Source organism: Scytonema sp. PCC 10023, from assembly GCF_963920835.1.
Lineage (GTDB): Bacteria > Cyanobacteriota > Cyanobacteriia > Cyanobacteriales > Nostocaceae > Kalymmatonema.
The window spans coordinates 1-115,343 of record NZ_CAWUDP010000008.1 but is presented as its reverse complement, the minus strand read 5'-3'; the positions used below and the strand labels follow the sequence as shown (position 1 = coordinate 115,343).

Below are 115,343 nucleotides of genomic sequence, written 5' to 3'. Positions count from 1 at the left end.
TAGACAGCGCACTCTTGGGTGCAGAAGTTGAAGTGCAAACGCAATATTTAGCAACTGACCAAATGCAGTTCAAGCACATCAAAGATTTGATGGCTCAGACTCGGATGCTGGCTCAAAGGAGCGCCTCACTCAAGGCTCAAGAAAAACAAGCTGGTTTAGGAGCATTAGACACGCTCGAACCACACGCAAAAATACCAGTACAGCCATCAGAACGACTAAAGCCAACGCAAATTCAGAAATTAGCGAAGGGAATGACTCACTTGCAAGCTAAAAAAGTGCAAACTCATCTCGATACATCTGTAAAGCAGGATTTCAGCACGAGTTCAAAAACAGCCGTATCTATTTTTCCAACTGCTAAACCCCTTAAGACATTAACTGAGATACATCGATTTAAAGTTGGATTGGCTGGTAAAAATATCACAAAGAAGAGAAAAATTATCAAATTAAAAGCAGATCAAACAGCCACTGCAAAATAATTCCCCACCGTGGAATCGGTGAGATTTTCCTTGAAGCAATTTCCGTATTTGCATACAGAGAACAATTGATAAACTGTCAATTGGGCTACAAACAACCTAACAAACTGATAAACTCATTCACTTCTACCAGAATATGAACACTATGAATCAACAGATTTCGGGTACTAGAAACTTAGATAAAAAACTTCCTTCCGAACAATTTGACCAAGTCGTTGAGGCAATTCTTGCTGGTAAGTATTCCTGGGCTTGTGTTCTCATGCTACGTTTTGCTGGCTACAATCCTCTACATTACATTCCCTACCGCACCTACAATCGGCTGCTTAAAGAGAATACCCACGTTAGTAGGTCAAATCAACAGCAAAACGATAATATCAAAATTGCTAAGCTACCCTCCGACAAAAGATCCCAAAGCCATGTGACACCAGCAAGTTGCCTAAGCAAAATTAAAGATTTAGCTTATCTTGAGGTAGTTGGCAAGAAAAAAACAGAAATCCGTGGTGGGAATTTGGAACAGTGGTTAACAACACAAGTTCACGAATATGAATCCACCAATCCTGAAATGGAACCAGAAAAAATCGATATTTTCCCTTAAAATTCTGTGACTTTAATTACAAACTCGTTGGAGTCAATAGATACTGATAGACAGTTGATTTTGTTGCTTAGTGTCTGCCATGCTGATTTCATATCTACAGCATGGCAGTTTTTTAGTTTTTAGAAAAACTTTATACTTTTTATTTAAAACCTGCCAAAATGGCAATTTTATACTAACTATTTTGTATAAATTATTAATAACATCAAAAAATGATGATTAAACTTCATTCTAAAGGAGAGAATAAATGACTATAAATAATTATTTTTGAGTGTCAAACATATTGGGATGATTGCTGAAGCAGTCACTACCCGCTGGAGTAGAGAACTCCTATAAATAGACTGACAGATCCAACGTTGCTTATGGTGGTTCTTTTTCCTAGAAAGTCTGAGCAAAGAGAAATTGCAGGGGTCTGTTCCCCCAATCCAAATTTCCACGGCTGCTATCTAGTCGGTGTAGGTTGCAGCAACGCTAACAGAACTTTCAGTGTGGAAAATGAAAAAGCAACGCTAAACTGTTATCTTGGCTGGTAATACTTATAGCTCTTTCGGTTCTCTCTTAATGATTGTCATCCTAGTCCTCCCAAAATAGGATGATGAGTGCTTAGTAAAGTTGCAATTTATTCAGAAATTACTGGAAGCTAAAACAACAAATAAGCTTCCAGTTTTTGTTAGAAAAACTACTGAAATGCTCATAAAGCTGATGTTAATAGTGATGGCATAATACCAATTCTCTGTAACAATGCGCTTAATAATTTCCCCCCCGCCTTCGGGACTACAGTTCAGTTGAATTAAGCTCAACTTCATAGAGAAACTGACTTTTCACGCTATGTGGAAAAATCCACGAAAAACCTAACCCCCTAGCCCCCTGACCTAGTAGGGAAGGGGCTAAGGTAAAAGCCTCTCTCCTCGTAGGAGAGAGCAATGGAAGCGAGGTTTTCCAGAACGAAGTGAAAAGTAAGCATAGAGAAATGGTATAATATTGAACTTTTTATAAGTTGGATTGAGAGACAGTGTAGACGTCCGTAAATTCCAATGAAGGATTTTTCAAAAATAGTTATTGAAACTGAAGAAATTATCAGCTTCCTTAAAAGTGAAATGAGTTATAAGGAAGTATGCGAGAGAATTTTGTATCAAAGAGTGATAAATCAGACTGCAAGGGAAAGAGGAATAACTGTAACAGCAGAAGAAATTGAGGGTGAGGCTAACCGCCAGCGTCGCGAAAGGGGTTTGGAAAAGGCTACGGATACACTCTTATGGTTGGCAGAGCAATTTATTACTCCGCACGACTGGGAAGTGGGAATTCAAAATCATCTGCTGGCACAAAAGTTAGCTGAGGTGCTATTTGCTCAAGATGTAGAAAAGTTTTTTGCCCAAAATCGTTTGGAATTTGAGCAAGTTATTTTGTATCAAATCGTTGTTGCCAATGAAAAACTTGCTCAAGAACTTTATTATCAAATTGAGGAAGGCGAAATCAGTTTTTATGATGCTGCTCACCTTCATGATATTGATAGCGATCGCAGACACAAGTGTGGTTATGAAGGAAAAATCTATCGTTGGGCGTTACAGCCTAAAATAGCTGCTGTTGTCTTTAGTACAGCACAAAATCAGTTGATGGGTCCTCTTAAAACCGACCAAGCTTTCCATCTTTTGATGGTTGAAGAGTTTATCCCAGCAGAGTTAACAGCTCAAAGTTATGAAGAAATTTTGAATAAAATGTTCAAACACTGGCTCGCTACTGAGCTAGATCATATGCTTTTCTCTAGACAAAGGATAGAGCAATAACACCTCTTTAAGCAAATGGCTTTGCCTAGAAGTACATTTATTCGTAGTTGTTCAAGCAACTATAACTTCGTTAACCAATTTTTATGCATTTCCCGATGATATTGTGTTGCCCTAACGCCCGACTTCGATTTATGTCCATAGTAAAAAAGCACCCAATGGAAGTATTCGTTTTCTCCTAACACTAGTTTTAAGTAAACAAGGTAACTCGCTTAGGAGCATATTACTTTTTTGGGCAGATGCTCACGCTGTCAGCACCAATACATTCTTAACATGAATTCATACTTTCATACTTAATATAAAAAATGCTTATAGCTCATATACTGAAATTGCTGGTCAAAAATTTTTCCTCTACATAGATTTATTTTCAGTAGTTTTCACTTGGTTTGTGGCGAATCCATAAGATTTTCAAAAAAATATCATTTAATTAATATATATAGTTTATATATATTCCAGCTAGACTTTGAACATTAATAAAATTTCATTTGATTCTTTAATAAACCTCTCATAAAGCTTTTGTAAAAAAATGAACAAAAAATTAAGGTTTTATTAAGGACTCTTGACAAATTGTATGAAAAATGACTAATTAATGAAGTTGGTACTCTAGTTGAGGAGCATGTTACATTACGTATTGAACTCGTCTGTTAGCTAATTTCAGCCATATAGCAATCTCCTACATTAAAAGAGAACTAGCTGCAGCTAGCTAACAAGTATAGGTAGTGATCTAACGTGTGTTAACTGACTTTTAACAATCCAGCCTTAAAGCAGGATTTAAACTTTTTTTAAAAGGGTTAATTAGTTCAATCATTTTGAGATTAGCTGCTAATCCTTTCGACTGAGTTCAGTCAAGCCCTCAGATTTCGTGACTCGACGCCGCTATTTCCCTATGAGTTCTTACGTCTCTATCAAATTTTGATAGAGGTTAGAATACAGTGATTTTTTTGCAGCAGATTTGAGGTAACCCCTTGGAACTATAGAGAGGGCGTTCCTGAATCAAGGAATAATGTAAAGAAATATAAATTTCTTGAGAAGCTGCGTAAAATCCCTAGCCAACCTCCGATAAATCAATAAAGGCTCAAATCAGAACCACCCTATTTCATACTTCCTGTCTACAATACCAGCGGTAAAGTAGATAATATGTATAATAGATGACATGAGGTTAGCAAGATAGTGTTGTTTATCAGGGACACAGCTACCATGCTTTTTCGCTTATCTAGTCAAAGATGCATAATTCCTTCGCTAACAAGATTCTGCGGATTTTTGCTAGCCGATGCGTATGTACTGCTTCTTGATTTACGAGAGAAACAAAAAATAATTTGATGTGTCTGCAACTCTTGGACTACCCTATTGATTCAGGTTTACCCCATAAACCCGCTCAGATAGGGGAACCAAGGAGTCGCTCAACCCAGGAATAACCCCCCTAAACCCCATAAAACTAGGAGGGCGACTTCCAGGGTTAGCAGCACATTATATACTCACTTAATTAGCTTCCCAGGGCTAATTAAATATACAGCTGTCAATCCTTTGCTCCGGAACTTGCGACAGCTGTAGCGGACTCATATGCCCACAATTCGTATATAACGGCAACTGGTAACAATTATGTCATACCGATCAGGTCAAACACAAGCATTTGTAAAGCCGCAACTTCGTCAGCAGCAAGCTTTTGGGGCGGTTGTTACGACGGACGCGGGCATTACTATCCGCAACTGGTAATCCAACCGAAAACTAATTTCCATTGGTCATCACATCGAGTTCAGACCAAAGACGAATTGTTTCGGTGGAGGAAAGGTAATGCCATCAAAAATTTCGCAACAGCAGCTATATCAACAACTCACCACAGCTTTGGGTGAGACATCACAAGAGGAACTGGCAGAGTGGTTCACACAAGCACAAATTGTGGAGCCAGCACCCACAAAGCAGTTCTGGCTTTCAGGTGATAGTCCCGGAATATATCTCATTGTTTCTGGCAAAGTCAGACTGTTGGATAGTGCGGAGAACTTAATCACAACTCTTGGTTCTGGCTCCTCGTTTGGGGAAGCAACACTGTTTGCACAACAAGACTTTGTGCCATACGCCGCTAGAGCATCAAGCAACGTCAAGCTTTGCTATCTCAAACAAGAGATACTACAAGCACTGATGGAGAAATATCCCAATATCCGCACTTATTTGTCGAAAAAAGCACAATTGTGGGATTTGCTGATGATATATCGGCAAAACTCACAAGCCGAGTGCCAGCCATCGGATGTACCAGGGATACTCAAAGCCTTATCGCTATTTGAACAGCACACCCTGGACACCAATGAGGAAATATCCGCACCACCAGATGCTTTGTGGCTGCTGCACAAAGGGGAACTGCGGCATCCTCAGGGTCACCTGACACCCGGGAAAATTGTTGCCCACCCACAACAGGGTATTTGGCAGGCGACACAACCAAGCATCGCCTACATTCTCCACGATTCTCAATGGCAGACAGCTAGTGAACACTGGCAGCAATTGGCACAATTCGTTGCTCCCCAAGAATGTCCACCCGTCATTAAAGACCAAAAGCCACGTCCTAGTAAGTCAAAACCAGAAAGAATAGCCACTTCTGGAAACGTCATACCCTTTCCCCAACGCTCCTCGACGTCAACACAAAAGCCAAAAAAATCACGCCCCTACTTTCCCAGCCCCAAGGTAAAAGCGGCGCAAGTGTGGGGACAGTTGAGTAAGACTTATCCCTTCATGGCACAACAAAGCGCCGCCGACTGTGGTGCTACGTGCTTGGTGATGATTGGGCGCTATTGGGGCAAGCGGTTGAGTGTCAATCGACTGCGGGAGTTAACCAACGTTAACCGCTCTGGTGCATCACTGCGTGCTTTAGCCGCTGCTGCCGAAAGCATGGGCTTTGCTACCCGTCCAGTTAAAGCCAGTCTTGACAAATTTGCTCAACAACCCCTACCAGCGATCGCCCACTGGGAAGGCAAACACTACATAGTCGTCTATGAAATTACCCCTAAGAGGGTGATTGTTTGTGATCCCGCGATCGGTCAACTAAGCCTAACCCATGCTCAGTTCAATGCTAAGTGGACTGGGTATGCATTGCTGTTGCAACCCACAGCGCTGCTTAAAGAGGCTGAAGAAGCAAGTGCATCATTTTGGCAGTTTTTTGAGATAGTCAAACCTCACTCCAAGGTCCTGCTGGAAGTATTTATTGCTTCAGTCGTGATTCAGGTGTTTGGACTAGTCACGCCACTCTTGACTCAGCTGCTGTTAGACCGAGTCATTGTCCAAGGTAGTACCCTGACTCTCAACGCTGTCGGTTTAGGATTGGTGATCTTTGGTCTGTTCCGCATCGTGATGAACGGCGTGCGGCAATATCTACTTGACCACACGGCAAATCGTGTCTCTGTAGCACTGCTGGTGGGTTTTATCAAACATACCTTCCGCTTGCCCTTGGCGTTCTTCGAGTCGCGTTACGTCGGCGATATTGTCTCTCGTATCCAAGAGAATCAAAAAGTTCAACGTTTCCTCACCGGCGAAGCACTGTCAATTTGCTTGGATTTGTTGACAGTATTTATCTATATGGGATTAATGTTCTGGTACAACTCTTCGATGGCATTGCTAGTGCTGTTGATTGTGCCGCCATTTTTCTTGCTCGCACTGTTTACCACCAGTATTTTACGTCGCATCTCCCGAGAGATTTTTACTGCTGGTGCTGAAGAAAACAGCTACCTGATTCAATCCCTGACAGGTATTCGGTCTGTACGCTCAATGGCGATTGAACAAACGGTGCGCTGGCGTTGGGAAGAACTTTTAAACAAATTAATCAAAAAAAGTTTTACGGCTCAAGTTATTTCCAACCGCCTGCAAATTATCAGTGCAAGTATTGAAACTTTAATCAACACAGGATTACTCTGGTACGGAGCATGGCTGGTCATTCAGAACCAGCTGACCATTGGGCAATTAATTGCTTTCAATATGTTGTTAGGCAACGTCATTCATCCTTTCCAGCGACTGGCGGTGCTATGGAATCAATTGCAGGAAGTCATCGTTTCTGTTGAACGTATTAACGATGTCCTAGAAGCCCAACCAGAAGAAGACTTGCTCTCCTCACCCCGTCAGTCTTTAACGAGACTTCAAGGGAGAATTCGCTTTGACAATGTCACTTTCCGCTATCACTCAGAAAGCGAGAATAACGTTCTAGAAAATCTTAGCTTTGAAATCCAGCCTGAACAAACAGTCGCAGTGGTCGGGCGCAGCGGTTCTGGAAAGACGACTTTGTCAAAGTTAATTTTAGGTTTATATCCCCCGACAGAGGGCAAAGTCTTAATTGACGGTCAAGATGTCAGTAATATTTCTCTAAAATCACTGCGTTCTCAAATTGGTGTCGTAGACCAAGATAACTTTCTGTTTGGCGGTACGATTCGAGAAAATATCAGCATTGCCCACCCAGAAGCCTCTATAGAAGAGATTATCGAGGCAGCGCGTTTAGCTGGGGCGGATGAGTTTATTGTGCAACTACCAATGGGTTACGAAACCCAAATCGGTGAAGGTGGTGGGATGCTTTCTGGTGGACAACGCCAACGTCTGGCGATCGCCCGCGCATTGCTAGGTAATCCCCGATTTTTAATATTTGATGAAGCCACCAGCAACCTAGATGCGGAGTCAGAACGCATCATCCAGAACAACCTGAAAACCATTCTGACTGGACGCACCAGTCTGATTATTGCCCATCGCCTTTCCACCGTGCGCAATGCCGACTTGATTCTGGTGTTAGACCGAGGCGTCTTGATAGAAAGCGGGACACACGACGAATTAATCGCCAAAAAAGGACATTACTACTACCTCAACGAGCAACAACTTCCCCAAGCTGGTTGAGTTGGGAGTCGGTTATAGGGTACAGGTTACAGTTTGTCCGTTGTCCCCTTGTCTTCCCCTACTCCCTCCACCTCTCGATTTCAGGTGATACTATGCCACACCCATCTCGTCATTCACAATCTGCGCTTGCCAGAAGCGAGCCGGATGAGTATAAAAATAAAAATGACATAAGTAATACGGAAAATACTGAGAAAACTATAGACGCGACAAGTGAGGTAAACGATTGGTATTACGGTACTGAGGAACTGCTAGATGCTTTACCTAAAGTCTGGACGCGTTCTTTGCTATACGTGTTGGTAGCTTTTGCAGGGATTGTCTTACCTTGGACGATGGTCTCCAAAGTTGATGAGACAGGGAGCGCTAGAGGGCGTATTGAACCGAAAGGTGCTACCCAAAAATTAGATAGTCCAGTGGGCGGGGGCGTCACTGTTGTCAGGGTCAAAGAAGGCGAAACCATAAAAGCAGGTCAGATTCTGCTGGAATTAGAGTCAGATATCTTAAGAACTGAACTCAACCAGACTCTGACAAAGCTAGATGGGCTACAGAATCGGCGCGAGTCCTTAGAGCTACTCAAAAATCAATTAACGCTGGCTGTGAGTACTCAGCAGCAACAAAACCAAGCTCAACAATTGGCAAAACAGTCTCAAGTACAGCAGGCGCGACAGAATCTTGATGCTCTTAAAGCTGTCTATAACTTAAACAAAGAGGAAAAACTGGCTAAAGTTAACCAAATGCAGCAAGCTCTTGACTCTAGCAAGGCTGCTTATAAATTAGCAGAAGTTCGTTTTCAAGCTTCTCAAGAAAAAGTCCCACGCTATCAAAAAGCCTATGAAGACGGAATCATGTCACTAGACCGCTTCAAGGAAGTAGAACAGTCGGCAAAAGAAGACTCTGAACGCCTTGCGCAAGCTGGCTCTGATATTTCTCAGGCTGAGTCGAGGCTTAAAGAGCAACAAAGCAGTTATGAGAAGACTATTCATCAGGCGAAATCTGAGATCCAGCAAGCCGAACTGCGCTTACAAGAAGAACAGCGTAACTATCAAAGCCTGATTCATACAGGTCAACTCGCACAACTCAAAGCTGAGGAACAACTCAAAGAACTGCAAACACAAATCAAATCGCTGCAATCGGAAATTGCCCAGACTGGAAGCCAGGTTACATCTTTAAAGATTCAGTTAAGACAACGAGTCGTGCGATCGCCTATTAACGGTGTGATTTTTGAACTGCCCATAACCAAGCCAGGAGCCGTCCTACAACCTGGTCAGAGAGTTGCTCAAATTGCACCTCAAGGTGCTGGCTTAGTACTCAAGGCTAGTATGCCTAACCAGCAAAGCGGCTTCTTGAAAGTGGGAATGCCGGTGAAAGTCAAGTTTGATGCCTATCCTTTCCAGGAGTATGGCATCGTCCAAGGAAAAGTGAATAGGATTTCTCCAGACTCTAAAGTTACTCAAACACCTCAAGGCAACATAGAAAGTTTTGAGTTAGAAATCGCTTTGAATCAGCCATATATCCAGAACGGCGACAAACGTATCGCATTAACTCCTGGACAGACAGCCACTGCTGAGGTGATTGTCCGTCAGCGTCGTTTGATTGATTACATCTTAGACCCGTTTAAGAAACTGCAAAAAAGCGGGTTAGACCTTTAGTCAAAAATCTAAACTCTAAAATCTTTGGAGGAATTGCCGCATGTCAAAAGGTTTGACCATTTTGGGTGAAGACATCATTCACCATATCAAAGTCTCGTGCCAAATACCTGGAGTTGTAGAGGCGATCGCTTTTCAAAAAATTATTACTCAAGCAGCACAAGAGGCAGGTATTACAGTCACACCAGAAGAACTACAGCAAGAAGGAGATAGACTGCGGGTTGCTAAGAAACTTGTTAAAGCTCAAGACACCTGGACATGGCTGAAAAAACATCATCTGTTTCTGGATGATTTTGAAGAATTAGCCCACAGCAACGTACTTTCTCAAAAGTTAGCGCACCATTTATTTGCTAATAAGGTTGAACAGTTCTTTTACGAACACCAACTTGATTATGTTGCCGCTGTCACTTACGAAGTCATCTTAGAAGATAGAGACTTGGCATTGGAACTTTTTTATGCGGTGCAAGAAGGCGAAATTACTTTCCAAGAAATCGCCCGTCAATACATTCAACAGCCAGAACTCCGTCGTGCTGGTGGATATCAAGGAACCCGACGGCGCACCGATTTTCGACCGGATATTGCTGCTGCGGTATTTGCAGCCAGTCCACCAGAAATACTCAAACCAATTGTGACTCCAAAAGGAGTCCATCTAATTTGGGTTGAAGAAATCATTCAACCCAAATTAGATGAGGAGTTACGCACTGCGATCCAGCAACAATTGTTTTCTGGATGGCTACAGCAACAATTTGAAACACTGGAGATATTGACTCTGTTAGATTCCGCTACTCATCCTCAAGCATCAGAGGATGTGTTGATGCAGGCTTAAATTCCGTTTTCAGTTAGTCTCCATGATGTTAGGAGATTTTCACATTTTTTTATTTACTTAAAAAGAAATTGGGTTAGATTAAACCATTTTTTTTTGAGAAAGGATAACTGATAACTGATTAGGTCAGGGTGAGTATTGCTAAAAAGTTTTTTGTATTTAGAAGTTCAATAATTATCCAACTTTTTTTACTAAACTTTTGAACAAAAGGAGGTTATTTTTATGAAATTTACGTGAATATTTAAATATTTAAAACAGGTTTTTTTGACGTTTTAACGAAAATTTAAAGCATAAGTATCTGGGGCTTTTTCATTAAAAATAAAAAGCTCTACTCTTTGTGTTGCTTTATTTTTAATACTTTTTTTAATAAAAATGACTTAAATTAAAAGCCATTTCTTCACCAAAAATATAAACAAATTAAATTTTAAAAGTATGGCTTTTTCAAAATAGAATGCTATAGTTATATACGTAACCAAAAAAAGTTTGGTTGCAAAGATAGAACTAAAAACAACAAGTAATTCCCAGGAGAAAACCATGATTATTTCTGATATCTCTCACATTGAAGTTGCTGCTGAAGACAATCAAGTTCTAGGTGGAGCTGCATTTGCCGATGCATATTCTAGTGGAAACGCTAACGGTACCAACTTCGCTTCGACATATACCAGCACTTATACCAGTGCAAGATCTGGATACACCTACTTCCCCTTCTACACCAGCCCCAATAGTGCTAACTCTGGCTCAACCTCTAGCTCATCTGCTGCATAGGCAGAACTTTGCTTAGAGGCATACTAACTAGAAAGTAAAAATCGCTGAAAGTTGTTAAACAACTTTCAGCGATATATCCGCTTGGAAAAGGGGGAAATGATGAGCCGATTAAAAGTTGTTGACCTAAGCTTTTTTGAAACTGAACTTCCAAGTGATAGTCAAGTGCATGGGGGACTTACTGTCTACTCACCTACAGGCAGTAGTTACTCAACCTCTGCTACCTCTAACTCAAGTTCAGGTTCCAATGTAACTCATTACTTTGACCGAGCTACTGGCAAATATAGCTATAACATTGGCTACTATGTTGCTGGTGCTGTCGCTGGTGGTGTTGCTGGTGCTGCTGCTGATGGATCTACTTTCACCACTGCCTATTCAAGTGCAAGTGCTTGATAAAACTTGTGTTACCAAGTTTTAGTTCAATAAGCTATTGAGTATAAGCCCCGACAAAGCACGTGGTTTTATTCAATAGCTTTTCTGTTATGTTGATACCAATTCAGACAAATCAACTACTAATTCTCAGGAGAACAATATCATGATTATCAATGATCTGTCTCAGTTAGAAATTGTTGCTGAAGAAGCAAAAGAAGTTCAAGGTGGATTTCAATATCATCCGCAGGCAAATGCAAATGCAAGTGCATTTGCATTTGCATCTGGTAACTATTTTGCTACCACCTATACCACAACTTATACCAATGCATTATCCTACTCGAATGTTATCTCTGGGTCTAATGGCTAAAGATTTGTTGAACGCCGTACTCAGTAGATTGTAGAAATTGCTGAAAGGGTTGTAGAGACGTTGCATGCAACGTCTCTACAGGGTTTGGATGATACACAAACCAATTAAAACTAGTGCGATAGACTACTAGGGCTAAACAAACAAAGCCCGCCTGCGCGGGCTATATATTACTTTCAGGGCATTAAAAGTAGGATTTGGTCTTTTGCTAGGTTTCGTTGCTCAACCTAACCTACCTGAGATACCAACAAAGCAATAAATCGTCTTCAAGTATCAGCGTTTTCCTTGCTTACCAATCAGGAGTCTGAAATAGCTGCTTCGCGTTTGCGTTTCCTGGTCATGCCAAGTATCCCACAACCAAAGAGTAAACTAAGAACTGTCGATGGTTCGGGTGCTTGAACTCTTACCTGATTCGTTTTAATTTCAACTAAAGTGAGATAAGTTGACTTGTCAAAAGTACGGGAATAGTTACCCTTAACAGCAGCTTGAGCAATTTCTTGCGTTCCGCCAAAAGATGTATTATAAGAAGTCTGACCTGGATCTAGGGTGATGCTACTGCTCTGTTTAATTTCAAGAGCATCATCGTTACCTAGAGTCGCTAAATTTCCGGCAATGGTAAAAGAGTCTAAAAGGCTGTTATTTTCGCTGTCGTATAACGCAAATTGTAGTAATCCATTAGCAGTAGCATTTTCCGCTGTTGGATTGTCAATCGATGTTTTGAGATCCAATAACCCATTGAAATCAAAAGAAAATGTTTCGCCAGGTTGTACTAAAAAGTCGTAACCCAGAACCCCTGCAAAGCTTTGCCCCTCTCCAAGATAGCTAGCACCCTGACCTTGAGCTTTGCTACTAGATGAATTGGAGGCAAATGTCAAGGCAGAGTTTGGATCGACTTCAAAATAGGCATTTGCATTGGCATTGGCGTTCACTTGAGCATCTGTGCTAATCGCGTTACTCACAGTATCAGTAATAGTCCTAATACCCAATGGATTGCGATTAAAGTTCTCTATATTCAATGTTGCCTCAGAAGATCCAAAAGTAGCAGCGTGACTGGGTGACGCTACTAATATAGAGCTTGCCATTACCGGAGTAGCCAGTAGCAAAATTCGGTTGATAAGCCCCAGGTGTTGCTTCATACAATCCTCGTTTGTAATTTTTTGATTCTCAGCTGAAAACGCTTGCCTAACGTTAGGTTTGGCAAGTCTGAAAATTGCCACTCTGAAGTCAAGGGCTTTGTAAATCCACAAGCCCTTCTTGCAGTGGTGGCAAGAAGTTTTTTGTTTAATCACAAATCATGGCTTTATCCGTCTTCGTACCCAAAAGACACTAACCATCAAATTGGTAGTATTACGCTGACACCCTGTGCGATGAATTTTTACTTACGTAATTATACTAATACCTTGAAAGAGTGGCTTTTATAAATTTCATGTAAGCTACTATCAATTTTTCTAGAAATTGGATGTTTAAACTGTAAAGCCTAAGTATTTTTAAAGTTGCGATAAATACATATAGTGGCTCATTTCAATTGAGTGGAATACAGGGGTTTGTAGGGGGCACAGCATTGCTGTGCCCCTACCTATGGTGTATCCAACGCCAGAATACTGAATTTAGATACAGCAACAACAAAACCAATCAACCGATGTTTTGAGGGTGTGTTAGGGTTTGCCGTAACGTACCCTAAGGCTATGTAGCTGATTCTGGGGATGATTCGGATTTTTCAGGTTTAAGTAATGGGAATGCGATCGCATCCCGAATACTCGCGCAGTCTGTTAACAACATCACCAACCTGTCAATTCCAATCCCTAACCCACCTGTAGGCGGCATACCATATTCCAACGCGGTCAAGAAATCCTCATCTACCCCTTGCGCTTCCAAATCACCAGCAGCTTTTCGTGCGGCTTGTGCTTCCAAACGTTGGCGCTGGTCGATAGGATCGGTCAACTCTGAGAAGCTGTTGGCAGTTTCCCGTCCAACAACGTATAACTCAAATCGCTCCACCAAACCTGGCTTGGAACGGTGTGGCTTTGCCAGTGGCGAAATTTCCACTGGAAAATCGGTAACAAAGGTAGGCTGAATTAAGTTTTCCTCCACCTTTTGCTCAAAAGCTTGATTCAGGAGCTTGCCAATTGAAGGGCAATCTTCTATATTTTCTAGTCCAGCATTTTTACTCGCTGCTTTTGCTTCTTCTAAAGTTTGGAACGAGTTGAAATCTAAACCTGTATATTCCTTCACCAAATCGTGCATTGTCACGCGCCGCCAAGGGGGAGTCAAATCCACTGGTGTGCCTTGGTAGGTAATTTGTAACGTGCCAAGAACCTCTTGGGCAACGGTGGTAATAATCCCCTCCGTCAATGCCATCATGTCGTTATAGTCGGCATAAGCTTGGTAAATTTCAATTGTGGTAAATTCAGGGTTGTGACGAGTGGAAATTCCCTCGTTCCGGAAAATCCGCCCCAGTTCAAACACCTTTTCAAATCCACCTACAATCAAACGCTTGAGATGGAGTTCCGTCGCAATTCGCAGATACAACTCCATCTCCAAAGTATTGTGGTACGTGATGAACGGACGCGCATCTGCACCTCCTGCTTCTGCTTGGAGAACAGGAGTTTCAATTTCAATAAAATCACGTTGTTCCAAGTACCGACGAATACCAGCCGTAATGAGAGCGCGACGCCGGAAAGTTTGTCGGACTTCAGGGTTTACTATCAAGTCAACGTAACGCTGACGGTATCGCTTAGCAACATCCGTCAACCCATGCCATTTATCAGGTAAAGGCAAAAGGGATTTAGTTAAAATAGTGTATTTTTTTACAAAGACAGATAGCTCGCCCTTTTCAGTCCGTTTGATTGTCCCCTTGGCTCCCAAGATGTCGCCGACATCTGTAAGTTGCTTCAAGTGGTTGAAAGCATCAGCATCAACATCTGTCATGCTTTCTTGAATGCGGTTTTTCTCTAAATAAAGCTGAATTGTGCCGGTTTCATCTTCCAAAGTGAAGAAAGCCAGTTTACCGAAAACGCGACGCGCCATAACGCGCCCAGCCACAGTGACTTCCAAATCAACTTCTTCACCAGTGGGCAAATCGGCAAATTTTTCCTGTAATTCAGCGGCGTGATGGGTTGATTCCCAATGATAGGCATAAGGGTTCATCCCTAGTTGCCTCAGCTGTTCTACTTTTTCCAGCCGCGTAGCACGAATATCTTCTTCCGACATGATTGACGAACTAAATAGGGCAAGACTTCATTATTGTATTTGACCTCTCCGCGTCTTTTCAGACGGAGATTCAAATTCTGAAGCTGAATTCTCAATGCTCAATTCTAACTCTTTTCATTTTCGCTCTTTTCTTTCGACAGGAAACAAGCAGAGCAAGCACTGCACCTGTTGATTTTTGAGACTTTATCATTAGAAGACAGGTTGACTGTTGTAGAGGGTACAAAGTTGCGTTAGCGTCAACTGCTATAAACAGCAGCATAAGCTGTTGGCAGCTGACATCACTAAAAAATGCAGCAAGAGAAATTATATGCACGCAAAGTTACAGTTTGAATACGATCGCTCTGCTGACACCCTCTACATCAACAAGCTTCCTCCATACCCAGAGCAAGAACCAGCAGAAATTGAGTATGGTGTGATTGCTCGTCTGAACCCTACTACTGGTGAAATTGAGAATCTGGAAATTCTGTTCTTTTCCAAAAGGATATCCGAGAAACCGCTTTTGGAACTGCCACTGATAGCAGTTTTTCACTTCGCGCCTACTGCATAATCTTGGGGATTTCCTGCATCAATCCGTATTATTTTTGGTTGTTTAGCTACTAAGTACTGGATTTCATAAATTCGTACCGCAATATGAAGTACCAAAAATAAATTATCCATTATGTAGGGTGGGTTAGGCGCAGGACAGTTGGTCTTTTACATGATAACTAAAGTGCGCCGTAACCCACCATTCTTTCGGTGCATTACTACAAATTGGAGATTTTTTGAATTGCAAGTCCCTAAAACTTGTAATTGCGCTTCCTTTCTTCATAATGCATACGTAAGTCCTGTTGGTGACTTTTCAGGTTATGTGGAAAAATCTACTTCTTACCTAACCCCTACTCAGATTTAGACCTTTTAATGCGATCCATTTCCCTTTGCAATTCTTCAATTTGGCGGCGCAAAGTTTCGACTTCTTCATTTTGGGCAGTCTGCGCTTCTACATTCACTGCTCCCGCAGCGGTTGTTCGCTGATAATTTCCTCTCTTGATTTGCTGATATTCTTCTGATTCTGCCCACTGCCGCAGGTAGTGTATACGTTCCACGGCGAAAGGATGACTGAGCATCGTGCCACGACCGCCGTTGTAAATTAAGAATTTATATATTTGGTTCAGTCCATCTGCATCGAGTCCCTGGTACTCTTCTGACTGACGGATAAACTCTTGTAAACTGCATTCGTTGGCATATTTGATACTACCTCCCGAGACTTTCATCATAGAAGTCATCACAGTGTTCAAATCATCTATCACCAACAACGCGGCGCGGTCTGCTGATAACTCGGCTTTACGCCGCCATTCATAAAAGGCGTAAATTAAACCTTGAGTGACAAAATTACCTATGCCGAAGGTTAGATCCCCGATCGCAGAAGCAGCACTCATTGCCCATATCGCCATTTGAATTAAAATAGTATGACCACATTTAATATGCCCCAGCTCATGGGCTAGCACCGCCCTAATTTCGGCTTCGTTTAGCAAGTCTAATACCCCTGTATTTATGACTATATAAGGATGCTCTTGCCCCAGCGCATAGCTATTTGCTAGGGGATTTTGCTCAACAAATAGTGCAGGTTCTGGATAAATATCCAAATCCCGCACACATTCCCGAAACATCTGGTAAATAGTGGAATATTGGCGTGGCCCGACTTGGATGGTGTTGCCCATTAAATAAATTAACTGAGGGCGTTCTACGAAAAATTCCACAAATTTACGGGCGACAAAATCAAATCCGGGTAAACTGCGTAAGGCAAGTTCTGCTTGGCGATCCAGAGGATGCCTGAAGGCTTCGCTGGAAATTCCTTTGTAAGTTGGCATAATTAGGGGTATTTGGTTACTAGTTAGGAGTTAGGAGTTAGGAGTTAGTAGTTAATATAACAACCAACAACTAACACATAACAACTCACTCCTGAAAGTAACAACATAATAGTAATGGGGCTAAAAGCAACTAAAAAATCACTTTGTATGGGATTAAAAGCGTGTGATTGAAGCAGAAGTTCATTTGTCACTACATAACTTCCTGCGATCGCAGGCGGGTTTCCCTTCGTGGCCACATCATTTGACGATGGCACGGTTGGTAGCTCGCGCCTTGCGGCTAGGACGTAGCGCCCTGATTCAAGTCGGGGCGGCTTGCGGCTATCAAGGGCGGTATCGTACCAGCTTTGTTGCCTCGGCGTTGATGTGGCACGGTCCTGTGATTATTGTTGCCCCACCATCCGTACAGCAACGACTTGCGAAAGTGGAAATACCCCGCCTACAGCAGTGGCTACAAGTTAATAAACCAATTAGAACAGGTGACGCTTGGCCTGGTGGTGAATTCCAAGGACTCCTCCTAGTCTCTCCCCAAGCTTGGTTAAAAGCGCAACTGAGTTCTTGTGAGCATTTTCCGAGTGGCATTCCCACAATTATTGATGGAGTGGACGATTTGGAAGACTGGGTGCGTCAAGAGCTGACTATGAGCTTGGAAGCACATGATTGGGATCAACTTATGCTTGCTTACCCAACGATAGCTGAGGTCATTCGCTCTGCACGGGCGCAACTCACACACGAACTGTTCAAGCGCCCTGCAAATCCCTACGAATGTTATCTCATTTCTCTGGCAGAAGAAGAAATTTTGACCCGTCTGTATTCGGCTTTAGAAATATCCAGCTTACCTGATCCCTGGAAAAACTTCTGGCAGCAATTTCAACACAGAAACGAAATTTCTCCCTTATCTCCCTCATCTCCCTCATCTCCCTCATCCCCCTCATCCCCCCCATCGTCCTCATCCCTACTTTGGACAACGATCGCTCGTCGTCAAGGATTATTTTCTTTGCACTGTGCTCCCATTGAATTAGGAGAAATACTATCGCCAATTTGGCAGCGCCAGCCTGTGGTGTTTGTTGGCAGTGCCTTAGAACCGGAAACTGAAGCTCCCCTGTTCCGCCATCGCTTAGGGTTGGAAGATGAGTTAACCTGCCTGAAGTTTTCCTCAGATACCCAAACAGAAGCGATTCAATTGTACATACCCTACCAGTTACCCCTACCCAACACACCAGAGTTTCAATCAGCATTTATTCACAAAGTTATGACACTGGTGTGCCTCAGCGCTACAGGATCAGGATTGACAGTTATCCTTGTGGGAGATGTGCCCTTGAAAGCTCAAGTGGGGGCAATTCTTGCCTCCGAGTTTGGATCACGGGTGCAGGTGGAAAAAACTTGTTTGGATGAAAATGGGATTTTGGTGACCGGTTGGGAATTTTGGCGTGAGCATCAAAAGGTTTTACCTGCTCCCCAACTTCTGGCGATCGCGACTTTACCTCTGCCATCTCTAGAAAATCCCATAGTGGCAGGTCGAGTGGCGCACTACAAGCGCTTGCATCAAGATTGGTTCCGTTTGTACTTGTTGCCAACTGCTTTGAATGAATTGCAACGGGCTGTAGCCCCATTGCGAGAAAGTAAAGGGATCGTTGCTTTGCTTGATAACCGTGTGATTAACCGTAGCTACGGTGCTCAAATTTTGGCTGCCCTCAGTCCCTTGGCACGCATTAACTACCTCGATCCCAATCTGTTTTCCTCTGCAACAGAAGAGGACTCCGCTTGAGGTTCTCGCCTGCTTGCCTTCTTGCGCAAGCCAGGAATTCACAATTTTGAGTTTTGCATATTTTCTAGCACTCGCTTCCAACCAAGCGCTATCATCACCCTTAGCAGAGATTCATTTTTAACACTATGGGTGAAGCAAAGCGTCGTAAAGCCGCATTGGGAGAAAAACACGGTCAAGATACAACTCGCATCTTGCCGTGGGTTCCTATTACCAAAACCCAAGCAGAAAAACTTGTAGAATTGTCAACCCGTCTGACGTGGGTTGGTATTGGCGGGTTGGTTGTAGCTTGGGTGACAGTTCGTTTCATTGGTCCAGCTTTCGGTTGGTGGCAAGTTGTCTAAACCCAAGCTTAGATAATTTCCCTACACAACAGACAGCCTGGGTTACCCTAGGCTGTCTTAGTTTCTTCTTTGTTAATTTATTTACTATTCGTTCTATCGAATCTAGTATGTAAAGTATACTTGGTGAGGTAATTCTATTCGATCACATTGTATGTAAAAAACCTATTGTTACCAACGCTTTTCGTACTTTTGAGGCTTGAGACTATTGAAAAAGCGTATGCCTAATTCTTTTAAGCCGTTATTCAACTAAGTATAAATCGATAACTAAAAGAATGTCAAAAAAATATCTGCCTAAATGGCAACATGGTTATCTTGAGTTTAGTTATCGTCAGTGTTAAGTCAAACGATTTGGGTTTACACTTGAGATTGTGGATTAGGGAATTTTCCTGTATAGATAGTCACTGTCAAACCAGTTACCTATCCCAATTGAATATTTCAATCTACACATCGTCATCTACCAGTTTCGCCGTATCGCCTAGAGAAGTTGGTGTATATACCTCAAAATTTTTGCACTGCTTAGCGGTTGACACAAATTTGACAAGATATATACATGGTTAAAGATTCTGAAAAGAAGTCTAGCTTCCTGCGAGCAAGGAAGGGTGGCAAGTTAACCTAAAAGTAGCCAATAAAAATACAATATTCGGTATTTTCGGGAGTTGACTTGTGCCGAATATGAGTTACCCTTAAATCGGATTGCTTGAAATACCATCTACTCTGAGTGAATGTAAAGACAATATAAAGACTAGCAATCCTGTCCGATATTTTAGGTCTGCAAACTGAATATTTTGATACGACACGCAAAAACTATATCGACTACCCTGAGTTTGGTAGCCAATTCATGAATATATATGTATCTATGAATTGTAATGAATAGTTTACAATACCACTTGGTAGGAAAATCTAAAGAAAATATAAAAGCAACTCAAATGACTGTGGTGTTTGGAGGGAAAAAGTGTTTCTGAGACTCGCACAACAACATCGGCAATTTGTCCAGGACTTAGTAATGAACTTGCAAGCTTTAGCAATCGTCCTGGAGAGGCGTGGATATCCTGCCTCCTGCTATACCTGCGGCGACCAAATGAATAGTGCTTCGTTTATGGTTAGCCTGGGAGAAAATCATCTCATTCGGTTTTTAGTGTCCGATTACGGGATCACTTGGACGGAAATGCGGGATGATCGCGAATTAATGAAGTTAGAGGGTGCAGAGGCAGTTAACCAGCTACAGGAACTTGCCAATATAGTCAAGCATCCCATGCAAAACAATGTAGGTAATAAAACCTTAGCCAAGCGGTGTTAGAGATTAAAAAGTTAGGAGTTCAGAGTTAAAAGTTAAAAGTTAAGAAATCGTAACTAGTAACTCATTAACTCGAAACTCATAACTTCAATACCTTATTTCAAAGCTCATGAGCATTGCTGCCTAGTACGGCTACGCCCAATTCACGCATTCAAAATGCGAGAGAGCGCAAACTTCGGCTTCCTTTGTGTAGACGCAGAGCGGCTTCTAGGGTATGGTAGCTTTATTTCCGCCGCTCAGTAGTAGTATCCGGTAAGTATCCAAAGCATCTTGACTCTCATTAGAGTGTCAATTCAAATCAGCAAGCAAGCGAAAAGACTTACAAACCATTTCCAATCAAAATAAACGGTGCCCAATAGTAAGGGTGACTGAGGCTACTACCGATGCCTTGCTGTTGAACAGCTACAGGAAAATTTCCTGTAATCAAAGCAATTTGCGCCTGTCGTAAAGCTTGAGCTTTTGTCAACTTGCCTGAGGGTAGCAAGGCATAAAAAGAACTCATTAAAGACTGCGTACCGCCATCATCTACAGCCCATAACGAAGCAATGGCAGAACGGGCACCAGTTTTTTGAATCTGGTAACCAAAGCCGAGAATTTCTTCACCGTTACCTAGCTTTCCTCCTAAGCCGGTTTCACAAGCACTCAACACAACTAAATCAACACGGGGTAAAGACCAGCTAGCGACATCTCTGAGGTTAGCGCGATCGCCATTCCCAAACAAGATAAAAGAATCTTCGGGCTTACCTACGACAAACGCCGCATGAGTTGCTAGATGAACAATTGTATGATCGTCCATTTGCGGCACAGTCGTCTTGAGGGTAAAAGCATCATCTAAAATTTGCGTTGTTCCTGGCACAGTAGCTGCTAAACTTTCCACTTCCCGCTGTGCAAAGGGTAACCCAGAAAAGGTAAGCTGACGATTAGCCACTTTGACCGCGTAACTACCTTTGGTAAAGGCAGCAGCTAAAACGCGCACATTAGATTCCCTTGGGGTGTTAAAGTTAGTCAAACTGGCTGAGGTGATGTGATTCACACCAAAGCGCTGCACGAGCCATTGTTTGCCATCATACAGAGCCGCTAGAGGAATGTAGCGCAACTGGTCATCTGGTGCGTAAATTAGCGTTTGTGTACCTGTTTGCTTCAGGTCGTTTTCTATCGGTTTGATTAACCAGTCATATAATTGCCTTGCGGGTGTTTTGACATCTTCTGTAGTGCGATTTTCTAAGCCTTGGCGAAAAGCTGCAATTGTCTGGTATAACTTTTCTCGTTTGACAGCGACGGTGCGATGAATTGGCGGAGATTCTGGAGTGATCAGGATTAATTCCAAACTGTCTTTTAAAACAAGGGGATACAGAAGTACAGATTTTTCTGGCAATCGTGCCAAATTATCCCGAATCGCATTGAGACTTTCTAAATCCAAATTTTGCTGCCTTGCTGTGCGGCTGATTTGGTCTACCTGTGCCGTCACTGCGGGACTAGAGATGAAATCATAGAATTCATCCATAATTTTTTGCTGAGTCGCCACCAATTCTTCAATCCGCTGTTTCTGTTGCGGTGTTCGCGATTCTGCAGGAATCTCGCGCAGTGATGCCAGTTCTTTACCTTGGGTAACAGCATCATCCAGGGTTTTATCCAACTTTTGTTTAATTTGTCGTTCTGGTGGCACGATCTCAATGCCTTTGACAGTTAGTTGATTACCCTGCACGTTGTGGAGATACTCTTCGAGTTCTTCCACTTTCACCAAATCCATAATCCGTAGCGCTTCCTTGATACGCTTGCCCTTTAGTAATGCTTCACCTAGCGTGCGGTATGTCTGAGCAACAGTCAAATTGTAGGCATCTATTTGCTGTACAGAAAACGCTGCTGGGTTCAAACGAACTTTCTCACGATTGATAACGCAATGTTTGTAAAAGAAAATTGCTAACTCTGGTTTTTGAAGTCGCTCAAATAAGTAACCTAAATTGCTGTAGGTTTTGCCCAAAGCAATATGAGCCTGTCCTGGAGTTTTTTCGTTAAGCTGGAGTTCTTTGTTAATGCGTAAGGCTTGCAGATAATATTTGAGTGCTTGCGAATATTGACCTTGATTTTGGTAAACTCTACCAATGTTGTTGAGCGTTGCAGCATGTACAGAGCGTTCTTCGTTTTCTTGGCTCATGGCTAACGCTTTTTCTAATATCTGCAATGCTTGTGCAAATTTACCTTGCCCAGAGAGTTTGATCCCCTCTTGGTTGAGCCGCGTGACCTGAGATTGGTTATTGTTTTGGGGTAAAGCCTGAGCAGTTTTTCTCGAATTTGGGTGTGCATTTGCAGTCATCAGACGAGTTCCTGGGAATGCCATTCCAGAACTCAGAGAAATCAGTAGTGTAACAAAAACAACTCTAAAAAACCGATTAGGAACATGCATAAAAAAACCTTCCTCTGTCTGCAATTCATTAGTGCTGAGTGCTGATTAAATCCTCACGAATAAATTCAGGGGATTGAACAACAAGGAAAAAGAGTCTTTATTCTCCATGAATAAATTCACGGCGTAAGACCCCTTTTCCTTAACGCGTTTTACTCTGGAAACTGTAAAATAAAAAATTAAAACTTACGCATTGACAAATTTTTAATTATGTGTAGCAATAATGATTTGATTAGTGAAATGGAAGTTAAGCCTTCCTGAGCTTTCCTTGCTGTACTCTTAGTAGGGTGAGCAAAATCAACTTATGCACGCTTGGAAATACAAATAAGAAAGCTTGACGCGTTGAGTCATTGATTCACACAACGATTTTTTTGTAAAGTGCGTAAGTTCTAAAAATGGCACACTCAAGCATTGCTGGCTCACCCTCCGAGGGTGAGGGAGCTACATGAACAAATTGCACACAATATCTAACTTTATGCTATTCCAGATTTGGAAAATCTATTTTTGGCTGCAAAAAACTTTAATATGTCACAGGAAAAATCACAACAACCACAACTTTCATCAACGAGTGCCATTGACACTCCTGCAAGCAGTTCCTTGGAAAATTGGTTTGAATATCCCATAAGAGTTAACCCGCATCATACAGACTATGCAGGCATTGTCTGGCACGGTTCCTACATGGCTTGGTTGGAAGAAGCCCGAGTGGAATGCTTGCGAGCTATTGGGATCGAATATGCTGATTTGGTAGCTTTGGGCTGTGATTTGCCTGTTGTAGAACTCTCGATCCGCTATCACCGTCCTCTTCAGTTAGGTACGGCTGCGGTAGTCAAAACGCGCATGGCTGAGGTGACTGGTGTTCGCATCAACTGGGATTATGCAATTGAATCGCTAGATAGACAACAGTTATATGTCACTGCCAAGGTGACTTTAGTGGCATTAGATCGTGAAAGAGGCAAGATTATGCGTCAGTTGCCTACAACTGTCAAGGATGCTTTGGCACGACTTTCAGGATCAAAAAATCAACCATCTTAGATTATTAGTGGTTATTCCTAGCCTAAGCTTAAACAAACAAAGCTCCGTTCGCGTAGCGTGCGCTTTGCGCTCAGTTCCCGCTTGTTGGGAAACCCCAACGGGAGAGCCAGTTGCCTGCTGTCGGGAAACCCTCCTTCAGCACTGGTCTCACCGCCTGCAGGACTTCTCTCTGGATCACCAGGCTCATTCTATGCATCTTTAAAAAGAATTCGTATTAGTAGTTAGTAGTATTTTTTGAGGAAGAAAGGATTCTGCAGCTACCGCACTGAAAGCATTGCTGAATTCTTACGTTCTGCGTTCTGAGTTCTTCTTCAAAACTAACTACTAACTACTAACACTAAAAAAATGGTATTACCTAACCCTAACAACTTGGGACAAGGTTTGAGGTACCAGTATTATTTGATGCCAGATATCTTGAGGACTAACACCAAAAGCAGCATGCAATAAAACAATAGTAACGGCAGCAATAAACGCAGTCTTCATCGTCGTTTTCACGACTTTTAGTAATAAGGTGAAGACAATCCAAGACACAATTACGGTCGCAAACATAGATACACCGCTTCCTTTAGAATAGTCTTACCAATGAAGGTATTGGAGGAGAAAAAATTTAGTGAATGTAACAATTACAGATGTAAACGCTCTTTTACCCAAGTAAAACCAAAATTTTACTTGGGCTTTTTCCTGTAATTGTTCTGCGCTCACTATACAATAAAACAATGAAAAAATTAGTATGCCGTAAAACCTTCTTTAAAAAATAATTAAAAAAAATATTTTGATTATTTGCTACAGTTTTTTGATACAATGTATATAGGAATTGTTCACGAAAAAAAGTATAAAATTTTTCCTATTATCCTATTATTTACAATAAGAAAAATTAATATTTAGTAAGTTGAAAAAGATACCCGAAAACTGTATCAAGAAATAAGATAGGCAATCTTGTAGCAGTAAGAAATTAGTTCAGAGGGGAAATACTCCGAATCTCTCGTTAGGTAGTTCTACTATAAAATGAGTGATAAGGGACTTCCAAACTAAAAAATATCCAACTTTTCTTGTGGGATGGGCTAAGAAGCCCGTCTTATAAGCTGGGAGGAACCAGGATGCCATTGGTGTCAACTTAACCCAAAACCCTGTCTTTAATCTCGTGCGCGGTGAGACAGAGAAAGCAGGCGGGTTTCCCAACCTAGGGGACTGCGTATCTCTTTCAGAGACGCTGAGCGCAAAGCGCACGCTCCGCGTTGGCGCAGCCTGTCCGTAAGGACTTACGCGAACGCCCAAGCCGCGTGCCGTATCTCCTCCGGAGACGCTGCGCGAACGGCGATAGCCGTGGCCGTACCCACGCTCGCATACCCGAAGGGTGGTCAAAGCTGGAAATGCCCTTGAAGCGGCTCTTTTGCTGTTAAGCAAGGCTTTCCTCCCAGTAGGGATTCCCAGCCTGAGGCTTGGGAACGAGGCAATTTCTAAAAGCTTGTTCTATACTGGTTTTGACCTTAAGTTGACACGTATGCCAGGATGCCCGCTCCACACAAGATTGGATAATTTCTTTGTTGGAAATCCCAAAGTAAATGACTAGCTTGTCTTGTTATACTCTGCTAGCAAATAAAAATTACGCATCAAAATAATTTAGCGTTCAACTGAGTGCTGAACGCTAAATACAGAGGCAGTAAAAACCGAGCGTTGCTAGTAGCTTTTTATCGCAAAGATATTATACGCGAAGGAGTTTGCAGCTTTTCAGTTGCTTTTAAAACTTCCTGTCTTGCCCATTGATCTGCAGCCAAAATATCATCTAAAGAAGGATTTGGATGGTTATCATTTGCGTGGCGATCGCACACCCATTCGATGCACCGAGGAATATCTAAAAACCCAATTTTTTCTTCTAAAAACAAAGCCACGGCTTGCTCATTAGCCGCATTTAATACAGCAGGCATAGAACCACCAGCCCTACCGACTGCATAAGCTAATTTCATGCAAGGATACTTTTGATGATCTGGTTCACGGAAGGTTAAACTTCCAATTTTGACTAAATCTAGGCGTTCCCAATTGGTGTAGATGCGCTCAGGCCAAGATAAAGCATACAGTAAAGGTAAGCGCATATCAGGCCAACCGAGTTGAGCGAGTACCGAGGTATCTTGCAGTTCAATCAGCGAGTGAATAATACTTTGGGGATGAATAACAATCTCGATATTTTCGTAATCCAACCCAAACAGGAAGTGAGCTTCAATCACTTCCAAGCCCTTATTCATTAAAGTAGCAGAGTCAACAGTGATTTTACGTCCCATTGACCAGTTGGGATGCTTGAGGGCATCAGCAACTGTGACCTCTGCTAACTTTTCTACTGCCCAGTCACGGAAAGCGCCACCGGATGCAGTCAATAAAATACGTCGCAAACCTTTATCTGGAAGACCTTGTAAGCATTGAAAGATAGCAGAATGTTCAGAATCGGCTGGTAGTAATTTTACTTTATGCTTTTCGAGCAAAGGTAAAACTACAGGACCTCCAGCAATTAAGGTTTCCTTGTTCGCTAAGGCGATATTTTTACCAGCTTCAATAGCGGCGATGGTAGGTAACAACCCAGCACAACCAACGATACCCGTAACCACGGTTTCGGCATCTCCGTAGCGAGCAACTTCTATGACTCCCGCCTCGCCAGCCAGTAGAATCGGCTGGGGAGCAAGGTCTTTGATTGCTTCTTTCAGTGCTGGCAATTTCTCCTCAGAGCAGATAGCTGCTATGCTTGGTCGAAACTGCCGAATCTGAGAAGCCAACAATTCTACATTGTTCCCAGATGCCAACCCCACAATCCGAAATTGATCGGGGTATTGAGCCACAATGTCTAAAGTCTGAGTACCGATAGAGCCAGTGGAACCAAGAAGAGTTATTGCTTTCACAATTGTTTAAGGATTGACAGACTACATTAATATAAATTGCCAGGGATGCACAAACATGCAGCTTGGTATCTAATTTATTATTTAGGCTGATAAGGAGATCACCAGATGGGGAGCTTGGCTGAGGAATTGAGCCATTTTCTCTAATAATAAAGATATCGCCTTGGGGAATCGGGTTTAGGGGTGTAGGTAAATTTTTCAATTCTGAATTGATTTGCTCTACACCTGTTCACCTGTTGGGGCGCAAAGCATTGTGTCCTTGAACCTCTTTCCAAATCAATTTTCCTTGGTAACAAAAATGTGTATATAGACACTATATATTTAAATAGAATTGCTTAGAATTATATCGAAGGCAGCTAAATTATAACTACTGATAGTCAATAGTTGAAACTTTATCAGCTATGTTGTTCTTCAGGTAGTTACTTATTTCGGTGGAGGAGTGGAATGTGCAAAATATTACTAGTAAGTTATCAGATGACAGCCATAGTGACATGGATGCATAGAGGAGTTTGAAAAACACTCAAGCTTATGGCTGAAATTCAAATATTTATCAAAAAAGTCTTATGGAAAAATGACTTTCTTTTCCCTGCAGTAATCTGGCTTGTTAGCCGATTATTGATTTGGGCTGCTATGTTGTTGGTTGGTCCACACTTGGGACCACCACCAGAAGGGATTACCCCTGAATTTGGCTGGGGGGTGTTTGATGCATGGGATAGTGTGCATTACCGGGCGATCGCCACATCCGGTTATGAATTTGCCAATGATAGCGAACAACACAATTTGGCATTTTTTCCCCTATTTCCCTTATTGATTTGGGTTTTCATCAAGCTGGGGTTGCCATTTGAAATAGCAGGTACGCTCATAAACAACCTGGCATTTTTTGCAGCGCTTTATTATATCTACTTTTGGGTAGATGAAAATTACGGCAGAAAGGAAGCGCGTTGGACAACAGCTGTGGTGGCTTGGTGTCCGTTGTCCATGTTTGGCACGGTCATTTACACTGAGGGGCTATATTTACTATTAAGTACAGCGGCTTTGCGAGCCTTTGATCAAAAGCGATACCGCTGGACTATCGTTTGGGGTGCAATGGCAACGGCAACACGCCCCACAGGATTAGCGTTGATACCTGCATTTTTGTTAGCAGCATGGAGACAGCGCAGACCCTTTATTGCGTACGTTGCTGGGTTTGCCACTGCAATTGGAGTACTTCTGTTTAGCTTATACTGTGCAATTCAATTTGGCGATCCTTTGGGATTTCTCCATGCACAACGCGGATGGCGACCTACATTAGGGTTTTATTGGCAGGGTTGGTTAGAGATGCTGCTGCAAATCACGCTAGGCACATCTGATTGGGAGTCTCTTGGCATAAAAGACTACTTACATCCCCTGTTTTTTGGCATTGTTGTCGGTTATGGTTATTATTTATGGCGCTTGGGCAAGCATCTTAGTTTTCCTGTTGTCTGCGGTTTTTATACTTTAATCTCGTTTTTGTTGATATTGACAGATGATTGGTTTATCTATAACTTACTGAACGCGGTTGTGATATTGGGTGGCGGTTATATGTTATGGCATTTACGCACTCAATTGACCCCAGTCACTGTTATGTATGGCTTTTGCGGAATAAGTTTGCTGCTTGCCTCTGGAGGTACAATTTCCTTAGGTCGTCTGGCTTACGGTATTGTGTCACTGAGTATAGCTTTTGGTGTGTTCTTGTCTCGCCATCCTCGTCAAGGTTACTTAAGTTTGGGCGTGTGTGCTATTTTACTTGGCAGACTGGCTCTTAAATTTGCCCAAGAACTTTGGGTAGGGTAAGTTTAACAATTCAAAATTCAAAATTTAAAAAAATATCCCTTTACACCATTTCACGAAATGCCTGATACAAATTCTTTTTCCCCTGCTCAAGAACTGCTGCCCACCATCTTCTAACCTTAAAGTGAAACGGTATTACACCCCACTTATGACTAAAGGTCAGATATTTTTGAGCAAAGCTTTATGGACAAAAACTCTCGTGTTTCCAGCAGCAATGTGGCTTGCCAGCCGACTCCTGATCTGGATTGCAATGTTATTGATTGCGCCATTGCTGCCAGCACCACCAGGATTGATTGCTACCACATTTGGTTGGGGGGTGTTTCATGGTTGGGATAGTGAACATTACCGCATCATTGCCACCTCTGGGTATGAATTCGTTAACGATGGCAAGACACACACCCTTGCTTTCTTTCCCCTGTTTCCTTTAATCATCCGAGTTTTGATGAACTTGGGTTTGCCGTTTGAAGTGGCTGGGACGTTAGTCAACAACCTGGCTTTTTTCGCGGCGCTTTACTTTTTATACTTTTGGGTTAAGGAACAATATGGTGAAAGTGTGGCGCGGTGGGTTACTGCTGTGGTGGCTTGGTGCCCATTATCGTTATTTGCAGCGGTCATTTACACTGAGGGGCTATATCTATTTTTGAGTACGGCAGCTTTGCGAGCCTTTGATAAACAGGAGTATGGCTGGACTGCGTTTTGGGGTGCAATGGCAACAGCAACACGTCCAACAGGTATCGCACTGATCGGGGCGTTTGCGATCGCAGCCTGGAAACAACGCAGACCCCCTATTGCTTACCTTGCGTCTTTTGCCGCTGCTACTGGACTAGTTTTTTTCAGCATATACTGTACGATTCAATTTGGCGACCCTTTGGCGTTTATCCACGCACAACAGGCATGGCGTCCCTCGCTGGGTTTTGATTGGCAGGGTTGGTGGAAAATGATCATGCAAGTGACAATTGGGACATTTAATTGGAAGCATGGCGGGATCAAAGACCCTCTGCATCCCTTGTTATTAACAATGATTACTGGCATCGGCTATTGTTTATGGCACTTCCGTAAACAGTTCAGTTCACAGAAAGTGGACTACGGCTTTGCTGCTTTATTCTTTCTTTTGTGGATACTCGCAGGCGATCCTTTGATTAACACTGTCGCTGTTTTTGGGAGTGCTTACCTGTTATGGCAATTACGCACTCAATTGACTCCAGTCACTGTGATTTATGGCTTCTGCGGTATAGGTTTGTTGCTAGCATCTGGAAGTACTATCTCTTTGAGTCGTCTCGTGTACGGTATTGTGTCTCCAAGTGTAGCTCTCGGTGTATTATTGTCTCGCTATCCTCGTTGGGGTTATCTGACGCTGTTGTTTTTTACTATCTTACTTGCAAGCTTCTCTATTCGATTTGCCCAAGAACTTTGGGCAGGGTAGATCAGGGGGATGAGGGAGTGAGAAAGTGAGGGAGTGAGGGAAACAGGGGGATGAGGGGGATGAGGGGGATGAGGGGGATGAGGGAGTGAGGGAAACAGGGAGTGAGAAAGTGATGATGAAAAAATTGATTTCGTCTCATCCTATAATTTGGATGATTGGCGTGAGTGCGTTCATTTTATTTGCGTGCAGCAGTTTAAGACATGAGCTATTTCAATCAACTGCTTATGACTTAGGAATTTTTGATCAGGCAGTTTACTTAATTAGCCAAGGACAGCCACCTCTTTCTTCTTTTATTGGTTTCCACATTCTGGGTGACCATGCTGCTTGGATTTTTTATCTTTTAGCCTTATTTTACAAAATATATCCCAGTGTGTACTGGTTTTTTGCAGTGCAAGCAGCTGCTTTGGCTTTAGGTGCTTTACCTACATGGCATTTAGCGCGTCATGCTGGTCTAACGGTGCAGCAATCTATAGCAGTCGCTGCGGTGTATCTGCTGTATCCACTGGTGTATAATATTAATCTTTTTGATTTCCACCCAGAAGTCATAGCTGTGCCAGCATTGTTAGGGGCGGTTTTAGCAGCTAGAGTGAATCGCATTTGGTGGTTTTGTTTATGTATCGTCCTAGTGTTGGGATGTAAAGCTGTATTGTCTCTGACAGTTGCAGCAATGGGAGTCTGGCTGCTGGTATTTGAAAAGAAGCGACGATACGGTGCGATCGCTCTACTGTGCGGTATAACTTGGTTTGTGATTGCAACCAAAATCGTCATTCCCTTTTTTGGTGGTCAAGACGCGTCAGTGGAACGTCATATTACTCGGTATGCCTATTTAGGACACTCTTTTTCGGAGGCTGCTCAAAATTTACTGCTAAAACCAGGACTGATTTTAGGACAAATTTTTTCATTAGGAAACCTAGGGTATTTGCTGCTTTTATTTGCACCTGTGATTTGGGGGCTTTCGCTACAAGGGTTGCAGCCTTTGGTTGGTGCTATTCCTACTTTAGCTATCAACCTTCTTAGTGACAGTTCTTTGCAAAAAGACTTGATCCGCCAGTATTCTCTACCACTCGTTCCATTTCTTGTGTTAACCGTCATTTCCACCCTAGCAGCGGGTCGGGGATGGTTACGCAACAAACGACAAATTATACTGTGGTCTTTAGTAGCTTTTATGGCTTTAGCCAAATACGGCTACTTCGCCTCTATTTACGTAGATTCATTGGATACTTGGCAAGCCACACGCCAAGCGATCGCCCTCGTTCAAACAAAAGGAGCTGTTTTGACAACTGCTGAGATTGCTCCGCATCTAACCCAGAGACCAGTGGTCAAGTTAACAAGTGTCTACTCACCACCAGATAATTTAGCAGAGTTTGATTATATACTGTTGGATGTAACTCATCCTGGCTGGCAAAGCGATCAAGAGTTTGCGGCTAACTTAGTCAATCAAATCAACAATACTCAGTTGTTTCAAGTGCGTTACCAACGAGATGGGGTACATCTGTTTGTGAAAAAAGTTTTTCGCAATGGTGTCTAACTTAAGCAAGTAGGAATACTTCAAAATTAACTAGTACTATCCTCAAACCAAATGTGGTACTGAGGGAAATCTTACTTAAGTTTATTTTAAGTTAACTTCATAGTATCTTTAAAATAGCAATTTTTCTTCGGATATAAATTTTATTTATTACTAGACAAACTTACACACTTTGAAAAAATAATATGCTTTAATGAATACACCTTCTTGATTTCAGAATTAAATATAATTAAGTCATATATATTTAATATTTTCCGTGTATGTACTGAAAACATACATTTGGGATTGGAATAAGAATAAAGTAATAACCGTAAAGAAATTTGTGGTTAAGCCTTTAACAGTAAAGCCAGGAAAATCATTCAAAATAGCTCATAACTTCGATAGCTAAAATCTCAGTATCTGAAAAAATGTTACATAAATATCGGCTTAATTGTACTGAGAAAACCATTCTTCTTGGTAAACTCTGCGTTTAAGAAAAAATTACTTTTGACAATCAGAAACTCTATTAAGCTTGTTACCGTCTACTACTCAGTACAGGGCTAAAGGTAACAAACACTCAGTTAAAGAATTAACATTTTTTTTTCAAGCATAAATAACTTTTAGCAGTAGAATATACAATGTCATCTATACAACTGATGCTTCAAATTCAACAACACAAAACATTGTTTATGCCTAGGATTTATCATATTTATAACTATTACTAGATATGGTAGTTTAAAGCTAAATAGTCTTAGTTTTATTTAAAACTGTCTTATTTATCAGCTTAATTCTTATATTTCTGTTAATCTATCTTTAAATTTTCAGGATTAACAGAAAGCGTCTAGGTAACTAATATCTAGAGAAAATGTGCTGAAGCGCACTGTTAGACACATAACTCATGATTCCACCTTAAGGAGCTTTGACGTGGAAACGAATAAGTCGTATGTTTGGTCGCATGGAATACTGATTGCCCTAGTTGCCTTTTGTGCTAGTTTAAGCGTTGGTTTGGTCATGCCTGTAAACCCAAATGCTTCAAAAGGTCAGACAAAACAAGCTACAAATGTCAAGGATACAGCAGCCAAAGTAGGAACTCAACAGCGCATTGAAAAATTCAAGGCGGCGATGCTGACAAGTTGGCAGCAAGAAGCAAATGTAAAGGGGCTATCACATACTGTACCATCGCGCTTTCAAGGTGCAGTTATCGCGAATGCAAAACTGACAAAAGGGGAAAAAGTTATTGCGCTCACCTTCGATGATGGTCCTTGGGAGGAGTCTACCGCACAAATACTAGATATTCTGAAAAAAAATAATATAAAGGCTACATTCTTCGTTGTCGGACAGATGCTGAAGACTTATCCAGAATTAGGGAAGCGAATTGCCCTTGAAGGTCATGTCCTTGGCAACCATACTTGGCATCATTGGTATCACTACTTTAATCCACAGGCAGCTGCCTTTGAAATTGACAGTACATCAAACCTTATCTATCAAACTACAGGTGTTAAAACAACTCTGTTCCGTCCACCTGGGGGAATCATGCATAATGGCGTGGTTGATTACGCTAGAAACAAAAACTACGCGATCATCATGTGGTCTGCTGACTCGGTAGACTACAGTCGTCCGGCTGTGCCAAGGTTAATTCGTAACGTGACTAAACAGTCAAAACCTGGTGGTATTGTTTTGATGCATGATGGAGGCGGGAATCGTTCCCACACTGTTGAGGCTTTACCACAAATCATCAACCATTTTAGAAAGCAAGGCTATCGTTTTGTCACTGTACCAGAACTCTTACAAATAGAAGAGCAAGAACTACAGTTGGCGGCAGCAAAGAAAAAGCAATAATCATTAGTTACTATTGGAGATTTAGGCTTTTGAAATATCTGGGATTTTAACAACTCTATTAGTTGCAAAGTCTCCCAGAAATATTTTTCGCATAATTGAATAATTATTAATAATTTTGTATAGAACATATGGAATAAGTAACCCAGCTATTAATCTAATAATTTCGTTGTTTAGAATTAGGGTTTTGTTCATATTCAATTGAATGATTTGATGCAGATACATAATTATCATAGAAGCTTTACCTATTTCCACTTAAAGCACTGCCAATGTAATTTTTTTAATAAAGTATTTTTGCTAACTGTTGAACAATAATAATGCCAGCTAAGGCTATGACAACATTAAAAATGACTACTCCATATCTTCTATACTTCATATTAAATGTTACATCCAATAAAGTCCAATTATCAATTACAAGTGCTACAACAATTATTACGATTGATAGTATCGCTGCTTTAGCATGATTAATTGAAGAGCTAGCTGCCGTCCTATCCAATAGAACGGCAGTGCCATTGCAACCACATTCATGCTCCAAGGAAATGAAATATTTTGCATAAACCAACAATTTATCATTGCTAAACAGTAAGAGCCGAGCACAATTGTTATCATTAACCAACGATTAGCTCCAAATCTGGAGTAAAGCAAATTATATAACTGTTGCGTTAAAAATAAACAGGTTACAAACCAAAATATACCTAGAGAACCCGTTATATTTTCTCCTCCATATACCAAATTAAAAGTAAATTTCAGAACTTCATTTATTGAAGAATTTCCTTTTTGTTGCCAAATCTTTAATATATAAGAGGCATATTTATGGCTACTTAGTAAAATAAGAAACGATAGATAAGGAATGAGAAGATGAAAAAACTTCCTCTTAAAATAAGCAAAATAATCAGATTTATTTCTATAGAGATATCCGCTCATAAAGAAGAAAAGGGGCATATGAAACCAGAAAAGATATTTTGATAATGGTTCTATTATGTGACTTACAACAACTGTAATTATGGCTATACCCTTCCAACAATCAATCCACGCGATTCTCTGTGACATGAATAATATCTCCTTGATTAGTTATGTACAGATTTTGGTATTTGTACTAAGCGCTCACCAACCATCAAACCCTAATATCTAGGTGATACATTCTCAATAAAAATGCTCTTTTCCTAAGAATTATGAGTGGTCAATTGTCAAGTCCTGCCGAAAAGTCAACCTTTATAAGCTTTGTATAGCAAGGGTTTCAAAAATGTTAAGAAATATCTCGATAATGCATAGTTAGTAAGGAGAGGGGGTGAGGTGATACGTATGAATGCAACTTAGTACAGGTTTGCATAAGTTCGTAGCGAATTGACTCTTGAAAACTTTTGGCGATAGGGTGAGCATGGATTCACCTCCCTCAAGCATTCAGGATTATGATTGGTCGGCAAAAAACTTACTCTGTGCAACTGACAGAAGACGAAAAAAGGCTGTTGCAGCAACAAGCGAGCCTCCCAAAGGGAGGAGCTTCGCTAACGCCCGCAAAACAGGTCAAAGCACTCGCCTTACGAGCCAAAATCATACTGACTGTTGCTGAAAATCCAGATTGGACGGATGCACTCATTCGCACAAACTATAGGTTGTTCACCCGCCCTCGTGCGTAAATGGCGTAAACGTTGGTGTCAAACTCGTAATTTGGAAGAAGCACCACGTCCAGGACGACCTCGCATATTTCAAGCAATTGTCAGAGCACAAGTGAGTGCGATCGCTTGTAGCAAACCAACAGATTTTGATGTATCCTTGGCAAGGTGGAGTTGTAGCGACATTGGCGCACCTGCGCGTCACACTAGGCATTGTAGTCTCGATAGCTACTTCAACAGTCTGGCGATGGCTAAAATCTGAGCGGATAAAACCTTGGCGGTTCCATGCTTGGATGCATCGTATTGATGATAATTTTGTTGCCAAAGCGACTCCTGTACTCAAACTGTATGCTCAGGCACAATTTTTAATTAACGCCGGATTTTGGGTGGTATGCGTAGATGAGAAAACTTCCATCCAGGCACGAGAAGGTCTGCACCCAAGCAGGCCGGCGGGTGTCAAGCAACCAGTTCATTTTGCCTCAAGATATTCGCGAAAAGGAGCGTTACATCTTTTTGCTGCTTTGAGTGTAGCGGAGGGACTGGTTTATGGCTGTTGTCGCCCAACTAAAACGTTCCTTGATTTTCAAGCATTTCTGCTTGAGGTGTTGATACCAGAAGCCATCCACCGAGGAGTACGTCATATCTATTTGATTCTCGACAATGGCTCGACTCATGCTCCCAAACAATTACAGGTTTGGTTAAATCAGAAGCAACAGGAGGAAGGTTGGGCTTTTACAGTAGAAGCTGTCTGGTTACCGAAGTACGCCTCAAGGTTCTCCCAGATTGAAATTTGGTTCAGTATTTTACAACGTAAATTATTGACCCCCAATGATTTTCCCAACCTTAAGACACTGCAGCAGAGCATCACTGATTTTATTACTCGTCATAATGAGTCTGCCAAGCCCATCAAATGGTCATATACAGCGGCACAGATGATGGAGAAATTCGCGCTCGTATTAATGCAAACCTGTACTTAGTATAAGAACTGTCCCCTTGACTTAACTCTGAACGCTCTAGCAGTAAAAATTAGAGGGTATGGCTTTGCCATACCCTCTAATTTTTAGCATCTGTCAGCTAGTCATTCATCGCTAATAACTAACAAGCTGTTTTTCTTCCACAGCTTGGGGATTGGCTTCTGGACTATTAGCTTCAGAAGGCGGAACCAATTGCCAGAACTTGGGCAAGAATTCTTGCCAATTTTCTAGAATCATCTTCGCCTTTTGTGAACCGGTACGTTCAGCATGAGTTTTAATTAACTCTTGCAGTTGCTTCTCACCAGATGAGGTTATGACTCGTTGGAGTTTGACAATTTCTCGGTTGACTAACTCAGGGAACATACCGTCTTCATCTAAGAAGTAGGCAAGCCCACCGGTCATTCCAGCCGCAACGTTGCGTCCGACTTTTCCTAAGACGACAATTATACCACCAGTCATGTACTCACAGCAGTGATCCCCTGCTCCCTCAATCACTGCCGTACCTTTGGAGTTACGTACAGCAAAACGTTCTCCGGCTAAGCCTTGAGCAAACAAAACGCCACCTGTAGCACCGTAAAGGCAGGTATTGCCAATAATCACGTTTTGTGCAGGGTTATAACTGGCATTTGTAGGGGGTTTGATGATGATTTCACCACCGTGCATCCCTTTACCTACGTAGTCGTTTGCTTCTCCTTCCAAGGTGAGGAACATACCAGGAAGGTTGAAGGCACCAAAGCTTTGCCCAACGCTTCCTTGGAAGTTGAGGTTAATTTGTCCTTCAAAACCATTGTCGCCATAAAGGGATGCGATCGCCCCTGCTAACCGTGTGCCAATAGTTCTGTCGGTGTTGACAACCGCTACTGTTTTGCTCACAGAAGACTGGTTGCGAATGGCAGCTTGAATGTCGGGATCGGCAAGCAATTGGTCATCCAAAACCACGCCGTTGCTATGAACTTCTTCATGCACCAACCAACTGCGGTTTTCTTTTGTCTCTGGTAGCCCAAGCAAACAATCTAGGTTGAGCGATTGCGTCTTTGTGATATGTGAGTCTTCTCGAACCTTCAACAAATCGGCACGTCCAACGACTTCTGACAAAGAACGGTAGCCAAGCCTTGCTAAGAGACTACGAACTTCTTCAGCTATGAAGTAGAAGAAGTTAACAACGTGTTCTGGCATTCCGGTAAACCGCTTGCGCAGTTCTTCTTTCTGAGAGGCGACACCTACAGGACAATTATTGGTGTGGCAGATCCGCGCCATGATACAACCTTCGGCAATCATGGCAATCGAACCGAAGCCAAATTCTTCTGCGCCCATCAATGCGCCCATCAGCACATCCCAACCACTCTTTAAGCCACCATCTACGCGCAAAATTACGCGATCGCGCAGGCTATTTTCCATCAACACGCGATGCACTTCTGTCAATCCGAGCTCCCACGGTGAACCAGCGTGCTTAATTGAACTTAATGGCGAGGCTCCTGTACCGCCGTCGTGACCAGAAACCTGGATGATATCGGCGTTTGCCTTCGCGACACCAGCGGCGATCGTACCGATACCAATTTCTGCGACCAACTTCACCGACACCTGTGCTTTCGGGTTAATTTGGTGCAGGTCAAAAATGAGCTGTGCTAGGTCTTCAATCGAATAAATATCGTGGTGTGGTGGTGGTGAAATCAGCGTCACTCCGGGTTTAGAACGCCGCAACATCGCAATATAGGGGCTAACTTTTGCTCCTGGGAGTTGTCCACCTTCTCCTGGTTTTGCACCTTGGGCGATTTTAATTTCAATTTGTTTAGCGCTCATCAGGTACTCTGGCGTTACACCAAAGCGTCCTGATGCCACTTGTTTAATCGCACTCGAAGCAGTGTCGCCGTTCCGCAATCCTTTCAAGTGCGGTAGAGTTGGCGAGTGACGTGTTTCGTCTACATCATCCAGGACTTTGTATCGTACTGGATCTTCGCCACCTTCCCCAGAATTGGATCTACCACCAAGACGATTCATGGCGATCGCCAAAGTTTCGTGGGCTTCCCGTGATAATGCTCCCAGCGACATTCCACCTGTACAGAAGCGCTTGACAATCTCACTCACTGACTCAACTTCTTCAATAGAAATAGGTGAGCGATCGCTCTGGAAATCTAGCAAATCACGCAATGCTGTTAACGGTCTATTTTCCAGGTGCTTCTTATAAACTTCGTAGTGGTCGTACTTCTGCCCATCCACTGCTTTATGCAGCGCTTTTGCAAGTTCTGGGCTGTTCATGTGGTACTCACCGTTCGGACGGTAGTTGACAAACCCAAGGTTTTGTAGCTTCTTGGTTGTCAGGTCTGGGAAAGCCTTACTATGGATTGCTAAAACTTCTTGAGCTAGTTCGCCTACGCTAAGACCACCTATGCGGGAAGTTGTGCCATAGAATCCCAGTTCTAATAAATCCTGACCAATGCCAATAGCCTCAAAGATTTGCGCTGCTTGGTAACTGGAGAGCAAGGAAATCCCCATCTTGGAGAGAATTTTGAGCAAACCACTTTCTACTGCCTTACGATAGTTGACAAAAGCTTGCTCCAAGCTAATGGCAGTGATTTTACCCCGTTCCATAAACTGTTGAGTTTTCGGGTCGAACCACCAATCACGTATGGTATCCAAAGCCATGTACGGGCAAACAGCACCTGCACCGTAGCCAATCAGACACCCAAAGTGATGAGTACTCCAGCACTGGGCGGTTTCGACTACCAGAGATGTTTTCATCCGCAGTCCTTCGCGGATCAAGTGATGGTGTACTGCACCCACTGCCAACAGAGGAGGGATATAGGTGTACTCAGTATCAATGCCATGACCTACGCGATCACTCAGAATCAGTATTTTAGCTCCTGCCTTCACCGATTCAGCGGCTTGTGCTTGTAAAGACTGAACTGCTGCTTTCAATCCTTCTGGACCTGAGGCTATTTCAAATAGAGTTGATAACTGTGCTGTGGCAAATCCCGACAGCTTGATAGCTTCCAATTCTGCCTCATCGATCACTGGTGAATCTAGCTTCAGTCTCTTGGCATATTCTGGCTTGGGATCGAGTAAGTTACCCCGCTCACCCAATTCTACTTTCAAAGACATCACCAGACTTTCTCTCAAGGGGTCAATCGGTGGGTTCGTCACTTGAGCAAAGCGCTGTTTGAAATAGTCATAAAGCAAGTGGGGTTTTTCTGACAGCACTGCTAAAGGAATATCATCCCCCATGCAGAAAGTCGGCTCTTTGCCTTCCATTGCCATTGGCTGAATCACCATTTCCACATCTTCTGTGGTATATCCAAAGCCAATTTGCTGTCGCAGCAAGGCTTGTCTGTCAATTTCGTTGGTGGAATGTCCGTTTTGGTTAGTGCTGCCATGTCCATTCTCTTTGACACCATTACCATTAACCACCGCTGACTGACCACTCACGAGTTGCTTGAGTTCTTGGCGGTACTGGCGCAACCATTCCCCATAAGGTTGCTGTTTGGCAATGCGCTGTTTAATCTCCCAATTCTTCAGCACTTCTTGGCTTTCTAAATCCACAGCAATCATTTGCCCTGGTCCGAGTCTGCCTTTTTCCAGGATGTTGGCTTCGTCTATGTTCACCACTCCTGCTTCAGAAGCCACAATAATGTAGTCATCCTTGGTAATGCAGTAACGAGCAGGTCTTAAGCCATTACGGTCTAGTGTTGCCCCAACTTTGCGCCCATCACCGAACACCAACAATGCTGGCCCATCCCAGGCTTCTTGCAAACCGCTGTAGTATTCGTAGAAATCAATTATCTCCGGGGAATTACGCAACTCTGGTTGATTCTGGTAAGCCTCTGGAACCATAATCATCAAGGCTTCCAGCGGGCTGCGTCCAGAACGCACCAACAACTCTAACACGTTGTCTAACGTAGCTGAGTCGCTGTTGTCAATGTAAACAAACGGTTTTAATTCATCAATGCGAGATTTCCAAATTGGATGATGCAAACTGGCTTCTCGTGCCATCATCCAGTTGATGTTACCTAATAGGGTGTTGATTTCACCGTTGTGACCCAAAAGTCGCATTGGTTGAGCCAGAGGCCATTTAGGCATGGTATTGGTACTAAAGCGCCGGTGGTATACAGCAAACGCGCTCTTGTATGCCGGATTTTTTAAATCCTCATAGAAGTCTCCTAATACGGCTGAACGCACCATGCCTTTGTAAACAATTGTGCGGCTTGACAGCGAGCACATGTAAAAGTCTTCAGACCAGTTGCAGTTGAGGAAATTGCGGAGCGCTTGACCAATTCGGCGGCGGGTAATATACAGATGCCGTTCTAGTTCATCGCCGCTTTTCTCTTCGGACGCTACAAAAATTTGTTCAATTTGGGGTTGATTTTCTCTTGCTTGTACCCCGAGTAATTTAGGCTGCACTGGCACTACTCGCCAACCCAGTACAGTCAATTTTTCCGACTCTGCTACTTGCTCAACTGTTGCACGAGCCTTTTGCGCTGCTTCGGGATCTTGTGGTAAAAATATCATCCCCACAGCAATGTTTTCGCTCTTAGGGAGTTGCACCCCGCGCCTAGCAAAATCGTCTTGGAACAACGTCCAAGGTATGGCGGTCAATATTCCCGCGCCATCACCAGAGTCTTGATCTGCACTACAACCGCCCCGGTGTTCTAGGCACGTCAAAGCAGCCAAAGCTTTTTCTACGATTTCATAGCTAGCATAGTTTTGGCGATGGGCAATAAAACCCACACCACATGCATCTCGTTCTTCTACGAGCCATCTTTGTCCTGGATAGATAGACCCTAAGGAAGTATCTGATGATGTCATTTTTTGTTCTTGATTCATCCGTTTTTGATTCATAGACTATCCCTGACGTCTTGGTTACAATTTTTGCGACTTTTTGTTAGGAAAATTTTGCTAAATGAGGAGATGCAGAAATATCGAGAGATACAGAATAACTGAAAATTAGGGAAAAAAAAATTTAACTTCGGGTTTAATTTTTGCTTCACCCGTGTTAAAATAGTCTCGTTATTTTTGGTGTTTATACTGAGTTAAGGAAATTACTTTTACTCCGACCGTTGTTTATCTATAATTCGAGTCGGCATCCATTTCCTCAATACTCTGTTGTTGAACGATACTTACTTTTCAGGTCTAGCGTTTCGCGGCTTACCTGAAAAAACTCAAACATATGGCTTGACTAGTTTTAAATCTAAAATTATCCCGATTTGGCAACAAAATCAGCGTATTACACTATATACCCATTTGACAATTCCTATCCTATATATCCTTAATTTTTTCTAAATTTTATTGATTGCTCATTGTCACTGTTGCTACTAATATGACTTTACGTGCACAACAACTCGCTTGGTAGCACAGAAGATTTCATCACTTCAATTCTGGCAACGAAAACTGCTGTCATATCTCAGTAGCGCTCATGTTACTTAGCGCTCGTAATTTTGAGATTTGTACCGAAGAAATTTTTTGTTGTTTTATAAAGATAAAAAGCCCATATATACAATATCACATCCCGTTCTAGATCAGAACCCATGTCATTATTTCTTGATTTTGACAACTTACGCACTACGCTTGTGTGTTGAAACTGGGTGTCGGCTTTAACATATAGGATCTATTAAGCAATTCAAAAATTTCCCTACATTAATACCCTACACCTGATAATGAGTGACTCAGTGCCGTAAGAAATTATTTTTAGATAGAAGTATATTGCGAATTATGGGAGAAATACTAACTTTTTGCCGACAGCAACACCGCAGTGCTATTCTCAATGCAGGTTATAGTAGGTTTGTCAAGGTTTTTGTGTCACCCATACTTTTGACACTACTGTGCTTAACAGCTACCTGTAGAGATGCAAAAGCACAGTCTTCTTCATTAAAGACTGGCACGACGGAGACACAAAGACACAGGAACACAGATAATTCTCCGCATCAACACGTCTCTGGGTCTCCAGGTTCTCTTGGTCAACACTCACCTCCACCTCCGGCTTTATTAGGTGTAATTTCCTATGGTACCCAAATTTCTCTTAATGGTTACACCTTATCTGGGGCTTGGTTGCAGCAACGCCAAAAAACAGGCTCGTTGAGTATTCATCTAAGTGACGGGGCAGTTAAGCAATTATTCGGTGTAGATTTATTAGATACTAGCAATCCAACGACACAACCAATACAGTGGTTTTCATCTAATACTAAACCACTCGTTTTAACGAGTTTACTTACAACAGGATATCGGTATCTAGATATTACAAATATAGCAAAAACAGCCGAATGGCAGATGCAAGCTAATGGTAAAACGTTAGTAATTACCACACCAAGCGCGAAAGTCACAAAGATTTATCAGGATAAGCAACCTGTCGGCGATCGCATGATCGTAGATTTAGATCGCCCAACCCCCTGGCAAATCACACAAGGGGTACCAGCAAGAAAACTTCAACCTCAAATAGAGGACAAGGGGATAAGGGGACAACGAGACAAGGAGAATTCCCTAACACAGCTTCCCTTATCACCGCCAGTTTCTTCCTCTCTACCAAATAGAGAGTGGACAATTACGCTTGATGCAATAGCAGATCCAACGTTGGTACAACGCTATACTCCCCCCTCTCCCTCATCCCCCTCATCCCCCTCATCCCCCTCATCCCCCTCATCCCTCTTTCCCTCCCTCCCTCCCTCATCTCCCTCATTAATACCTGAATCACTGATACAGCAAGTAGAGGTAGTTAATAATAAAACAATAATTCGTCTGAGTGTTCCTTTTGGTTTAGCTCCTCGAGTGAGCACTGTCCCTAACCCCAACCGTTTGATTGTTGAAATTCGACCTGATGCGATGGTGGAGAGAAATATTACATGGGCACCAGGGTTGATATGGCGACAGCGGTTTGTGAATTTAGGTCAACAACGCTTTCCAGTGGTGTGGTTAGAAATGAATCCTCGCGCCTCAGGGATAAAACTGAAACCGATTTGGACAAGCACGAACACCTTAGTAGGCACTGCTCACCTGATTCAAACGGCACAACAATACTCAGCAGTTGCTGCAATTAATGGTGGTTATTTTAACCGCAATAATCGATTACCTCTGGGTGCGATTCGTCGGGATGGTCAATGGTTGTCAGGTCCCATTCTTAACCGGGGAGCGATCGCCTGGAATGATTCTGGGCAATTTTACATCGGTCGTCTCAACCTGCTAGAAACTCTAATTGGTAACAATAATTTACAGTTACCAATTTTGACTCTTAACAGTGGCTACGTTCAGAGTGGTATTGCCCGTTACACCCCTGCATGGGGAGCAACTTACACTCCCCTAACTGACAACGAAATTATTCTCGTTGTCCAGAAAAACCAGGTTATCAACCAGTTAATAGGAGGTAAAGTTGGGGAAATTGCCGTTCCATTACCACAAGATGGCTACCTGCTAACATTACGTGGTAAGGCTACGAGCAGTGCTTCTAGCTTACCCGTTGGCTCTTCTGTAAAAATGACCAGTTCCACTGCTGCTGCTGATTTTAGCCGTTACCCACACATTCTGGGAGCAGGACCACTGCTTGTGCAAAATCGTCAAATTGTCCTTGATGCCAAAGGCGAAAAATTTAGCGATGCCTTTATCGCCCAAAAGGCTGTTCGCAGTGGGATCTGCACAACGACAACAGGAAATCTGATTATTGCCGCTGTACATAATCGCGCTGGCGGTGCAGGACCTACCTTAACAGAACACGCCCAACTCATGCAGCTTTTAGGATGCGTAAATGCTCTTAATTTGGATGGTGGCAGTTCTACGAGTCTTTACTTAGGAGGGCAACTCCTTGACCGTTCTCCTAATACTGCTGCTCGTGTTCACAACGGAATTGGTATTTTCCTACAACCCCGCCGCTAAGGCTTTTGCAGGAAGTAGTTAGTGAGACTTTTTGATGACTCACCTCTAACCACTGACAATTCATAGATACATAAGTAACCAATGATCCTTGACTTTAAAGCTAACAATAAGTTGCCATATGACTTGATAAAGACTTGGTGTAGACACAGTAGTTTCAGGGATTATTAATGACACTCTACTAGCTGATTTTGCTATCTTTGGCAGAAGTGGTATGAATTGCTCATCTTCGCAATTGCAACTTCGTGCCTTGTTTTTTCATCAATGGTTAAAGAGTTCTGACGGTTTGTTGTATCACAAGATGAGGTAAATATGGCTCAATTTCAAGAAGCAACACAGACTAACACATTGCCCCTTCCGCCCGCTGTTACTCCAAGAGGCGTGGCGGCTACTGAACTTCGCCCTTGGGGTTCATTTACTGTTTTAGAAGAAGGACGTGGATATAAAATCAAGCGCATTGAAGTTAAGCCCGGACACCGCCTCAGCTTGCAAATGCATCACCACCGTAGTGAACATTGGATTGTGGTCTCTGGAACAGCTAAGGTTGTTTGTGGTGAGCAAGAAGTCTTGCTGAGCAATAATCAGTCAACTTATGTACCGCATTGTACAGCTCATCGATTAGAGAATCCTGGCGTGATTCCCTTGGTCTTGATTGAAGTTCAAAATGGGGAATATTTAGGAGAAGATGATATTGTCCGCTATCAGGACGACTACGCCCGTGTTGAAGATAAAAAGAAATCATAGGGCGAGCAAAATTCGTAAAGTCATCTACACTGCTTTAACGGCTTTGAGCGAAAAAATGAATATACCGATGAGTTTCATTTCCTGCTAGCTTAGGCAAGACATGAAACTCAGGCAAAGTGTGCCCTGTTTGTGTGAAACCCGGTTTCTTGATAAAACCGGGTTTTTTAGCTCATGTGTCCGGTTTTTGGCAGGTTTATTTTTTTAACTATTTATCGAGGTTTATTAAGATTTTTGGTTAACTGTTACAAACCCGCTTGTAATATAAAATGGGTCTTTCAATTGTATTACTAGTTTTATGATTCAATTGAGCAAAGCTGCCGCAACTGAAATAGGGCGATTAAAATCAAAGCAGCAGCCAAATGTCTTGTTTCGTTTGGCTGTCAAAACAGGTGGTTGTTCCGGGTGGTATTATGATATGTCTTTTGATGAAGCGGTACAAGTAGGTGAGCGCGTTTTTGACTCACAAGGTATTCAAGTCGTTATTGATGCCCAAAGCTTAGAATACATTAAGGGGTTGACTTTGGATTATTCAGAAGATTTGATGGGCGGTGGTTTTCGCTTCCACAACCCCCAAGCAAAAACGACTTGTGGATGTGGTAACTCCTTTTCAGCAAAGAATGACGAGTGATCAAAAAGTTTGACACAAAAGCATAAAAAAAGATATAATCAGGATTTGTTAAAACTTAGACTATAGGCAGCTTCTCGCGCTGTAACTCATGCCAACTATACAGCAGCTCATACGTAACGAACGCGAACAAGCGCGTCAGAAAACCAAGTCCCCAGCTCTAAAGCAATGCCCCCAACGTCGGGGTGTTTGTACTAGGGTATACACGACCACACCGAAAAAGCCAAACTCAGCTCTACGCAAAGTAGCAAGGGTAAGATTGACCTCTGGATTTGAAGTCACAGCTTACATTCCAGGAATTGGTCATAACTTACAAGAACACTCTGTTGTGATGATTCGCGGCGGTCGCGTCAAGGACTTACCAGGCGTGAGATACCACATTATCCGTGGAACTTTAGATACAGCCGGAGTCAAAGACCGCAAGCAAGGTCGTTCCAAATATGGAACAAAACGTCCTAAAAAGTCCTAAACAATAGAGCGGGTGCGATTAATCGCATTAAACAAGATTAATCGCGTCTAGTTCTTGCTTTATAGGCGTGAAAGCGCTTTTGGCTATGATTCTGTAAAAACAGTGATCAATACATTCAAAAGCGCCTATTGACACCAATCAAGTAAGATCAATTTCCGTTCGCGGGAAGTCCAACTCTACGAACAAGGTGTATTTGTTAAAAACTTAGCTTAGAGTCAGGATAAAAACGCGATAGGATTTTTCTGGTAATACCCATCGGTCGGTCAGGGAGACGAGGCGTGAAACTGGTACAGAGAGTCTAACAAGATTGACCAACTGTATCTGCCGATGTAAAGCTCAAAGTACGCAAAACTCTATGTAATCAACACGCCTAGCAATTATGTACTTGCTGAAGGAAGTTTTTTTCAATAGAGTTCAGTCGCAGTATATAATTTTGTCGCCTCATAATAGTTGAGGGCAGCAATTTTTGCCAGTTAGGGTAGCTGCAGTTGTAGTAAAACAACCCAAGAAAGTCTGATGACGGGCAATTGCCTTTCAGAATTTCTGGTGTTCGATAGCATAAAGCATAGAATCTCGTAGCCAATTCAAAACTAAAGGTTAAGTATGTCTCGTCGTGGTGTTATTCAAAAGCGTCCGGTTCCGCCTGACTCGGTATATAACAGTCGCCTTGTCAGCATGATAGTTAGGCGGATAATGCGTCATGGCAAAAAATCTCTAGCAGCACGCATTGTTTATGATGCGATGAAAACAATTGAGGAACGGACTGGTGGCGATCCGTTGGAAACCTTTGAAAGAGCTGTGCGTAACGCCACGCCTTTGGTAGAAGTCAAAGCTCGCCGAGTTGGTGGGGCGACCTACCAAGTGCCTATGGAAGTGCGTGCCGAACGGGGGACAACCCTAGCAATGCGTTGGTTGGTTCAGTTTTCAAGGGCAAGACCAGGTCGTACAATGGCAAGCAGGCTGGCAAATGAATTAATGGATGCTGCTAACGAAACTGGAAACGCAATTCGCAAGCGTGAAGAGACGCACCGGATGGCAGAAGCCAACAAAGCCTTTGCTCACTATCGTTACTAAGTAGTAAGCCGATATATCGTGATTTGCGAGCGATATATCGTGTGTTTACTAGACAAAGACGGTTTTCCGTAAAAGATATAATATCTTAACAAAGTGTAATATACAAGATACATGAGCCGAAAACTATAGGAGGCAGCTGTGGCACGTACGAACCCGCTAGAGAAAGTACGCAATATTGGTATTGCGGCGCATATAGATGCGGGCAAAACAACGACAACAGAGAGAATATTATTTTACTCTGGGATAATTCATAAGATTGGTGAAGTTCATGAAGGAACCGCTGTCACCGACTGGATGGAACAGGAACGGGAGCGGGGAATTACCATCACAGCTGCTGCAATTACCACCAGCTGGAAAAATCATCAAATTAACATTATTGATACTCCAGGACACGTAGACTTCACGATTGAAGTGGAACGTTCCATGCGGGTACTTGATGGTGTAATTACAGTTTTATGTTCTGTAGGCGGTGTGCAGCCACAAACAGAAACGGTGTGGCGTCAAGCAGATCGCTATAAAGTGCCTCGCATCGTTTTTATCAACAAGATGGATCGCACGGGGGCGAACTTCTATAGAGTTTTCGATCAAGTGCGCGATCGCCTGCGGGCTAATGCCATAGCCATTCAGTTGCCCATTGGCAGTGAAACCGACTTCAAGGGTATTGTTGACCTGGTGAAGATGAGTGCATACATCTACACCAACGACCAAGGAACCGATATCCAAGAAGCGGAAATCCCCGAAGAACTGCTCTCTCAGGTAGAAGAGTACCGCACTAAACTGATTGAAGCAGTAGCGGAAACCGATGATGACCTGATGAGCAAGTACTTCGAGGGCGAAGAACTTACCGAAGACGAAATCCGCACAGCTCTACGTAAAGGTACGATTACAGGTAGTATTGTGCCAGTGCTTTGCGGGTCGGCATTTAAAAACAAAGGTGTACAACTGCTGTTGGATGCGGTAGTGGATTACCTACCAGCACCAATCGATGTACCGCCGATTCAAGGTACACTGCCAAATGGTGAAATTGTTGAGCGCCGCGCCGACGACAACGAACCCCTGTCGGCTCTAGCCTTCAAGATAATGGCTGATCCCTACGGTCGTCTAACCTTCGTTCGTGTTTATTCGGGTGTTCTGAAGAAGGGCAGCTATGTCCTCAATGCCACTAAGAACAAGAAAGAACGGATTTCTCGTTTAGTGATTTTGAAAGCAGATGACCGGATTGACGTAGATGAAATGCGGGCAGGCGATTTGGGAGCCGCGTTGGGATTGAAAGACACCTTGACAGGTGACACACTATCTGCTGAAAGCTCACCAGTGATTCTGGAATCGCTGTTCATTCCGGAACCTGTGATCTCGGTGGCGGTTGAACCCAAAACCAAGAACGACATGGACAAGCTTTCCAAGGCTCTGCAATCTCTGTCGGAAGAAGACCCAACCTTCCGCGTTCACGTCGATCCGGAAACCAACCAAACCGTGATTGCAGGCATGGGAGAACTCCACCTGGAAATTCTCGTAGACCGGATGTTACGCGAATTCAAAGTGGAAGCGAACGTGGGTGCGCCGCAAGTCGCTTACCGCGAAACAATTCGCAAGCCGGTTAACAGAGTTGAAGGTAAATTCATCCGCCAAAGCGGTGGTAAAGGTCAGTACGGTCACGTTGTGATCGACTTGGAGCCAGGACAACCAGGCACCGGCTTTGAATTCGTCTCTAAGATTGTTGGTGGTACTGTACCTAAAGAGTACATCGGACCAGCAGAACAGGGAATGAAAGAAAGCTGCGAATCAGGTGTTCTAGCTGGATTTCCGCTCATTGACGTCAAAGCGACGCTGGTCGATGGGTCTTACCACGATGTAGACTCTTCGGAAATGGCTTTCAAAATCGCTGGCTCAATGGCGATGAAGGAAGCAGTGCTGAAAGCTGCACCCGTCCTGTTAGAGCCTATGATGAAAGTTGAGGTAGAAGTTCCTGAAAACTTCCTTGGGGATGTAATGGGCGACCTCAATTCCCGTCGTGGGCAAATTGAGGGCATGGGATCTGAACAGGGTCTTGCCAAAGTGACTGCAAAAGTCCCATTGGCAGAAATGTTTGGCTACGCCACTGACATCCGGTCGAAGACCCAAGGTCGGGGTATCTTCTCAATGGAGTTTAGCAACTATGAAGAAGTGCCTCGCAACGTGGCTGAGGCAATCATAGCTAAAAGCAAAGGGAACGCTTAGTTAGTAAAGGAAATTAGCATTCATGGCACGCGCAAAGTTTGAACGGAATAAACCCCACGTTAACATCGGTACTGTTGGCCACGTTGACCATGGTAAAACCACATTAACAGCAGCCATTACCATGACTTTGGCGGCTCTTGGTCAGGCTGTAGCTAAAGGCTATGACCAAATCGATAACGCGCCCGAAGAAAAGGCGCGGGGTATTACCATCAATACTGCTCACGTTGAGTATGAAACTGAAAAGCGGCACTATGCTCACGTAGACTGCCCCGGACACGCTGACTACGTGAAGAATATGATCACAGGCGCTGCCCAGATGGATGGTGGTATTCTGGTGGTTGCTGCTACCGATGGTCCTATGCCCCAAACCCGCGAACACATCCTGTTGGCAAAACAGGTAGGCGTTCCCAGCTTGGTTGTCTTCTTAAACAAGGAAGACTTGATGGATGATGAAGAACTGCTGGAACTAGTGGAGCTAGAACTTCGGGAATTGCTTAGTAGCTATGATTTTCCTGGCGATGACATTCCCATTATCAAAGGATCAGGTCTACAGGCATTGGAAGCAATGACTGCTAACCCCAAAACACAAAGGGGTGAAAATAAGTGGGTAGATAAAATCTACGAACTGATGGACGCGGTAGATAGCTTTATTCCTACCCCAGAACGGGATATAGATAAGCCCTTCCTGATGGCTGTAGAAGACGTATTCTCCATCACAGGTCGTGGGACCGTAGCTACCGGACGTATTGAGCGGGGTAAAGTCAAGGTCGGCGACAACGTAGAGTTAGTCGGTATTAGAAACACTCGCGCCACCACTGTCACTGGTATCGAGATGTTTAAGAAGAGTCTTGATGAAGGTCTGGCTGGTGATAACGCCGGAATTCTGTTGCGTGGTATCCAGAAAGCTGATATTGAACGGGGTATGGTCATCGCTAAGCCTGGTTCGATTACTCCACATACTCAGTTTGAAGGTGAAGTGTACATCCTGACAGAAAAAGAAGGCGGTCGCAAGACTCCATTTTTCTCAGGCTACCGTCCTCAGTTCTACGTGCGGACAACTGATGTGACTGGCACCATCAATGCCTTCACCGCTGATGATGGTAGTGCGGCGGAAATGGTGATGCCCGGTGACCGCATCAAGATGACGGTGGAACTGATCAACCCGATCGCGATTGAGCAAGGAATGCGCTTTGCTATTCGTGAAGGCGGTCGTACCATTGGTGCTGGTGTTGTTTCCAAAATCGTCAAGTAGCACCTTTGCACTTTAATTAAAAGAGGAGCAGAGATGGTATAATATACGCTCTGCTCTTTTCGCGTCTATGAACGCGTTATGCACTAGGAGTGGGGATGGGCAAGGATATTAAGTGTCGCTAGTCCTCATGCCCCTTATCCCCACGATATCTTAAACCCTATGCCTGCGGCGAACGTGAAGGCGTAGGGTTCAGTGTGCAAGGCAGCACTAACCTGGGATCCCCGAGTTCCCCAATCCCTAACTAACCACTCATCCGAACCAAAACAATTAAAGATGGCAACTCTACAGCAGCAAAAGATTAGAATTCGCTTACAGGCTTTTGACCGCCGCTTGCTTGATACATCTTGCGAGAAGATTGTAGACACAGCAAACCGCACCAATGCAACAGCGATAGGACCTATTCCTTTACCCACCAAACGCAAAATCTACTGTGTGTTGCGATCGCCCCACGTAGATAAGGACTCACGGGAACATTTTGAAACTCGCACCCATCGTCGGATTATCGACATCTACCAGCCTTCTTCTAAAACTATTGATGCCTTGATGAAACTGGATCTTCCATCCGGTGTGGACATCGAAGTGAAGCTGTAATTATTCATTAGTCAGAGGTTATAGGTTAGAGGTTAATCGTATTTTTTAACAACCAATAACTCAAAACTCTCAGATCTTGCATCTGCTTTTTCGTCCAGCAAGAAATAAATTTTCCGGCTAATAGCTCAAGTAAACTAAATCTGGCTGGATATATTTCAGTCCGTTTTAACGGACGTGTGGTGCGTGATCCTTCAACTTGAGTTCAAGGTGTACTCACCACTAAGGTGCAAGATCTAACAACAAAAGACAAGAATTTAATTGTATAAACAATGACAAAGCCTTGAAGAAATATATTTCAGGGCTTTTTATTAGCTTTAAAATTGAAATGATAGAATGAAGAAAAAGCACGGGAAAAGCAGAGAATAAAAGCTTTTTAGGATTAAATTTATACCAAGGTAACAATGACATCCTCTTCTAAAATTGCAGTTTGCGAACTACCTCTGTTCCCGTTACCGGAAGTCGTTCTCTTTCCGACAAGACCCTTGCCTTTGCATATCTTTGAATTTCGCTATCGCATCTTGATGAACACAATTTTGGAGAGCGATCGCAGGTTCGGGGTCTTGATGGTAGATCCGATCAGAGGTACGATTGCCAATGTGGGCTGCTGTGCGGAAATCATTCATTATCAGCGGCTACCAGATGACCGAATGAAAATGCTGACGTTGGGTCAACAAAGATTTCGTGTCTTAGAGTATGTTCGTGAAAAGCCATATCGAGTCGGTTTGGTTGAGTGGATTGAAGACCATGCTCCCGCAAAAGATTTACGACCATTGGCTACTGATGTAGAACAGCTGCTGCGAGATGTTGTGCGTCTGTCAGCCAAGTTAACAGAGCAAAACATCGAACTGCCAGAAGATTTGCCAGATCTACCAATAGAGCTATCTTACTGGGTAGCGAGTAACCTTTACGGTGTTGCTACAGAGCAGCAGGCATTGCTAGAAACGCAAGACACTGCTGCTCGCTTGGAACGCGAAGCAGAAATTTTGACTTCTACTCGCAATCACCTGGCTGCTCGTACCGTTCTCAAAGACACCTTGAATCAGAAGTTGTGAATCAGAAGTTGTAAATCGTAAGTGGTTATTAGTTATTAATCATTTATGTCCTAACAACTAACTATTAACCACTAACACCTTTATTGAGGGCACTAATAGGCAAAACGTTGTAAGTGCCGAAGATTTTTAAGATCTCTGTACAGGGAGATATTTCTGCTAAAGCAGATTGAACTTGTGGTTCAGATGCATCTGCTTCCATATCTAAAAAAAATAAATATTCTCCAAGAGAACGCTTCGTCGGACGAGACTCAATTTTACTGAGATTGATGCCTATATGAGCTAACACTTGTAAAGGTTTTGCCAAGGCTCCCGGTATATTAGCAGGAGTACTGAAAGCAAGCGAAGTGTGGCTGCTACGTCCCGAACAACTGGGGCGGGCTTCTGGGATGTGACTTTGGCTTACCACCCAGAAGCGAGTACAGTTTTCCGGATAATCGTTAATACCGCTAGCTAGTATAGGCAGGTTGTATAGTTGCGCCGCACGTTGAGATGAGATAGCCGCCACCGTCAAGTCCTGCTCTAGTTGCAGGAGTGCCTCGGTTGTGGAATTGGTTGGAATGAGCTGTACATTTGGGAGTAACCGCTCCAGCCATCCCTGACATTGCGCTAGGGCTTGCGGGTGAGAATAAACTGTTTTGACTTCCTCCAAGCTCTGAGCGCAGGAAATTAATGTATGAGCAATTGGCATGATCAAAGCCAACTGAATTTGCAAACTATCTAGCTGCCACAGTGTATCCAGCGTCATGGTCACACTGCCTTCAATAGAATTTTCCACAGGCACAACAGCCAACTTTGCCTGACCTTTATCGACAGCGCGCAATGTCTGAGCGATGCTGGGATAAGGGCATAAGATAGCTTCAACTCCTGTACTTTTAGTAAGCCAATTCAGATAAAGAAGAGCAGCTTGTTCTGCGTAAGTGCCAGGAGGTCCTAAATGTGCAATAGATAAAGTCATAGAGTTTAGTTTTGTGTGGATCGTTTGATTTGTATTCAATTTTATGGGTCGTAATCAGACATCATAAACTTCTTTCCACACGAATCATTAATTAAGTCATAACCAATGACTGATAACATAATTTCTTAAGAAAAGATTACAATTATTTAACACATATTTTAATATGCTCATGCCTACTCAGTTTACTGCCTCTCAATCGGTTGAAATTGCTATCCCAGAGCAACCTATTCCAATTCACCACTACTTGCGTCAGCCTCAACGCTTGGTTAACGCTTTAGTTGACCCTACTCGTATTCAGCAACTGAGTACGGAAATTTTTCGCCTGAAAATGCGTCCTCTAAACTTTATGTCGCTCAGCATTCAACCAACTGTAGACATGAGAGTCTGGGCTGAATCAAATGGAACGGTTCATGTGCGATCGCTAAGTTGTGAAATCCTTGGTATAGAGTATATCAACCAACGCTTTGCGTTAAATTTAAAAGGGCATTTGTCTCCTGAGCAGCAAGGTATTAACACCCTTTTAAAAGGAAGAGCCGATTTAGAAGTGTTAGTAGATTTACCACTGCCATTTTCTTATATGCCCAAGCCAATATTAGAAGCAACAGGCAATGGTTTGCTCAAGAGTGTTTTGTTAACTGTTAAGCAAAGATTGCTACATCACCTCCTAGCAGATTATCGCCGTTGGGTAATGTTGCAAACGCCAGAAAAAGGGCTTGATGATCAAAGTATCCCTATCTTCAATCCGGAGTAGTTATTGGAAGGTTTTAGTATTTTTTAACACATTATGTTGACGAAAGCATACCTTAGATATACGCAAATGTCAATACAGCATTTGATAAATTTGTGACTTTATACTTTGTAGCTGTGCTAAGGCGCTCACAGGTAGGAGCTTTACCAATTTGTGAAAATTGTGTAGTAAAGAAATTTGTGTTTATCTGTACAAATCTATGGTTCTACCAAGCGTGAAAAAAGAATGCAACACATGAATAATACCCCTGCCTAACCCTCCCCGAGCTTCGGGGAGGGTGTCCGATAGCGCGGGTGGGGTTATCTGTGGCAAACATTTTTTGAATTACTCCTGTCACGCTCATTCGCTGCTAGACATTCCCGGAGCGTAGATTACCTATTAACGTAGACGCAAGAGCGGTGAGCGAGCGAGGAGTTCTGTTGGAGGAGCCAGCGCGAATGACGTGAGTCCAGCGCTGCAGGAGGGTTTCCCGCTCTCACGGCGACTGGCGTTCGCGTAGCGTGCCGAAGGCATACCCGAAGGGCTTTCCCGACCCAGGCGACTGGCGTATACGCCACCACTAACCCCTCCCCGATATTTTGGCGTAAGCCAAAGCCGGGGAGGGGTTCTACGAGAATAGAAACTAATCCACCGGACTTGATATTACCTATCAGGAACTGAAATTATTTGTTTTTCTTGTTTGTTTGAGAACACTCTGAATCAGAACTGAGTACGGTCATCTGACAAGGACGAAAGGACGTGCGATGTAATGGTGAAGGTCCGTACTGTTGTAGTGCCATCAGATGTCGTTTACTTCCATAACCCTTGTTGCGTTCCAAGTCATACATAGAGTACTTTGAGGCAAGGCGAAGTATCAAGTCATCACGCCAAACTTTAGCAACAATGCTAGCAGAGGCAATAGCAACAGAGCGCTCGTCCCCCTTGACTATCGTTTGTTGCGACAGTGGCAAGTCTTTTACTAACTGATTGCCATCAATCAAACACAGAGCAGGCTGCACTTTTAGCTTGAGAATAGCCCGCTTCATTGCTAGCATCGTTGCTTGGAGAATATTCATTTGGTCAATCTCGGCTGTTGAAGCAAAACCGATTTTCCAGTCAATAGCCAGCGCCCAAATGAGCTGCGCTAGCTGCACTCTTCGAGAACTAGACAGCTTTTTACTATCTTTAATTTGGGCTGCTATGAGTTCTGGCAAAGCCGTATCTGGTAGTATCACTGCTGCAGCCACTACAGGACCAAACAGAGACCCTCGCCCCACTTCATCCACGCCTGCAATCAGCCCTTCAATGCTTGAATGCGTGGAAAACTCCAGCCACTTCATCTCTTTCATGGACGCTGGCGATCGAATAGAAGCAACAGCTTGCTCCGGTTCTATCATAAGTTTGTTAACTTTCAAATTCAGTGGATTTACTTACTCCACAGAGGAAGAACGACGGCGACGGCGGCGCTTATCGCTTAAGTTGCTGCTAGCTTCACTTTCATCCGTCATCAACTCAACATCCTGTCGCTCAGTTACAGCTTCTGGCTCGGGTTCGCTTGGTGGCTCAACTACTGTGACAACAGCGCTTGCTCTTTCAGAGACAGGTGCTCTTTCAGAAACAGGTGATTCTGAGGTTGATTCAGTCGGTGGAGCAGGGTTTTGCCCAGGTAAGGTGACGTTGATAATCACAGACTTGGGATTTCTGACCTCCCGACCCAACTTTTCCAACGGAGAAACTCCCATCTGGGCGTAGACATCCTGTTCCTCGGGCGACATCTCTACAGTCACAATTTCTGGTGGTTCTACCACTGGCTTGACTAGCTCTACCTTAGTCACTTTGCCACGCTCGGCTCTATCACCCCAAGAAGGTTTGCTAATACTGGGTGGAGGTACTTCTGATGGGGCTCCAAGTTCCGCATCGTCATCCATTTCCAAGTCTGGCTCGTTCAGAAACGCCAGGGGGTTTGCCACAATCCGTGGCTCATCTTTGCCATTTCCCCCATTTACCCTCTCTACGCGAGTGCTGCGGCGGGTACGACGCTTTCTGCTGTCGCCAATTTCTTGATAGCTAGGATGATTAACCAGACCCGAGGCACTCAAGTCATTGTCAGTCTCGTATGCTTCTCCATATCCTTCATAGCTTTCCCGTGCTTCAACCGGTCGAGCAACTGGCAGACGTGGTTCCCTATGAGGCACCGAGGATACAAGGCGGTCTGGTAATTCTGTTGGTGCTAGTGGTCGGCTTTCTGTTTCTCCAGGTAAATGGACAGTATGCCCTAAACCACCACAAGTGGGGCAAAGTTTACCAAACAATTCGTAAATGTTTTGACCTTGACGCTTGCGGGTGAGTTCAACCAAACCCAACTCAGTAAGTTGGGCAATCTGAGGACGAGCTTTGTCTGCTTTGAGTGCTTTATTAAAATGTTCTAGAACATGTAGTTGGTCACGCCGCGATTCCATATCAATAAAATCAACGACAATCACCCCCGCAATATTCCGTAGCCGCAACTGACGGGCAATTTCTGTAGCGGCTTCGCAGTTTGTCCACAAAACAGTTTCCCTAGCAGTTGCCGATCGCGTGAACGAGCCAGAGTTGACATCTATCACTGTTAATGCTTCTGTCGGCTGAATAATAATGTAGCCTCCAGAAGGTAAGTCTACTCTGGGTTTGAGCGCTTCTTTAATTGCAGCATTAATACGGAAGTACTCTAATATCGGAGCGCGATCGCGGTGATGGTCGATTAACAACCCTTGTGGTGTTTGCCCGCCACTCCAGTTCTGCAAGTACTGCTTCACCCGCTTCAAACCAGTACTCGAATCTACTACAATCCGATTGACATCTGCGCCGTACATATCCCGTAGCACGCGCTGGATAAAATCATCGTCTCGATTCAAGAGCGCTGGGGGACGTGTTGATTGCGCTTCTTGTTGAATTGCTTCCCATTGCCTTTGCAGCGATTCTAAATCTTCGATAATCGCTTCTTCTGGCTTGCCCTCGGCTTCGGTACGAACCAGCAAACCCATTCCTGCTGGTTTAATTAAAATTGCCAGCGCACGTAAACGGTTGCGCTCGGTTTCACTTTTAATCCGACGTGATAAATTTACACCCCTACCGTATGGCATCAGCACTACGTAGCGTCCGGGTAAGGTGATGTTTCCCGTGAGCCTGGGTCCTTTAGTACCCGTTGGCTCTTTCATCACTTGTACTAATACTTTTTGCTGCGGCGTTAATAATTCTGTAATAGCTGCTGCTGTCCGCCTCAGCCTTAAAGGTCCTAAGTCTGTAACATGAATAAAACCATTACGTTCTGGATCACCAATATTCACAAAAGCTGCATCTATCCCAGGTAGTACATTTTCCACCACTCCTAAGTAGATGTCACCGATTTGGTGATGACCTGTGGCGACAACGAGTTCTTGTATTTGGTCTTCCGAAAATACTGCAGCAATTTGATGCTGTTCCGCGATGATAATTTGTTTTGGCATTCAATTATTTTCCTCAAGAACTGGCAGCACAAACAGACTATTCCGGGGTTTGTTATACCTCTCGTCCGGACAAGCCCACTCATGCGCTGCTTTTTAAAAATTGCGCTTGTTCGCTCAAACTTAGGGAGCTATTTACGCGCTCGACTGCGTTTACACTGTTGATTCTTCCAGAACGGCTGCATATTATTTAAGCAATTAAATCAACCGTCCATGGTTAATTTTTTGATCCAATACCTTTTTCCTGGAGAGTCCTGAGTTCCTGAGTCCTGAGTCCTGAGTTGTGAGTCATAAAGTCTTGAGCTCTGGGTAATTTACACTCAGCACTCGCGCTCTGGTTACTCAACACTGTCTCAGCACTCGCACTCTCGATACTTGGCACTACATTATGGATTGGGCGTTCAAATTAGTTTTAAAAATCATAAAACCTTGCGTTCGTTTTGGAAAACCATCCCCACGCGCGGGGTGGGAGGAAACACGACTCGGCATTTTTAAATGCCGTCCCCAACCGGGGAGGACAAGTAGAGGAGTAGTACTTGTCCATTTCCCTGTAATGCCGGGAACGCAGGTGCTACTCCATTAAAGTTAGCTTTTCCCAAGGGGAGACGCTACGCGAACGACAAAGTTAACGGTCGGTAACTATATCGGAGACACTGACTTAACCCAATAAATCTGTTTAATCCCCAATTTCTAGAAGCTCAGGACTAGCACTCTCCCCCAAGGTAGGACTTGAACACTTGCCGTTAACGTAGTACACAAGGTACTCAGTCTGGTCAACTATCGACTTGAGCGTGAGCTAGAAGCCCACGACTTCTAGTCGTGGGTTGTTGACATCAGAGAAGCCGACGAAGCTTGCTCTTGGTAATTGCTGATTCACGAGCTTTGAGCTTAAAGAGAGTGTTATTTGATCTGCCTGGTGTTTGTCTGGGATAAAAAACCCGCGCTTAGTTTCACTTCTTTTATCTTTGCTTTTGCGCCCTGAGTACCAGGGTAGTGAATCAGTTTACTCAATGCAGCGCCAGAAAATTTCTCTTCATCTCATTCTAACGCAACCTTGTCAAAAATCAATTTCCAAGATCTGCTAAGACAGGGCAACCACAAGCAAATTGCCCCAAGCGATTAAACTCCCAAAATCAGCCGATTTCGATGAATTTGCAGCAGATGAAAATCTGTACCTGCGACTTGTTCTAGCATAGAGAGGATTTGTTCGGGACGCAATAGCACCCCGTCATGACGACAGCTGCCCACATAACGCAGGATAACTGTAGACTCTTCCTGATGCTCAGGGCGTTTTGGTAACTCAAATAATTCTAACTCAAACAAGCGATCGCGCAGATTTACCAACTGAGTTTTGCCTGACTTGGTTGTGTGTTCCCACAAAATCTCATCTTGGGCTTTGATGGCGTCAATCCAGCTTTCCCATTGTATCGGTGTCGTCTCCTGCTGACAAGCCACGGTGATTAAATACTCCGCAGCCTCCAGAAGTTGGTTAGCCGAACTCGCTTTTAAATCGAGCTGTTCCACCTGATATATAGGAATGTCTAACGGCAAAGCCTTAGCCAGTTTTTGGCGGAAAGTCTCCACATCAACTGGCTGTGTTAGCTCAAAATCGACAATTTCACCAGTGCTTGTAACTCCCAAAGGCAAGGCATGTGCAATGGAAATGCGGGGGGTAGGATGAAAGCCACCAGTAAAAGAAACTGGCAATCCTGCTCGCCGTACACTTCTATCAAATAGGCGCATCAAATCTAGATGACCTACTAAAGCCAAACCGCCCAGCTTACCAAACCAGACACGCAGCCGTTGTGCCTTGGTAGTATTTGGGACAAACTCACCCGCAAATTCCGGGATAGAAGGCGGCGAAATGACAACATTATGACCAAAGTCAGTGCCGCAGACACCACAGTGAGAACAACCTTCAAAAGAGCAATCTGGTACAGTTGCTGCTTCTAAGGCACGTTGCAAGTCTTCCTTGAGCCATTTTTTATCAATACCAGTGTCGATGTGGTCCCAAGGTAGGGGGGCGTCGAGGGGGGATGAGGGGGATGAGGGGGATGAGGGGGATGAGGGGGATGTTACTTGCTTATCTTCCTCATCTTGTTTCCCAAACAAATTCCACTCGCCTTTCTCGACTTGGCGGTATTTCCAGTCTAAGCCAGCTTCCCAAATGGCTTGTCCCCAAGCACTAAAAGCTTTTTCGACACTATCATACCAAGAATCCATGCCTGCCCCTAATTCCCAAGCACGACGCACTACGGGGGCAAGAGAGCGATCGCCTCTGCCAATAAAATCTTCCATTGCTGAAATACGGACATCGGTGAAATTCACCTTGGCTGCTTTGATTCGCCGGAATGCTTGCCGCAGTAATGCTTGCTTGCGCTCAAACTCAGCCGTGGAAACCGAGTGCCACTGAAAAGGCGTATGGGGCTTGGGTGTGAAGTTAGAAATGGTCAAGTTAAATGACAGCGGTCTTCTGCCTTTTCCTCGACACTCCCGTTGTAACCAGCTGACTGTTTCCGCAATGCCTAACACATCGGCATCGGTTTCACCAGGCAAGCCGATCATGAAATACAGCTTAATTTTATCCCATCCTTGTTCCCAAGCTGTTTTTACACCCCGCAGCAGTTCTTCGTTGGTCAAACCCTTGTTGACTATGTCCCGCATCCGTTGGGTTCCAGCTTCTGGAGCAAATGTCAGTCCCCCTTGCCGCGTTCCGCCTAGGATATTGGCAATATTTTCATCAAATCTGTCAACTCGTTGGCTTGGTAGAGTCAGGGAAATATTTTCATTTTTTAACCGATTTTTTATTTCCGTCCCTACTGCCGGCAGGGATAAATAATCAGAACAGCTCAGGGATAGTAAAGAAAATTCGTTGTAACCGGTTTGCCGCATTCCGGAATCTATCGCTTCCACCACATCCGCTGGTTCCACATCCCGCGCTGGTCGGGTGAGCATTCCTGGTTGGCAGAAGCGACAGCCGCGAGTACAACCGCGCCGAATTTCAATTACCAACCGATCATGCACCGGCTCAATGTAGGGTACTAGCCCAATCGAATACGCTGGTATTGGGGTTGCAACCCGCCGCACAATTCGTTTTGGGACATTTGGCTGGTTGGGATGAACTGAACCATCAGAAGCCATGTCGTAAAACTGCGGAACATAAACGCCTGGTATCTGCGCTAAATCCAGCAATAATTCTTTACGGCTCAGCCTAGCTTTTTTCCCCTCTTCCAACACTAAGCCAATTTCTGGCAGCAGTTCCTCGCCATCTCCTAAAGCGAAGAAATCGAAGAAGTCGGCGTAGGGTTCAGGATTGGATGTCGCCGTCTGTCCCCCAGCAAAAATCAACGGGTAAGAAAAGGATGGGGGGGATGAAGAAGATGTTGCTTCCTCATCTCCCTGGTCTCCCCTTCCCTCCGCTTCTAGGCGTTCTCGCCAAGTCAAAGGAATGCCAGCCAAATCCAACATTTCTAGAATGTTGGTTGCTCCCAGTTCATAACTGAGGCTAAAGCCCAAGATGTCAAAGTCCGTTAGCGATCGCCTTGACTCTACGGCAAACAACGGTGTTTTTGTTGTCCGTAGTTTTGCTGCTAGATCCGGTCCTGGTAGGTAAGCGCGATCGCATAACTGGCGCGGTTGGGAATTCAAAATATTATAGAGAATAATATGCCCTAAGTTCGATGCACCTACTTCATAAACTTCTGGGTATGTCAATACCCAGCGGATCTCTGCCGTATTCCAAGGCTTGTGAATCGCTAAGAGCTCGTTACCTAAGTAACGAGCTGGTTTTACAATATCCGATGTGATTAACTTTTCAACTGCAACAGCCACTGTGGTATCTTTTCGCTACCTTAATTACAGCTACTCACCTCCAACATTAGCATTTATTAGGTGTTTCAAGAGAACTACTCGTTTCCCTTAAGACTTTTTTAGGCATAAGTCAGTGTTGCTTCTTGATTGGAGAGGTAAGCCGCTTCAAACGCGGCTTTCCCTTCAAATATCTCAAAAACCCTATCTACTTGGGTCAGTTCAAATATAATTTTGAGTGACGGTGAAACCGAGCAAAGGCTGAAGCGCCGTCCTAGCTTTTGAGCCAGTTTGAGCGCAGACACTAATGCCATCAAGCCTGCACTATCTAATGATTCTACATGCTCTAAATTCACGAGCAAGATAGAAATTCCATCTTGTGCTAGCGCTTTTGTTAATTTTGTTTCAAATTCTAAAGCGTTTTTGGCATTTAGGCACCCATGAGGACTAATAACAGTTATTTTTGGATAGTCTAGTACTGCTTGCATCGTTACATCCTATTAAAGTTATCGAACTTTAAAGTTAGATGTATTTGACCATAAACTTTTTTTTCTCACATCGACCATTCGTATTACGTCTCTTTGCTGAATCTTTATTGCTATTGCGTTACTCTTTAAAGATTGTCATAAACGCAAGAAAATTTGTGTTTAAATATACTTTTTTTACTTTTTAAACAAATATAATCTCCACAAGCAGCCGCACAGGTGAGGATGAATAGCTTGTTCTAGTTATAAACTTTATTTATCCTAGAATTCTATTTGATTTGTATTCAAATACCTATCAAGCTAATAACCTTACGTTATTGCTTGATTATTGCTAGACACCTGGCTCAACAGTGAACCATGTCCTCAAATAGCTGTGATCCAGGTCACAGCTATAGGACTGTTTGGATCACTTTTTATACCAAATGTTACCCTGGATAATGACTACTTATATAGTTGGTTTAATCCCTATGAGAACAAAATACTCTATTCGTCTATTGGTAGAAAAAGCTCTCGATATTAAAAAGTTGACTCCTGAAATTGAAAATGAAATTAACTCAGAACTGACCGAAATGGGTTATATTTCTGACGTGGACTACGAAGCCTTGGAACTATTAATGGCAGAGATGGACGCTGGTCGCATTCAGTTGGTTTCAAGTTTAGGCTTGTTATCTTGAGGGCTTGGCATTAGAGTTGCTTTAAATTGAGTTAATTTCAATCAAGAGTAAAGTCATGAAACTTCAATATAAGCAACAGAAATTATAGTAACGGTAGCGACGATACTTTAGCAGTGTCACAACTCGTGTTTTTTGTAAGATTAATCATATATTTCGTTGCAGGGAGTTAACCAAGAGGATAATGCTTCCACATTTGCATTAATCAGTAGTTATCCCCATGTAATTAGCTCCACCCTTAGAAAAAATTCCTCTCTACCTGTTCGCTGAAATTAACCGCAAGCAAGATAAACCTGTTGTTGAGAGAGTAAAGATTTTTAATAAGGCAACGCTTAGAACCTGAAACAGAAATCATTTCTTCCATTGGTTCCAAGGAAGCCATTTACAATACATTTTTACCTTCTTCCCGGTCTAAGATTAGTTATTTTCTTGCTATGCGCCGTATGCGATCGCTATGGATAACGCCACGCCTTAGGGCTATCGGGTACGTGTTCTAGCCTATGGCTTGCGCCGTAAGTCCTGCGGAGAGGCTATGCCGTAGGCGGTTTATTAAATCGGTACTCTTCTACCGGCAAGGGAGTAGATTTAGTTTAAATGGGAGATTACACCCTGATAGCAGAACTAGGTTATCCCGTCTACCGTACATTTAATATTTTTACTGGTAGTAAACCTTTTGCCATGCCCCTAAAGATAGAAAATAAATTTTTTCCTGACCTCAATGCTATTCCTTCAGAAGGATGTAGGCATTCGCTACTGTTGCTTAGGGAACTGAGGATTGGATAGGCAAGAATTTACCCAATCCCTAATCCCTAATCCCCAATCCCTAATCCCCCTTTTTGTGCTAGCCAAATTTCGTGAATAAAGTGATTGAATTGTTGCTTGGCAACACAGATCTGTCCAGGTTTTGGTTCTTTTGCCAAAACCTGACTCAAAAAACTAATAACTTCTGTGTCTAAGGCAGGTTGAAATAAATTAACAGACCAAAGCAGGTCAGATGTATCTCGTAGATCAGTGAGCTGCGGCGGTTCTTGGGTAAAGTTGACTAGCAGTAAAGGACGCACCCAGCACAACTGACGAGAAACCACGACTTGAATGACTTCTGCATACAGCTTCATGTCGCCATGCTCTAAAGACACAATTTGTCCTGCTTGAAACTCCAAAGTCATCTCCATAGTCACACGGATGATAGCGACAAGTATATTTTTATTGGTTATTCAATTTTAAGGGGATAGCGCGAAAGGCGCAGTCAAACCTGTGCAGCCATCAGTCCAAAGTAGCAAAAAATTTGAGTACCCCGTTATTTGTGTGTGTATGTTATAAAATGGGTTAATAAGTGTTAAGCAATTTTTGGACAAAAATTCTGTTGTAGTAATTCATTCACAAAAGAGCAAAGAACAGTGTCAGTCGAAACCATAGAGAAGCGTTCAACATCCCGCAAGCTAGCGCCTCGGTATCGCGTTTTGCTCCATAATGACGACTACAACCCTATGGAGTATGTGGTGCAGGTTCTACTAACCACAGTACCGAACCTCACCCAGCCTCAGGCTGTTAGTATCATGATGGAAGCTCATACCAACGGGCTAGCCCTAGTCATTACTTGCGCTCAAGAACACGCCGAGTTCTATTGCGAAACCTTGAAAAATCATGGTTTGAGTAGCACAATTGAACCTGAAGAATAAAAGGTTATAGGCAATAGATAGATTGTTCAAAACAAATCTCCTCCGTTTGTCCCAGTACCCTGCCCCTATTAGGCTCGGTGCATTTATATTGACTTTGTTGGTACTCTGGTTGCCTTTCGCGGCACCGATTTACTTACTCGTGCATGATGCCAACTTAGTCAGTATATTGACAATGGTGCTGCTGTATGTTGAGTTTATCCTTCTACTCAGACTGTGGGGCAAGTACGTTTATAATCAACCTCAGTTGCTACGGCATTATGGCTTAGAACTGACGCGACTCAATGGCGTAGAACTGCTGCGCGGTTTGGCTATTGGGATTATTAGTATTCTAATTTTGTTTGGGTTACAAAGTAGCTTGGGTTGGCTTGTGTGGCAACAACCCAAAGTTTTTTTTCTCAAGCTGGTTTTAGAAAGTTTAATTGTTGGTTTGGGCGTTGGGTTTGCCGAAGAATTATTGTTTCGAGGCTGGTTGCTGGATGAGTTGGAACGGGATTATAGCAAAAGTGTAGCCTTGTGGGTTGATGCGGTTGCTTATGCGGCATTACACTTTATAAAGCCGCTGGAGGCAATTATTCATACACTACCGCAATTCCCAGCCTTAGTCATACTAGGGTTAACGCAGGTATGGGGAAAGCGTTGGCGTAGGGGACGCCTCGGTTTACCCATTGGATACCACGCGGGTTTGGTTTGGGGTTATTACATTATTAACGTGGGTAATTTGATTACGTATACAAAAAAAGTGCCAGAGTGGATAACTGGAATTGATCGCAATCCACTGGCAGGGGTGATGGGTATATTACTTTTAAGTGCGATCGCCCTCAGCGTGCGAGGATTCCTCAACAATGGACAGATTTCAAAGAACAACCCTGGTTAAATTCAGCTATATAAATCTCATCTGCTGAAGGTGCTTGTTGTTAATTAGCCATTTACAAAGCCATCTCCAACACTGTTCCCACCACGCATGCTCGCTCCAAATTCACTCCACTTAAATTCGCACCGTGGAGTTCAGCACACAGTAAATTCGCACCCGTCAAATTCGCACCCGCAAGATTTGCAGAGCGCAAGTCGGCTTCTTCCAAATTTGCCTCACTTAACAACGCCCCTTGCAAATCTGCACGACTCAAGTCTGCACCTTTGAGATTCGCCCCAGTCAAGTTCGCGCCTCGCAAGTCAGCACCTCGAAAGTCAACACCCTGCAAGTTGACATTCATCAAATTAGCACCGCTCAAGAAAGCACCAACAAACGACACTTCACTGAGTCTTGCTCCCATTAAGTTAGCACCACGTAAATTGCTACCCCGTAAGTCAGCACCCGTCAAATCTGCTTGCATCAAATTTGCTCCCATCAGGTTCGCCCGCAAGTCGCTTTCTATGAGGTTGGCTCCCATCAAATTGGCACCTTCTAAATGTCCACCTTCGAGTTTGGAACCTGTAAAAGTTGTCCCGACAAGGTGAGCGCCAGCAAAATTGATGCGATTTAAGTCAGCATTTGATAAATCTTCGTCTTCTAAATCTACTCCTGGCAAGTGTTTGAGTTTTCCTGAGCGAATTTCTTCAATATTCATATAAATTCTGCATTATCAAGATTATTAAATTTCGCGCAAAGACGCAAAGACGCAAAGAGTTTCTTAGCGTCTTTGCGCTTTGATTATTATTGCCTGTAACTGCTCTTAATCTCTCCACTCTTACTTTCGCTATCTAGCCTACTATTAAGTAGCCACATACCAGTACTAACTTTGGGTGTCATCAAAGGTAAGTCGAGTCCCTGTTGCAAACCCATAACTAATAAAGTTAGAGTATCTACAAGTTTGGGGTCAAAGCGATACGATTGTAATTGTTTGCACTCTTCTAAAGCTTGAGTAAATATTTCCTCGGGACTTAAGTGAGAGGTTTTTTTCTGATTAACGCGCCACTGGAACTCTGCTACTAATGCGAGAATTCTTGACTCTAAGGGAATTTCATCTCCAGCTAACCCCGCTGGCTCGCCTGTACCATCCCACCACTCGCTTTGATGTGTAAGAATTTGTGCGATCGCCCGCAGTCTTGGCATTGTTCGCAGTACCTGCGCTCCTGGTACTAACGGACAAGTCAAGGGACAGCAGGGTGCATCTTCTTGGTAGCGGGTGGAACTACCAGGAGAAAGAACGCTTTCGGCTCTTTGCAATGGATCTATACGTTGCAGCAACCCTGCTAGGCGTAGACGTTTCGTTTGCCACGCGGGAAGATCCAAAAGTTGCCCCATTGTTTCTGCCAATGCTACCACTTCCGCTGCTGCCATTGGATTGGTAATATCGGCAGCATCTATCATTTGCGCCATCCGTAAAAATGCTTGGATTTCGTTGGAAACCAAATTCCGATCCAGTGCTTGGTGGCGAGTTGCTGTGGGGACAGATATATTCACTTGCCCCGTTTGAAGGTAATCTACTACCAGGGAAACCACTGCACTCAAGTCTTCCGGTGTGGCAAGCCGTGGCTGGATTGTGTCTTTGTGTGCCTTAAGTTCTTTTGCCAGTTCTGGGTTGTAGCTTTCGATGTGGGAAATTGCTAATTCTGCTGTTTCTTGGACTAACTCCGGCTCAAATGTCCACAAACCGTAGAATTTTCGCTCTACATCGGATGCAGGTAATCCGCTGGAACCATAATCAGCTTCTGATAATTCTTGACAAATTACCATTGCTGTGTATTTGTGTGATAGGATAATCAAATGCCACTCCTGCGCTACTGGATCGGCTGGCTCTATGGCGACTAGGTTGACATTGGGCAACTGGCTTGTATAATGTTCGGCAAAGCTTGTATCTGGGGCTGCCATTATGGCAACTTGGGTAGCTTTTTTGGCGATATCTGCGTATCTTTCAGCTTCTTGCAGATACCACTTTCCCTGTTGGAAGGCTGTGATGACTAAGGGTGTACCGTCGTTTTTTAATATGTGGTCTTCCAAAGCATGGCACAGGGAAACCAGAGTATGTTTATAGTAGACACCGAATTGAATTGGTCTTTTACTATAGCGATGGGCTGTTTCTAGCTTTTGTAAAATTGAGCCTTCTAACATGAGATTTGATTAAATGAACCGCAAAGCGAGCAGAGGACGATGAGGAGGATAACGAGAAGGTGACTCCCCTATCTCCCTTATCTTCCTCATATCCCCGTGTTTTCTATGATACGCTGACGAGTTGTTTTTCTTTCGTCTCAACGGGTGCAGAAAGTGCTTCTTCTAAGTCGGCACAACCCAGTTTTTCTTCTAATATTTTCATGACTTCGCGTCCGAAATCGTTAGGATTTTGTCGCCAAGCTTGTAAACAGACTTGCCCAAAGAATGAACCGAGAGGTTCGGGGTTCCAGAGCATTTTCTGGACTGTCCAAGGTGTAATGTTCATTGGATCATACCCTGGTTTAAGAATATTTTCTTTGAAGGCATATTCTTCGAGGTGGGTATGGGGTTGCAAACCAATGAAGAAAATCGCAGGTTCGACTTTATCCGCACCGAAGATGCGTTCTAGTTCACGGTGGTAGGCGATGGTTTGGCGAATGGTTTCGGGACGTTCGTCAATGACGTTAAATGAGTAATTGACGGAAACTAAGTCGTTGAATCCAGCAGCTTTCAAGTCACGGCAGTTTTGCAAGACTGTTCGCAGGTTGTAGCCCATGCGCATTTTGCGCACGAGTTCTTGTGAACCACTGGTAATACCAATTTCAAAGTAGTTCATCCCGGTTTTCGCCATCAACTTACACAACTCTGGTGTGAGGTTGTCGGCTCTGATGTATGCTGCCCAGTGGATATCCGTCATCCCAGAATCAACGATTTTCTGTAAGAGTTCTACAGCATCGCTCATAAATTTTCGCGCTGGGATAAATTGGGCGTCGGTAAACCAGAAGTTGCGAATACCGCGATCGTACAATTGCCGCATTTCGGCAACGACTTCCTCAGCTGGGTTGATGCGTACTTGTTTGCCTTCTACAACGGTGTAGACGCAATAACAGCAGTTGTGGGGACAACCACGCTTAGTTTGTACACCTATATAAAAATCTTGCTCTTGCAGGTAATAGTTAAATTCCGGCCACATACTTTCGATATAGTTGTAGTCGCAAGCGGATTTTTCTAGGGGAGTGGGTTGTTCGTGAATCAGGCGATCGCGTGGTTTTTCTTCTCCTACGACATAACACCTTTCATCGCGAAATTCTTGAGCGCTTAAAAGTTTTGTCAGCAGGGTTTCGCCTTCTCCCACGGAAACAATCGTTCCCTTGGGTAAGCTTTTACCCACTTGCTCGTAAAAGACGCTGACAGCACCACCACCGACAATCACCCGAGCATCGGGGTTATAACGTTTAGCGCGTTTAATGCCCCGTTTCACTAAGCCCAAATTCCGCCACAACTCACCGTAGTATCCCGACGCAATCCGCAACAAACCAATAGCCCCTTTTATCTTGAGTAATGGATTGGGGGAGTAGAAAAACTCGAAGGAATATTGCAATGGGTTACCGCCACGTCCACCCACCGGAGCATAAATTTGGATATCACGCCACGAATACACGAGTAGTGTGGGCTTGAATTCATCGATACAGCGATCCAGCGCAGCAGCATAATCTAGAGGTGGCACTGTTCCTAAATCAAAAATGCGCTGTTCTATGGTGTTGAACTGCTTGTGGACGTGATCTGCAAGATAAACTACCCCAATCGGAAAGATCGGGTTACAAGGAAGGCGAACATAGAGAATTCGGTTGTCCATCACAGGTGTTTTAACTTCCATCTTGCTGTTTTTAAGGGAAAGTGAGATTAATAGCTTTTAAAAGAAGTATTGAGATTAATTTTTGTCCTATATCTTAATATTACTTGACATTTAGGCAGATAAGGATTTAATCTGCCCTTTTTGTTGATATTCAGTGGAACTAGTTAAATTCACTTAGGCATCAGATACATACTCTCTCAACAGAAATATTATTAAATTATAAAGATTTTTCTATAGATAGCTTTACAATAACAACAACTCTGTTTGCCAAGCGATGATCTACATATCTTGGTTATGGGGTAGAGGCGTGAGGATTGACAACTAAATTTCGCCGTTTATGATTTTTTGTGAACCAGAAAACATTATGTGTGTGGGAGCATAATGTACAATTGCAGAAAAGGCATAGATTTTCACAAATTTTTCATATATCCGCAAATCTTAAGATAGAAATAATAATAGAAAAGCTCACTTGGTAGTCGGGGTTACAGCAACTGGGGATCAGCCGGTGCTAGCTTGACAAGTGTAAGATAAGATAGTGGCGTAAAGCTCTTCAGCAGTTATGGCTCAAATATTAGATCCTCTACCACCTGAGCAATCAGGTAAAATTTTCTGCTGCTACGTGAATGCCACAAGCAAAATACAGGTGGCTCGCATCTCAAATATTCCCAACTGGTACTTTGAACGGGTTGTTTTTCCTGGACAAAGGTTAGTGTTTGAAGCTCCAAAAGAAGCTCAACTTGAGATTCATACGGGGATGATGGCAAGTGCAATCTTATCGGATAATATTCCGTGCGATCGCCTCGCAATCAGCGAACCTAGCAATTATGAGTTTCATACAGACTCACAACCAGCAATAGACCCTATCAATAAAAAACCAATTGTGCAGACGATTAATACAAAAACCGGAGATTCCAAAAAACCTTTGCAAGTCGCTGGTTTAGTATACATTGATTAAAAAAAACAATTTTCCTTAATAAGAGGGTTGCTGAACTCAGCAGCCCTCTTTTGTTTAGTTATGAGTCATTAGTTATGAGTCATTAGTCATTAGTCATTAGTCATTGGTCATTAGTCATCTCTCCCTCATCCCCCTCATCTCCCTCATCTCCCTCACTCCCTCCCTGCTCCCCCTGCTCCCCTGCTTTCCATCTCCCCATCGCTTTCCTAACTCCACTTCCCCATCTACAATGTTTACTATGAACCTACCTTCCTTTCTTTGGCTGTGGAAAATAGCAGCATGGTCGATGGGGTTATCGTTGTTAGCTTATTTGCTATTGGCGGTTACAGGCTTTTGGATGTTTCGTAACAGAACATCGGCGCACCCCTCTTTTATTTCCCCCTTTACCGAGGGAAATACAAATGTACGTTCCCTTCACTTTCTAATTGGCAGTTGCATGGTAAGTTTAGTACTGCTGCTGCTCCTGATTGGCATTATTGGCACTTTCGGTCATTTTGGTTCTTTGGGACACTCGTCACACTTCATTAGTGGGTTGATAGCAGTCGTGCTAGTTTTGCTGTCTGGTGGAAGCGCATTGCTTATCAATCGGAGACGACCTTGGGCTAGAGGTGTCCATGTTGGCGCTAATATTGCCCTGTTTTTTGGCTTTATCTGGGTATCGCTCACAGGCTGGAGTGTGGTACAAAAGTACTTACCATGATGATTCACAAATGACCCGGCAGCCTCACGACCAGTTTGCCAAGCAGTATCTAGAAGAATTACTCTCTCCTTTAGGAAAGGTCGAAGTCAGTCGCGAAGTCACTGACGAAGTTCGACAAGTCGATATTTTATTTTTCCCCGCACCGTCGCCCAACGCTGACCCGCAATCTCTGGGGTTACTTGGTAAAATTGCGACGAGTGCTTCGTTGTTGGAACCCTATCGCAATCAACCGAGTAAAACCGAGGTACGCAATTGTATCCTCAAATTATTTTCTTTCTATGGAGAGTTGCAGCGCAAAGCAAGGCGAGAGAGTACTTCTTTACCAGAGGATGATTTACCGCGTCTGTGGATTTTGGCAACTTCTGCATCGGAAAAGTTGCTTGATGATTTTGGGGCTAAATTAGATTTAGAGAATTGGCTACCTGGTATTTACTTTCTAGCCAAAGCTTTGAGGACGGCTGTAGTAGCAATTAACCAGTTACCTGTAACACAGGAAACTCTTTTGCTCAGGATTTTAGGTAAGGGAGAAACCCAACGCCAAGCCGTTAGTGAATTACTAGCACTTCCTAAAAATAATCCTATACGTCAGAACGTCCAACAACTGCTTGCTAGTTGGCGTATCACTGTAGTCAACCAGGAAAACTTAACTGAAGATGATCAGGAGTTGATTATGAACTTGTCACAAGCGTATATGGAGTGGCGCGAAGCTACATTACAAGAAGGACAACGCTTGGTGGTGGAAAACTTGCTTAGAGTCCGGTTTGGAACTGTGGATGCACAACTGTTGGGAGTGGTTGAAGCATTAATACAGTTACCACCACAAGAATATAGCCGTTTGTTACTAGAATTATCGCGTGAGGAGTTGTTAGCTAGGTTTGGATCAAGCAGCAATTGATATTGATAACGATAATATCAAACGCTGACAATTGGGCTTCATAATTACCAGTTAGTATTAACTTAAAGTACAACAATAATGATGGAGCCGTGACAGCAAACTCAGCCGATACTTCATCTTCTGTATTTCGCCTCTCTCCTTTAATTAGAATCACGCTTTTGAGTCTATACATAGCACTCACAACACCGTTGCCTTTTCTTTCCCAGGTAACAGCAGCACCCGTACCACCAGCATTACTGTGGGTGGGCATTATCATAGGTTTTATTGCTCTGTATGCAGCGTTGAGCGAACGCGTCATTGTAGATGACCAGGAAATTCAGGTAACTTATCCTCAATGGGTACCGCGTTTTTTCCGCAAAGGCTGGTCGTTACCTTGGTCTGAGGTAAAACAGTTAAAACCCCGCACAACTGGTCAAGGAGGACTCGTTTACTACTTCCTGAGTCAGGAAGGAAAAGCTTATCTACTACCGATGCGTGTAGCTGGATTTGCCCGTTTGGTAAAACTTGTGCAAGAAAAGACCGGGATAGATACGACAGATGTCTATCCTTTAGCACAACCTTGGATGTATTTAATTTTACTTGGGTTGACGCTGTTGCTGCTGTTAGTTGATGGTTGGGCGATCGCCACAGCGTTAGGGCAAGGTAACATAAATTAAAGCAATCACATTAAGTAGCCAACCGATGACCTACGGTACAACGAATGTAACGGATGTAACGGATGTATGTGTGTGAAACCCAAAGACAAACTATCCGCTACATTCGTTAGTCGTGCGTTGCTAAATTAGCGTGAGCCTTAGAGGACATTTATTACATAAAGGTTTATTTTGGAGAGTCAACAAGACACGCAGATGAGGAAACTTACCCTCAAAGCACAACTGCGCCTAGAACAAGTCAGTCTTTTTGCCAGCTTGAAAAGCCAGAGTAAAGGTAAGCAGCTGGGACACGCAATATTACAAGATATTTCCTTTGAGGTATTTGAGGGAGAACGCGTTGCCATTGTTGGACCATCCGGTGCAGGGAAAACTCATTTATTACGCCTCCTGAACCGTTTAAGTGAACCGACGAGCGGTAAAATTTATCTGGAAAATCAGGAGTATCGGCAAATTCCTGTATTGCAGCTACGCTCCTTAGTGACATTGGTACCCCAAGAGCCGAAGCTTTTGGGAATGACAGTCAAAGAAGCATTGGCATACCCGCTGGTTTTGCGTGGTTTAGCGAAACAGACAATTGAGGAACGCGTGACTTACTGGATAGAAAAGTTGCAAATTCCAGAGGAATGGTCAGCGCGGACTGAGGTGCAACTTTCTCTTGGACAGCGACAGCTTGTGGCGATCGCTCGTGCTTTAGTGATTCAACCGAAAATTTTATTGTTAGATGAGCCAACCTCTGCCCTAGATTTAGGTACGGCTGAGTATCTTATGGAAACTTTAAGCCAGCTTGCTCAAAGTCATCAAACAACCGTTGTTATGGTAAATCACCAGCTAGAGCTAGCCCAGAAGTTTTGTACACGGCTATTGTATTTACAGCAAGGGCGCTTACTTGTCAATCAACAAGCGTCTGATATAAGCTGGGCTAACTTAAGAGAAAGCCTGACGCAAGCAAAAGCCGAAGATGAATTTGGATTATAGTTATTAGTTATTATTTAGTCCAAATTTCGCTTACGCTCATTGGGACTAAAACGTAGGGCAGTGAGTGCTAATCATCTCCTTTTCTCCCTCATCTCCCTCATCCCCCTCATCCCCCTCATCCCCCTCATCCCCTCGTCCCCTTCTCATCGGGGAGTGCTGAGGGTTGAACGTTGATTGCTAAACCTCTCTTTAGGTAACTTTGTTGCTGACTGTCCAATATTGGCATTTAAAATTTCCATGTTAAAACGGTATCCTACATTGCGGATCGTTTGAATTAAACTAGGTTGGCGGGGATCTAGTTCAACTTTTTTCCGCAACGACAAAACATGAGTATCAATGGTGCGTGGGTTATCTATAGCATCAGGCCAAGCACGCCGTAGCAGTTCTGACCGACTTAATGGCACTCCTCCAGCTTGTGCCAAAACGTATAGCAAACTGAATTCCTGCGGTGTTAAGTCAATAAACTCTCCTTGGAAGCGAACGCGACGCTGTACTAAATCAATTTGCAAAGACCCATAATCCAAATAAGCTGGTGCAACGGGTGTGCGATTGCGACGAATAAGTGCCTCAACCCTTGCAAGAAACTCTTGCATCCCAAAAGGTTTGCTGAGGTAGTCATCTGCTCCCGCTTTCAAACCAGTGACTATATCAGCTTCATTGCTACGGGCAGATAGCATTAAAATTAAAGGCTGTTGTTGACGATGTAACCAACGGCAAAATTCAATGCCATCACCATCAGGTAAATCGGCATCGAGAATGACCAGTGTTGGTTGATGGCTTAAAAACACTTCTCTAGCTTGATAAATACTTGCGGCTTGATGCACCCGATAGTCCAGTTGTTGCAAGTGCCAGCCTAGCAATGACCTCAGATGGGGATTTCCCTCAACGATTTCAATACAAACCGAACCCACGGTGGCAAGACCCCTTAGCGTATATGAATTTCAAAGTAACAAAGCCTATGTCTTAGGTTTTGTAATCCTTGTTACCTCAATTGTTATTGGCTTCATATTTACTAATACCAATACTGGCAAGGTGCTTAATTGATGCCTTAGCCAAAGCCAAGTTAGTAATATTCTTAAATTTTTGTTAGACTTAGCAAAAGTACTTTTGATGAAAAATCCTGCTATCAACTGGAGTGCGATTTACCAAAAAAGTGTCACCAAACAAGCTAATTGTTACCAAAAGAGTTTTTCAGCTTTATGGTGAAAGCAGATTCGATATTGTTGAATAGAGCGGTGCCCACACCCTCCAACCCAGTTAGGCTATTGGTTGAGATAATTATAACAATAGCTTACCGGATAATCATATTCCCAGTTTTCTGGAATAGGATCGAGATAGTCTGTAGCTGCTCGTGAGAGTTCCCTTTGGGGGAGATATCTTCTTTTAGTTAATGCCAAACTAAAAGTGAGACTTCACATCTCAGCTTCAATAAATTACAATTTTCTATTCCAAGCAGTTTTCTAACAGCAGTTATGCTCCAAGACACACAAACCATTCGCTATTACCAAAGACTAACTGACGCCTTCGTCGAGTTATGGAATCGCGGTTATCGTACGGATGATATGCGGATGTATTTGGATGGCTATATAGCCGCACTGCAACACAGTAATGCCATTGAACCGTATCTGATTCATCGCTTAGAGGAGGAAGCTAATCGCTACTTGCACGATGTATCAAACTTTACAATGACGCAGCCCCAACCGGATTACTATTAATATCTTTTCTCAATGAGAAGTAGTATCCGTAGCGCAATGCAGATGATTATAGCATATCTATTATCTGCATTGCACAAGTGTGAAAAATTGGAGATATTTCTTTACAATCACAGTACAAAAGCCCTAACTCACGAGTCATAAGTTCTAAGTGAGCTGATTTATTAGCTCACTTAGAACTTTACAAATATAGTCACACGCTACTTGCTAGCTCAATAGCCTTAAGCCTACACCACGGCTGCGCCGTTAGGTAGGGGCGTTTTTTCATAACTAGCAACTTGCGTTCAAACAAAAGGTGCCCGAGTCGCCTACGCAGGATTGCTGCTGTTGTAGACGTCACGGACACACTTTCCAACGGTGTAACAAACAATTTGTTCCAGAGGGCAGCATAGCAACTGCCCGTCGGAGAACTTGCTCAGTATTCAGGACTGTTTTACTATGAGGTGACTGCTAATTGCAATATGGTTAACTTCAGGAAGCAAGTGCTACTTCCACCATTTGCTGCAATTCGCCGTTTTGGTACATTTGTATCAGGATATCTGAACCACCAACGAATTGACCGTTGATATACACTTGGGGAATTGTTGGCCAGTTGGAATAGTCTTTAATTCCTTGGCGGAGTTCGTAGTCATCCAAAACATTAACTGTCTCGAAGGGAACTCCCAAGGTATTCAGTATTTGCACGACATTGTTAGAGAAACCACACATCGGCATTAACTTGGTTCCCTTAAGGAAAACCAAGATTTTGTTTTGTTGTACCAAATTATCAATTCGCTCTTTAAGTTCTGGCGTCATTGTCTTTTTGTTTCCTATCTTACTTTTGGTCTCATGACTGGTATTGCCTTACGTCCTAAGTCTTGACTCAAGACTTAGGACTGAGGATTATTTTGCCAAGCTTCGGGAGTATACGTTTTTAGTGCCAAGGCATGGATCGCTTCACTAGACATGGCTGACTTCAGTGCACCATAGACTAACTGGTGCTGTTGCACAAGTCCCTTACCTGCAAACTGCGATGAAACTACTGTCACTTGATAATGGTCACCACCTCCAGTCAAGTCTTGCACTTGAACTAGGGCATCTGCCAGTTCTGCCTTTATCATTTCCTGTACTTGTTGCGGACTAATCATCGCAATTCCTGATCATTTCAAACCCTAATAGGGATTGTAACGCCTCGTATCTGGGCAATTCAAAATTTAAAATCCCCTGCGGCAAGTTGCTTTGCGTTTACACAATTCAAAATTCCACAACCTGATGTTGGCAAGCATTTTTGCTGTTGACAGTAGGCAAATTAAATGTGTGACAGTAGACTACATCTATTTCAAACCCTAATAGGGATTCAAATATCAAGAGTCCCCACCACTGATTATAATCCCATCTTACCATTGGGCTGAATGGGGGGGAGGTGGGGAGGTGAGGAGAGAGGTAATTTGATTATTTCTTCTGGGAGGAGGGAGAGGATGAGGGAGAGGATGAGGGAGAGGATGAGGGAGAGGATGAGGGAGGGGAAGAAGCACTACCACCTCTAGAAAACGGAGCATCAACAAAGCCCAACTCGAACAACTGCTGATAAGCTTTTTTACCTAAATCCCGTGTTGGTTGTTGGCTTTTAATTATTTGAATGAGCAACGGTACAGCTAATTCCGGCTTATTTTGCGCTCTATGTACCAATGCTAGCTGGTACGTGGCTTCATCCCGCATTTGGGCAGTTTCTAGCGCCTTTTTGCGTTGAGCATCAGCAACTCTGATGTCAATTCCAGAAAAGCTAGAATTCAAGTCTTGATAAAAATTAGAAAGCTGATTAAAAACGAGCCGTGCTTCTTGGAGTTTCTTTGCTGCTACATCGTAGTTTTGGGAAGAAACTGCATTACTTGCGTCTGCCATCAGACGCTTCCCTCCCTCAAGGCTCAAAAGGCTGTTATTTTGTGCTGTGGGACGGAGGTTGTTTGGATCGTTGGGATCAATAGGTTGTGGTTGATTAGAGCCACTTGGTAACTGTACCTGAGCATTAACGGGTGATAAGAAGCTGAGGGCTGCTATCACTGCTAAGGAAGTGAAGCGAATTATAGGAACGGTTCCAGACAAGTTCATGAGGTCATTTACAGAGATAACTAAAAAAGCAGTTATGAAACTTCGGGTATCTTAACTCTGTTTTGAACTTTGACAAAACAAAGCCACATATTAAGTTTCCCTGATTTAGACTCAAAATCAATGAAACCAGGTTCCCCTAGCGTGTGCATATTAGCTAATCCGCCGCTATCAATGAAGGTACAAATTGCTCTAATTTTTCAACGACAGGTGTATCACAAATCAGTCTGGGGATAGTTTGACAAGGCAGTGGTGAAGAGTTCGTTTTTAGAAAGCGATAGAAAATCTTTTAAAATTGCCAACCGTTTGATAGGACTGAAAGAGGTTTTAGTTGCCGAGCCTAAGATTGTCGTGCAAGAAATGCATGATAAATCCCGTAATCTGCTCTATATCCAGCAATGGTATCTCAACCATAACGGTGGCAACTAAGCGGTCATTCGCAGCGATTTGGTTACAAAAAGGTGAATGCATCTCCTAGCGGCGCTAGCAGCGCAACAGTTACGCAAAGCCGTAGCAGATCTTTAGGAACAACTGGGGGACGAAATGATTCAAAACAAGCAATTCCTGAGAATGACAGACAGAGGATAAAAAGCGTACTCCCAATAGCTGACTCTAACCTAATCCAAGAAATTCAGGTCACTTGTACCTTCATCGTAAGTTTTTAGGAGATTTACAAATCTCATTCATTACCCTTAACAATCAGGAGGTGTTGTTACAAAGCTGTACCTTAGGTCGCTGTACTAAGAACGCAAACAACTTATACCGATTCATGCTCATGACAGCTACAAATAATTCTCGCTTGCCCTTGCCGTTGTTCGCCTGCACCGGGTACTCTCCTAAAGTGCAAACTTAAGTGAAATGGTATAATTACTAACTATTAGCAATTTCTGCAAATGCGTGAGTAGTAACTTCTGATTCGTGATGGCTTAATTTTTTGAGAGCTATTGCCAAATCACCAGTGAGACGTTTAGCATTTTGTTTCAAGGTGCCTCTAGCGTAATCTACAACTTGTATTGGGGAACCAATCTGAATACTCACATCCGTACCCCATGTAGGTAACAGTTGGCTGTAATTGATGCTGATGGGTATAATTTTTATACCTAATCCTGGATGACTAGATTCAGTACTCAAAGCCAGACGAGCGATTCCTGGTTTTAAAGGGTGAACTTTACCATCACGAAAAATGCCGCCCTCTGGGTAAATAACCAACATTTCTCCATTTTTAAGTAATTCAACACTATGACGGAGAGTCGTGATTGAGGGCTGTTGAGGATCTACGGAAAAACCCCCTAAGCGTCGGACAAACCAGCCTTGGAACCCTTGGCACTCAGTGATCGTAACCATGAATCGCAAGTCTCGTCCAGTCACGCAGCGACCAGTTGCGTACGGTAAGAGCAACGAATCCCAACGCGCCCGATGGGTGGGAGCAAGGATAACAGGACCAGTTTTGGGGAGGTTTTCTTGTCCACTGACTTTAATCCGCCCAAAGAAAAACGGTAGAACAAAGTGACCCCCCAAGAAATACGCTAAATGACCTAACCAAGGAGAAATCTCAGAGGTAGTAATATGAGCCACCTTAGCATTTTCTGGCGTAGTAGCAGGATTATCACAGGAAGTATCAAAGGAAGAGTTAAACTCAATCATGACGGTAGCGGGTGGCTGTTGGGTTGAATACATTCAAAACTCTGTTAGATACACCGTAGATTTTCTTCCCTGACTTGTGTAGCACCAACTGGACAGTTTTATCTCTGTCCGTTAGTTAGAAATATGTCGGCGATGAGTAAACCAAGCTTGTAATTGCTGACGACAGGCGGACTCTAAAATCCCACCGATGACACGCAGGCGGTGATTGGAAGCAGCGCTATCGGGGATATTGGCGACGGTACGAATTGCACCAGTTTTGGCATCGTCTACCCCGTAAACTAAAAGTCCTATACGCGCTTGTACAATAGCACCTGCACACATTGGGCAAGGTTCTAGAGTGACATAAAGGGTGCATTGGTTCAGACGCCAAGTTTGTAACCTTTGAGCGGCTGCTCTGATAGCAATAATTTCCGCGTGAGCTGTAGGGTCATTGTCACGTTGTTTCCTGTTTTCACCTTCTGCAATCAAACTTCCGGACGAATCAACAATAACAGCGCCTACGGGTACTTCATCCGCATCACCCGCAATTTGTGCTAAGTCTAAGGCGCGACTCATCCATTGCCGATGTATAAGATATTCTGAGTACTCAAGTAGCATTTTCTTAGTCCTAAAAAGAGGACAAGCGGGGGTGGGGAGAAAGTCAAAAGAATTTTTGAGTGTTGACTCTTGACTTTTGACTTTCTTTGTGAATCTTTTAAACAGCAGATTGGGCGAGAAGAGGATCTAACTGACCTTGCGTATCTAGTTCATAGAGGTCATCACATCCGCCGATGTGCTGATTATTAATAAAAATTTGCGGTACTGTGCGGCGTCCATTGGCACGTTCTGCCATCTTTGCTCTAGCTGCTTCGTCACCATCGATTTTGTATTCGGTGAATTTCACGCCTTTCCACCACAGCAGAATCTTGGCACGGATGCAATATGGGCAGGTTTGCCACGTGTAGATTTCAACATTGGCTTTTACTTGCTCTAGATGACGTCCTAATAGGGAGTTGAGAAAGTTCAACATGATGTTAGTAATGTTATTTTATGAATCGTTTTCCTCTGTCTCTAGCCTAATTCAAGCTTGTTGTAGGATGGGCGACACGAGCGATCCTTTTTTAGATGCCGCTCAGGCACAATGTACTCGTGTCTGAGTACTGCCTGTGGTGCAGTTCATTATTTGACTCAAGATTCTAAGAGGATGTTTGGAAAGTGTCGTATTGTACCAAAATTTATTGATGAACCCCCTAAATCCCCCTTAAATCAGTTATCAGTTATCAGTTATCAGGTGTATGGTGGGGGATAAAGAAGCGCCACCAACGGCTTCCACGCTCTTGGTGGGGGACGCGCGACCACTCGTATTTAACTGATAACTGTTTACTGTTCACTGTAAAAAAGGGGGACTTTCCCCCCCCTTTTTTAAGGGGGGCTAGGGGGGATCAAGTAAAATATAGTGGTTTGCAGTTGGGTAAGGTACACAAAGAAATAATGAACCACTCATGAAACACAGATGTAGGCGTAAGCCGTGCCGTAGGCTACACAGATAAATCTGTACTTCATTCAATTGAGTTTCGCTATATTTGATACTTCTCAAACATGCTCTAAGGATGTTGTACAAATTTTGTGTGAAATTCTTTGGAAAATAGAGGAATGTCACCAAAGTTAAAGTAATTAACTGGTATAGAATATTCATAGTGCTTAAAACAACCAGAAAATTTATATTGCTTATGCCATGTCAGTCTGGCTGAAACTTAAAGAGTAGGCGTACAAAATTGGTCAAACTATTTATCAACTTAAGAATGGATTGCTATCTAATTATCTCAATCAACAACTAAACGTCCGCCTATAGCCATGTATGCAGGTCGCTTGTCTTGCTGTCTCAAACTTGTGACACTTGTCTAAGTCCTGCCAGTTTTACACCACATTTTTACTAGTGAGTTACTTCTGCTAGCCTGCAGTAGCCATGTCCTTGGTGTAGCTTGTGAAAGCGCTTCGGGGGCGTACATCTTCATGCCCGTAGCGGGGTTATCGAACCTCATGGTTGCGTAAGTCCTCATAAGAATAGACAAGATGCAAAATAAAGAAAGGAAACTCTTTCGTACTGAAGCACTAGAACGCCTGTCCTCACCGGAGCAACTTGACCGACTGATGCAGGTAACGAGTCCCCAAGCCTGGGTACCCTTAGTTTCTATGGGCTTTTTGATAGCTGTGGCTGGCATTTGGAGCGTAGTTGGGCGAATTCCACTCACCGTTACAGGCTCTGGTGTGTTGATCCGACCTCGTCATGTGGTGCAATTTCAAGCACGCAGCGCTGGTCAATTGTTAACCCTGAATATTAAGGCAGGAGATGTCGTAAGGCTTGGTCAAGTACTCGCTACAATCGACCAATCTAATATTAAACAACAACTACAACAAGAAAAAGCAAAGTTGGTTCAACTGCAACAGCAGAACCAAAACACTGATAGGCTACAAAAGCAGCAAATAGCGCTGCAACTAAGAACGCTCGAACAGCAGCAAAAAGACTTTGAAGAAACCCTGCGTCGAGAGTCAGTCGCACCAATACTGCATAATGAAACACTTGAAGCATTAGAGCAAAAACGACAAAGCTTTGAGCAAAGTTTGTCAAGAGAACAAGTTGCGCCAGTTTTGTACAAAAAAACTCTCAGTGCACTAGCAGAAAAACGCAAAAGTCTTCAGGAGCGTTCATCACAAATCAGGTCATTGCTGCAAACTTTGCAACAACGAGTTGAAACTCGTCGTAGTTTGTTTGAACAGAAGATTATTAGCCAGGATGCGCTGCTACAATCTCAGCAGGAATTGTTAAACGCTCAGGCGCAACTGTTAGATATTGAGGCACAGCTTAAAGACCTTGAAGTTCAAAAAACGAGTAGCGAACGGGAATATTTACAAAACCTCAACAAAGTTGACGATATCAAAAATAATATTCAAGAAATTAAAGTTCAAAGAACTAATGCAAAGCGGGATTACCTACAAAATCTTAATAAACTTGATGAAATCAAAACCAAAATTAAAGATATCGAAGCCCAAAAAACTAAACTGGTTCAACAAGATTTAGAAAAGTCAATTAATAAATTAAATCAAATTCAGGAAGTGAAAAGCAAGATTGCGCAGTTAAGACTACAACTGACTCAATCAAGCCAAATTACGAGCAAATTTGATGGTCGCATCTTGGAAGTTGGTGTTCTCCCCGGTCAAGTTATTAGCGTTGGCACGCGTATTGGGACTATTGAAGCTGAATATTCTAATGCTAAACTCCAAAGTCTTGTTTACTTTGCTGATAAGGATGGTAAGCAAATAAAACCTGGTATGACTGTACAGGTGACACCTAGCGTTGTCAAGCGCGATCGCTTTGGTGGAATTGTTGGCGTCGTCACCAACGTTTCTCCCTTTCCTGTGACAACTGGTGATATTACAGCGCAAGTCGGTAACGAAGACTTAGCAAGAAGCCTTGCTAATAGTAGCGCGGCTCGCGTGCAAGTCGAGGTTCAACTGCAAAAAGACCCAAACACTGTCAGTGGATACAAATGGTCTTCTTCAAATGGACCAGCACTCAACTTATCATCTGGTACGACGACGCAAGTCCGGGTCAAAGTTGGAGAAGTGGCACCTATTTCTTACATTATTCCTATGTTTCGCTCTTGGACTGGCATTTATTAACAAACAGGAAATCACAAAATGCCAAAAAAGTCAAGGTAATGAGTAATTATAGTGGTTCGGGGGTTGAGTGCAATACATCTAGAAATAAGAACCACAGATGGACGAGGCAGTGCGTTGCGGAGCCAGCGCTGCAGGAGGGTTTCCCTCCGCAGCGCTGTCTCACCGCTCCGCGTCTAAGGCGTCTTGGCAGTAAATTAAGCTTAGGGGTGATTTTTGCGTAAGTCCTGTACTTCATTCAAACGAGAAGCGCTATAGTGACAATGCCTTTTGCTTTGATTAGGAAAATTCTGCGGCGACCTCAAACAAGTCGCATCCGCACCCCCACGCTTTTGCAAATGGAAGCGACTGAATGCGGCGCTGCTGCTTTAGGAATTGTTCTAGGCTATTACTCGCGCATTGTCCCTTTGGCTGAACTGCGGCGTGAGTGTGGCGTCTCGCGAGATGGAAGTAACGCCTTTAATATAGTTAAAGCAGCCCGGAACTATGGCTTAAACGCCAAAGGTTTGAAACAGAAAAACCTTGAAAACCTCAAAACCTTTCCCACCCCTTACATTGTCTTTTGGAATTTCAACCACTTTCTGGTAGTGGAAGGGTTTGGAGAAAACCGCGTCTACCTCAACGACCCCGCCACAGGACGCCGGACAGTTTCTCTCCAAGAGTTTGACCGTGCTTACACTGGCGTCACCTTGGTTATGCAGCCAGGACCAGACTTTCAAAGGGGTGGCAAAAAAACTAACATTGTCTCGGCATTAGCTCTACGCTTGCAAAACTCGCGCAGTACTATTCTGTACTGTCTCGTGGCGGGACTTTTACTGACAGTTCCTCGATTGGCTGTGCCAGCTTTTACTCAGGTGTTTGTCGATGAAATTCTCGTCTCTGAGCGCTCTGACTGGATACGACCACTGGTGTTAGGAATGGTTCTCACCGCCGTGGCGAGGAGCTTTCTGGCGTGGTTGCGGCTTACCTACTTGCGGAAGCTAATGCTTAAGTTGTCGGTGACGATGTCGGGACAGTTTCTCTGGCATATTCTCCGCTTGCCGATTGGGTTTTATGCTCAGCGTTTCGCAGGTGAAATCAGCAGTCGGGTGCAACTTAACGATAAAGTTGCGGATGTCCTCTCAGGTCGGCTTGCCACTACAGTCATCGACGCGGTGATGATGGTGTTTTACTTTCTAATTATGCTCCAGTACGACCCTGTACTGACAAGCGTAGCTGTTGGTTTTGCCGCTATCAACTTTTTCGCCCTCCAGTGGCTATCGCGGACTCGTGTGGATGCCAATATGAAGCTGGCACAAGAATACGGTAAGGTTAATGGAGTGGCGATCGCCGGTATTCAAACGATAGAAACAATCAAAGCTTCCGGGCTTGAGTCTGACTCATTTGCTAAATTCGCGGGCTATTATGCCAAAGCACTCAACGCCCAACAGGAATTAGCTTTACAAACTCAAATTCTGACAATAATACCCACGCTTTTAACAGCACTAACCACCGCTTCTATCTTGGTTGTCGGCGGTTTTCGGGTCATGAATGGCAGCCTCAGTATTGGGATGCTGGTTGCCTACCAAAGTTTAACAGGCAGTTTCCTAGAGCCTGTCAACAGTCTGGTCAATTTCGGCAGTTTGTTGCAAGATTTAGAGGCTGACTTAAACCGCTTAGATGACGTACTGCAAAACACTGTTGATGCAGAAGCCTTACGGGGAGCAGGGGGACAAGTCAATTCAAAAGTCAAAAGTGAGCCAGCGCTGCAGGAGGGTTTCCCTCCGCAGGCGACTGGCGAACCCCGAAGGGGTCAAAAGTCAAAATTACAAGTATCCCCCTCATCCCCCTCATCCCCCTCATCCCCCTCATCCTCCTCATCCCCCCTACACCCTACACCCTACACCCCACACCCCTTCCGCTTGCAGGGTTATGTTGAGTTGCGGAATATAACTTTTGGCTATAGCCGTGTGGACAACGCTTTGATTGAGAACTTTAGCTTAAGTTTGGAGCCGGGACAACGAGTGGCGATCGTAGGGGGGAGTGGTTCTGGTAAGTCTACAATTGCTAAGCTTGTTTGCGGTCTTTACGAACCTTGGGAAGGAGAAATTTGCTTTGATGGCGTACCTAGAACCCAGATTCCTCGCTCTGTTTTGGCGAACTCTTTGGCAATGGTAGAACAGGATATTTTTCTATTTGCTGGGACAGTTCGGGAAAATCTTACCCTATGGGATTCCACAGTATCACAAGCTGATTTAGTGCGGGCTTGCTCTGATGCAGCCATTCACGATTTGATTGAATCTCTGCCTGGGGGATATGATGCCAAGCTGATTGAAGGGGGAATGAACATCAGTGGCGGACAGCGCCAGCGCTTAGAAATTGCTCGCGCAATGGTTCGGAATCCATCAGTATTGGTCATGGATGAGGCGACTTCTGCGCTGGATGCTCAAACAGAACTAATGATTGATAGAAATCTGCGGCGGCGCGGTTGCTCTTGTATTGTGGTAGCGCACCGACTCAGTACGATTCGAGATTGCGATGAAATTATTGTACTGGAGCAAGGGAAAGTGGTGCAGCGGGGTACGCATGAGGAGTTATGGCACTCAGGGGGGAAATATGCTAGCTTGCTGCGTACTGAAGGATGATTAGATTGCTGCGCTCTTTAACTAATTCGGCGTTGCTGATTCTAAGTATGAATTTAGGTTCGCGCAAAGGCGCAAAGGCGCAAAGATAAGGGTTTTGAAAATTAAGGGAAGAAAATTTCATACCTCAATTCAGCAACGCCAAACTTTCTCAGTAATAAATTGTGATTGGACAAAAAGCGCTGTCTTGTCACTGACTTCCAGTCAATCGCCCTTTCTCTCTTCCGAAACTTCCTCAATCCAAGCTCGAACAGTAGTAGGACGTAGTGACACACAAATTTGCCAGAATTCTGCTGTACTTTTTTTGACAAAGACACCATCCGTTTTTATTTCAGAGGATAAATGATTTTGGTATTTGACGACCCACCCCATCTGGAACTTTTAAGGATAACAAGCTTTTACTTTAATAAGTTGAAGGTACAATCTCTTCTTGCTAATGAAAGAATGCGTCTTTAGTAGCGGCAGATACAGCCAAACGAAGTGTGGAATTTATTCAGCGGACAGCGCTGCTCGCTTAGAAATTGCCCGTGCTTTGGTCTGACTTTTCACGTCATGTGGAAAAATCCACGAAAAACCTAACCCCCTAGCCCCCTTCCCTACTAGGTTCGGGGAAAAATCAAGGTTCCTCTCTCCTCGTAGGAGAGAGGAATGGAAGCGAGGTTTGACCGATAAGAGTGAAAAGTAAGGTGCAATGGTTCGGAATCCATCAGTATTGGTCATGGATGAGGCGACTTCTGCGCTGGATGCTCAAACAGAATTGATGATTGATAGAAATCTGCGGCGGCGCGGTTGCTCTTGTATTGTGGTAGCGCACCGACTCAGTACGATTCGAGATTGCGATGAAATTATTGTATTGGAGCAGGGGAAAGTCGTGCAGCGGGGTACGCATGAGGAGTTGTGGCACTCAGGGGGAAAATATGCTAGCTTGCTTCGCACTGAAGGATAATTGTAGATGGGAAGGCAAAAGAGACGGTTTATTTTGGTGCTGAACTTAACTGTTAATAAGATAAATCTATAAATGTAGTCAAAAAAAGGAAACAGTAAGTCATTGCCCACTGAAAAGGGGCTTGAAACCGTTGCTCAAATTCAATCAAAATTCCAAATTTCAAGAATTCAAAAAAAGAAAAATTCAAAATCTTTTGGATGAAGCGACTTTTGCCCTAGATGCTCCCTACAAGCTTGTGTAGATATCAGTTGAGTTAGCATTCAAATGCACACGCTGCAAGTCAATATTCAAACGAGAAAACTGCTCCAAGATAGCTTTCATCCGCCCACTAGCTGTACCGAAGCCTTGCTCTGTAGCTTCTAGCAACCCCTGCGCGACAATTTGACAGCGATTCATTCCAAAGCTTTCCGCAACGGCAAATTTTTGGTCTGGTTCCTCAGCCAATCCCAACCCTGGTGCTAACTGCATTGTGAATAGCGGCACTTCTGACTTAAAATACGATTCGTTCTCCTTATAAACTGAAAAGTTACTAATAAGTTAAAGTTCTTAGCTACAACAGGCTCTACCTTACTGGTTGCTTGTTCTGAATTACTGCATAAGTTATGCTCAACTAAATACTCGAAAACATTGTGAGAGTTTAACAGCAATGGCATAAGTTTCTCTTAAAAGTGCTTTGGCAAAGAACTAAAATGTATTCTTATTAGTAATGATACCGACAAGTTAGAAAGTAAATCTGGATGTTTCCCACCCGATAGACAAGCCGATGCTCTAAATCTATTAGCCGCGACCAGATATCTGCATCCATATACTTCAATGGTTCTGGTTTACCAATACCCTCAAATGGGTCTTGCATGACAACCGTCACCAAATCCAAGATTTTTGAAGCTTTCTGAAAATCTTGCTTAAACCACCAAGCTAAATCTTCTTTGAATTTAGAACTAAAACCAGGAGTGCGATTGACTACAACTGGCTTAATTTCGTCAGCTTCAGCAATATTTTTCTTGTTCTTGCTCAATCCCCAACTCCTGCTGAAGTTCTGCCATAGTTTGAGGTTGAATCTTTCCTGTTTTTGACTCTTCTATTGCATCCAGCAGGCGACGTGCATTCTCCGGCGATTGCAAAAGATAAACCGTTTCAACCAAACTCACTAAATCTGACTCAGCAATTCCCGGCTACATTTTCGCTATCACGACGGTTGATGATATACACTTGATGATTTTTTACTACCAGGTCTAACAGCTTAAAAAAGTCATTTCTGGCATCGGTTGGGGATGTGATTTTGTAGGATAGCATCAGTATATGTATGTACAAACTTCTGTACATATATTCTAAATTGTCAATCATCTTGCTAACAACTTCCAAAAAAAGAATCTTTCATGGGCATGAATGGATAAGATGAATGCGCGAAAATCACGATTTTCTAGAGACGTTGCATCCGAAAGTTCTACGAAGGGTACAAAGTATTGAGTCCGACAAATTGCTGCTAAACTAGCTACCGTTGCTGGATTATTAGGTATCACTGGTTTAGGAGCAGTAGGATATTATGCGTTCACTCCACCGTCTGTTAATCGATTGTCACTTCCTGAACACCTGATTTCGTTAGAATCACCAACGGGCAAAAAATTGCTAAGTGAGAGCCAAATACGAAAAGACTACAGCCTACTTAATACTTACTTTGAAACTCAGAAGCGTCCTGCTTATTGTGGTGTTGCTAGTGGGGTAATGGTTCTTAATGCTTTGGGAAGTCATCAAAGTACATATCAGCGTCTGACTCAGGATACTTTCTTCACTCTTCCTGCATCAAGCATTCGCTCACCTTACCTAGTCACTTTTCTTGGAATGTCGCTTGATGAATTAGCAATTCTCCTACAAAGTCATAATCGCAAAGTTGAGGTATATCATGCATCAACTACCACACTAGAACAGTTTCGTGCGGTAGCAAAAGCTAATCTGAAAAATGATAATGATTTTATTATCGTTAACTATAATCGTTCGGCAATAGGTCAAACCGGAAGCGGACATATCTCGCCCATTGCAGCATATCACGAGAAAACAGATAAATTTCTGATTCAAGATGTATCAAGTTACAAATATCCTCCTGTTTGGGTTTCAACCACAATGCTTTGGAATGCGAAGAACACTGGTGATGCTATTTCGGGTCAAACACGCGGATACTTAATAGTTAAAACATAGTAATATCAATGTTATAATAGGCACATACTAAAATGGAGATAAGGTTTTAACTGGCTGTTGTTTCTGATGATGGCTTTACTGCTTTTTGACCACTAAAAAGAGCGATGCCCTTATCTAGAGAAAGCGCGATCGCTCACCATTGAATCTTGAAATTACTTACTTTAATTAATGTGTTTTTTAAGTAAATAGGCGGTTTATTTTGGTGCTGAGGTGAACCGTTAATAAGATGAATTTGTAAATGTCAGTAGATCGCAAACTTTTTCCAACAGAGCGATCGCTAGAAAATTTTGTAGTCTATGCGGCTATTTCTTCAAGACCTCTTTAAAAAGAAAGGTGATAATTAATAACTATCGCTTATATCTGGAACTCTTACCTTGCGGCACGCTAATCAACAAGATGTCGGTTGTTGTACGGGTATAAAATGAAGAACGAAGGCGCTCGTTACCCTTCGGGTGACGCTCGTTGCGACGCTCCTTCGTCCTTCATGGGGTAAAAGTCACGGGGAGGGCTTTCAGACTGCGGAAACCTATGTTCTCTACCCACTCCAGCGTGTCTGTAGATAGCTTGAGATCGGGGAACCGTTGAACTAAGGTATTTATAGCGATCTGACCTTGAACCCGTGCCAGTGGACCACCCAAACAATGGTGAATGCCATCGGCAAAGGCAAGGTGGGGGTTTTCGCTGCGGCACAGATCCAGGCGATCTGGTTGAGAAAATTGAGCTGGGTCTCGATTGGCTGCTCCCAAGCTGAGCAAAACAGCTTGACCCGCTCGAATTGTTTTGCCCCCTATTTCGACATCTTCAATTGCTTTGCGGCTTATAAACTGAACTGGACTATCATAACGCAGCAGTTCTTCTACAGCACTTTCGATAATTGTCGGTTCTCGTTTCAATTTTTCCATCTGGTCGGGGTGACGCAACAAGGCAAGCATACCGTTGCCAATTAGATTGATTGTGGCTTGTTCACCAGCACTTAACAACATTATGCAGATGCCTAACAGTTCGTCTTGGCTGAGGCGATCGCCTTGTTCTCTAGCTGCAATCAGGGTGCTGAGCAAGTCTTCTTTTGGTTTCTTTTCTCGTTCTGCTATCAAGTCGCGTAAATACTCCGTAAACTCCTGCGTAATCTTATTCAGATAAACGTAAGTTTCTAGAGACTTTAACGGTTCAAATACTCTACTAAGTTCCTTCGCCCATAACTTTACTTGGCTATGAGTATCAACTGAAGCCCCTAATATTCTGGCAACAACAAGTACGGGCAGGGGGATGGCAAGATCGGAAATAATCTCCATGCTCCCCCTGTCTTGGAGCGAATCTATCAACTCATCCACAATTTCCTGGATTTGGGGACGCATCAGCTTTACCATATTAGGAGAAAAGTCTTTGCTAAGCAGTTTTCGTAGCCTGGTATGGTCTGGCGGATCTAAAAAAAATAACCATTTGTTAGTAGCTTGTGCAAGTGCATCAAAATTTCCCTGTTGGCGATCAAGGTAATGGTTTTTATCTTTTATCCGTTTTGGTAAATCGGTATGGGAAAAACGCGGATCTCGTAGAACTGCTTTTATATCGGCGTAGCGCGTTAGTACCCAAAATCCCATAAAGTTTAGATGTACGGGGTCGTTAGAGCGGAGGCGATGGTAGATAGGATAGGGATCAGCGATAAACTCAGGAAGTAAGGGATCGAATGTGAATGCTTCAATGGATTCTAGTTTGTTAGTATTCTCTTGGCTAATAACCTTTCTATTCATATTGGTAATCAACTCCATTCTTCTGTATCTTCTTGAGAAGCTAATTGCGTTTGAGAGGATTTTTTTGCTAGATATTCAGCAAGAGCCGCGATGGTGGGATACTGCCAGATAATAGTTACACTAAGTTTACAGTCCAGCCACTCTGCCAATTTAGCCATGAGACTAACTGCTACAGACGAATCTAAACCGTAACGAGTCAAAGGCTCCCTAATGTCTATCTCGTTGGGCTGTACTTTCAAGTACATCGCCAAATTGGAGAGCAGCCAAGCTTGGATAGCTTCTTTTGTAGGGGCTGAGTTGGACAGTTGCAACTCTTCATGAGGTTGCTGGGAAAAAGTCTGTTGCAACTCGGAAGGTAGCAACTCTCTCCAATCGCCTACTGTATTCAAACTGCCATTGAGAAAACCTGTCCGACACGCGTGGCGCTGAACTTTACCGCTGGAAGTTTTCGCAATACTACCCGTTTTCAGCAACAACACGGCATAAACTTGTAACTCATGCTGCTGGGAAATTGCTTGACGGATATCTCCAATTACCTTATCTACATCTAACTTCTTCAGGTGACTTCGCTCGACTTCCACCGCTATAACCACCCGTTCTTCGCTTTCTACATCCACCGAAAATGCCGCACCGCAACTGCTGCGTAGGGCTGGGTTACTTTGTTCTACCGCCTGTTCGATGTCTTGGGGATAATGGTTGCGACCTCGGATAATAATCAAATCCTTGAGCCGTCCGGTGACAAATAATTCGTTGTTTTTCAAAAATCCCAAGTCCCCAGTGCGAAGAAACGGTCCTTCCCCAGTGTCTGCTAGATAGGCATGGAAAGTCTCTTCCGTCTCCTCCGACCGATTCCAATAGCCCTGAGTGACACTCTTGCCCAATACCCAAATTTCTCCCACTCGGTCAGACGGACACAAGGTTAAGGATTCTGGATCGACGATCGCGATTTTATGATCTAACCAAGTTTGACCGCAACCGACAATTTTCTGCACTCCGTCTTCCTTATCGACAGCTTCTACCACTTGGTTTTGCATCAGCGCTGCCTTTTCCACCGGGTAGACAACAGGCGGGGCTGTTTTCAAACCCCCAGAAATCAATAAAGTTGCCTCAGCCATTCCGTAGCAAGGGTAGAATGCCTCTCGGCGGAAGCCACAAGATTCAAAAGTCGCTGTAAACCGCTCCAAGGTTTCTGCACGAATAGGTTCAGATCCACTAAAAGCTACCTCCCAGCTACTTAGGTCAAGATTAGCTCGCTCTGAGGGGGTAATCTTGCTCACACACAAGTCATAAGCAAAATTGGGTGCGCCGCTGGTGGTTGCTTTGTAGCGGGAAATCGCTTCTAGCCAGCGTAAAGGCTTCTGGAGAAAAGTTATTGGCGACATGAGAGTGCAGGGTATACCCAAATAGACGGGCTGTAGCGCGTTCCCAATTAATCCCATGTCGTGGTAAAGGGGTAACCAACTTACAGCGATCGTTTTCTCTGTTTGTTGGAATGCGTTTTCGATGATTCGAGCATTGTGTAGGAGATTGCCATGAGTGACTTTTACCCCTTTAGGTGTACCCGTGGAACCCGATGTGTATTGTAAAAAGGCTAGGGTGTCGCTGTCGATCGCTGGCTGCTGCCACGAATATGATAAATCCCTACTAATATCGTCTGTAGCTAGCCAATGCAGCGCTTGTAGATCTGGCAACTCGGTAAACTGGCGCTTGATCCCGGACAAAACTGTTGTGCTGGTGAGGGCAATCGTTGCCTGTGCATCTGCCACAATCGCTTGCAGGCGAGACAGAGATTGGTTTTGTCGCGGAGGATAAGCGGGAACGGCTATGACTCCTGCGTACAGACACCCGAAAAACGCGGCGATGAAGTCTAAAGAAGGCTGGTAAATCAACAGCGCCCGCTCTCCCCTTGCATCCATACTTTGCAAATAGGATGCGATCGCCCGCGCCTGCATATCCAATTCTTGATAAGTTAAACTAACTTCCTCTGTTTCTCCATCCAATAGAAAGGTAAAAGCTTTTTGGTCAGGCTGATTTAATTCTCTACCGCGTAATATGTCTACAAAAGTTCCAACATTAGCGACATTTAGGAACCTTTTTTTGGCTAACTTCTGATTGCCTACCATTTAGATATCTCCAGCTTTTGTATTAAATAAGTCTAATTGACTTACACGTAAATGAGCCTGACTTTTCTAATGCAAAAAATCAGCTTTCTCAGCTTTCTGTAAATACGCTTTTGCTTCCTGTGTCAGTTCCCCGCTCAATATTTATTTTCAACTTATTTTTGCATTATTATTTTTTTCAGAGTTCATAAGCTGAGTAAATCAGTAAAAAGATATATAAAAAATTTCAGTATTCAGATATATTAAGCGCCTATAAAACCTTTATAGCGTATTGATGCCTTTGTATTCCGTCTGCCGAGAGCCCGTATTGCTCAGCTTTATCAGCAATAACCGAGTGCTGTACTAGGGTTTAGACAGGGTATAGGGTATGGGATGTGGGGTGTATTACATACGGCTCTTAACTGCTGTATGTAAGCTATTTTCTTTAACCATCCCAGTCTTCTAGACTTAAATTTGAGCTTAATTGAGGCTTGTGAATTCTCATGTTTTCAACTCTATTACCATGTCATATTTAGCCTAAAAAAATGTATTTGTCTATAACATTATTTTTATAAAATATGAAACTTTAAATATTAGATGAAAATTGCTATTTTAAGTGCTATGTCTACCTTTATATAGAGAATTAAATAAATTTATACGTGTTTCAATAAAAGTCGAAGAGTTACTAAAAATAAAAATGAGTCAAGTACAATTTTCGGCAAAAAAAGTTGCACAAGAAGCTTCCCAATGGGAGGAACTGAATGATGCCGATTTGATGGCTGTAGTAGGCGGCAGTGGCGGCGTCGTGGACAACGTCACAGGTACGGCGACAGGCATTATCGACGCAAAAAAGTTGGATCAGGCTATTAACGCTCCAGTGGTGGATAATGCAATTAACGGAGGAAACCTGGAGAAGACCGTTGGTAAAGTAATAGAAGCGTTGTAATACACCTGTTGTAGGGGCGGGTTTTGCCATCATCTACTAATTCAAACCAATAACTTATCTGTCAAACCCGCCTCGCATCAGTTCCTATGTATTCCACTTTGATTTGTGAAAATTAAAAGCTGTATAATTCCCGGCTTCTTCAAAAAGTCGGGAATTTTGTTGTTCACCAATGATTTAGGATTGCTATAAATCTGTAAATGTAGTCAAAAAAAGGAAACAGTAAGTCATTGCCTACTAAAAAGCAAAAAGATACTGCTATCTTTGTCTGTCAACTACTTCCGCTATTTTTGCAACCAATGCGTATTGTTCAGATACGATCCTCTCCAAAAATATATCTTCTTAATTGCACCAAAGAGAGGAAAGCTTAGAAATTATCATTTATGAAAACGGAAACTGGGAGTTTAATACTGATGACGAAACCTGATTTTAAACAAATGACCCGTAAGGAATTGAAAAAATATGTCTTGACTGATCAGACTCATGATAAAGCCATCAGAGCCTAAGCATTAACTGCCGCAACCTTAATGTTAAAGTTTATCCTTATCCCTACGATATGTCCTATGAGGAAGTCGAAGCAATTTTTAAATCTAAGTTATAGCTGTCGCCAGGTAGTTGTTGTATTGGTTACTGCTTTTTATTGCTTCATTTTGTTAAACATAACGTTCCTGTGTTTTCTGGGTGTTAACCAGTTATCAATCAATCAGTTATATCATCATAACTTGATTAACAATACTTTTTGTCAATTTCCTCACTTTTCCCACTTTTCCCACTTTTCCCACTTTTCTTACTTTCTCCACTTTGATTAATGGTGATGATGGCTTTACTGCTTTTTTGACTACCAAAAGGTATCGATGAGTTGAACGTTAGGTTTAGCATTATTTGCTTTGATAAAGTATATGTGCCAAAAGCCGTATAATTCCCGACTTCGCCGAAGTCGGGAATCTTGTTGTTCACCAATGATTTAGGATTGCTATATCAGGGTCACTATGGATTATTAGACGCTCCACGATCGCCACCTGCTTTTGTAATACAAATATGGAAGTTCTGTATCGTCTCAAAGCAAATGAACCTTTACTACTAGATGACCCAGAAAAGGTGTGGATCGTTCGGACTGGTAAAATAGCATTATTTACGACAAAAGTCAAGGAAAAAATGCCCGAGGGCGGGGCTTTACCCAATCGCCATTATCTGTTCAGCGTAGGCGCTCTTGAGGCGTTGTTTGGTGCAGCAGTCGATAATGAAAAATCGTTGGGTCTAGTGGCGGTAGCAATCGAGGCAACAGAATTATCTCAAATTTCAATAACTGATTTAGCGGTACAAGTAGCGGCGGGAGAAGCCAGTGCAATAGCCCTATTAGAAGGTTGGGTAAATCATTTAAATGAGATATTCAGGACGGAACCCACAGCAGTAAATTTTGAGCGCTACTTATCATTAAGGGTGCCAGAAAATGCTGCCCAACTGCCAAACATTTTGGCTGATTTACATTTTGAATTCTTCGACTGTTTAAAGAAGCTCCAACAGCAGGAAACAGAGACAGCCTTTCGCCAATTTCAACAACGAGAACAACTCAATCGTCAGGTAGTAGACTCTGCGCTTTCTAAGTTAGCTGCTGTGTTGCAACCGCAGCAAGAAACTGAGTTTTTTCAGCAAGGAACGCCGTTGCTCGTGGCGGCGGGAGCAGTAGGACGAGCAATGGGGATAACGATTAGTCCGCCAGCGCAATCAGACGACCTTAGTCGAGTGAAAGATCCAGTAGAGGCTATTGCTCGCTCCTCGCAGATTCGCACCCGTCGCGTAGTGCTAGAGGATGGCTGGTGGCTTCATGAGTATGGTGCCCTATTGGCTTATAACCAAGAAGAAAACCGTCCGGTGGCTGTATTGCCAGCAGGCAGGCGTTATGTTTTATTTGATCCAGTTGCACAAAGTCGCACAATTGTCAATCAGGCAGTTGCAGCAACGCTAGCACCGCAAGCATACCAGTTTTATCGACCGTTACCCAAAGTTGTCAAAAATGTCATTGCGTTGTTTGAGTTTGGCATCAAGGGTTATCAAAAAGACATTGGGCTAGTGTTAGTAGCTGGAATTGTTGGCTCAGTGCTGGGAATGGTGGTGCCCCAAGCAACAGCGCTTTTGGTAGATAATGCGATTCCAGATAGCGATAAGAGCTTGTTATCGCAAATAGGGCTTTTGCTGTTTGCACTTCTTGTGGGAAAGACAGCGTTTGCCATGTCCCAAGGGATTATTTCGCTGCGGGTGGAAAACGCTGCTTCCGGCGCGTTGCAGCCTGCGATTTGGGACCGACTGCTGAGATTAAGTCCAGCATTTTTTCGCAACTATTCTTCTGGCGACTTGGTAAACCGCACCTTGTCAGTGAACCAGATTCGTCAAAAACTGTCGGGAGGAACGCAACGCACGTTATTGAGCGGACTGTTTGCTCTACTGAACTTGGTGCTGATGTTTGTTTATAGTTGGCAACTCGCTTTAGTAGGGGTGGCTATAGCCCTGCTAACAACTATTGTCACTACTGTTGCTAGCTTACTGGTAATACGTCAGTTGCGACAGCAGCAAGAACTAGATGGCGAGATTCATGGGCTAACGGTACAACTCATTAACGGCGTAGCCAAGCTGCGGGTAGCGCAGGCAGAAGAACGGGCGTTTGCGGCTTGGGCGGAGCAGTACAGCAAGCGTTCCCGGCTCAAGGCTAGTTTCCAACTTATTAGAGACAACGTTTCTGTATTTAACGAGGTACTGTCCTTAGTCACTTCGGCGCTGTTGTTTTGGTTTGCGACTGAGTCTATTGCGATGCAAAAGACAGGCGGGCTGACGGTGGGCACGTTTTTGGCTTTTAATGCTGCATTGGGCATTTTTATTGGGGGGGTGAGCGACCTGAGCAATACTTTGACTGACATTTTGGCAATTGTACCTTTGTGGGAGCGGGCAAAGCCGATTTTGCATGCAGAACCGGAGTATGACCCTACCAAAGCAAACCCCGGTTCCTTGATGGGTCGAGTCGCCTTAGACCATGTTACCTTTCGCTATCATGACGATGGGTTGCCAATTCTCAATGATGTTAGTCTTTATGCAGAACCAGGGGAATTTGTCGCGATAGTGGGACCTTCCGGAAGTGGGAAGTCAACAATATTGAGGTTGTTGTTGGGGTTTGAGGCTCCAGAGTCAGGAACAGTTTACTATGACAGCTTTGACTTGGCACAACTGAATCTTGCTTTAGTACGAAGGCAATTGGGGGTTGTGCTGCAAAATGGTCGAATTGGCACTGGCTCAATTTTTGAGAATATCACCGCTGGAGCATTGGTGTCCCACGAGCAAGCTTTGGAGGCGGCGCGAATGGCAGGTTTCGCTGATGATATTCAGCTTTTTCCAATGGGGATGCACACAGTTATCAGTGAAGGTGGTAGCAATCTTTCCGGGGGACAGCGGCAGCGATTGTTGATTGCGAGGGCGCTTGTCAATAAGCCGAAAATAATCTTAATGGATGAGGCAACTAGTTCTTTGGATAACCGCACGCAGGCGATCGTCACTGAAAGTTTAGATCAGTTGAATGCAACTCGCATAGTGATTGCCCACCGCCTCAGCACGATTCGCAATGCTGACCGAATTTATGTGCTTGAAGCTGGGCGTGTGGTACAGGTGGGTAGTTTCGTGGAACTGGTTAACACCCAGGGGTTATTTGCTCAACTAGTTGCCCGACAAATGGAGTAACTTGTTAGTTAAAATCGCTATAGCAATCCTATTTGATTTATAAAAATCGCCCATGCTGAGATTCCCGACAACTTTTGCGAAGTCGGGAATCTTGTTGTTCACAAATCCTGCACGGACTGCTATATCTTCAAAGGTTGGACTAGATATTAATACGGTTTTTGATTTTTCACTACATAAGTTCATTATCTAAAATTAAGCTGTAAGGCCATGTCAAAGCCTTTAGAAAGCAACCAACCATTGTGACTACTTTTGCTGCCCAAACTATTGGAAAATTTATATATTCGTCGAACTCTCTTAATTTTTCTCTAAATCCAAGCCATTGGATAATGACACCCAACAGATATGAAAATAATGCTATCGATATCTCAAGTGACATATTAATCTCTCTCCCTTAGTCAAAATGGTTCTACCTTATAAATAGTTTTTAGTGTTTGGTGTTGCAGCAGTAGTTTAGACACTCCTTTGACGCTAAATTGGTATAAATTTGACAAATATAGAGTAAGTAAAGCCACAATCAGCAGCGGGGTGCTGCTCACTTTAACAGTTTCCAGTTATCAGTTATCAGTTATCAGTTTCATCGTTGGGGGAAACACCACACCAATTGGACCGTTCGTCGTCAGACGTGCCGTAGGCATAAGCGTTGGTGGCGGGTTTAAATCCCCCACCAAAGCGAGGCGTCACTGCGGCTGGTACTGTTTACTGTTTTAAAGGCTTTCACTTTTAGGTTAATAAAATCATCTGGCGATAGTAGATACAAAGAAATTCAAGTAAATTCAGGTAAAGTTGTCTAGAAAATTCCGAGAAAATTTTGGTAGCTTTTAGTTATCAATAGGGAATACAAGCAAAAATCATGCACTTCTGAAGAAGCACTCTACGACTAACGACGACGACCAACCAATCAACCCAAGATGAAACGCCCAAAATTTGGGATGTAAGTACGGGTCGTTGTGACAAAACTTTGATAATTGACCGACTTTACCAGGAGATGAACATTACTGGTGTTACAGGTTTAACCCAAGCGACTATTGCGACGCTGAAAGCTTTGGGGGCTATAGAAATTTAAGGTGTGGGTGTAGTCCCTAATTCATCGCTATATGCTGCCCCCCGACCCCCTACACAGTACATTAGAAGCAAAACTTAACATAGTCGCTAGTTGATACTATTTTCCATAGGTATCCGCCCTTTGGTAGACTTGAAAACTGAAACAGGTTTCTGGAACGACGCGAAATCAAGCAATTGAGAGGGCATTTGTGGAAAATACACTTGGGTTAGAAATTATTGAGGTAGTTGAGCAAGCCGCGATCGCATCCGCACGCTGGATGGGAAAAGGTGAAAAGAATACGGCTGACCAAGTGGCTGTGGAAGCCATGCGGGAACGAATGAATAAAATTTATATGCGTGGTCGTATCGTTATTGGCGAAGGCGAACGCGATGACGCTCCCATGCTATACATTGGGGAAGAAGTGGGTATTTGCTCGCGTCCAGATGCCAAAGACTTCTGTAACCCAGATGAATTAATCGAAATTGACATCGCCGTTGACCCCTGTGAAGGTACCAACTTGGTAGCATACGGACAACCTGGTTCGATGGCAGTGTTGGCAATTTCACAAAAAGGAGGATTATTTGCTGCTCCTGACTTCTACATGAAGAAGCTAGCAGCACCTCCAGCAGCCAAGGGCAAGGTGGACATCAACAAGTCAGCAACCGAAAACCTCAAGATTCTCTCCGAGTGTTTAGACCGCTCTATTGAAGAACTTGTGGTAGTTGTTATGAAGCGCGAACGCCACAACGAGTTGATTAAAGAAATTCGCGAAGCCGGAGCGAGAGTGCAGCTGATTTCGGATGGTGATGTGGGCGCAGCCGTATCTTGTGGTTTTGCTGGTACGAATATCCATGCCCTCATGGGTATCGGTGCTGCTCCTGAAGGTGTCATTTCCGCAGCTGCTATGCGTGCTTTAGGTGGACACTTCCAAGGACAACTGATCTACGATCCAGAAGTAGTCAAAACAGGTCTGATTGGGGAAAGTAAAGAAGCTAACCTCGATCGCTTGAAGTCTATGAATATCAATGACCCTGATAAGGTCTACGATGCTCATGAACTGGCATCTGGTGAAACTGTTCTGTTCGCAGCTAGCGGTATCACCAGTGGTAACCTGATGCAAGGTGTACGCTTCTTCAACGGCGGAGCAAGAACTCAAAGCCTGGTTATCTCCAACCAGTCAAAAACCGCTCGTTTTGTGGATACCATTCATATGTTTGAAGAGCCTAAGGTTGTGCAGCTGCACTAGAAAGTGAGGAGTCAGGAGTGAGGAGTCAGGAGTGAGAAAAAAGGAGTGAGAAAAAAGGAGTTATGAGTTTTCTTCCTAACTCTTGACTCTCAACTCCTAACTTTATTCCTAACTCCAAAGACGCCAGTAGCCGACGCACTGGCTCCTCTTAACTCCTAACTTTATTCCTAACTCCTAACTTTTTCCAAATACCGATTAGCAATTACCATTTAGCAAATGAATATAGCAGTGGTGGGGTTAAGCCATAAAACAGCCCCAGTAGAAGTCCGGGAAAAGCTGAGTATTCCAGAACCACAAACCGAAGGGGCGATCGCGCACCTGCTTAGCTATCCTCATATTGAAGAAGTCGCAATACTAAGCACTTGTAACCGCCTGGAAATTTACGTTGTTGCCCAAGAAACCGAACAGGGTATCCGAGAAGTAACTCAATTTCTGTCAGAACACAGTAAGTTACCAGTGACATTTCTCCGGCAAGACTTGTTTGTTTTGCTACATCAAGATGCTGTGATGCATTTGATGCGTGTTGCTGCAGGTTTAGATAGCCTGGTACTTGGAGAAGGTCAAATTCTGGCTCAGGTGAAGAATACTCACAAACTGGGACAGCAATACAACGGTATAAAAACAGTTTTGAATCGATTATTTAAACAAGCCATTACAGCAGGTAAGCGGGTGCGAACTGAAACCAGCATTGGCACTGGTGCAGTCTCCATCAGTTCTGCTGCTGTGGAGTTGGCGCACATGAAATTGGAAAATTTAGCGGCTTGTCGGGTGGCAATTCTGGGCGCTGGCAAAATGTCGCGGTTGCTAGTACAACACCTACTTTCTAAAGGCGCTGACCAAATCTGTATCTTAAATCGTTCTCTAGCGCGGGCGGAGGAATTGGTCAAGCAGTTCCCGGAACCATCGATCAAGACTTGCTTGCTCTCGGAAATGATTTCAGTAATTACCGAATGTGATTTGGTATTTACAAGTACGTCAGCGACAGAGCCAATTCTGGATCGCGCCAAATTGGAGATGGTTTTGGAACCCAGCCGACGTTTGACGTTAATTGATATTTCCGTACCGCGCAACGTCCATGCTGATGTCAACGCACTAGCAAACGTGCAGGCGTTTAATGTGGATGACTTAAAAGCGGTGGTGGCGCAAAACCAAGAAAGTCGCCGCAAAATAGCCCAGGAAGCAGAAGCACTTTTAGAACAGGAGGTGGAAGCTTTCGATGTTTGGTGGCGATCGCTTGAAACGGTCACCACAATCAGCTGTTTGCGGAATAAAATCGAAACCATCCGCGAACAAGAACTCGAAAAAGCTTTGTCGAGATTAGGTTCAGAATTTGCCGAAAAACATCAAGAAGTTATCGAAGCCTTGACACGAGGTATTGTTAACAAAATTTTACATGACCCCATGGTACAGTTGCGAGCTCAGCAAGATGTTGAGGCAAGACGCCACTGTATGCAGACTCTACAAAAGTTGTTTAACCTCGATGTCGAAGAGCAGTTTAGCTGAATATTGTAGGTTATGAGGTCATTAAGCTATGAACTCAGGCAAATTTAAACAGACATGGTTTGTCCTACTTCCTTTGCTTCCTTTGTTAATGGGGCAGGCTGGATTAACTCAAAAGCAACAACAAAAGTTGACATCGCCAAAGGTTCCCGACAACTTGCAAGTGCCGGCGGGACAGACGCTTCTGCAAAAGCTGAATGCTAAGGGGGTGCAAATTTATCAGTGCGACGCCAAAGCAGACAATCCCAACCAATTCGAGTGGACTTTAAAAGCACCAGAGGCTGACCTATTCGACAACAAAGGGCAGACTATTGGTAAGCACTACGCTGGTCCGACTTGGGAAGGAAATGATGGCAGCAAGGTTGTAGGTGCGCTCAAGTCCCGTGCTAACTCACCCAAACAAAACGCCATACCCTGGTTGCTGCTGGAAGCAACATCAAACGAGGGCAATGGTATCTTCAGCAATGTAAAATACATTCAAAGGGTGGACACCGTGGCTGGCAAAGCCCCTGCCAAAGGATGCGACAAAGCCCAAGCAGGTGCTCAAGTATCAGTCAATTACAGTTCTGACTACTACTTCTATGGTGTGTCGCCATAACTGAAGACACCTAAAATACGCGGGAGCGTGGTAGCCCCGAAATACAAGTTTCAAGAAATTAAATGAATTGAAACTTGTATGTTATTTATATCGGGGTGAAGAATGTGAACGCGGGCAAATTTATTTGCCGTGCAGTAAAACTTTGGAACTTCTTGAGAAAATATGCAATCATATTAATTAAGTGGTGATGAGATACATAGACTCCATTGGAGCTAGCAAGGAAATGCTTAAGCCACATTGTATTTGTCCAACGTTCACGGTTGAAAGTACTGGAACATTGTTGTTTGGACAAGAAATCAGGAAAGTTTTCATATGCTGAGGGGCGGAGCCGCTCCCGTGGTCGGTATGAAAGCGTTGACCTAAACTGCGAGATTAGTAGGCTAGTCCGAAAACCCGTGTCCCTGGTAGAGCGGCAGAGCGGTTCGACCCATAGCTAGAAAACGTTGACCAGATAGTCATCCTATGCAAATAGGTTCGGACGAAAAGTTGGCGCCAACTTCTAGCCAGAATCCCCGTACATTTATGTCGGGGAGATGGCTCAATGGTCGAATTTCCAAAAAATCTGAAATTGATAAGACAAGCGTATTTATGGGTGATTCTGGTGTTGGGTATGTGGCTATTTTTTGATTTAGCCTCACACCTAGCAGCAGAAGTCTTATGGTTTGGTGAAGTTGGATATTTACGAGAATTTTTGTTGCGCTTGTTAACGCAACTAGGGGTGTGGTCAGTTGTCTTCTTTACCTCGGTAGGTTTTTTACTCAGCAATTTTATTGTCGCCTCTAGACTGAAGTACCCCCAGAAAGGACAAGACAATTCAAAATTAAAAATTCAAAATTCAAAAATTCAAAATTCAAAAATTCCGAGTCCTCACCTCTCCACTCAGGACTCAGGAATAAGATTGGGCTTGGTTTTGCCAGTGGTGTTAGGGCTGAGTGCTGTCGTGGGGTTGATACTCATTTATTACAGTCAGCAAGCTTTAGATTTTTGGCATCCAGATATTAAATTGCCCAGCACTACGTTGCCATTGTCACCTTGGTTAAAGCAGGTGTCGCAGCAATTGCACTTGCAGGAGATTGGTATCCCAATTGTGCAGTTGGGTTTGCTGCTGGGGTTGACTATTGCAATTTTAATTAATTATGAGTTTTGCTTAAGAGCGATCGCCCTCCTCGTCTGTTTGCTGCTGGGTTTCCTGTTATCGGCACATTGGGATCAAGTTTTACAGTATTTTCATGCCACAAGTTTTAACCGCACCGAACCTTTATTTAACCGAGATATTAGCTTTTATGTCTTCTCCCTACCGATTCGGGAATTATTGGCATTTTGGCTAGTAGGGCTGTTTCTGTTTGGCGTCGCTGCAGTAGCGTTAATTTACTTGCTTTCGGCAAATAGTCTGAGTGAGGGAAGCTTTGCAGGGTTTTCTGTACCGCAGCGAGTCCACTTAAACGCCTTAAGTGGCTTATTCATGTTGAGTATTGCCCTGCATTATTGGAATGCACGCTACAGACTTTTGTATTCCACCCGTGGCGTCATCTATGGTGCTAGCTACACCGATATTAAGGTGCTATTGCCGATATATACCGGGTTAAGTCTTTTGGCAGTGGCGATCGCCGTTTACTTGCTACTGCGAATTATTGTTTTGTCAAGAGCAAGGAAAACAAGTTTTAAACCAATTCCCTATCCACCCCAAATAATTTACGCATTAGGACTATACATATTAGTAGCGGCGATTTCTGGCGAAATTTTACCTTCAGTCGTACAACGCTTGGTTGTGCAGCCAAATGAACTGAGCCGCGAACGCCCTTACATTGAGCGCACTATCGCCCTCACCCGAGAAGCTTTTCATTTAAACCAGATAGAAGCGAGAACTTTTGACCCGCGAGGTCAACTAACGGCGGCTGATTTGCAAGAAAATGACTTAACGATTCGCAATATCCGGTTGTGGGATACACGCCCTTTGTTAGAAAGCAACCGCCAGTTGCAACAAATCCGACCTTACTATAAGTTTCCCGACGCTGACATTGACCGCTACACCCTAAAACAAGAAAACAGAACTGAAAAGCAACAAACAATCATAGCAGCCCGGGAATTAGACTATAGCGGCGTTCCCGCGCAAGCACAGACGTGGATCAACAAACATCTTATCTATACTCACGGCTACGGCTTTACACTCAGCCCTGTGAATGTTGTTGCTCCAGGTGGATTACCTTATTACTACGTCCAAGATATTGGAGTTGATGATACTGGTAACGAGGGTTCATTGCAGATATCAAATCAATCAGTTCGCTCAAGTATTCCCATTGGTCAACCGCGCATTTACTACGGGGAAATGACCAACACTTATGTAATGACGGGGACAAAAACCCAAGAATTGGATTATCCCAGCGCCAATGATAATGCCTATAACGTCTACGATGGACGCGGTGGAATTTCGATTAGTTCTGTGTGGCGGCGTTTAGTATTTGCCCAATATCTTAAAGATTGGCAGATGCTGCTGACGCGCAATTTCACGCCACAAACCAAGTTGCTGTTTCGTCGCAATATTAAAGAACGAGTGGAGGCGATCGCTCCTTTTTTACACTACGATACTGACCCCTATCTCGTTGCTGCAGATGGGGGAGGAACAGATATCAAAGGTGAAAAGACTTATCTGTATTGGGTGATTGACGCTTACACCAGAAGCGATCGCTACCCGTATTCTGACCCAGGCAAACATGAATTTAACTATATTCGTAATTCTGTAAAAGTTGTCATCGATGCCTACAATGGCACTGTCAATTTCTACGTTGCTGATCCAACAGATCCAATTATTCATACTTTCGGGGCTATCTTCCCCAACTTACTAAAACCGTTAGACGAAATGCCAGCTGCTCTTCGCAGCCATATCCGGTATCCCCAAGACTTTTTCAGCATCCAATCCGAGCGATTGCTAACATATCATATGACAGATCCACAGGTTTTCTACAACCGGGAAGACTTGTGGCAAATCCCCAACGAAATTTACGGTAGCAAACAGCAGCAGGTAGAGCCTTACTACTTGATAATGAGACTACCTCAAGCACAATCAGAAGAGTTCATCTTACTACTGCCGTTCAAGCCTGTACAACGCGCAAATTTAATTGCTTGGTTAGCAGCGCGTTCCGATGGGGAAGAATACGGCAAATTGTTGCTCTATGAGTTTCCTAAGCAGCAATTGGTTTATGGAACCGAACAAATTGAAGCTTTGATTAACCAAGATCCACTGATTTCGCAGCAAATTTCTCTGTGGAACCGCCAAGGTTCAAAAGCAATTCAAGGAAATTTGTTAGTGATTCCGATTGAGCGATCGCTGCTGTATGTCGAACCCCTTTATATAGAAGCTGAACAAAATAGCTTGCCAACATTTGTTAGGGTAATTGTTGCCTACAATAACCGGATTGTCATGGCAGAAACTTTGGAACAAGCACTTGCTGCCATCTTCCAACAAAAAAGACCTACAACACCCGCAATTGTGCGTCCGGTGGAGGAACCAACCTCTCCATGAGTTGTTCTCAGTCCTGATACCGAATTGCGTTCATGACTTACACCTCACCCCAATAAAGCTGCGCTTTATTTCCCCTCTCCTTAACAAGGAGAGGGGTTAGGGGTGAGGTTTTGAGTTGCGTTCATAATTTACACCTCACCCCAATAAAGCTGCGCTTTATTTCCCCTCTCCTTGTTAAGGAGAGGGGTTAGGGGTGAGGTTTTGATCTGCAACTTAGTATGAGCAATGCTGCTCACTTTTGCTACTTAGTACTCAGTACTGTCTTTGAACTTAGTATTAAAACTTGTTAGTATTACTAAGTACGGTAGCGGACAGACAAACGAGAGCGCAAAGCAATAGACTAGAGCTTTGTGGCAAATGCAAGAATTGTACATGATTATTTAATAATAATAAAACTTGCTACTTGCTCTCTAGTAAAACAAGTTGAGAAGATTGCTACCAAAATAGATGGATAATTTGGACGACTCTATCAAGACAACATTGTTAGAAAACTTCGAGCCTGGTTACCAAAAAAGCGACCCAGGCTCGATTTTAAACGAGGTTTTATTATTATTAAATAACACAGAGTCTATATGCAAAAGCAATCAAGTTGTTCAGGGACTTGAGCAACTCCCAGAAAATACCAATTGTGATGCAGATAATCTTGTTACAGATTCAATTGACCTTGACTCTGGTGAAAGACCGGAAATTGAGGATACAGTAGAGCTTTTGTGCGAGCAAATAGAAACTTTCAAGCAACTATTGGAGTACAAACAGTTAGAGATCGAAGAGATAAAGCAAGAGTTGCGTTATACAAATGAGGACTTGTGTGCTGCACTTAATTCACCGTGGGTAACCCTTGATCAGGCTAAACAATTAGTTAAACAAATTTTGGTAAGTAAAAAGCCTGTCAATGAAACTTTAGCGGAACTCCTGAGCGCTATCTATAATTCACCTGTCAAACCTTTAGAGTTAAAGCAGATACACAACTCATATTCTATTAAACCTTCGTCAACTGAGCCAAACAATTACACATCCACTAATTTTGACGCGTTAAAAACTAAGTTTACGGAGGTGACAAAGCAAGCTACTGAAATTAGGGCGAAATCTAGGATGCTTAGAGAGTATGCTCAGGGAATTCAGGCTCAGTTTAGAGAAGTTAAAGCTCAATTTAATGAAGTGGGAATTAAGTTTATTGGTTCTCAAGCTTCATTCATCAGCCGTCAGGCAAAGTTCAACCAGACTAAATCTGAAAGCCATTCATCTGGCGGACGAACGTCCGCCAGATGAATGGCTCGATTCTGGCGATAGTTCTTGTCAGGCTACTTTTTCTGTCATAACCAGGCTGACTAATTGGTTGGCGATCGCATCTAGAGGAAGAACGAAATCGACTGTCCCAGTGTTAATAGCAGATTGGGGCATACTGAAACACTCGCAACTCGCCTCATCTTGAGCGATAACTATACCGCCAGACTTTTTGATGGCTACCACCCCCAAACCGCCATCACCGTCTCCACCAGTAAGGACGACCGCGATCGCTCGACTTTTAAAACTTTCCGCCACTGACGTAAACAGTTTATCACCTGCGGGGCGGACAAAGTTCACTTTTGGTGCATCTGAAAGCGACAGGGTACCGTTTGGATCAACCAGCAGGTGCTTGTTAGGAACAGCCATGTAGATTGTCCCTGGACGCAACAAATCTCCTTCTTCTGCCTGCTTCACTTGCAAAGCCGTGCGGCGGCTGAGGATTTCCGCCATGTAGCTGGGGTACTGGGGAGACAAATGCTGTACCACAATAATCGCTGCCGGAAAGTCACCTGGCAATGCCGAAACAATGTGGCTAATCGCTTTCAGTCCACCTTTTGAAGCGGCGATCGCTACTACCTTGTAGGCAACATTGGGCAAGTCCGAGATAACTCTGTGTTTTTGTTGCGAAATCACGTTTTTCTTTCTCACCTGATGATGTTGTTGCCTACTTGAGTATGTGAGCTGAAGTAGAACGCTTATGTACGCAAGCGTACTTAACCCTATTATATTGTAAAAAATTTCTGTACGTTTGGGTACATAAATTCTTTACAACAGAGTTCATCTTTCGCCAGAAGGCTTTGAGCAATGCCGTGAGTTATCTGATAGATACAACTAGCTCAAAAAGGCTTCCTATGTCCGCGTCCCAAGACCAACCTAAACCACTAAAAAATCGGCTGCTGGCTGCCCTGCCAACAGAGGAACAGGAACGCCTCGAGCCTTACCTAAAACTAGTACCCCTAGAATACAGGCAAATCCTCTATACACCCAACGAACCCATCGACTACATCTATTTCCCCAACTATGGCGTCGTTTCTCTGCTCAATCTTATGGAAAATGGCGATGCAGTGGAAGTGGGTACGGTGGGCAATGAAGGAATGGTTGGTCTGCCCGTATTCCTGGGAGCCAATACAATTCCTGGTGAGGCTTTTTCGCAAATCCCTGGCGAAGCCCTAAGAATGAGAGCAGATGTATTCCAACGCGAAATCACTCCAGGTAGCCCCCTTCACACACTGCTGCTCCGCTACACGCAAGCACTGTTTAACCAAATCGCTCAATCTTCTGCTTGCAACCGCCTGCACTCGATTGAAGAGCGGTTTTGCCGCTGGATGCTGATGACCCAAGACCGAGTGGGGTCAAACCAGTTTCCCCTCACTCAAGAGTTCTTAGCGCAAATGCTGGGGGTGCGTCGTGCTAGCGTGAGTGTGGTTGCCGCTATTATTCAGAAGGCAGGGCTAATCACCTACAAGCGCGGCAAAATGACAATTCTTGATAGAGAAGGTCTCCAAGATGCCACCTGTGAGTGTTATGCAATCATCAAACAGGAGTTCAATCGCTTATTGGGAGGCGATTCAATATATTAATGCTAATGATTTCCCAGTGGATTCTTAAGAAGTCATTTGTTGGTCATTCGCATTGAGCAATGTCTTGTGACAAGCTGTGCGCTCCTATAGTTAGAATCGCTATATTTCTAAGTAGAACAAAGTCAAAGTAGGGGCACGGCAATGCATACAATTGAGAACCGCTATAAGTTTCAAATTTGAAAATGATATTCAAAGTAAGAGGTTTATTCAACAGCATCCTCAATTTTGAATACATGAAGGAAAAAATTTGGAATTTTTAATTGTGTATTTTGAAATTCTTATAACAAGGGTCGTTTTCTAGCTTGATAATCCAATAAAGCTCCGTGAGTCACTACAGTCCGTCCATTCCTTCTCCTAGTAGGAATTTGTCCTTTCTGCAAAGCCGTATACAGAGTTGACTGTTCTACTTGTAGGTATTTTGCTGCTTGTACAAGTGAAATGCCACGATTAAGCATACTCTTCTCTTCCTTGCCTATTTGGCGAGTCTTGAAACATGGCGAAATGTAAAGAACTACTTAAGAAATCTAAAGCTTCTTAGTAATTCGTAACAGAATTAACATAAATTCAAAAATCCCCAATACCAGGCTCGTGCTGCATCGAAGCAGAACAGCACGGCAATTTCATGCACATCTAATTAGATCGATATCTAAGAACATCATAACAAAAGATGAACAATGAGGAGTTTAAAATTCTGCTGCGTTTTTTTAAAGCGTTGGCGGATGAAAGCCGACTCAAAATTGTGGGTATCCTGGCAAATCAGGAGTGTAGCGTCGAGGAGTTGGCAGCGTTACTACAACTTAAGGAGCCAACTGTATCGCATCATTTAGCAAAACTCAAAGAACTGAATTTGGTAACTATGCGCCCAGAGGGCAATGCTCATTTGTACCAGTTGGATAGCGAAGCGTTGCAAAGCATGAGCAAAGAGATTTTCACGCCTGAGAAAATAGCCTCTTTGATTGAGGATGTAGATACTGAAGCCTGGGAGAGCAAGATTCTCAAAACTTACATTGAGGGCGATCGCCTTAAAGAAATTCCCGCCAGCCGCAAAAAGCGCTTAGTGATTCTCAAATGGTTGGTAAGCAAATTTGACGTGGAGGTGAAGTACTCGGAACGCACAGTCAATGAAATTCTCAAGTGCTACCATCCTGACTACGCCACTTTACGCCGAGAGTTAATCAGCTACCAGTTGATACGAAGGGAAAATGGGGTGTATTCGCGTGTTGTACAGCAATAAAAAGTAGTAAATACTACTAGCCTGACAACAAGTCAAGGCAATTGGGTGTTATCACCCAGCCTTCAAAAATCCTCTACTTAAGAAGTTTTTATACATAAAAACAGTATTTTGTTGGTGAGCAAAGAGAAAATATACAAAAATTTTAAGTATTTTTGATATTCTTCATCAAAAGTATACAAACAAGTCTTCAACTCATTTACTAACTTTGGATGAGAAAGTTAGTATAATTTACATCATTGTGTTACCTTGACTTGGGATTTTTAAATTGTTTAGGGTGCAGATACAGTGTTTAATTAAGGGTGCAGGTCTTTGATTACTGAAGTTGTCTTCACGCTGGATACCACTAGGTTTTCATTATGTTCAAAAAAATCTTACTGCCTACCGTAGTGATATCAGGTACACTCTTTGCTTCCTTCATGTTGCTTTTAGCCCTGCAAGGGTCTAAGCCTGTGAAGATCCAAACAGAGAGCCAAGAAATTTTCTATGGTGAACTCAAAGATATTGTTTCTCCCGGAGTGGGAGCCGTGTTCAGTCTAGGACTAGGACTTGCGGGTGCAATCCTGTGGGGATTGCAAAAGTCTTTAGATCAATCTTCTAACTTAGAAAAGCAATTATCCAATCTCCAACAGGTGATAGCGGAAAAAGACTCTCAAATTCAAGCGCTTAAGCTTTCACCATCCAATCCAACGCTGTCTCAGCTGAAATGGTTTTTGGAGGAAAATGAGACCAAAGCTCAAGCAACCACAGCTGCTGTAAATACAGTTGCTCGCACAGAGGTAGCACCAGTTGTTTCTACACCTGTTTCTACAAAAACTACAGAAACCACAATTTCTCAAGCCGTTACCAAACCACTGGTAATTACTAACACAGAATATGAGTCTCAACCGATAACAGTGAATCAATTATCTGTGCAAACAGCGACTTCTACATTCCCCTCTGCTCAATCTGCTTTAGGATTAACTCAAAGGTATGCTAAACAGGCTGATGCTTGAACAATGACTTTAAGGTAAGTAGGTCGGTGTAAATAATTAAAGGTATGTAGTAAGCGCTTTAGCGCTAAAGCGCCTACTACCAGCTAGTTTCCAAGCTTTACCGAAGAAAGGCATGAGGCATACTGCGGGGTGCAGAAGGAAAAATTGTATTTATTTATACAAATAAAAGACCACTGTACTCTGCCATACGGTAAGACAGCCCCTGCTTTTTTGTAGGTCGAAAAATAATAGAGTGCAAACTTTATCAAATCCCTCTCCTTAAGGAGACGCTTCGCACATGAAGGAGCCTGCGCTTTGCGCTTACGCATTTATGCTTCGGGTCACATAGCTAGCTGCCTTCAGACGAAGGAAATAGCTGCCTTCTGCCTTCTGCCTTCTGCCTTCTTCATGTGCAATTTTTACCGAGATCAATTTGTAACTTCTACGCTGATTTCCCCAGATAAGCTTCCAAAACTTTGGAATTGCGCTGAATTTCTTCTGGTGTGCCGTCGGCAAGATTTCGTCCTTCGGCTAGCACCCAAACCTGATTGCACAATGACATTATGACATCCATATTATGCTCAATGATCAGAAATGTCATGCCATTCTTGTTCCAAGCGATAATGCGATCGCATATCTCATCAATCAGTCTGGGATTCACCCCAGCGGCTGGTTCATCCAACAAAATTAACTTGGGTTCAGTCATCAACGCCCTTCCCAACTCCAGCAGCTTGCGCTGTCCACCAGATAGCCCTCCAGCGTAATCATATGCTTTTTGTGCCAATCCCACCGATTCCAACAGGAACAGCGCCCGTTCTTTGAGTGCTTTTTGTTCCTGGGCAATTTTGTGTTGTTGGAATTGTACTTGCCAAAAGTTCTCGCCTGTTTGTTTTTGCGCTGCTAGCAACATATTTTCCAGCACCGACAAGCGTGATAGAGTTCGGGCAACCTGAAAGGTACGAACCATTCCCATTTGGGCGATTTGGTATGGCTGCAAGTTCTGTATCGGTTCGCCGTCGAATGTCACCCGTCCTTTGTCTGGGCGGATGAAGTGTGAGAGTAAGTTAAATAATGTCGTTTTCCCTGCACCGTTAGGACCAATCAAGCCAGTGATACTACCACTTGGCACTTGAATTTCGGCGTTATCAACTGCCTTAATCCCACCAAAGTTTTTGCAAAGCCCAGTTGCAGACAACAGCGGAAATTGGGATGACTCGTTATTTGCCAAGGGTGAGTTCCTCCTTTTTCCCTAAAATACCTTGAGGACGCCAAATCATGAGTACCATCAAGATAAGACCTATGATCATGATCCGCAATGCACTTAAACGGTCTGAATCTAGAGGGATAATTTTATCTAAGTTGCGCGTCCCTTCATAGTATATAAAGTAAATGATCGCGCCCAAGACTGTGCCAAGATTATTGCCAGAACCACCTAAAATGACGATAATCCAAGCGTTAAAAGTTTCCTGTGGCTCAAAATTATTTGGATAAATTGCGGAAAGTTGCCATGCAATGAAAGCACCTGCAATACCTGCAATAGCGCCTCCTAGCATCAGCGATTGGAGTTTATACCAAAAGACGTTTTTTCCTAATGCCTTGGGAATCTCTTCATCTTCGCGGATCGCTTTGAGGATTCGACCCCAAGGCGATCGCACTAAGATTTCCAGCCGCCAGAACACAAAAGCTAATACTATCAGTGACATCAGCATCAAACCTGCTGTTGGGTTGTAGTTATATAAGGCGATCGCACCAGATATATAAACAGCCACTGTTAACACTGCCAAGAAAACTCCTACGACTAGGCGTGATATGAATTCTTGCTTGCCACTTACTTTCTTGTGTAAATTAGCAACATTTGATACTTCATTAACGCGAATCCATCGCCACAACGAGAAGAAAGTGATACCAGCAAGTAGGGTCAACACCCCAATCAGCAAAAGTTTGATGAATATATTGGGTACAAGAGTTGCTAAAGGTATAGGGTAACTTTGTACACCAAATGCTCCAGACCTCCACTCATTACCCACAGGTAAATCCTGGTTATTCACCACAAGACGAATCAATTCGCCAACGCCAATGGTCACAATTGCCAGGTAATCTTCTCGTAAACGCAAAGTCGAGAAACCAATTGCCAATCCCAATAATGCTGCAACAACTGCGCCAATGATTGCTGACAGCAACAAAGGAACACCTTTTAAGGTTAACAACACAGTGGTGTACGCGCCCAAGGTCATAAAGGCAACATGACCAAAGTTAATCAAGCCCGTAAAACCCCACTGCAAATTCAGTCCCAGACCGAACAAAGCAAAAATTGAGGTAGAAATCGTTAAGAAAATGAGATATTCAACCATAAGAAATCATCAGTCATTAGTTATAAGTTATAAGTTATAAGTTATTGCCTTTGTCCTATCGTCCCATTGTAAAATTCTTGCGTGTCAGCCTCATTCGCCCTAAACCTAAGGAGTTAGAACTCAGGAGTCAGCAATGCTTATCCCGTCTGTCTAATACCGTTTCACTTTAAGGTTGATACAAAATTTGCCGTAGGGACACGAAGCTTTGCTGTGCCCTTACAGTGTGGTTCAAATACGTGAAAACTGCTGTGAGCGTAAGCGAGGGTCATACCTATGCCAGATGTTTAAGGTGAATAATTCAGCCAACACTTAAAACTGTATAAGGTAGACAGGGGAATGCCGCTCCTTGGCTTAAACTTGTTTTTGAAAATCACTTTACTTGAGATTTCCCTATGGACGCTACGGCACTTTGGCAACGGTACCAGGAATGGTTATATTTCCATGAAGGATTAGGACTGTACCTCGATGTAAGCAGGATGCGGTTTGATGATGCCTTCGTTGAGAAGTTGCAGCCGAAGTTTGAAAAAGCTTTCGCGGATATGGCGGAACTTGAGAAGGGGGCGATCGCCAACCCAGATGAAAACCGCATGGTTGGACACTACTGGCTGCGAAATCCTGATTTAGCCCCTACGCCAGAACTCACACAAGAAATCGTAGAAACCATAGAGCAAATCGAAGTATTTGCCGAAAAAATCCACACAGGTGGGATTCACTCTCCAAAAGCTAACCGCTTCACTGATATTATCTCGATTGGCATTGGTGGTTCTGCCCTGGGTCCGGAATTTGTTGCTGATGCTTTAGCCCCAGATTTTCCACCTCTAGCGATTCATTTTATTGACAATAGCGACCCTGCAGGAATTGACCGCATTTTGACTCATCTGAGAAATCGCCTTGCTAGCACTTTAGTATTGGTCATCTCCAAGTCTGGGGGAACGCCCGAACCGCGCAACGGCATGCTCGAAGTCAAAAAAGCTTACTCAGGACAGAATTTGGACTTTGCGAATTATGCGATCGCTATTACCATGCCAGGTAGTAAGCTCGACGAACAAGCAAAATCCGAAGGATGGCTCGCAAGATTTCCTATGTTCGACTGGGTGGGAGGACGCACCTCAGAGTTGTCTGCTGTGGGGCTATTACCAGCGGCATTGCAAGGCATCGATATTCTTCCTATGCTACAGGGTGCAAAAGAGATGGATGACGCGACCCGCGTCCCTGACATCAAACAGAACCCAGCCGCATTGTTAGCTTTGTCCTGGTACTATGCAGGCAATGGACAGGGCGAAAAAGACATGGTTGTCCTACCTTACAAAGACAGCTTACTGTTATTCAGTCGCTATTTGCAACAGCTGGTGATGGAATCCTTGGGTAAAGAGAAAGACTTAGAAGGGAACATCGTTCACCAAGGTATCGCCGTTTATGGTAACAAAGGTTCAACCGACCAACACGCTTACGTTCAGCAGTTGCGCGAGGGTGTGGCGAATTTCTTTGTTACCTTTATTGAAGTTTTGGAAGACCGAAAGGGTCCATCTACAGAAATTGACCCCGGAACAACAGCAGGCGATTATCTCTCTGGTTTTCTCCAAGGAACCCGACAAGCGCTTTATGAAAACCACCGCGACTCGATTACTGTCACCATTCCCGAAGTCAATCCCCGGACAGTGGGAGCGTTAATTGCTTTATATGAGCGAGCTGTAGGTTTTTATGGCAGCTTAGTGAACGTCAACGCCTATCATCAACCAGGCGTAGAAGCTGGTAAAAAAGCAGCCGCTGCCATTCTTGACTTACAAAAACGAGTCTTGGAAGTTTTGCAAACAGAAAAAACCGCCCTTTCTCTGGAACAGGTTGCTCAAAAAGCAGCTGCAACAAACCAAATTGAGCAAATTTACAAGATATTGCGTCATTTACACGCAAATCAGCGGGGAGTTGTGTTGGAAGGTAATTTGGCAGAACCCAGCAGTTTGAAGGTTTCTATCAGCGGATAAATTTAACAGTTCCCCTACCATACTTTGGTCATCTTTTGTTGCCAAAGTAACAATTTTTTTTGATTGAGCATCTAAGATTGAAGACAAAGCTTCAATTTTTACGATGCTCTTTTACAACACTAATATGAGTAAATACAGGGGAATTGAAATCCGTAGGCTGGAATCTAGCAAGGGAGGGATGGTTGAATTCTTTACCGCCCAAGCCAGTGATGAAACAATGCTGGTACAGGTTCCGCCCAATACAATAGATGATTTATTTGTTCACAAAACGCACACAGACCAACTACTAGTCGTTAAGGGACGGTTTGTCATCGTCACTTTGCTTAATAAGCAATATCAGTATATTCCTTTAAGTGAAGACCATCCTGAGTTAGTGATAATTCCGCCAGGAGTTTTGCACGGGGCGATTAATTTAAGTTCAGAACCCTGTGTTTTGGTGAATGCAGTGTTGCGTCACAAAGCACCTCAAGCGCGGGATTATGTTCCCCATAAGCGACCATTTCCTTATGACTTAGAAGCAGCAGCAGCGGCGTTAAAGAATTTGGAACTGACAAATCAAATCAAGAATTATGGGGCGGCTGCAGTCTAAATTGTTTAGGTTAAGTTGCGTCAGGGGTGGGTGAGTCGCCCACCCTAATTTTTTTGTGTCTGTTTAAGAAGAATGCAGAACACAGAACCGCAGCTAGGAATATCCCCACGGATGGAATCCGGGGGATTTAAGAATGGAAAAATTTTCTTTTTTTTCCACGAATAAATTCGGGGGCTTCAGACCAATACTCAGAAACCAGAACTCTTGATTCATAACGAGAAAACGCGTTCAATATTCTGACGAATGATTCTGACGGATGATTCTTTCTTGGTAAATTTCACCTTGTTGTACGCATCTGCTAAAGACATTTGAAACGGTCAAGATTCCTGATTTTGTCGAAGTTGTCGGGAATCTGACGCGAGCGATTTTCCCAAATGAAATAGAATTTTTATATTTTAAAACGAACAGATAAGACGTCATTTATAAAGTAAAAATAACATTTTTGTAGGGTGTGTTAGGCACACCTTTCGATATGGTTTGTAACAAAAAAATGACGGAAACGTAAGAGCGCACCGCCATATACAGCGGTTTGCAAGTTAATGAGGTACACCTTTTTAACTCAAGAGCCAGATATAGAGCGAATTTTACTTCTGACTTCTGACTCCTGACTCCTGAATTCTGCTGTAATAACCATACTTTCTAATGAGAAATCTTGCTTAATCACCCGCTGGTTTTTACTATGGTGCGATCGCCTTAAACACCAGACAAAAAACAAGCGATACCTTCGGTAAGCTCCGCTAACGCACCTACCTATCTCTTGTGGGGTGGGCATCTTGCCCGCCCTATAGCAGGGCGATCGCCTTTTTACCCATAACCTACTAAAATGAGTCATCGCCACAACAGCGCATCAACTCTCATATGGCAAAATCCGCTGACATCAGCACCAAAAAATTAATCAGCCTCGCACCGGAAAACTGGGTAAAATGGGTAACACAAATTCCCAATATTGTAGCTGGAGAAGTTCTCAACTCAGAATTTCAGTGGATTAGCCGCGAGAGTGATGTGTTAATCCGCGCCGAAAGTCCTCAGTATGGACAATTTCTCGTACTCAACGAGTTACAATTGCGCTACAAACCTGAAATGCCCAAACGGATACGGGCATACGCAGCACTGGCAGAAGAAAAGTACAATTTACCCACCTATCCAGTACTCATTAACATCCTCAGAGAAAGTGATGCCGATATTCCCACACGCTACGAGTCGGAGTTTGCAGGTTTGCAAGCACGTCAAGACTACCGCGTAATAAATCTTTGGGAAGTCGATGTTGAGATAGCTTTTCAACAACCCGTGCCATCTTTGCTTCCCTTTGTACCAATCCTAAAGGGTGGCGCGGAAGAAACCACAATACAACAAGCTTTGCAAATTCTTCGCGCAGACGAGCAATTAAATCAGTTAGAAACCGTCTTAGCGTTTTTTGCTAGCTTCGTATTAGACAGTGCATTAGTTCAGCAAATCATGAGGTGGGATATGGCAGTGTTAAACGAATCTCCCTGGTATCAGCAAATTTTGAGAGAAGGAGAAGCACGAGGCGAGGCACGAGGAATGCGGCGAGGAATACTATCAGGCATTGAACTAGGTTTGGAGCTAAAATTCGGCAATGAGGGATTAAAACTAATGCCAGAAATCTCGCAGATTTCTGATTTAGAACGATTAACCGCAATTCAGCAAGCAATTAAAACTGTGAATACGATAGAAGAGTTGCACCAAATCATCTGAATTATGGCAACTTGCTTAACATTGGCAAATTACCAGATAGGATATGTCAGTATTGGAAAAATCTTTCTTTTATCAGCAAATTTTGAGAGAAGGAGAAGCACGAGGCGAGGAACGAGGACGGCGAGAGACAGTCTTAAGACGCCATTATCATAGACAAACCTAGTCACTCATTGACAGT

Annotated in this window: 92 protein-coding genes and 4 pseudogenes (1 of these 96 running past the window's edge); 61 read left to right on the top strand and 35 right to left on the bottom strand. The window is 43.5% G+C overall.

What is annotated here, in order from left to right; genetic code table 11:
* From ACM0OZ_RS07395 to ACM0OZ_RS07355, 9 genes and pseudogenes are all read left to right on the top strand, one after another.
* A protein-coding gene (locus ACM0OZ_RS07395) for a hypothetical protein (protein WP_414582145.1) crosses the window boundary here: on the top strand, positions 1-476 show its 3' portion. The gene continues 424 nt to the left of window position 1, outside the view; 476 of the gene's 900 nt are visible here — the last part of the coding sequence; the start codon falls outside the window, past its left edge; it ends in the stop codon at positions 474-476.
* Between the two features lie 142 nt (positions 477-618).
* Positions 619-1,115, top strand: a pseudogene (locus ACM0OZ_RS07390) (HetP family heterocyst commitment protein).
* Positions 1,116-2,099: 984 nt separating this feature from the next.
* Positions 2,100-2,849, top strand: coding sequence for a peptidylprolyl isomerase (locus tag ACM0OZ_RS07385; RefSeq protein ID WP_414582144.1), 750 nt, complete (start codon positions 2,100-2,102; stop codon positions 2,847-2,849).
* A gap of 1,788 nt (positions 2,850-4,637) precedes the next feature.
* A complete protein-coding gene (locus tag ACM0OZ_RS07380) occupies positions 4,638-7,703 on the top strand; it encodes a peptidase domain-containing ABC transporter (RefSeq protein WP_414582143.1) in 3,066 nt (1,021 codons plus the stop codon).
* Between the two features lie 92 nt (positions 7,704-7,795).
* Positions 7,796-9,349 carry an HlyD family efflux transporter periplasmic adaptor subunit gene (locus ACM0OZ_RS07375; RefSeq protein ID WP_414582142.1) on the top strand — a complete coding sequence of 518 codons (1,554 nt, stop codon included), beginning with the start codon at positions 7,796-7,798 and terminating at the stop codon, positions 9,347-9,349.
* A gap of 40 nt (positions 9,350-9,389) precedes the next feature.
* Positions 9,390-10,172 carry a peptidylprolyl isomerase gene (locus ACM0OZ_RS07370; RefSeq protein ID WP_414582141.1) on the top strand — a complete coding sequence of 261 codons (783 nt, stop codon included), beginning with the start codon at positions 9,390-9,392 and terminating at the stop codon, positions 10,170-10,172.
* Positions 10,173-10,703: 531 nt separating this feature from the next.
* Positions 10,704-10,934 (top strand): hypothetical protein, encoded by a 231-nt coding sequence (locus ACM0OZ_RS07365; protein ID WP_414582140.1) that lies wholly within the window; start codon positions 10,704-10,706, stop codon positions 10,932-10,934.
* A 96-nt stretch (positions 10,935-11,030) separates the two neighbouring features.
* Entirely contained in the window at positions 11,031-11,324 is a 294-nt protein-coding gene (locus ACM0OZ_RS07360) for a hypothetical protein (RefSeq protein WP_414582139.1), read from the top strand.
* 142 nt (positions 11,325-11,466) lie between these two features.
* Positions 11,467-11,670: a hypothetical protein gene (locus ACM0OZ_RS07355; protein WP_414582138.1), complete on the top strand. Its 204-nt coding sequence runs from the start codon at positions 11,467-11,469 to the stop codon at positions 11,668-11,670.
* A gap of 293 nt (positions 11,671-11,963) precedes the next feature.
* Here ACM0OZ_RS07355 and ACM0OZ_RS07350 read toward each other — a convergent pair whose 3' ends face one another.
* Both ACM0OZ_RS07350 and lysS read right to left on the bottom strand, forming a co-directional pair.
* Complete coding sequence (locus ACM0OZ_RS07350; protein WP_414582137.1) at positions 11,964-12,803, bottom strand: PEP-CTERM sorting domain-containing protein; 840 nt, start codon at positions 12,801-12,803, stop codon at positions 11,964-11,966.
* A gap of 547 nt (positions 12,804-13,350) precedes the next feature.
* Positions 13,351-14,877 (bottom strand): lysine--tRNA ligase, encoded by a 1,527-nt coding sequence (lysS, locus tag ACM0OZ_RS07345; protein ID WP_414582135.1) that lies wholly within the window; start codon positions 14,875-14,877, stop codon positions 13,351-13,353.
* A gap of 307 nt (positions 14,878-15,184) precedes the next feature.
* Here lysS and ACM0OZ_RS07340 point away from each other — a divergent pair, with 307 nt between their 5' ends.
* Complete coding sequence (locus ACM0OZ_RS07340) at positions 15,185-15,424, top strand: DUF2283 domain-containing protein (RefSeq protein ID WP_414582134.1); 240 nt, start codon at positions 15,185-15,187, stop codon at positions 15,422-15,424.
* 328 nt (positions 15,425-15,752) lie between these two features.
* Here the strand turns inward: ACM0OZ_RS07340 and ACM0OZ_RS07335 are convergent, their stop codons facing one another.
* Positions 15,753-16,724 (bottom strand): M48 family metallopeptidase, encoded by a 972-nt coding sequence (locus ACM0OZ_RS07335; protein WP_414582133.1) that lies wholly within the window; start codon positions 16,722-16,724, stop codon positions 15,753-15,755.
* Positions 16,725-16,887: 163 nt separating this feature from the next.
* Here ACM0OZ_RS07335 and ACM0OZ_RS07330 point away from each other — a divergent pair, with 163 nt between their 5' ends.
* The 3 genes from ACM0OZ_RS07330 to ACM0OZ_RS07320 all read left to right on the top strand — a co-directional run bounded on the left by ACM0OZ_RS07330 (position 16,888) and on the right by ACM0OZ_RS07320 (position 20,127).
* Complete coding sequence (locus ACM0OZ_RS07330) at positions 16,888-18,489, top strand: ATP-dependent DNA helicase (protein WP_414582132.1); 1,602 nt, start codon at positions 16,888-16,890, stop codon at positions 18,487-18,489.
* Positions 18,490-18,614: 125 nt separating this feature from the next.
* Positions 18,615-18,830 (top strand): DUF2839 domain-containing protein, encoded by a 216-nt coding sequence (locus ACM0OZ_RS07325; RefSeq protein WP_414582131.1) that lies wholly within the window; start codon positions 18,615-18,617, stop codon positions 18,828-18,830.
* 952 nt (positions 18,831-19,782) lie between these two features.
* Positions 19,783-20,127, top strand: coding sequence for a DUF1815 family protein (locus tag ACM0OZ_RS07320; RefSeq protein ID WP_096568111.1), 345 nt, complete (start codon positions 19,783-19,785; stop codon positions 20,125-20,127).
* Positions 20,128-20,443: 316 nt separating this feature from the next.
* Here ACM0OZ_RS07320 and ACM0OZ_RS07315 read toward each other — a convergent pair whose 3' ends face one another.
* Entirely contained in the window at positions 20,444-22,528 is a 2,085-nt protein-coding gene (locus tag ACM0OZ_RS07315; protein WP_414582130.1) for a CHAT domain-containing protein, read from the bottom strand.
* Between the two features lie 522 nt (positions 22,529-23,050).
* On the opposite strand from ACM0OZ_RS07315, the gene ACM0OZ_RS07310 reads away from it, so the two are divergent.
* The gene (locus ACM0OZ_RS07310; RefSeq protein WP_414582129.1) at positions 23,051-23,557 is read left to right on the top strand and encodes an acyl-CoA thioesterase; all 507 of its coding nucleotides are present in this window, start codon (positions 23,051-23,053) and stop codon (positions 23,555-23,557) included.
* A gap of 351 nt (positions 23,558-23,908) precedes the next feature.
* On the opposite strand, the gene ACM0OZ_RS07305 is transcribed toward ACM0OZ_RS07310, so the two are convergent.
* Entirely contained in the window at positions 23,909-24,106 is a 198-nt protein-coding gene (locus tag ACM0OZ_RS07305) for a hypothetical protein (RefSeq protein WP_414582128.1), read from the bottom strand.
* A 1,139-nt stretch (positions 24,107-25,245) separates the two neighbouring features.
* Positions 25,246-26,442, bottom strand: coding sequence for a 1-deoxy-D-xylulose-5-phosphate reductoisomerase (locus ACM0OZ_RS07300; protein ID WP_414582127.1), 1,197 nt, complete (start codon positions 26,440-26,442; stop codon positions 25,246-25,248).
* Between the two features lie 525 nt (positions 26,443-26,967).
* On the opposite strand from ACM0OZ_RS07300, the gene ACM0OZ_RS07295 reads away from it, so the two are divergent.
* From ACM0OZ_RS07295 to ACM0OZ_RS07280, 4 genes are all read left to right on the top strand, one after another.
* On the top strand, positions 26,968-28,251 hold the full coding sequence (locus ACM0OZ_RS07295) for a mannosyltransferase family protein (protein WP_414582126.1): 1,284 nt from the start codon (positions 26,968-26,970) through the stop codon (positions 28,249-28,251).
* A 145-nt stretch (positions 28,252-28,396) separates the two neighbouring features.
* Complete coding sequence (locus tag ACM0OZ_RS07290; RefSeq protein ID WP_414582125.1) at positions 28,397-29,671, top strand: mannosyltransferase family protein; 1,275 nt, start codon at positions 28,397-28,399, stop codon at positions 29,669-29,671.
* 112 nt (positions 29,672-29,783) lie between these two features.
* Complete coding sequence (locus tag ACM0OZ_RS07285) at positions 29,784-31,199, top strand: DUF2079 domain-containing protein (protein ID WP_414582124.1); 1,416 nt, start codon at positions 29,784-29,786, stop codon at positions 31,197-31,199.
* Positions 31,200-32,099: 900 nt separating this feature from the next.
* On the top strand, positions 32,100-33,014 hold the full coding sequence (locus tag ACM0OZ_RS07280) for a polysaccharide deacetylase family protein (protein ID WP_414582123.1): 915 nt from the start codon (positions 32,100-32,102) through the stop codon (positions 33,012-33,014).
* 429 nt (positions 33,015-33,443) lie between these two features.
* Here the strand turns inward: ACM0OZ_RS07280 and ACM0OZ_RS07275 are convergent, their stop codons facing one another.
* Positions 33,444-34,061 (bottom strand): acyltransferase family protein, encoded by a 618-nt coding sequence (locus ACM0OZ_RS07275; RefSeq protein WP_414582122.1) that lies wholly within the window; start codon positions 34,059-34,061, stop codon positions 33,444-33,446.
* A gap of 359 nt (positions 34,062-34,420) precedes the next feature.
* On the opposite strand from ACM0OZ_RS07275, the gene ACM0OZ_RS07270 reads away from it, so the two are divergent.
* From ACM0OZ_RS07270 to ACM0OZ_RS07260, 3 genes are read left to right on the top strand one after another with little or no spacing between them, the layout of a single operon-like run.
* Entirely contained in the window at positions 34,421-34,648 is a 228-nt protein-coding gene (locus ACM0OZ_RS07270) for a hypothetical protein (protein WP_414582121.1), read from the top strand.
* Positions 34,599-34,886: a helix-turn-helix domain-containing protein gene (locus ACM0OZ_RS07265; RefSeq protein ID WP_414582120.1), complete on the top strand. Its 288-nt coding sequence runs from the start codon at positions 34,599-34,601 to the stop codon at positions 34,884-34,886. The genes ACM0OZ_RS07270 and ACM0OZ_RS07265 overlap by 50 nt, the downstream gene beginning before the upstream one ends.
* The gene (locus tag ACM0OZ_RS07260; RefSeq protein WP_414582119.1) at positions 34,777-35,601 is read left to right on the top strand and encodes an IS630 family transposase; all 825 of its coding nucleotides are present in this window, start codon (positions 34,777-34,779) and stop codon (positions 35,599-35,601) included. The genes ACM0OZ_RS07265 and ACM0OZ_RS07260 overlap by 110 nt, the downstream gene beginning before the upstream one ends.
* A gap of 111 nt (positions 35,602-35,712) precedes the next feature.
* Here the strand turns inward: ACM0OZ_RS07260 and ACM0OZ_RS07255 are convergent, their stop codons facing one another.
* Positions 35,713-40,431 (bottom strand): glutamate synthase-related protein, encoded by a 4,719-nt coding sequence (locus tag ACM0OZ_RS07255; RefSeq protein ID WP_414582118.1) that lies wholly within the window; start codon positions 40,429-40,431, stop codon positions 35,713-35,715.
* Positions 40,432-41,301: 870 nt separating this feature from the next.
* Here ACM0OZ_RS07255 and ACM0OZ_RS07250 point away from each other — a divergent pair.
* The 9 genes from ACM0OZ_RS07250 (at position 41,302) to ACM0OZ_RS07210 (ending at position 51,470) form a co-directional block, all read left to right on the top strand.
* The gene (locus ACM0OZ_RS07250) at positions 41,302-43,449 is read left to right on the top strand and encodes a phosphodiester glycosidase family protein (RefSeq protein ID WP_414582117.1); all 2,148 of its coding nucleotides are present in this window, start codon (positions 41,302-41,304) and stop codon (positions 43,447-43,449) included.
* A 309-nt stretch (positions 43,450-43,758) separates the two neighbouring features.
* Positions 43,759-44,190: a phosphomannose isomerase type II C-terminal cupin domain gene (locus tag ACM0OZ_RS07245; protein WP_414582116.1), complete on the top strand. Its 432-nt coding sequence runs from the start codon at positions 43,759-43,761 to the stop codon at positions 44,188-44,190.
* 295 nt (positions 44,191-44,485) lie between these two features.
* Positions 44,486-44,818, top strand: a complete 333-nt coding sequence (locus tag ACM0OZ_RS07240; RefSeq protein ID WP_414582115.1) for a HesB/IscA family protein — start codon at positions 44,486-44,488, stop codon at positions 44,816-44,818.
* Positions 44,819-44,906: 88 nt separating this feature from the next.
* On the top strand, positions 44,907-45,284 hold the full coding sequence (gene rpsL / locus ACM0OZ_RS07235) for a 30S ribosomal protein S12 (RefSeq protein ID WP_041036533.1): 378 nt from the start codon (positions 44,907-44,909) through the stop codon (positions 45,282-45,284).
* Positions 45,285-45,887: 603 nt separating this feature from the next.
* Positions 45,888-46,358: a 30S ribosomal protein S7 gene (rpsG, locus tag ACM0OZ_RS07230; RefSeq protein WP_096568076.1), complete on the top strand. Its 471-nt coding sequence runs from the start codon at positions 45,888-45,890 to the stop codon at positions 46,356-46,358.
* A 138-nt stretch (positions 46,359-46,496) separates the two neighbouring features.
* On the top strand, positions 46,497-48,575 hold the full coding sequence (gene fusA, locus ACM0OZ_RS07225; RefSeq protein ID WP_414582114.1) for an elongation factor G: 2,079 nt from the start codon (positions 46,497-46,499) through the stop codon (positions 48,573-48,575).
* A 22-nt stretch (positions 48,576-48,597) separates the two neighbouring features.
* Positions 48,598-49,827: an elongation factor Tu gene (tuf, locus tag ACM0OZ_RS07220; RefSeq protein ID WP_414582113.1), complete on the top strand. Its 1,230-nt coding sequence runs from the start codon at positions 48,598-48,600 to the stop codon at positions 49,825-49,827.
* Between the two features lie 273 nt (positions 49,828-50,100).
* The gene (rpsJ, locus tag ACM0OZ_RS07215) at positions 50,101-50,418 is read left to right on the top strand and encodes a 30S ribosomal protein S10 (RefSeq protein WP_010998474.1); all 318 of its coding nucleotides are present in this window, start codon (positions 50,101-50,103) and stop codon (positions 50,416-50,418) included.
* A 401-nt stretch (positions 50,419-50,819) separates the two neighbouring features.
* Positions 50,820-51,470 carry an LON peptidase substrate-binding domain-containing protein gene (locus ACM0OZ_RS07210; protein WP_041036526.1) on the top strand — a complete coding sequence of 217 codons (651 nt, stop codon included), beginning with the start codon at positions 50,820-50,822 and terminating at the stop codon, positions 51,468-51,470.
* Between the two features lie 64 nt (positions 51,471-51,534).
* On the opposite strand, the gene pheA is transcribed toward ACM0OZ_RS07210, so the two are convergent.
* Complete coding sequence (gene pheA / locus ACM0OZ_RS07205) at positions 51,535-52,425, bottom strand: prephenate dehydratase (protein WP_414582112.1); 891 nt, start codon at positions 52,423-52,425, stop codon at positions 51,535-51,537.
* 169 nt (positions 52,426-52,594) lie between these two features.
* On the opposite strand from pheA, the gene ACM0OZ_RS07200 reads away from it, so the two are divergent.
* Positions 52,595-53,176 carry a DUF1997 domain-containing protein gene (locus ACM0OZ_RS07200; RefSeq protein ID WP_414582111.1) on the top strand — a complete coding sequence of 194 codons (582 nt, stop codon included), beginning with the start codon at positions 52,595-52,597 and terminating at the stop codon, positions 53,174-53,176.
* A gap of 659 nt (positions 53,177-53,835) precedes the next feature.
* Here the strand turns inward: ACM0OZ_RS07200 and ACM0OZ_RS07195 are convergent.
* The 4 genes from ACM0OZ_RS07195 to ACM0OZ_RS07180 form a co-directional block, all read right to left on the bottom strand.
* Positions 53,836-54,549: a ribonuclease HII gene (locus tag ACM0OZ_RS07195; protein WP_414582110.1), complete on the bottom strand. Its 714-nt coding sequence runs from the start codon at positions 54,547-54,549 to the stop codon at positions 53,836-53,838.
* A gap of 33 nt (positions 54,550-54,582) precedes the next feature.
* Positions 54,583-56,637: an Rne/Rng family ribonuclease gene (locus tag ACM0OZ_RS07190; RefSeq protein ID WP_414582109.1), complete on the bottom strand. Its 2,055-nt coding sequence runs from the start codon at positions 56,635-56,637 to the stop codon at positions 54,583-54,585.
* 1,116 nt (positions 56,638-57,753) lie between these two features.
* Entirely contained in the window at positions 57,754-60,465 is a 2,712-nt protein-coding gene (locus ACM0OZ_RS07185; protein ID WP_414582108.1) for a TIGR03960 family B12-binding radical SAM protein, read from the bottom strand.
* Between the two features lie 98 nt (positions 60,466-60,563).
* Positions 60,564-60,929: an STAS domain-containing protein gene (locus tag ACM0OZ_RS07180; protein ID WP_414582107.1), complete on the bottom strand. Its 366-nt coding sequence runs from the start codon at positions 60,927-60,929 to the stop codon at positions 60,564-60,566.
* 464 nt (positions 60,930-61,393) lie between these two features.
* On the opposite strand from ACM0OZ_RS07180, the gene ACM0OZ_RS07175 reads away from it, so the two are divergent.
* Both ACM0OZ_RS07175 and ACM0OZ_RS07170 read left to right on the top strand, forming a co-directional pair.
* A complete protein-coding gene (locus tag ACM0OZ_RS07175; protein ID WP_096568057.1) occupies positions 61,394-61,600 on the top strand; it encodes a hypothetical protein in 207 nt (68 codons plus the stop codon).
* Positions 61,601-62,191: 591 nt separating this feature from the next.
* Complete coding sequence (locus ACM0OZ_RS07170; RefSeq protein ID WP_414582106.1) at positions 62,192-62,380, top strand: hypothetical protein; 189 nt, start codon at positions 62,192-62,194, stop codon at positions 62,378-62,380.
* 26 nt (positions 62,381-62,406) lie between these two features.
* Here the strand turns inward: ACM0OZ_RS07170 and ACM0OZ_RS07165 are convergent, their stop codons facing one another.
* On the bottom strand, positions 62,407-62,769 hold the full coding sequence (locus ACM0OZ_RS07165; protein ID WP_414582105.1) for a hypothetical protein: 363 nt from the start codon (positions 62,767-62,769) through the stop codon (positions 62,407-62,409).
* A gap of 225 nt (positions 62,770-62,994) precedes the next feature.
* Here ACM0OZ_RS07165 and clpS point away from each other — a divergent pair, with 225 nt between their 5' ends.
* Positions 62,995-63,276 carry an ATP-dependent Clp protease adapter ClpS gene (gene clpS / locus ACM0OZ_RS07160; RefSeq protein WP_041036514.1) on the top strand — a complete coding sequence of 94 codons (282 nt, stop codon included), beginning with the start codon at positions 62,995-62,997 and terminating at the stop codon, positions 63,274-63,276.
* A gap of 22 nt (positions 63,277-63,298) precedes the next feature.
* Positions 63,299-64,150 carry a lysostaphin resistance A-like protein gene (locus ACM0OZ_RS07155; protein WP_414582104.1) on the top strand — a complete coding sequence of 284 codons (852 nt, stop codon included), beginning with the start codon at positions 63,299-63,301 and terminating at the stop codon, positions 64,148-64,150.
* Positions 64,151-64,202: 52 nt separating this feature from the next.
* Here ACM0OZ_RS07155 and ACM0OZ_RS07150 read toward each other — a convergent pair whose 3' ends face one another.
* The 3 genes from ACM0OZ_RS07150 to ACM0OZ_RS07140 all read right to left on the bottom strand — a co-directional run bounded on the left by ACM0OZ_RS07150 (position 64,203) and on the right by ACM0OZ_RS07140 (position 68,021).
* Positions 64,203-64,841, bottom strand: coding sequence for a pentapeptide repeat-containing protein (locus ACM0OZ_RS07150; protein ID WP_414582103.1), 639 nt, complete (start codon positions 64,839-64,841; stop codon positions 64,203-64,205).
* A gap of 86 nt (positions 64,842-64,927) precedes the next feature.
* Positions 64,928-66,325 carry a DICT sensory domain-containing protein gene (locus ACM0OZ_RS07145; protein WP_414582102.1) on the bottom strand — a complete coding sequence of 466 codons (1,398 nt, stop codon included), beginning with the start codon at positions 66,323-66,325 and terminating at the stop codon, positions 64,928-64,930.
* A 103-nt stretch (positions 66,326-66,428) separates the two neighbouring features.
* Positions 66,429-68,021, bottom strand: coding sequence for a photosystem II high light acclimation radical SAM protein (locus ACM0OZ_RS07140; protein ID WP_414582101.1), 1,593 nt, complete (start codon positions 68,019-68,021; stop codon positions 66,429-66,431).
* 538 nt (positions 68,022-68,559) lie between these two features.
* On the opposite strand from ACM0OZ_RS07140, the gene ACM0OZ_RS07135 reads away from it, so the two are divergent.
* From ACM0OZ_RS07135 to ACM0OZ_RS07115, 5 genes are all read left to right on the top strand, one after another.
* On the top strand, positions 68,560-68,955 hold the full coding sequence (locus tag ACM0OZ_RS07135) for a DUF1830 domain-containing protein (RefSeq protein WP_414582100.1): 396 nt from the start codon (positions 68,560-68,562) through the stop codon (positions 68,953-68,955).
* Positions 68,956-69,193: 238 nt separating this feature from the next.
* Entirely contained in the window at positions 69,194-69,655 is a 462-nt protein-coding gene (locus ACM0OZ_RS07130) for a DUF4079 domain-containing protein (RefSeq protein WP_414582099.1), read from the top strand.
* Positions 69,656-69,665: 10 nt separating this feature from the next.
* Complete coding sequence (locus ACM0OZ_RS07125; protein WP_414582098.1) at positions 69,666-70,550, top strand: hypothetical protein; 885 nt, start codon at positions 69,666-69,668, stop codon at positions 70,548-70,550.
* Positions 70,551-70,639: 89 nt separating this feature from the next.
* Complete coding sequence (locus ACM0OZ_RS07120) at positions 70,640-71,206, top strand: hypothetical protein (RefSeq protein ID WP_414582097.1); 567 nt, start codon at positions 70,640-70,642, stop codon at positions 71,204-71,206.
* A 192-nt stretch (positions 71,207-71,398) separates the two neighbouring features.
* Entirely contained in the window at positions 71,399-72,178 is a 780-nt protein-coding gene (locus ACM0OZ_RS07115) for an ATP-binding cassette domain-containing protein (RefSeq protein WP_414582096.1), read from the top strand.
* Positions 72,179-72,321: 143 nt separating this feature from the next.
* Here ACM0OZ_RS07115 and ACM0OZ_RS07110 read toward each other — a convergent pair whose 3' ends face one another.
* Positions 72,322-73,089, bottom strand: coding sequence for a response regulator transcription factor (locus tag ACM0OZ_RS07110; RefSeq protein ID WP_414582095.1), 768 nt, complete (start codon positions 73,087-73,089; stop codon positions 72,322-72,324).
* A gap of 561 nt (positions 73,090-73,650) precedes the next feature.
* On the opposite strand from ACM0OZ_RS07110, the gene ACM0OZ_RS07105 reads away from it, so the two are divergent.
* Positions 73,651-73,893 (top strand): DUF6761 family protein, encoded by a 243-nt coding sequence (locus tag ACM0OZ_RS07105; RefSeq protein WP_041036493.1) that lies wholly within the window; start codon positions 73,651-73,653, stop codon positions 73,891-73,893.
* A 468-nt stretch (positions 73,894-74,361) separates the two neighbouring features.
* Here the strand turns inward: ACM0OZ_RS07105 and grxD are convergent, their stop codons facing one another.
* The 3 genes from grxD to ACM0OZ_RS07090 all read right to left on the bottom strand — a co-directional run bounded on the left by grxD (position 74,362) and on the right by ACM0OZ_RS07090 (position 75,978).
* The gene (gene grxD / locus ACM0OZ_RS07100; RefSeq protein WP_332995779.1) at positions 74,362-74,685 is read right to left on the bottom strand and encodes a Grx4 family monothiol glutaredoxin; all 324 of its coding nucleotides are present in this window, start codon (positions 74,683-74,685) and stop codon (positions 74,362-74,364) included.
* Between the two features lie 74 nt (positions 74,686-74,759).
* A complete protein-coding gene (locus tag ACM0OZ_RS07095) occupies positions 74,760-75,017 on the bottom strand; it encodes a BolA family protein (protein ID WP_414582094.1) in 258 nt (85 codons plus the stop codon).
* A 304-nt stretch (positions 75,018-75,321) separates the two neighbouring features.
* Positions 75,322-75,978 (bottom strand): hypothetical protein, encoded by a 657-nt coding sequence (locus ACM0OZ_RS07090; RefSeq protein WP_414582093.1) that lies wholly within the window; start codon positions 75,976-75,978, stop codon positions 75,322-75,324.
* Positions 75,979-76,227: 249 nt separating this feature from the next.
* On the opposite strand from ACM0OZ_RS07090, the gene ACM0OZ_RS07085 reads away from it, so the two are divergent.
* A complete protein-coding gene (locus tag ACM0OZ_RS07085; protein WP_414582092.1) occupies positions 76,228-76,404 on the top strand; it encodes a hypothetical protein in 177 nt (58 codons plus the stop codon).
* Between the two features lie 441 nt (positions 76,405-76,845).
* On the opposite strand, the gene ACM0OZ_RS07080 is transcribed toward ACM0OZ_RS07085, so the two are convergent.
* The 3 genes from ACM0OZ_RS07080 to grxC form a co-directional block, all read right to left on the bottom strand.
* On the bottom strand, positions 76,846-77,652 hold the full coding sequence (locus tag ACM0OZ_RS07080) for a lysophospholipid acyltransferase family protein (RefSeq protein ID WP_414582091.1): 807 nt from the start codon (positions 77,650-77,652) through the stop codon (positions 76,846-76,848).
* A 78-nt stretch (positions 77,653-77,730) separates the two neighbouring features.
* Positions 77,731-78,216 carry a tRNA adenosine(34) deaminase TadA gene (tadA, locus tag ACM0OZ_RS07075; RefSeq protein WP_414582090.1) on the bottom strand — a complete coding sequence of 162 codons (486 nt, stop codon included), beginning with the start codon at positions 78,214-78,216 and terminating at the stop codon, positions 77,731-77,733.
* Between the two features lie 97 nt (positions 78,217-78,313).
* Positions 78,314-78,628, bottom strand: coding sequence for a glutaredoxin 3 (grxC, locus tag ACM0OZ_RS07070; protein WP_414582089.1), 315 nt, complete (start codon positions 78,626-78,628; stop codon positions 78,314-78,316).
* Between the two features lie 1,043 nt (positions 78,629-79,671).
* Here grxC and ACM0OZ_RS07065 point away from each other — a divergent pair.
* The 3 genes and pseudogenes from ACM0OZ_RS07065 to ACM0OZ_RS07055 form a co-directional block, all read left to right on the top strand.
* Positions 79,672-81,279: an NHLP bacteriocin system secretion protein gene (locus tag ACM0OZ_RS07065; RefSeq protein ID WP_414582088.1), complete on the top strand. Its 1,608-nt coding sequence runs from the start codon at positions 79,672-79,674 to the stop codon at positions 81,277-81,279.
* A gap of 260 nt (positions 81,280-81,539) precedes the next feature.
* Complete coding sequence (locus ACM0OZ_RS07060) at positions 81,540-83,900, top strand: NHLP family bacteriocin export ABC transporter peptidase/permease/ATPase subunit (RefSeq protein ID WP_414582087.1); 2,361 nt, start codon at positions 81,540-81,542, stop codon at positions 83,898-83,900.
* Positions 83,901-84,585: 685 nt separating this feature from the next.
* Positions 84,586-84,843 (top strand): annotated as a pseudogene (locus tag ACM0OZ_RS07055) (NHLP family bacteriocin export ABC transporter peptidase/permease/ATPase); the annotation flags it as partial.
* A gap of 225 nt (positions 84,844-85,068) precedes the next feature.
* Here the strand turns inward: ACM0OZ_RS07055 and ACM0OZ_RS07050 are convergent.
* The 3 genes and pseudogenes from ACM0OZ_RS07050 to ACM0OZ_RS07040 form a co-directional block, all read right to left on the bottom strand.
* Positions 85,069-85,362: pseudogene (locus ACM0OZ_RS07050) on the bottom strand (T3SS effector HopA1 family protein); the annotation flags it as partial.
* Between the two features lie 181 nt (positions 85,363-85,543).
* Positions 85,544-85,858 carry a Txe/YoeB family addiction module toxin gene (locus ACM0OZ_RS07045; protein WP_414582086.1) on the bottom strand — a complete coding sequence of 105 codons (315 nt, stop codon included), beginning with the start codon at positions 85,856-85,858 and terminating at the stop codon, positions 85,544-85,546.
* Positions 85,830-86,136 (bottom strand): annotated as a pseudogene (locus tag ACM0OZ_RS07040) (type II toxin-antitoxin system Phd/YefM family antitoxin). Before ACM0OZ_RS07040 ends, ACM0OZ_RS07045 begins: the two are co-directional and overlap by 29 nt.
* A gap of 279 nt (positions 86,137-86,415) precedes the next feature.
* Here ACM0OZ_RS07040 and ACM0OZ_RS07035 point away from each other — a divergent pair.
* The gene (locus ACM0OZ_RS07035; RefSeq protein WP_414582085.1) at positions 86,416-87,036 is read left to right on the top strand and encodes a phytochelatin synthase family protein; all 621 of its coding nucleotides are present in this window, start codon (positions 86,416-86,418) and stop codon (positions 87,034-87,036) included.
* A gap of 482 nt (positions 87,037-87,518) precedes the next feature.
* Here the strand turns inward: ACM0OZ_RS07035 and ACM0OZ_RS07030 are convergent, their stop codons facing one another.
* A complete protein-coding gene (locus ACM0OZ_RS07030; RefSeq protein WP_414582084.1) occupies positions 87,519-88,784 on the bottom strand; it encodes a cytochrome P450 in 1,266 nt (421 codons plus the stop codon).
* Positions 88,785-88,792: 8 nt separating this feature from the next.
* Positions 88,793-90,907, bottom strand: coding sequence for an AMP-binding protein (locus tag ACM0OZ_RS07025; RefSeq protein WP_414582083.1), 2,115 nt, complete (start codon positions 90,905-90,907; stop codon positions 88,793-88,795).
* Positions 90,908-91,580: 673 nt separating this feature from the next.
* Between ACM0OZ_RS07025 and ACM0OZ_RS07020 the strand changes: the two genes are divergently transcribed.
* From ACM0OZ_RS07020 to ACM0OZ_RS07010, 3 genes are all read left to right on the top strand, one after another.
* On the top strand, positions 91,581-91,829 hold the full coding sequence (locus ACM0OZ_RS07020; protein ID WP_414582082.1) for a hypothetical protein: 249 nt from the start codon (positions 91,581-91,583) through the stop codon (positions 91,827-91,829).
* A 380-nt stretch (positions 91,830-92,209) separates the two neighbouring features.
* A complete protein-coding gene (locus ACM0OZ_RS07015) occupies positions 92,210-92,332 on the top strand; it encodes a DUF6887 family protein (RefSeq protein WP_414582081.1) in 123 nt (40 codons plus the stop codon).
* 532 nt (positions 92,333-92,864) lie between these two features.
* Positions 92,865-95,549, top strand: a complete 2,685-nt coding sequence (locus ACM0OZ_RS07010; RefSeq protein WP_414582080.1) for an NHLP bacteriocin export ABC transporter permease/ATPase subunit — start codon at positions 92,865-92,867, stop codon at positions 95,547-95,549.
* A 169-nt stretch (positions 95,550-95,718) separates the two neighbouring features.
* Here ACM0OZ_RS07010 and ACM0OZ_RS07005 read toward each other — a convergent pair whose 3' ends face one another.
* Entirely contained in the window at positions 95,719-95,925 is a 207-nt protein-coding gene (locus ACM0OZ_RS07005; protein WP_073636143.1) for a hypothetical protein, read from the bottom strand.
* Positions 95,926-96,074: 149 nt separating this feature from the next.
* Between ACM0OZ_RS07005 and ACM0OZ_RS07000 the strand changes: the two genes are divergently transcribed.
* From ACM0OZ_RS07000 to ACM0OZ_RS06975, 6 genes are all read left to right on the top strand, one after another.
* On the top strand, positions 96,075-96,257 hold the full coding sequence (locus ACM0OZ_RS07000) for a hypothetical protein (protein WP_414582079.1): 183 nt from the start codon (positions 96,075-96,077) through the stop codon (positions 96,255-96,257).
* 542 nt (positions 96,258-96,799) lie between these two features.
* The gene (gene glpX, locus ACM0OZ_RS06995) at positions 96,800-97,837 is read left to right on the top strand and encodes a class II fructose-bisphosphatase (RefSeq protein WP_414582078.1); all 1,038 of its coding nucleotides are present in this window, start codon (positions 96,800-96,802) and stop codon (positions 97,835-97,837) included.
* A 216-nt stretch (positions 97,838-98,053) separates the two neighbouring features.
* Positions 98,054-99,340 (top strand): glutamyl-tRNA reductase, encoded by a 1,287-nt coding sequence (locus tag ACM0OZ_RS06990; protein ID WP_414582077.1) that lies wholly within the window; start codon positions 98,054-98,056, stop codon positions 99,338-99,340.
* A gap of 28 nt (positions 99,341-99,368) precedes the next feature.
* Entirely contained in the window at positions 99,369-99,935 is a 567-nt protein-coding gene (locus tag ACM0OZ_RS06985) for a DUF3455 domain-containing protein (protein WP_414582076.1), read from the top strand.
* 541 nt (positions 99,936-100,476) lie between these two features.
* Positions 100,477-103,455 (top strand): UPF0182 family protein, encoded by a 2,979-nt coding sequence (locus ACM0OZ_RS06980; RefSeq protein ID WP_414582075.1) that lies wholly within the window; start codon positions 100,477-100,479, stop codon positions 103,453-103,455.
* A gap of 447 nt (positions 103,456-103,902) precedes the next feature.
* Positions 103,903-104,724, top strand: coding sequence for a hypothetical protein (locus ACM0OZ_RS06975; protein WP_414582074.1), 822 nt, complete (start codon positions 103,903-103,905; stop codon positions 104,722-104,724).
* A gap of 27 nt (positions 104,725-104,751) precedes the next feature.
* Here ACM0OZ_RS06975 and ACM0OZ_RS06970 read toward each other — a convergent pair whose 3' ends face one another.
* Positions 104,752-105,390 carry a chemotaxis protein CheB gene (locus ACM0OZ_RS06970; RefSeq protein WP_414582073.1) on the bottom strand — a complete coding sequence of 213 codons (639 nt, stop codon included), beginning with the start codon at positions 105,388-105,390 and terminating at the stop codon, positions 104,752-104,754.
* Between the two features lie 203 nt (positions 105,391-105,593).
* Here ACM0OZ_RS06970 and ACM0OZ_RS06965 point away from each other — a divergent pair, with 203 nt between their 5' ends.
* Positions 105,594-106,322: a Crp/Fnr family transcriptional regulator gene (locus ACM0OZ_RS06965; protein ID WP_414582072.1), complete on the top strand. Its 729-nt coding sequence runs from the start codon at positions 105,594-105,596 to the stop codon at positions 106,320-106,322.
* Positions 106,323-106,600: 278 nt separating this feature from the next.
* Here ACM0OZ_RS06965 and ACM0OZ_RS06960 read toward each other — a convergent pair whose 3' ends face one another.
* On the bottom strand, positions 106,601-106,777 hold the full coding sequence (locus ACM0OZ_RS06960) for a helix-turn-helix domain-containing protein (RefSeq protein WP_414582071.1): 177 nt from the start codon (positions 106,775-106,777) through the stop codon (positions 106,601-106,603).
* Positions 106,778-106,989: 212 nt separating this feature from the next.
* On the opposite strand from ACM0OZ_RS06960, the gene ACM0OZ_RS06955 reads away from it, so the two are divergent.
* The gene (locus ACM0OZ_RS06955) at positions 106,990-107,556 is read left to right on the top strand and encodes a metalloregulator ArsR/SmtB family transcription factor (protein WP_414582070.1); all 567 of its coding nucleotides are present in this window, start codon (positions 106,990-106,992) and stop codon (positions 107,554-107,556) included.
* A gap of 356 nt (positions 107,557-107,912) precedes the next feature.
* A complete protein-coding gene (locus tag ACM0OZ_RS06950; protein WP_414582068.1) occupies positions 107,913-108,548 on the top strand; it encodes a hypothetical protein in 636 nt (211 codons plus the stop codon).
* Between the two features lie 421 nt (positions 108,549-108,969).
* Here ACM0OZ_RS06950 and ACM0OZ_RS06945 read toward each other — a convergent pair whose 3' ends face one another.
* Both ACM0OZ_RS06945 and ACM0OZ_RS06940 read right to left on the bottom strand, forming a co-directional pair.
* Entirely contained in the window at positions 108,970-109,755 is a 786-nt protein-coding gene (locus ACM0OZ_RS06945) for an ABC transporter ATP-binding protein (protein ID WP_414582067.1), read from the bottom strand.
* A complete protein-coding gene (locus ACM0OZ_RS06940; protein ID WP_414582066.1) occupies positions 109,745-110,878 on the bottom strand; it encodes a branched-chain amino acid ABC transporter permease in 1,134 nt (377 codons plus the stop codon). Before ACM0OZ_RS06940 ends, ACM0OZ_RS06945 begins: the two co-directional genes overlap by 11 nt.
* A 392-nt stretch (positions 110,879-111,270) precedes the next feature.
* Here ACM0OZ_RS06940 and ACM0OZ_RS06935 point away from each other — a divergent pair, with 392 nt between their 5' ends.
* Together ACM0OZ_RS06935 and ACM0OZ_RS06930 are read left to right on the top strand one after the other, a co-directional pair.
* Positions 111,271-112,860, top strand: coding sequence for a glucose-6-phosphate isomerase (locus tag ACM0OZ_RS06935; protein ID WP_414582065.1), 1,590 nt, complete (start codon positions 111,271-111,273; stop codon positions 112,858-112,860).
* 124 nt (positions 112,861-112,984) lie between these two features.
* On the top strand, positions 112,985-113,449 hold the full coding sequence (locus ACM0OZ_RS06930) for a dTDP-4-dehydrorhamnose 3,5-epimerase (protein WP_414582064.1): 465 nt from the start codon (positions 112,985-112,987) through the stop codon (positions 113,447-113,449).
* A gap of 559 nt (positions 113,450-114,008) precedes the next feature.
* Here the strand turns inward: ACM0OZ_RS06930 and ACM0OZ_RS06925 are convergent.
* Positions 114,009-114,281 (bottom strand): hypothetical protein, encoded by a 273-nt coding sequence (locus tag ACM0OZ_RS06925; RefSeq protein ID WP_414582063.1) that lies wholly within the window; start codon positions 114,279-114,281, stop codon positions 114,009-114,011.
* A 26-nt stretch (positions 114,282-114,307) separates the two neighbouring features.
* Between ACM0OZ_RS06925 and ACM0OZ_RS06920 the strand changes: the two genes are divergently transcribed.
* Positions 114,308-115,165, top strand: coding sequence for an Rpn family recombination-promoting nuclease/putative transposase (locus ACM0OZ_RS06920; RefSeq protein ID WP_414582062.1), 858 nt, complete (start codon positions 114,308-114,310; stop codon positions 115,163-115,165).
* Positions 115,166-115,343: the final 178 nt, after the last annotated feature.

Excerpts from the sequence above, each read along its gene's own strand:
- ACM0OZ_RS07295 (WP_414582126.1), top strand. The coding sequence starts at position 26,968 with ATGGCTGAAATTCAAATATTTATCAAAAAAGTCTTATGGAAAAATGAC.
- ACM0OZ_RS06930 (WP_414582064.1), top strand. The coding sequence starts at position 112,985 with ATGAGTAAATACAGGGGAATTGAAATCCGTAGGCTGGAATCTAGCAAG.
- rpsL (WP_041036533.1), top strand. The coding sequence starts at position 44,907 with ATGCCAACTATACAGCAGCTCATACGTAACGAACGCGAACAAGCGCGT.
- rpsG (WP_096568076.1), top strand. The coding sequence starts at position 45,888 with ATGTCTCGTCGTGGTGTTATTCAAAAGCGTCCGGTTCCGCCTGACTCG.
- ACM0OZ_RS07140 (WP_414582101.1), bottom strand. The coding sequence starts at position 68,021 with ATGGAAGTTAAAACACCTGTGATGGACAACCGAATTCTCTATGTTCGC.
- tuf (WP_414582113.1), top strand. The coding sequence starts at position 48,598 with ATGGCACGCGCAAAGTTTGAACGGAATAAACCCCACGTTAACATCGGT.
- ACM0OZ_RS07190 (WP_414582109.1), bottom strand. The coding sequence starts at position 56,637 with ATGCCAAAACAAATTATCATCGCGGAACAGCATCAAATTGCTGCAGTA.
- ACM0OZ_RS07030 (WP_414582084.1), bottom strand. The coding sequence starts at position 88,784 with ATGAATAGAAAGGTTATTAGCCAAGAGAATACTAACAAACTAGAATCC.
- ACM0OZ_RS07180 (WP_414582107.1), bottom strand. The coding sequence starts at position 60,929 with ATGCAAGCAGTACTAGACTATCCAAAAATAACTGTTATTAGTCCTCAT.
- ACM0OZ_RS06990 (WP_414582077.1), top strand. The coding sequence starts at position 98,054 with ATGAATATAGCAGTGGTGGGGTTAAGCCATAAAACAGCCCCAGTAGAA.
- ACM0OZ_RS06980 (WP_414582075.1), top strand. The coding sequence starts at position 100,477 with ATGGTCGAATTTCCAAAAAATCTGAAATTGATAAGACAAGCGTATTTA.
- ACM0OZ_RS06960 (WP_414582071.1), bottom strand. The coding sequence starts at position 106,777 with ATGCTTAATCGTGGCATTTCACTTGTACAAGCAGCAAAATACCTACAA.
- ACM0OZ_RS06935 (WP_414582065.1), top strand. The coding sequence starts at position 111,271 with ATGGACGCTACGGCACTTTGGCAACGGTACCAGGAATGGTTATATTTC.
- ACM0OZ_RS07305 (WP_414582128.1), bottom strand. The coding sequence starts at position 24,106 with ATGTTTGCGACCGTAATTGTGTCTTGGATTGTCTTCACCTTATTACTA.
- ACM0OZ_RS07080 (WP_414582091.1), bottom strand. The coding sequence starts at position 77,652 with ATGTATTCAACCCAACAGCCACCCGCTACCGTCATGATTGAGTTTAAC.
- ACM0OZ_RS07125 (WP_414582098.1), top strand. The coding sequence starts at position 69,666 with ATGACCCGGCAGCCTCACGACCAGTTTGCCAAGCAGTATCTAGAAGAA.
- ACM0OZ_RS07195 (WP_414582110.1), bottom strand. The coding sequence starts at position 54,549 with ATGATAGAACCGGAGCAAGCTGTTGCTTCTATTCGATCGCCAGCGTCC.
- ACM0OZ_RS07340 (WP_414582134.1), top strand. The coding sequence starts at position 15,185 with ATGCACGCAAAGTTACAGTTTGAATACGATCGCTCTGCTGACACCCTC.
- ACM0OZ_RS07115 (WP_414582096.1), top strand. The coding sequence starts at position 71,399 with ATGAGGAAACTTACCCTCAAAGCACAACTGCGCCTAGAACAAGTCAGT.
- ACM0OZ_RS07105 (WP_041036493.1), top strand. The coding sequence starts at position 73,651 with ATGCTCCAAGACACACAAACCATTCGCTATTACCAAAGACTAACTGAC.
- ACM0OZ_RS07275 (WP_414582122.1), bottom strand. The coding sequence starts at position 34,061 with ATGTCACAGAGAATCGCGTGGATTGATTGTTGGAAGGGTATAGCCATA.
- ACM0OZ_RS07260 (WP_414582119.1), top strand. The coding sequence starts at position 34,777 with ATGTATCCTTGGCAAGGTGGAGTTGTAGCGACATTGGCGCACCTGCGC.
- ACM0OZ_RS07060 (WP_414582087.1), top strand. The coding sequence starts at position 81,540 with ATGCCTTTTGCTTTGATTAGGAAAATTCTGCGGCGACCTCAAACAAGT.
- ACM0OZ_RS07325 (WP_414582131.1), top strand. The coding sequence starts at position 18,615 with ATGGGTGAAGCAAAGCGTCGTAAAGCCGCATTGGGAGAAAAACACGGT.
- ACM0OZ_RS07135 (WP_414582100.1), top strand. The coding sequence starts at position 68,560 with ATGGCTCAAATATTAGATCCTCTACCACCTGAGCAATCAGGTAAAATT.
- pheA (WP_414582112.1), bottom strand. The coding sequence starts at position 52,425 with ATGACTTTATCTATTGCACATTTAGGACCTCCTGGCACTTACGCAGAA.
- ACM0OZ_RS07005 (WP_073636143.1), bottom strand. The coding sequence starts at position 95,925 with ATGTCACTTGAGATATCGATAGCATTATTTTCATATCTGTTGGGTGTC.
- ACM0OZ_RS07255 (WP_414582118.1), bottom strand. The coding sequence starts at position 40,431 with ATGAATCAAAAACGGATGAATCAAGAACAAAAAATGACATCATCAGAT.
- ACM0OZ_RS06950 (WP_414582068.1), top strand. The coding sequence starts at position 107,913 with ATGTTCAAAAAAATCTTACTGCCTACCGTAGTGATATCAGGTACACTC.
- ACM0OZ_RS07175 (WP_096568057.1), top strand. The coding sequence starts at position 61,394 with ATGAGAACAAAATACTCTATTCGTCTATTGGTAGAAAAAGCTCTCGAT.
- ACM0OZ_RS07020 (WP_414582082.1), top strand. The coding sequence starts at position 91,581 with ATGAGTCAAGTACAATTTTCGGCAAAAAAAGTTGCACAAGAAGCTTCC.
- ACM0OZ_RS07265 (WP_414582120.1), top strand. The coding sequence starts at position 34,599 with ATGCACTCATTCGCACAAACTATAGGTTGTTCACCCGCCCTCGTGCGT.
- grxC (WP_414582089.1), bottom strand. The coding sequence starts at position 78,628 with ATGTTGAACTTTCTCAACTCCCTATTAGGACGTCATCTAGAGCAAGTA.
- ACM0OZ_RS06965 (WP_414582072.1), top strand. The coding sequence starts at position 105,594 with ATGTCCGCGTCCCAAGACCAACCTAAACCACTAAAAAATCGGCTGCTG.
- ACM0OZ_RS07385 (WP_414582144.1), top strand. The coding sequence starts at position 2,100 with ATGAAGGATTTTTCAAAAATAGTTATTGAAACTGAAGAAATTATCAGC.
- ACM0OZ_RS07315 (WP_414582130.1), bottom strand. The coding sequence starts at position 22,528 with ATGCATGTTCCTAATCGGTTTTTTAGAGTTGTTTTTGTTACACTACTG.
- ACM0OZ_RS07245 (WP_414582116.1), top strand. The coding sequence starts at position 43,759 with ATGGCTCAATTTCAAGAAGCAACACAGACTAACACATTGCCCCTTCCG.
- ACM0OZ_RS07310 (WP_414582129.1), top strand. The coding sequence starts at position 23,051 with ATGTCACAGGAAAAATCACAACAACCACAACTTTCATCAACGAGTGCC.
- ACM0OZ_RS07095 (WP_414582094.1), bottom strand. The coding sequence starts at position 75,017 with ATGATTAGTCCGCAACAAGTACAGGAAATGATAAAGGCAGAACTGGCA.
- ACM0OZ_RS07025 (WP_414582083.1), bottom strand. The coding sequence starts at position 90,907 with ATGGTAGGCAATCAGAAGTTAGCCAAAAAAAGGTTCCTAAATGTCGCT.
- ACM0OZ_RS07165 (WP_414582105.1), bottom strand. The coding sequence starts at position 62,769 with ATGGAGATGACTTTGGAGTTTCAAGCAGGACAAATTGTGTCTTTAGAG.
- ACM0OZ_RS07335 (WP_414582133.1), bottom strand. The coding sequence starts at position 16,724 with ATGCCAACTTACAAAGGAATTTCCAGCGAAGCCTTCAGGCATCCTCTG.
- ACM0OZ_RS07200 (WP_414582111.1), top strand. The coding sequence starts at position 52,595 with ATGCCTACTCAGTTTACTGCCTCTCAATCGGTTGAAATTGCTATCCCA.
- ACM0OZ_RS07170 (WP_414582106.1), top strand. The coding sequence starts at position 62,192 with ATGGGAGATTACACCCTGATAGCAGAACTAGGTTATCCCGTCTACCGT.
- ACM0OZ_RS07375 (WP_414582142.1), top strand. The coding sequence starts at position 7,796 with ATGCCACACCCATCTCGTCATTCACAATCTGCGCTTGCCAGAAGCGAG.
- ACM0OZ_RS07380 (WP_414582143.1), top strand. The coding sequence starts at position 4,638 with ATGCCATCAAAAATTTCGCAACAGCAGCTATATCAACAACTCACCACA.
- ACM0OZ_RS07355 (WP_414582138.1), top strand. The coding sequence starts at position 11,467 with ATGATTATCAATGATCTGTCTCAGTTAGAAATTGTTGCTGAAGAAGCA.
- ACM0OZ_RS06925 (WP_414582063.1), bottom strand. The coding sequence starts at position 114,281 with ATGACTCATTTTAGTAGGTTATGGGTAAAAAGGCGATCGCCCTGCTAT.
- ACM0OZ_RS07065 (WP_414582088.1), top strand. The coding sequence starts at position 79,672 with ATGCAAAATAAAGAAAGGAAACTCTTTCGTACTGAAGCACTAGAACGC.
- tadA (WP_414582090.1), bottom strand. The coding sequence starts at position 78,216 with ATGCTACTTGAGTACTCAGAATATCTTATACATCGGCAATGGATGAGT.
- ACM0OZ_RS07250 (WP_414582117.1), top strand. The coding sequence starts at position 41,302 with ATGGGAGAAATACTAACTTTTTGCCGACAGCAACACCGCAGTGCTATT.
- ACM0OZ_RS07285 (WP_414582124.1), top strand. The coding sequence starts at position 29,784 with ATGATGAAAAAATTGATTTCGTCTCATCCTATAATTTGGATGATTGGC.
- ACM0OZ_RS07145 (WP_414582102.1), bottom strand. The coding sequence starts at position 66,325 with ATGTTAGAAGGCTCAATTTTACAAAAGCTAGAAACAGCCCATCGCTAT.
- ACM0OZ_RS07290 (WP_414582125.1), top strand. The coding sequence starts at position 28,397 with ATGACTAAAGGTCAGATATTTTTGAGCAAAGCTTTATGGACAAAAACT.
- ACM0OZ_RS06940 (WP_414582066.1), bottom strand. The coding sequence starts at position 110,878 with ATGGTTGAATATCTCATTTTCTTAACGATTTCTACCTCAATTTTTGCT.
- ACM0OZ_RS06920 (WP_414582062.1), top strand. The coding sequence starts at position 114,308 with ATGGCAAAATCCGCTGACATCAGCACCAAAAAATTAATCAGCCTCGCA.
- ACM0OZ_RS07240 (WP_414582115.1), top strand. The coding sequence starts at position 44,486 with ATGATTCAATTGAGCAAAGCTGCCGCAACTGAAATAGGGCGATTAAAA.
- ACM0OZ_RS07370 (WP_414582141.1), top strand. The coding sequence starts at position 9,390 with ATGTCAAAAGGTTTGACCATTTTGGGTGAAGACATCATTCACCATATC.
- ACM0OZ_RS07360 (WP_414582139.1), top strand. The coding sequence starts at position 11,031 with ATGATGAGCCGATTAAAAGTTGTTGACCTAAGCTTTTTTGAAACTGAA.
- rpsJ (WP_010998474.1), top strand. The coding sequence starts at position 50,101 with ATGGCAACTCTACAGCAGCAAAAGATTAGAATTCGCTTACAGGCTTTT.
- lysS (WP_414582135.1), bottom strand. The coding sequence starts at position 14,877 with ATGTCGGAAGAAGATATTCGTGCTACGCGGCTGGAAAAAGTAGAACAG.
- ACM0OZ_RS07270 (WP_414582121.1), top strand. The coding sequence starts at position 34,421 with ATGATTGGTCGGCAAAAAACTTACTCTGTGCAACTGACAGAAGACGAA.
- ACM0OZ_RS07090 (WP_414582093.1), bottom strand. The coding sequence starts at position 75,978 with ATGAACTTGTCTGGAACCGTTCCTATAATTCGCTTCACTTCCTTAGCA.
- ACM0OZ_RS06955 (WP_414582070.1), top strand. The coding sequence starts at position 106,990 with ATGAACAATGAGGAGTTTAAAATTCTGCTGCGTTTTTTTAAAGCGTTG.
- ACM0OZ_RS07010 (WP_414582080.1), top strand. The coding sequence starts at position 92,865 with ATGGAAGTTCTGTATCGTCTCAAAGCAAATGAACCTTTACTACTAGAT.
- ACM0OZ_RS06975 (WP_414582074.1), top strand. The coding sequence starts at position 103,903 with ATGGATAATTTGGACGACTCTATCAAGACAACATTGTTAGAAAACTTC.
- grxD (WP_332995779.1), bottom strand. The coding sequence starts at position 74,685 with ATGACGCCAGAACTTAAAGAGCGAATTGATAATTTGGTACAACAAAAC.
- ACM0OZ_RS07130 (WP_414582099.1), top strand. The coding sequence starts at position 69,194 with ATGAACCTACCTTCCTTTCTTTGGCTGTGGAAAATAGCAGCATGGTCG.
- ACM0OZ_RS07210 (WP_041036526.1), top strand. The coding sequence starts at position 50,820 with ATGACATCCTCTTCTAAAATTGCAGTTTGCGAACTACCTCTGTTCCCG.
- ACM0OZ_RS07365 (WP_414582140.1), top strand. The coding sequence starts at position 10,704 with ATGATTATTTCTGATATCTCTCACATTGAAGTTGCTGCTGAAGACAAT.
- ACM0OZ_RS07350 (WP_414582137.1), bottom strand. The coding sequence starts at position 12,803 with ATGAAGCAACACCTGGGGCTTATCAACCGAATTTTGCTACTGGCTACT.
- ACM0OZ_RS07015 (WP_414582081.1), top strand. The coding sequence starts at position 92,210 with ATGAAAACGGAAACTGGGAGTTTAATACTGATGACGAAACCTGATTTT.
- ACM0OZ_RS07150 (WP_414582103.1), bottom strand. The coding sequence starts at position 64,841 with ATGAATATTGAAGAAATTCGCTCAGGAAAACTCAAACACTTGCCAGGA.
- ACM0OZ_RS06985 (WP_414582076.1), top strand. The coding sequence starts at position 99,369 with ATGAACTCAGGCAAATTTAAACAGACATGGTTTGTCCTACTTCCTTTG.